Source organism: Stenotrophomonas sp. 01N47 (assembly GCF_056399165.1).
In genome coordinates, this window is record NZ_JBFTQU010000004.1 from 169748 (window position 1) to 285090 (window position 115343).

General features: G+C 66.3%; 88 protein-coding genes and 1 tRNA gene (2 of these 89 running past the window's edge). 55 read left to right on the forward strand and 34 right to left on the reverse strand.

The window, feature by feature from the left end; genetic code table 11:
• From AC1DKR_RS08925 to trxA, 3 genes are all read right to left on the reverse strand, one after another.
• Positions 1–1553 carry the 5' portion of a CHASE2 domain-containing protein gene (locus tag AC1DKR_RS08925; protein WP_394198056.1) on the reverse strand. It extends 82 nt beyond the left edge of the window, so 1553 of the gene's 1635 nt are visible here — the first part of the coding sequence; its start codon is at positions 1551–1553; the stop codon falls past the left edge of the window.
• Complete coding sequence (locus AC1DKR_RS08930) at positions 1550–3250, reverse strand: FecR family protein (protein WP_478032375.1); 1701 nt, start codon at positions 3248–3250, stop codon at positions 1550–1552. Before AC1DKR_RS08930 ends, AC1DKR_RS08925 begins: the two co-directional genes overlap by 4 nt.
• A 107-nt stretch (positions 3251–3357) precedes the next feature.
• Complete coding sequence (gene trxA / locus AC1DKR_RS08935; RefSeq protein WP_447945413.1) at positions 3358–4215, reverse strand: thioredoxin; 858 nt, start codon at positions 4213–4215, stop codon at positions 3358–3360.
• A 153-nt stretch (positions 4216–4368) separates the two neighbouring features.
• On the opposite strand from trxA, the gene AC1DKR_RS08940 reads away from it, so the two are divergent.
• The 9 genes from AC1DKR_RS08940 to AC1DKR_RS08980 all read left to right on the forward strand — a co-directional run bounded on the left by AC1DKR_RS08940 (position 4369) and on the right by AC1DKR_RS08980 (position 12371).
• On the forward strand, positions 4369–4977 hold the full coding sequence (locus tag AC1DKR_RS08940; RefSeq protein WP_478032379.1) for a DUF998 domain-containing protein: 609 nt from the start codon (positions 4369–4371) through the stop codon (positions 4975–4977).
• A gap of 105 nt (positions 4978–5082) precedes the next feature.
• On the forward strand, positions 5083–7722 hold the full coding sequence (gene leuS / locus AC1DKR_RS08945; protein WP_363732314.1) for a leucine--tRNA ligase: 2640 nt from the start codon (positions 5083–5085) through the stop codon (positions 7720–7722).
• Between the two features lie 139 nt (positions 7723–7861).
• Complete coding sequence (locus AC1DKR_RS08950) at positions 7862–8437, forward strand: LPS-assembly lipoprotein LptE (protein WP_312787083.1); 576 nt, start codon at positions 7862–7864, stop codon at positions 8435–8437.
• Between the two features lie 12 nt (positions 8438–8449).
• Complete coding sequence (holA, locus tag AC1DKR_RS08955) at positions 8450–9487, forward strand: DNA polymerase III subunit delta (RefSeq protein WP_428705152.1); 1038 nt, start codon at positions 8450–8452, stop codon at positions 9485–9487.
• A gap of 3 nt (positions 9488–9490) precedes the next feature.
• Positions 9491–10156, forward strand: coding sequence for a nicotinate-nucleotide adenylyltransferase (gene nadD / locus AC1DKR_RS08960; protein ID WP_313250792.1), 666 nt, complete (start codon positions 9491–9493; stop codon positions 10154–10156).
• Positions 10157–10214: 58 nt separating this feature from the next.
• Complete coding sequence (gene rsfS / locus AC1DKR_RS08965; RefSeq protein ID WP_025879295.1) at positions 10215–10628, forward strand: ribosome silencing factor; 414 nt, start codon at positions 10215–10217, stop codon at positions 10626–10628.
• A gap of 63 nt (positions 10629–10691) precedes the next feature.
• Positions 10692–11162, forward strand: a complete 471-nt coding sequence (rlmH, locus tag AC1DKR_RS08970; protein WP_025879294.1) for a 23S rRNA (pseudouridine(1915)-N(3))-methyltransferase RlmH — start codon at positions 10692–10694, stop codon at positions 11160–11162.
• Positions 11163–11184: 22 nt separating this feature from the next.
• Positions 11185–11261: transfer RNA gene (locus AC1DKR_RS08975), tRNA-Asn, on the forward strand.
• A 159-nt stretch (positions 11262–11420) separates the two neighbouring features.
• Positions 11421–12371: an alpha/beta hydrolase gene (locus AC1DKR_RS08980; RefSeq protein ID WP_478032390.1), complete on the forward strand. Its 951-nt coding sequence runs from the start codon at positions 11421–11423 to the stop codon at positions 12369–12371.
• 19 nt (positions 12372–12390) lie between these two features.
• Here the strand turns inward: AC1DKR_RS08980 and arcD are convergent, their stop codons facing one another.
• The 4 genes from arcD to AC1DKR_RS09000 all read right to left on the reverse strand — a co-directional run bounded on the left by arcD (position 12391) and on the right by AC1DKR_RS09000 (position 18538).
• Entirely contained in the window at positions 12391–13812 is a 1422-nt protein-coding gene (gene arcD / locus AC1DKR_RS08985) for an arginine-ornithine antiporter (protein ID WP_478032392.1), read from the reverse strand.
• Positions 13813–13920: 108 nt separating this feature from the next.
• Complete coding sequence (locus AC1DKR_RS08990) at positions 13921–16713, reverse strand: TonB-dependent receptor (RefSeq protein WP_223496034.1); 2793 nt, start codon at positions 16711–16713, stop codon at positions 13921–13923.
• A gap of 215 nt (positions 16714–16928) precedes the next feature.
• Positions 16929–17579: an energy transducer TonB gene (locus AC1DKR_RS08995; RefSeq protein WP_313250785.1), complete on the reverse strand. Its 651-nt coding sequence runs from the start codon at positions 17577–17579 to the stop codon at positions 16929–16931.
• Positions 17580–17800: 221 nt separating this feature from the next.
• Positions 17801–18538, reverse strand: a complete 738-nt coding sequence (locus AC1DKR_RS09000) for an SIMPL domain-containing protein (protein WP_478032395.1) — start codon at positions 18536–18538, stop codon at positions 17801–17803.
• Positions 18539–18668: 130 nt separating this feature from the next.
• On the opposite strand from AC1DKR_RS09000, the gene AC1DKR_RS09005 reads away from it, so the two are divergent.
• From AC1DKR_RS09005 to tldD, 4 genes are all read left to right on the forward strand, one after another.
• Positions 18669–19277: a Maf family nucleotide pyrophosphatase gene (locus tag AC1DKR_RS09005; protein WP_080148327.1), complete on the forward strand. Its 609-nt coding sequence runs from the start codon at positions 18669–18671 to the stop codon at positions 19275–19277.
• Positions 19270–20757, forward strand: coding sequence for a ribonuclease G (gene rng, locus AC1DKR_RS09010; protein WP_025879287.1), 1488 nt, complete (start codon positions 19270–19272; stop codon positions 20755–20757). Before AC1DKR_RS09005 ends, rng begins: the two co-directional genes overlap by 8 nt.
• Positions 20758–20787: 30 nt before the next feature.
• The gene (locus AC1DKR_RS09015) at positions 20788–24657 is read left to right on the forward strand and encodes a YhdP family protein (protein WP_478032401.1); all 3870 of its coding nucleotides are present in this window, start codon (positions 20788–20790) and stop codon (positions 24655–24657) included.
• Between the two features lie 63 nt (positions 24658–24720).
• Complete coding sequence (tldD, locus tag AC1DKR_RS09020; protein ID WP_025879285.1) at positions 24721–26166, forward strand: metalloprotease TldD; 1446 nt, start codon at positions 24721–24723, stop codon at positions 26164–26166.
• 41 nt (positions 26167–26207) lie between these two features.
• On the opposite strand, the gene yjgA is transcribed toward tldD, so the two are convergent.
• Complete coding sequence (gene yjgA / locus AC1DKR_RS09025; RefSeq protein WP_312108135.1) at positions 26208–26798, reverse strand: ribosome biogenesis factor YjgA; 591 nt, start codon at positions 26796–26798, stop codon at positions 26208–26210.
• A gap of 68 nt (positions 26799–26866) precedes the next feature.
• On the opposite strand from yjgA, the gene pmbA reads away from it, so the two are divergent.
• Positions 26867–28234, forward strand: a complete 1368-nt coding sequence (gene pmbA / locus AC1DKR_RS09030) for a metalloprotease PmbA (protein WP_478032408.1) — start codon at positions 26867–26869, stop codon at positions 28232–28234.
• Positions 28235–28322: 88 nt separating this feature from the next.
• On the forward strand, positions 28323–28685 hold the full coding sequence (locus AC1DKR_RS09035; RefSeq protein ID WP_025879282.1) for a DUF4870 domain-containing protein: 363 nt from the start codon (positions 28323–28325) through the stop codon (positions 28683–28685).
• A gap of 69 nt (positions 28686–28754) precedes the next feature.
• On the opposite strand, the gene AC1DKR_RS09040 is transcribed toward AC1DKR_RS09035, so the two are convergent.
• From AC1DKR_RS09040 to AC1DKR_RS09060, 5 genes are all read right to left on the reverse strand, one after another.
• The gene (locus tag AC1DKR_RS09040) at positions 28755–29633 is read right to left on the reverse strand and encodes a polyprenyl synthetase family protein (protein ID WP_478032410.1); all 879 of its coding nucleotides are present in this window, start codon (positions 29631–29633) and stop codon (positions 28755–28757) included.
• Complete coding sequence (locus AC1DKR_RS09045) at positions 29623–29883, reverse strand: exodeoxyribonuclease VII small subunit (RefSeq protein WP_006381978.1); 261 nt, start codon at positions 29881–29883, stop codon at positions 29623–29625. The genes AC1DKR_RS09040 and AC1DKR_RS09045 overlap by 11 nt, the downstream gene beginning before the upstream one ends.
• Positions 29884–29919: 36 nt before the next feature.
• Positions 29920–31206 (reverse strand): tRNA lysidine(34) synthetase TilS, encoded by a 1287-nt coding sequence (gene tilS / locus AC1DKR_RS09050; RefSeq protein WP_478032580.1) that lies wholly within the window; start codon positions 31204–31206, stop codon positions 29920–29922.
• A gap of 605 nt (positions 31207–31811) precedes the next feature.
• Positions 31812–32357, reverse strand: a complete 546-nt coding sequence (locus tag AC1DKR_RS09055; RefSeq protein WP_363732342.1) for a WG repeat-containing protein — start codon at positions 32355–32357, stop codon at positions 31812–31814.
• Positions 32354–34060: an alkaline phosphatase gene (locus tag AC1DKR_RS09060; protein WP_478032414.1), complete on the reverse strand. Its 1707-nt coding sequence runs from the start codon at positions 34058–34060 to the stop codon at positions 32354–32356. Before AC1DKR_RS09060 ends, AC1DKR_RS09055 begins: the two co-directional genes overlap by 4 nt.
• 154 nt (positions 34061–34214) lie before the next feature.
• Between AC1DKR_RS09060 and AC1DKR_RS09065 the strand changes: the two genes are divergently transcribed.
• From AC1DKR_RS09065 to AC1DKR_RS09095, 7 genes are all read left to right on the forward strand, one after another.
• The gene (locus tag AC1DKR_RS09065) at positions 34215–35549 is read left to right on the forward strand and encodes a dicarboxylate/amino acid:cation symporter (protein WP_025876066.1); all 1335 of its coding nucleotides are present in this window, start codon (positions 34215–34217) and stop codon (positions 35547–35549) included.
• Positions 35550–35779: 230 nt separating this feature from the next.
• Positions 35780–36319 carry a hypothetical protein gene (locus AC1DKR_RS09070; RefSeq protein ID WP_312786802.1) on the forward strand — a complete coding sequence of 180 codons (540 nt, stop codon included), beginning with the start codon at positions 35780–35782 and terminating at the stop codon, positions 36317–36319.
• The gene (locus AC1DKR_RS09075; protein WP_223496015.1) at positions 36316–36930 is read left to right on the forward strand and encodes a hypothetical protein; all 615 of its coding nucleotides are present in this window, start codon (positions 36316–36318) and stop codon (positions 36928–36930) included. Before AC1DKR_RS09070 ends, AC1DKR_RS09075 begins: the two co-directional genes overlap by 4 nt.
• 42 nt (positions 36931–36972) lie before the next feature.
• On the forward strand, positions 36973–38355 hold the full coding sequence (locus tag AC1DKR_RS09080; protein WP_312108114.1) for an adhesin: 1383 nt from the start codon (positions 36973–36975) through the stop codon (positions 38353–38355).
• 140 nt (positions 38356–38495) lie between these two features.
• The gene (locus AC1DKR_RS09085; RefSeq protein ID WP_312786803.1) at positions 38496–39200 is read left to right on the forward strand and encodes a C39 family peptidase; all 705 of its coding nucleotides are present in this window, start codon (positions 38496–38498) and stop codon (positions 39198–39200) included.
• A 13-nt stretch (positions 39201–39213) separates the two neighbouring features.
• Positions 39214–39966, forward strand: coding sequence for a hypothetical protein (locus AC1DKR_RS09090; protein WP_312108112.1), 753 nt, complete (start codon positions 39214–39216; stop codon positions 39964–39966).
• A gap of 45 nt (positions 39967–40011) precedes the next feature.
• Positions 40012–41301 (forward strand): transporter, encoded by a 1290-nt coding sequence (locus tag AC1DKR_RS09095; protein WP_033831684.1) that lies wholly within the window; start codon positions 40012–40014, stop codon positions 41299–41301.
• Between the two features lie 85 nt (positions 41302–41386).
• On the opposite strand, the gene AC1DKR_RS09100 is transcribed toward AC1DKR_RS09095, so the two are convergent.
• The 3 genes from AC1DKR_RS09100 to AC1DKR_RS09110 all read right to left on the reverse strand — a co-directional run bounded on the left by AC1DKR_RS09100 (position 41387) and on the right by AC1DKR_RS09110 (position 44419).
• Entirely contained in the window at positions 41387–42739 is a 1353-nt protein-coding gene (locus AC1DKR_RS09100) for a sigma-54 interaction domain-containing protein (RefSeq protein WP_033831683.1), read from the reverse strand.
• Between the two features lie 231 nt (positions 42740–42970).
• A complete protein-coding gene (locus AC1DKR_RS09105; RefSeq protein ID WP_033831682.1) occupies positions 42971–43747 on the reverse strand; it encodes a C40 family peptidase in 777 nt (258 codons plus the stop codon).
• Between the two features lie 132 nt (positions 43748–43879).
• A complete protein-coding gene (locus tag AC1DKR_RS09110) occupies positions 43880–44419 on the reverse strand; it encodes a C40 family peptidase (protein ID WP_025876082.1) in 540 nt (179 codons plus the stop codon).
• Positions 44420–44530: 111 nt separating this feature from the next.
• Here AC1DKR_RS09110 and AC1DKR_RS09115 point away from each other — a divergent pair, with 111 nt between their 5' ends.
• The 6 genes from AC1DKR_RS09115 to AC1DKR_RS09140 all read left to right on the forward strand — a co-directional run bounded on the left by AC1DKR_RS09115 (position 44531) and on the right by AC1DKR_RS09140 (position 50419).
• Positions 44531–45013 (forward strand): FKBP-type peptidyl-prolyl cis-trans isomerase, encoded by a 483-nt coding sequence (locus AC1DKR_RS09115; RefSeq protein WP_025876084.1) that lies wholly within the window; start codon positions 44531–44533, stop codon positions 45011–45013.
• A 99-nt stretch (positions 45014–45112) separates the two neighbouring features.
• Positions 45113–46357 carry a DUF418 domain-containing protein gene (locus AC1DKR_RS09120; RefSeq protein ID WP_442244093.1) on the forward strand — a complete coding sequence of 415 codons (1245 nt, stop codon included), beginning with the start codon at positions 45113–45115 and terminating at the stop codon, positions 46355–46357.
• Positions 46358–46559: 202 nt separating this feature from the next.
• Positions 46560–47918: a glutathione-disulfide reductase gene (gene gorA / locus AC1DKR_RS09125; protein ID WP_394197816.1), complete on the forward strand. Its 1359-nt coding sequence runs from the start codon at positions 46560–46562 to the stop codon at positions 47916–47918.
• A 477-nt stretch (positions 47919–48395) separates the two neighbouring features.
• Positions 48396–49316 carry a DMT family transporter gene (locus AC1DKR_RS09130; protein WP_223496000.1) on the forward strand — a complete coding sequence of 307 codons (921 nt, stop codon included), beginning with the start codon at positions 48396–48398 and terminating at the stop codon, positions 49314–49316.
• Positions 49223–49651, forward strand: a complete 429-nt coding sequence (locus AC1DKR_RS09135; protein ID WP_223482806.1) for an MGMT family protein — start codon at positions 49223–49225, stop codon at positions 49649–49651. The genes AC1DKR_RS09130 and AC1DKR_RS09135 overlap by 94 nt, the downstream gene beginning before the upstream one ends.
• A gap of 93 nt (positions 49652–49744) precedes the next feature.
• Entirely contained in the window at positions 49745–50419 is a 675-nt protein-coding gene (locus tag AC1DKR_RS09140; protein WP_223482807.1) for a rhomboid family intramembrane serine protease, read from the forward strand.
• Positions 50420–50492: 73 nt separating this feature from the next.
• On the opposite strand, the gene AC1DKR_RS09145 is transcribed toward AC1DKR_RS09140, so the two are convergent.
• Together AC1DKR_RS09145 and AC1DKR_RS09150 are read right to left on the reverse strand one after the other, a co-directional pair.
• Positions 50493–52079: a phytoene desaturase family protein gene (locus AC1DKR_RS09145; protein WP_447945402.1), complete on the reverse strand. Its 1587-nt coding sequence runs from the start codon at positions 52077–52079 to the stop codon at positions 50493–50495.
• Positions 52076–52558 carry a VOC family protein gene (locus tag AC1DKR_RS09150; RefSeq protein ID WP_447945401.1) on the reverse strand — a complete coding sequence of 161 codons (483 nt, stop codon included), beginning with the start codon at positions 52556–52558 and terminating at the stop codon, positions 52076–52078. The genes AC1DKR_RS09145 and AC1DKR_RS09150 overlap by 4 nt, the downstream gene beginning before the upstream one ends.
• Before the next feature lie 125 nt (positions 52559–52683).
• Here AC1DKR_RS09150 and AC1DKR_RS09155 point away from each other — a divergent pair, with 125 nt between their 5' ends.
• Positions 52684–54339, forward strand: coding sequence for a saccharopine dehydrogenase family protein (locus AC1DKR_RS09155; protein WP_394197810.1), 1656 nt, complete (start codon positions 52684–52686; stop codon positions 54337–54339).
• Positions 54340–54401: 62 nt separating this feature from the next.
• Here AC1DKR_RS09155 and AC1DKR_RS09160 read toward each other — a convergent pair whose 3' ends face one another.
• From AC1DKR_RS09160 to AC1DKR_RS09195, 8 genes are all read right to left on the reverse strand, one after another.
• Positions 54402–56408, reverse strand: coding sequence for a M13 family metallopeptidase (locus AC1DKR_RS09160; RefSeq protein ID WP_394197808.1), 2007 nt, complete (start codon positions 56406–56408; stop codon positions 54402–54404).
• A gap of 172 nt (positions 56409–56580) precedes the next feature.
• Positions 56581–58686 (reverse strand): M13 family metallopeptidase, encoded by a 2106-nt coding sequence (locus AC1DKR_RS09165; protein ID WP_312106864.1) that lies wholly within the window; start codon positions 58684–58686, stop codon positions 56581–56583.
• Between the two features lie 190 nt (positions 58687–58876).
• Entirely contained in the window at positions 58877–61807 is a 2931-nt protein-coding gene (locus AC1DKR_RS09170; protein WP_394197830.1) for a TonB-dependent receptor domain-containing protein, read from the reverse strand.
• A 535-nt stretch (positions 61808–62342) separates the two neighbouring features.
• Positions 62343–65204, reverse strand: a complete 2862-nt coding sequence (locus AC1DKR_RS09175; RefSeq protein ID WP_363732383.1) for a TonB-dependent receptor plug domain-containing protein — start codon at positions 65202–65204, stop codon at positions 62343–62345.
• Positions 65205–65388: 184 nt separating this feature from the next.
• Positions 65389–67425: an alpha/beta hydrolase family protein gene (locus AC1DKR_RS09180; RefSeq protein WP_478032432.1), complete on the reverse strand. Its 2037-nt coding sequence runs from the start codon at positions 67423–67425 to the stop codon at positions 65389–65391.
• Positions 67426–67586: 161 nt separating this feature from the next.
• A complete protein-coding gene (locus AC1DKR_RS09185; protein WP_478032435.1) occupies positions 67587–70391 on the reverse strand; it encodes a TonB-dependent receptor domain-containing protein in 2805 nt (934 codons plus the stop codon).
• Between the two features lie 387 nt (positions 70392–70778).
• Entirely contained in the window at positions 70779–73586 is a 2808-nt protein-coding gene (locus AC1DKR_RS09190; protein WP_478032439.1) for a TonB-dependent receptor domain-containing protein, read from the reverse strand.
• 361 nt (positions 73587–73947) lie between these two features.
• Complete coding sequence (locus AC1DKR_RS09195) at positions 73948–76743, reverse strand: TonB-dependent receptor plug domain-containing protein (RefSeq protein ID WP_099784946.1); 2796 nt, start codon at positions 76741–76743, stop codon at positions 73948–73950.
• A gap of 215 nt (positions 76744–76958) precedes the next feature.
• Between AC1DKR_RS09195 and apbC the strand changes: the two genes are divergently transcribed.
• Together apbC and dcd are read left to right on the forward strand one after the other, a co-directional pair.
• Positions 76959–77813, forward strand: a complete 855-nt coding sequence (apbC, locus tag AC1DKR_RS09200; protein ID WP_025876115.1) for an iron-sulfur cluster carrier protein ApbC — start codon at positions 76959–76961, stop codon at positions 77811–77813.
• Positions 77814–77892: 79 nt separating this feature from the next.
• Positions 77893–78459 (forward strand): dCTP deaminase, encoded by a 567-nt coding sequence (gene dcd / locus AC1DKR_RS09205; RefSeq protein WP_025876117.1) that lies wholly within the window; start codon positions 77893–77895, stop codon positions 78457–78459.
• 126 nt (positions 78460–78585) lie between these two features.
• Here the strand turns inward: dcd and AC1DKR_RS09210 are convergent, their stop codons facing one another.
• From AC1DKR_RS09210 to AC1DKR_RS09220, 3 genes are read right to left on the reverse strand one after another with little or no spacing between them, the layout of a single operon-like run.
• Positions 78586–78753 (reverse strand): LiaI-LiaF-like domain-containing protein, encoded by a 168-nt coding sequence (locus tag AC1DKR_RS09210; RefSeq protein WP_025876120.1) that lies wholly within the window; start codon positions 78751–78753, stop codon positions 78586–78588.
• Between the two features lie 15 nt (positions 78754–78768).
• A complete protein-coding gene (locus tag AC1DKR_RS09215; protein ID WP_032975033.1) occupies positions 78769–79191 on the reverse strand; it encodes an HIT domain-containing protein in 423 nt (140 codons plus the stop codon).
• Entirely contained in the window at positions 79188–79859 is a 672-nt protein-coding gene (locus AC1DKR_RS09220; RefSeq protein WP_312106850.1) for a dienelactone hydrolase family protein, read from the reverse strand. The genes AC1DKR_RS09215 and AC1DKR_RS09220 overlap by 4 nt, the downstream gene beginning before the upstream one ends.
• Positions 79860–80062: 203 nt before the next feature.
• On the opposite strand from AC1DKR_RS09220, the gene rimO reads away from it, so the two are divergent.
• Positions 80063–81424, forward strand: a complete 1362-nt coding sequence (rimO, locus tag AC1DKR_RS09225) for a 30S ribosomal protein S12 methylthiotransferase RimO (protein WP_478032446.1) — start codon at positions 80063–80065, stop codon at positions 81422–81424.
• On the forward strand, positions 81421–82239 hold the full coding sequence (locus tag AC1DKR_RS09230) for a DUF3025 domain-containing protein (protein ID WP_478032448.1): 819 nt from the start codon (positions 81421–81423) through the stop codon (positions 82237–82239). The genes rimO and AC1DKR_RS09230 overlap by 4 nt, the downstream gene beginning before the upstream one ends.
• A gap of 43 nt (positions 82240–82282) precedes the next feature.
• Here AC1DKR_RS09230 and greB read toward each other — a convergent pair whose 3' ends face one another.
• Together greB and AC1DKR_RS09240 are read right to left on the reverse strand one after the other, a co-directional pair.
• Positions 82283–82798 carry a transcription elongation factor GreB gene (gene greB, locus AC1DKR_RS09235; RefSeq protein WP_032975018.1) on the reverse strand — a complete coding sequence of 172 codons (516 nt, stop codon included), beginning with the start codon at positions 82796–82798 and terminating at the stop codon, positions 82283–82285.
• A 90-nt stretch (positions 82799–82888) separates the two neighbouring features.
• On the reverse strand, positions 82889–84394 hold the full coding sequence (locus tag AC1DKR_RS09240) for a helicase HerA-like domain-containing protein (RefSeq protein WP_478032451.1): 1506 nt from the start codon (positions 84392–84394) through the stop codon (positions 82889–82891).
• Positions 84395–84516: 122 nt separating this feature from the next.
• Here AC1DKR_RS09240 and AC1DKR_RS09245 point away from each other — a divergent pair, with 122 nt between their 5' ends.
• Both AC1DKR_RS09245 and AC1DKR_RS09250 read left to right on the forward strand, forming a co-directional pair.
• On the forward strand, positions 84517–86127 hold the full coding sequence (locus AC1DKR_RS09245; protein WP_478032453.1) for a transglycosylase SLT domain-containing protein: 1611 nt from the start codon (positions 84517–84519) through the stop codon (positions 86125–86127).
• A gap of 23 nt (positions 86128–86150) precedes the next feature.
• Positions 86151–86498, forward strand: coding sequence for a ribonuclease E inhibitor RraB (locus tag AC1DKR_RS09250; RefSeq protein WP_089236327.1), 348 nt, complete (start codon positions 86151–86153; stop codon positions 86496–86498).
• Between the two features lie 92 nt (positions 86499–86590).
• Here the strand turns inward: AC1DKR_RS09250 and asd are convergent, their stop codons facing one another.
• Both asd and AC1DKR_RS09260 read right to left on the reverse strand, forming a co-directional pair.
• On the reverse strand, positions 86591–87433 hold the full coding sequence (asd, locus tag AC1DKR_RS09255; RefSeq protein WP_478032457.1) for an archaetidylserine decarboxylase: 843 nt from the start codon (positions 87431–87433) through the stop codon (positions 86591–86593).
• Positions 87430–88080, reverse strand: coding sequence for an SCO family protein (locus AC1DKR_RS09260; RefSeq protein WP_032975016.1), 651 nt, complete (start codon positions 88078–88080; stop codon positions 87430–87432). The genes asd and AC1DKR_RS09260 overlap by 4 nt, the downstream gene beginning before the upstream one ends.
• Before the next feature lie 123 nt (positions 88081–88203).
• Here AC1DKR_RS09260 and prmB point away from each other — a divergent pair, with 123 nt between their 5' ends.
• The 15 genes from prmB (at position 88204) to AC1DKR_RS09335 (ending at position 109353) form a co-directional block, all read left to right on the forward strand.
• Entirely contained in the window at positions 88204–89133 is a 930-nt protein-coding gene (gene prmB / locus AC1DKR_RS09265; protein ID WP_312110147.1) for a 50S ribosomal protein L3 N(5)-glutamine methyltransferase, read from the forward strand.
• Entirely contained in the window at positions 89130–90233 is a 1104-nt protein-coding gene (aroC, locus tag AC1DKR_RS09270) for a chorismate synthase (RefSeq protein ID WP_223495965.1), read from the forward strand. The genes prmB and aroC overlap by 4 nt, the downstream gene beginning before the upstream one ends.
• Entirely contained in the window at positions 90226–91263 is a 1038-nt protein-coding gene (locus AC1DKR_RS09275; protein ID WP_478032460.1) for a 2-hydroxyacid dehydrogenase, read from the forward strand. Before aroC ends, AC1DKR_RS09275 begins: the two co-directional genes overlap by 8 nt.
• A gap of 90 nt (positions 91264–91353) precedes the next feature.
• Positions 91354–92382, forward strand: coding sequence for an aspartate-semialdehyde dehydrogenase (locus AC1DKR_RS09280; RefSeq protein WP_363732410.1), 1029 nt, complete (start codon positions 91354–91356; stop codon positions 92380–92382).
• Positions 92383–92532: 150 nt separating this feature from the next.
• On the forward strand, positions 92533–94515 hold the full coding sequence (locus AC1DKR_RS09285; protein ID WP_442244081.1) for a FimV/HubP family polar landmark protein: 1983 nt from the start codon (positions 92533–92535) through the stop codon (positions 94513–94515).
• A 23-nt stretch (positions 94516–94538) separates the two neighbouring features.
• Positions 94539–94898, forward strand: a complete 360-nt coding sequence (locus AC1DKR_RS09290) for a VOC family protein (protein WP_312787889.1) — start codon at positions 94539–94541, stop codon at positions 94896–94898.
• A 32-nt stretch (positions 94899–94930) separates the two neighbouring features.
• A complete protein-coding gene (gene truA / locus AC1DKR_RS09295) occupies positions 94931–95701 on the forward strand; it encodes a tRNA pseudouridine(38-40) synthase TruA (protein ID WP_478032466.1) in 771 nt (256 codons plus the stop codon).
• On the forward strand, positions 95698–96354 hold the full coding sequence (locus AC1DKR_RS09300; protein ID WP_025876155.1) for a phosphoribosylanthranilate isomerase: 657 nt from the start codon (positions 95698–95700) through the stop codon (positions 96352–96354). The genes truA and AC1DKR_RS09300 overlap by 4 nt, the downstream gene beginning before the upstream one ends.
• 168 nt (positions 96355–96522) lie before the next feature.
• Positions 96523–97197, forward strand: a complete 675-nt coding sequence (locus AC1DKR_RS09305; RefSeq protein WP_032975011.1) for a DUF1449 family protein — start codon at positions 96523–96525, stop codon at positions 97195–97197.
• Positions 97194–99212: a hypothetical protein gene (locus AC1DKR_RS09310; RefSeq protein WP_312787055.1), complete on the forward strand. Its 2019-nt coding sequence runs from the start codon at positions 97194–97196 to the stop codon at positions 99210–99212. The genes AC1DKR_RS09305 and AC1DKR_RS09310 overlap by 4 nt, the downstream gene beginning before the upstream one ends.
• An 82-nt stretch (positions 99213–99294) precedes the next feature.
• Entirely contained in the window at positions 99295–104670 is a 5376-nt protein-coding gene (locus AC1DKR_RS09315; RefSeq protein WP_478032471.1) for a DNA repair ATPase, read from the forward strand.
• Positions 104671–104675: 5 nt separating this feature from the next.
• The gene (locus AC1DKR_RS09320) at positions 104676–105374 is read left to right on the forward strand and encodes a hypothetical protein (RefSeq protein ID WP_478032475.1); all 699 of its coding nucleotides are present in this window, start codon (positions 104676–104678) and stop codon (positions 105372–105374) included.
• A gap of 43 nt (positions 105375–105417) precedes the next feature.
• Positions 105418–106527: a toxic anion resistance protein gene (locus AC1DKR_RS09325; RefSeq protein ID WP_312111580.1), complete on the forward strand. Its 1110-nt coding sequence runs from the start codon at positions 105418–105420 to the stop codon at positions 106525–106527.
• A 207-nt stretch (positions 106528–106734) separates the two neighbouring features.
• Complete coding sequence (locus tag AC1DKR_RS09330; protein WP_312787492.1) at positions 106735–107433, forward strand: hypothetical protein; 699 nt, start codon at positions 106735–106737, stop codon at positions 107431–107433.
• A 48-nt stretch (positions 107434–107481) separates the two neighbouring features.
• On the forward strand, positions 107482–109353 hold the full coding sequence (locus AC1DKR_RS09335; RefSeq protein WP_336030549.1) for a C40 family peptidase: 1872 nt from the start codon (positions 107482–107484) through the stop codon (positions 109351–109353).
• A gap of 75 nt (positions 109354–109428) precedes the next feature.
• Here the strand turns inward: AC1DKR_RS09335 and AC1DKR_RS09340 are convergent, their stop codons facing one another.
• Positions 109429–110316: a LysR family transcriptional regulator gene (locus AC1DKR_RS09340; RefSeq protein ID WP_363732433.1), complete on the reverse strand. Its 888-nt coding sequence runs from the start codon at positions 110314–110316 to the stop codon at positions 109429–109431.
• 95 nt (positions 110317–110411) lie between these two features.
• Here AC1DKR_RS09340 and trpB point away from each other — a divergent pair, with 95 nt between their 5' ends.
• The 5 genes from trpB to glmM all read left to right on the forward strand — a co-directional run.
• Positions 110412–111629 (forward strand): tryptophan synthase subunit beta, encoded by a 1218-nt coding sequence (gene trpB / locus AC1DKR_RS09345; RefSeq protein ID WP_394196657.1) that lies wholly within the window; start codon positions 110412–110414, stop codon positions 111627–111629.
• Positions 111626–112303: a hypothetical protein gene (locus AC1DKR_RS09350; RefSeq protein ID WP_363732435.1), complete on the forward strand. Its 678-nt coding sequence runs from the start codon at positions 111626–111628 to the stop codon at positions 112301–112303. Before trpB ends, AC1DKR_RS09350 begins: the two co-directional genes overlap by 4 nt.
• A gap of 1 nt (position 112304) precedes the next feature.
• Positions 112305–113114, forward strand: a complete 810-nt coding sequence (trpA, locus tag AC1DKR_RS09355; RefSeq protein WP_478032483.1) for a tryptophan synthase subunit alpha — start codon at positions 112305–112307, stop codon at positions 113112–113114.
• 218 nt (positions 113115–113332) lie between these two features.
• On the forward strand, positions 113333–114208 hold the full coding sequence (accD, locus tag AC1DKR_RS09360; protein WP_132824577.1) for an acetyl-CoA carboxylase, carboxyltransferase subunit beta: 876 nt from the start codon (positions 113333–113335) through the stop codon (positions 114206–114208).
• A protein-coding gene (gene glmM, locus AC1DKR_RS09365) for a phosphoglucosamine mutase (protein WP_312107818.1) crosses the window boundary here: on the forward strand, positions 114208–115343 show its 5' portion. It continues 229 nt past the right edge of the window; 1136 of the gene's 1365 nt are visible here — the first part of the coding sequence; its start codon is at positions 114208–114210; its stop codon lies off the right edge, out of view. Before accD ends, glmM begins: the two co-directional genes overlap by 1 nt.

A 115343-nucleotide genomic window follows, 5' to 3' on the forward strand; every position in this document is an offset into this window, starting at 1 on the left:
TCGACGAAATGATGCGGTTGCAGGTCGCCGTCAGGCACACGGGTGTAGACGCCGATGGTCAGGGTGACGCCTGAATTGCTGCCATCGCCGGGCGGCGGCAGGGCGCGGATGCAGGAGATCAGGTCTTCGATCACCTGCCGTGCGCCTTCAACCGGGGTGTCGGGCAGCACCAGTGCGAATTCGTCGCCGCCGTAGCGGGCAGCCATGTCACGCGGCCGCCGGGCATGCGCCTGGATCAGGCGGGCCACTTCGCACAGCACGCGATCGCCGACCTGGTGGCCATGGCGATCGTTGTGATGCTTGAAGTGGTCGACATCGATCAGGGCCAGGGTCAGTGGCTTGCCACTGCGGCGCGCCGCATCGCATTCCTGTTGCAGCGACTGCTCGAAGCGCAGTCGGTTACCGAGTCCGGTCAGCGCATCGCGGTTGGCCTGGCGGTGCCAGGAGGCGATCCGCCAGGTCGCCCACGCGGTCAGTACCAGCACGATGCCGAGCAGGGCGCTGGCCGGCGCCCACCAGAGGCTGCCGGTGCGCAGCAGCAACCAGCTCAGCAGCGGCGCAGCCGGTAGCGAGCACAGGGCAACCACCCAGGGCAGGCGCAGCCCGAGCAGCAGCACGCACATGGCCACCAGCAGGCCGGCCAGGGCGTCCTGCCAGGCGCGGGGCAACACGTCGATCTGCTTGTCCTGCAGCAGCATCGAGGCGATGTTGGCCTGGTACTCGCTGCCGCTCATCCAGTATTCGCGGGTGGTGGGGGTCAACAGGCGGGTGGTGATGCCGCTGGCCGTCATGCCCACCACGATGCGCCTGCCACGCAGCATCGAGGCATCCACGCGCCCTTCCAGCACATCGGCGTAGGACACCTGCGGCAAGCGTTCCGGTGGCCCGGCATAACGCACGCGCACGTAATCATTGCGGCGCCATTGATAGGGCGAGTCCAGCGCCGGGTCAGGGTCGGGCAGGCCCTGTGCGCGTTGCGGTGGCAGTCCGGTCAACGCCAGACCGAGTGCCGGCCAGTGTGCCTGGCCGATGCCCGCATGCAGGTAGACCCCGCGGGCGACACCATCGCCGTCGACTTCAACGTCACTGTGGCCGATGGCGGCGGCGCTGGCGGCAATCAGCGGGATGGGCAGCATTTCCTCGGCCATGCGGTCGCCGGCAGCCGGTGCGGCCAGCACCGGCAGTACCACACGGCCGTTGCGACGGATCGCCGCTGCCAGCTCGGCATCCTGGCGCGCATCGCGACGGTCGGGCTCGGACAGCATGAGGTCCAGCGCGACGCGCTCGGCACCGGCGTCGGTCAAGCGGTCCAGCAGGCGGGCATGCATCGAGCGCGGCCACGGCCACTGGCCCAGCCGCTGCAGGCTGCCTTCGTCGATGGCCACGATCAGCACGCTGGGGTCGGGGCGGTAATCCCAGCTGCCGACCATCAGGTCGTACGCGCTTTCGTCCTGCCGCCACAGCCACTGGCCATGGCTGACCACCGCCGTCGCTACACCCGCCAGCAGGGCCAGCAGGATCCGTCGCGACCACGGCAGCGGCGAGCGCCTCACAGCAACAGCCACAGCAGCAGGGCACCACCGCTGGCGCCGTAGCACAGGCGACACGGCAGCTTGACCTGCTGGGCGGGCGAGAACGGGCCAGCATGGCCGTCGTCATCGATGTACTGCACGCGGATGTGCAGCGTGCCGCGCCACGGGCGCTTGAAGCTGACCTGCGGTTGGTCGACGGTGGTATCGAGCAGCGGCGCGCTGAAGTCGCCGCCACGATCGACCTGCACGCGGTAGCGCTGCCCGTCGCTTCCCGCCTGCCAGCGCAGGGTCAGCTCGCCATCGGTGGCTTCGGGCGGTTGTAGTGCCGGGTCCACCGGTTCATCGGTCAGTTGCAGCGTCACTGCCTGGCCATAGCGACCCTGGTGGCCCTGGTCATCACGCGAAGCGACCCGCCAGTAGTACTGGCCGGGAGGTAGCGGCTGGCCCAGGCGCAGGTCGGTGCCGCCGGTGCTCTGCTCGCGCAGCGGCTGCAGGAACTGCGGCTCGTCGGCCACCTGCAGCACGCTGCTGCTGGCACCGGGCGCCTGGCTCCACTGGAAGCGGGGACGGTCGCTGTTGACCGTCTGTCCCTGCAGCGGGGAAATGGTCAGCGGCGGTGGCGGCTGGTCGCCGAGGACGAAATCCTCGCTGGCATCCAGGCCTTCCACATCTTGTGCATCCACCGCCCGCAGCAGCAGGCGCAGCGTTCCTGGCGGCAGCTCGCCGATCACCAGCCGGGTGTCGGCGGTGTCGGCGGCAAACAACAGGATTTCCGGGGTGGCGGCCTGCACCACTTCCACCCGGTAGCGGTCGGCGCCGGTCACCGGCTCCCACGCGAGTTGGGCCGGCAGGGCTCCCAGGCGGGTCGAATCGGCACGCAGGCGCGGTGCCGGCAGCAAACCGGAAACCGCTTCGGGCGCCGTTCCGCTGCCGGCGCTGCGGCTGGCCTGGCCGGGGTGCACCAGACGCTGGCCATGCGGGTTGCCGACCTGCACCTTGCCCTCCAGTACCTCGGTGGCACCGGCATGTGCGTCATCGCCGGCACTGACCCGGAACACGGTGCCGCGCACGCTGCTGGTGGCCGTGGGGGCATCGATGATGTAGCGCGAGGCCGGCCCGCGCGCAGGGGTTACCCGGTTGCTGGCGCGCCCCTGCTGCAGGCGCAGGCGGGTATCGACCATGCCGGTGTGGCCATAGCGGCTGAGCTGGTCCAGGCGCAGGCGTGAGTATTCGCGCAACTGCAAGCGCGACGCATCGGCGAACTCAAGGGTGATGCTGGAATCGGCCTTGGTCTGGATCGCATCGCCGATGTGCAGCTGTTCGCCTGCGCGCACGGCGCGGCTGCTGCTGCCATCGGCCGCGCTCAGCTCAACCTGCCCACGCACGGCCAGTACCCGCGCCGGGGCGGGCTCAACGCGCAGCCAGCCGATCGGGAAGCGCAGCAGTTCACCCGGCGGCAGCCGGTACGGGTTGTCGATGCGGTTGTGCTGCTGCAGCTGCTGCCAGCCGACGCTGGGCTTGAGGTAGGCCGCTCCCAGATCCCACAAGGTATCGCCGGGGCGGACCCGATAGTTCCAGTCCTGCGCGCCGGCAAGCGCCGGCCACAGGCAGAGGGCACACAGCAGTGTGCGCAGGAAACGCATGATGAAAGACGACGAGCGGCCAACGGTCACGGATAGCTGTCCCGGCAAAGCGGGGGCGCAGCTGCAAGACCCCATGGCCCCGACCTCATCCCCCCGAACGGATCGTGGCGGCCCTGGGGGCCACCATCGCGGGCATTATTGCCCGCGTTCAGTGCAGGGATTCTGAACGATGCCGGTGCCGTTCAGAACAGCAGGGAGGCCATCCGGCGCCGCGAACGGCCGACCAGGTCTTCATCGGCGATGACGTTGAACGCATCGATCAGGGCCTTGCGCGGCAGTCCTTCCTGGAAACTGCGGTCGATCCGCAGCATCTCGAGGAACTGTTCCAGCGCAGCTTCGTCCTCGCCGGCCAGCAGCAGCTGCACACCCCGCAGGTGGCGTGCCTGCAGATCCTTGCCGTCGGCGGCGATGCGCGCATCCAGCTCCTCGGCGGGCGGGGCATCCTTCAGCGCGGCGGCGAAGGAGAGCCGGGCGCGGCCACGCACGGCGCGGTCATCGGTGGCCAGGTTGGCGGGCAGGGCATCGATCAGGGTAGCGGCCTCGTCCACGCCGCCGACCTGCAGCAGCGCCAGGGCCAGGTCGAGCTTCAGCTCATCCTTGTCCGGCTCGGCGGCGATCTGCGCGCGCAGCACGTCCACCTGTGCCTGCGGGTCCAGCGGCGCTTCGTCTTCGGCAATGGTGTCGCTGACATCAGCCGGCACAACGCCATGCTGGGCCAGGAATTCACGCAGCTGGCCTTCCGGCAGGGCGCCGGGGAAGCCGTCCACCAGCTGCCCACCCTTGACCAGGAATACGGTGGGCACCGAACGGATCTGGAAGGCCGCAGCGATCTGCTGTTCCTTGTCCACATCGACCTTGGCCAGCTCGAAGGCACCGTTGTATTCGCCGGCCAGCTTCTCCAGCATCGGGCCGAGGGTCTTGCACGGTTCGCACCAGGTCGCCCAGAAATCCACCAGGACCGGCGTCTGCAGCGACTTCTGCAGCACTTCCGCCTCGAAGGTGGCAGTGGTGGCATCGAATACGTAGGTCGTCTCGGTCATGGGGCATCGTTCGGCATCTGGAGACCGATTCTATGGTGACGAACCTTGCCGGTCTCAACCCTGCGGTCACGCCCACCATGAAATCGCGGACGGCTTGGCGCAGGTGCCAGCTGCCGTGACAATGGCCTGATGTTCTCCTGAAGAGTGGCTGCGATGTCCGTGGTTCGGCTGGATCGTTGGGTAGGCGTGCTCGCCGCAGCCCTGTTCGTGCTGTCGGTGGCCGGCTTCGGCGCGGCGCTGCCGGACTATTCGCAGGCGATGCATCCGGTGACCTGGCTGGGCGCGCACGGCATCCCCCATGCGCTGGGCTTCAACCTGTTGGGCCTGGTGCTGCCGGGTGCACTTGCGGTGGTCGTGGCCGAGCGCCTGCGCCGGCAGTTGCCGGTGGACGCCGCCTGGACGGCACGCGTGGGCAGCCAGATGCTGCTGCTGGCCGGTCTCGCCTTCATCGCGATGGGCCTGCTGCCGCTGGATTTCGAAGATCAGATGGGCATGCAGGGCCCTGCCAGCAAGCTGCACGCCAGCGTGTGGATGGTCTGGGCACTGGCCTTTGTCGCCGGCAGCGTGATGCTGGGCGCGGCGCGGCTGCGGCATTCCGGCGGGCGCAGGCTGGGCCTGCTGTCGTTGGCCTGCGGAATCGGTGCCGGTCTGCTGGCGTTCGGCCTGCCGGGGGTGCTGCCGGCGGCGCTGGCGCAGCGGCTCGCCTTTGCCTGCTGGGCGCTGTGGCTGGCCCTGGCCCTGCCCCTGTCGCGCAGGCGCTGAGACGCGTTCCACCGCCACGCCGCGCGCTGGTCCGGCAGGCGGGATTGGAGCCATTTGCCGCACTGCGGTACGCTGTACCGCTTTGCCGCCGCAACCGCGTGTTACATGACCAGCGTCGAACCCAACGTTTACGATCCGCAGCAGGTTGAATCCGCCGCCCAGAAGTACTGGGACGCTACCCGTGCCTTCGAGGTCGATGAAGCCTCGGACAAGCCGAAGTACTACTGCCTGTCGATGCTTCCGTATCCGTCCGGTGCGCTGCACATGGGCCACGTGCGCAATTACACGATCGGCGACGTGATCAGCCGCTACAAGCGCATGACCGGCCATAACGTCCTGCAGCCGATGGGCTGGGACGCATTCGGCCTGCCGGCGGAAAACGCCGCGATCAAGAACAAGACCGCGCCGGCCGCCTGGACCTACAAGAACATCGACCACATGCGCAGCCAGCTGAAGTCGCTGGGTTATGCCATCGACTGGTCGCGCGAGTTCGCCACCTGCCGCCCAGACTATTACGTCCACGAGCAGCGCATGTTCACCCGCCTGATGCGCAAGGGCCTGGCTTACCGCCGCAACGCGGTGGTGAACTGGGACCCGGTCGACCAGACCGTGCTGGCCAACGAACAGGTCATCGACGGCCGCGGCTGGCGCTCCGGCGCGCTGGTGGAAAAGCGTGAGATCCCGCAATGGTTCCTGCGCATCACCGACTACGCCCAGGAACTGCTGGACGGCCTGGATGAGCTGGATGGCTGGCCGGATTCGGTCAAGACCATGCAGCGCAACTGGATCGGTCGCTCCGAAGGCCTGGAAATCCAGTTTGACGTGCGTGACGTCGATGGCGCCGCACTGGATCCGCTGCGCGTGTTCACCACCCGCCCGGATACCGTGATGGGCGTGACCTTCGTGTCGATCGCCGGCGAACACCCGCTGGCGCTGCATGCCGCGAAGAACAATCCGGAACTGGCCGCGCTGCTGTCGGAAATGAAGCAGGGCGGCGTGTCCGAGGCCGAGCTGGAGACCCAGGAAAAGCGCGGCATGGATACCGGCCTGCGCGCCGTGCATCCGGTTACCGGTGCCCAGGTGCCGGTGTGGGTCGCCAACTTCGTGCTGATGGGTTATGGCACTGGCGCGGTGATGGCCGTACCGGGCCACGACCAGCGCGACAATGAATTCGCCAACAAGTACAACCTGCCGATCCGCCAGGTCATCGCGCTGAAGTCGCTGCGCAAGGACGAGGGCGCCTACGACGCGACGCGCTGGCAGGACTGGTACGGCGACAAGACCCGCGAGACCGAACTGGTGAACTCCGACGAGTTCGACGGCCTGGATTTCCAGGGCGCCTTCGAAGCGCTGGCCGAACGGTTCGAGCGCAAGGCCCAGGGCCAGCGCCGGGTGAACTACCGTCTGCGCGATTGGGGCGTGAGCCGCCAGCGCTACTGGGGTTGCCCGATTCCGGTGATCTACTGCGACAAGTGTGGCGCGGTGCCGGTGCCGGAAGACCAGTTGCCGGTGGTGCTGCCTGAAGACGTCAACTTCGTCGGCACCGGTTCGCCGATCAAGGCCGATCCGGAATGGCGCAAGACCACCTGCCCGGACTGCGGCGGCGCGGCCGAGCGTGAGACCGACACCTTCGACACCTTCATGGAGTCGAGCTGGTACTACGCGCGCTACACCTCGCCGGGCGCCCGCGATGCGGTCGACAAGCGTGGCAACTACTGGCTGCCGGTGGACCAGTACATCGGTGGCATCGAGCACGCGATCCTGCACCTGATGTATTTCCGCTTCTACCACAAGCTGCTGCGCGACGCGCGGATGGTGGACAGCAACGAGCCGGCGCGCAATCTGCTGTGCCAGGGCATGGTGATTGCCGAGACCTACTACCGACCGAACCCGGACGGCTCGAAGGACTGGATCAACCCGGCCGATGTGGACGTGCAGCGCGACGAGCGCGGCCGCATCACCGGCGCCACCCTGATCGCCGACGGTCAGCCGGTGGTGGTCGGTGGTACCGAAAAGATGTCCAAGTCGAAGAACAACGGCGTGGATCCGCAGGCGATGGTTGGCAAGTACGGCGCCGACACCGTGCGTCTGTTCTCGATGTTCGCTGCACCGCCGGAACAGTCGCTGGAATGGAACGAAGCCGGCGTGGACGGCATGGCCCGTTTCCTGCGCCGCCTGTGGGCACAGGTGCAGAAGCACGCTGCCGAAGGTGCCGCACCGGCGCTCGACGCGGCCGCGCTGGATGCCAGCCAGAAAGCCCTGCGTCGCAAGACCCACGAGACCATCGGCAAGGTCGGTGACGACTACGGCCGCCGCCACAGCTTCAACACCGCCATTGCCGCTGTGATGGAACTGATGAACGCGCTGGCCAAGTTCGAGGACGGCAGTGAACAGGGGCGCGCTGTGCGCCAGGAAGCGCTGCAGGCCATCGTGCTGCTGCTGAACCCGATCACCCCGCATGCCAGCCACGCCCTGTGGCAGGTGCTGGGTCATGGTGAAACGCTGCTGGAAGACCAGCCGTTCCCGCAGGCCGACAGCAACGCGCTGGTACGCGACGCGCTGACCCTGGCCGTGCAGGTCAACGGCAAGCTGCGTGGCACCATCGAGGTGGCGGCCGACGCCGCGCGTGAGCAGATTGAAGCGCTGGCGCTGGCCGAGCCGAACGCGGCCAAGTTCCTGGAAGGCCTGACGGTGCGCAAGATCATCATCGTTCCCGGCAAGATCGTGAATATCGTCGCTGCCTGATGTACCTGGCACCGGCCGCCATCGTGGCGGCCGGTGCGTTGTCGCCACGCCGGGCGCGCCCGGCCGATGGCCCTGCGTTCACGCGGCCTCGGGCACCCTGTCTGTTGCCGTGATCGCCCGGCTCCGCCAGACTGTCTACATGACCCGAATCCTGCTTGCCCTCGTTCTCGTCCTCGGCCTCGCTGGCTGCGGTTTCCACCTGCGCAACAAGCTGATGCTGCCGTCCGACACGGCGCCGGTGAAGGTGGTGTCCACTGCGCCCTACAGTGAGCTGGTCAAGCTGTTGAACCGCAGCCTGCTGGCATCCGGTGCGCGCTTGGCCGATGAGGACAGCAAGGGCCCCAATGCCCAGCTGCAGGTGCTGTCCGAACGCTGGGGCGACCTGCCCATCGCCATCGACTCGCAGGGCCGCGCGCAGGAATACAGCCTGCGCTATGCCGTGATCTTCATCTTCCGCCGCGAAGATGGCAGCGAACTTGTGCCGCAGCAGGTGATCGAACTGTCGCGCGACTACGTGTCGCCGCCGACCGACGCTACCGGTACCACTACCGAGCGCGAGATCCTGGCCGATGAACTGCGCCGGGAAATGTCGGCCTCGATCATCCGCCGCATCGACAGCGTGGTCCGCGCCGAACTGGAAAAGGGCGGCAGCCTGTCGGCGCCGAAGCCGGTCGAGCACGATCCGGTCGAGCCCGCACCCGCCGTCCAGCACTGAGCCGGGCGCCTGATGGAACTGCGACCGGAACAGCTGGCCGGGCAGGGCGCTGACACGGCGCTGGCGCCGGTCTATCTGATCGCCGGTCCGGAAACGCTGCGTGTGCTGGAGGCGGCTGATGCCGTGCGTGCCCGTGCACGTGCGGCTGGCATCGACGAGCGCGAAGTGTTCGATGCCGATGGACGTGATTTCGACTGGAACCAGCTCGACGCCAGTTTCCACGCCCCCAGCCTGTTCAGTGCCCGCCGCCTGGTGGAAGTGCGCCTGCCCAGTGGCAAGCCGGGCAAGGACGGCGGTGAGGTGATCAGCCGGTTCTGCGCCAACCCGGCGCCGGACGTGATCCTGATGATCACCGCCAACGAATGGAGCAAGGCCCACCAGGGCAAATGGGCCGAGGCGGTGAACCGCGTCGGCGTGCTGTCGGTGGCCTGGGCCATCAAGCCGCATGAGCTGTCGGACTGGATCGAACGGCGCCTGCGCAGCAGGGGCCTGCGCGCCGAACCGGCGGCCGTGCAGCGCTTGGCCGAACGCGTGGAAGGCAACCTGCTGGCGGCTGCGCAGGAGATCGACAAGCTCGTATTGCTGGCCGACGGCCAGACCCTGGACGTGGAACGGATGGAGTCGCTGGTGGCCGATGCTGCCCGCTACGACGTGTTCCGGCTGGTGGAAGCCACCTTCTCCGGCCAGCCCCAGGCGGTGCTGAGGATGCTGGCCGGGTTGCGCGGCGAAGGCGAGGCCGTGGCCGCGCTGATGCCGATCGTGATCCGCGAGCTGTTGGCCGGTGCCGGCCTGGCACGGGTACAGGCACGTGGCGGCAATCTGGCGGCGGAGATGAAATCCCGCGGTATCTGGGAATCGCGGCAGGCGCCCTACAAGCGCGCGCTGCAGCGGCACCCGGAAGGCAAGCGCTGGGAGCGTTTCGTTGCCGAAGCAGGGCTGGTTGACCGCATCGCCAAGGGCCGCGCAGACGGCGATGCCTGGCTTGCACTTGAGCGCCTGCTGGTGGCGGTAGCCGAGGCGCGTGCGGTGCGCCTGCTCGCCCGGGCCTGATCCATGAGCCTGCGGATCTACTACGGGGGCACCTTCGACCCGGTGCATCTGGGCCATCTGGCAATCGCGCGCGCCGCACGCGATGAACTGCAGGTGGCGGTGCGCATGCTGCCTGCCGCCGACCCGCCGCACCGCGCGGTGCCGGGCGCGACCGCCGAACAACGCTGCACCATGCTCGGCCTGGCCATCGGTGATGAGCCGGGCCTGCTGCTGGACCGTCATGAGCTGGATCGGGCTGCGCGCTTTCCCGGCAGACCCTCCTACACGGTCGATACCCTGCGCGAACTGCGGGCCGAACTTGGCCCCAGCCGCCCGCTGGCGTGGCTGGTGGGGGCCGACAGCCTGCTGGGCCTGCCCAGCTGGCATGAGTGGCAGGCGTTGTTCGGGCTGGCCCATTTCATCGTCGCCGAGCGTCCGGGGAGTCCGCTGCGGGCCAGCGTCGACGGCGCGCTGGGGCAGGCCACCGAGGGGCGCTGGGCCGACAACGAGCAGGCCTTGTTTGCCAGCCCGGCCGGCCGCATCCTGCGCCTGCACCACCCGCTGCGCGAGGAATCGGCCAGTGCCGTGCGCGCCCAGATCGCCGCGGGCGGCCCCTGGCGGGCCATGCTGGCACCGGCGGTGGCCGACTACGTTTCTGGCCACGGCCTGTACCGCCCCGCCACCTCGTGAATACGGTTGCCGCGCTGTGCCCGTATAATCGCCCCCACGTTTATCGAGTCGACCCGCTTTGAGCAACCAGACCCAGCCCCAGACCATCAAGGTCGATCTGCCCAGCCCGCCGCCCTCCGTGCCGGAACTGCTGGCCAGCGTCCGTCAAGCCACCGAAGACCTGAAGGCCAAGGACCCGGTCGAGATCGACGTACGCGGCAAGTCCAGCGTCGCCGACTACATGGTGGTCGTATCGGGTACTTCGACCCGCCATGTGAAGTCCATCGCCGACGAAGTCGTGCGCTTCGCCAAGAACATCGACGTCATGCCGCTGGGTGTTGAAGGCGAGCGTGAAGCCGAATGGGTGCTGGTCGACCTGGGCGACGTCATCGTGCACGTGATGCTGCCGCGCGTGCGCGAGTTCTATGCGCTCGAGCGCCTGTGGACCGTTGGCGACCAGCCGCCGTCCTACGACGACGACGAAGTGGCCTGAGCCATTCGTTGATGCAGTTTTCGACGGCGCCGATGGCGCCGTCGACGTTTTGGAGGAATGTTGATGAAAGCCCGCCTGATCGCCACCGGCGAACGCGCGCCCAGTTGGGTGGCGCAGGGGTTTGCCGAATACCAGAAGCGGCTCTCGCACTGGCTGCCCTTCGAGCTGGTGGAGATCGAGCCCGGCCTGCGTGGCAAAGGGCGCGACGCACGTCGCGCCACCGAAGACGAAGGCAAGCGGGTGATCGCTGCGTTGCCGAAGAACGCCTACGTCGTTGCACTGGACGTACCGGGCCGCCAGCTCAGTTCCGAACAGCTGGCGCAGCGCCTGGAGCATTGGCGCGGACAGGGCAGGGACCTGGCGTTCCTGATCGGTGGCCCGGAAGGGCATTCGCCGGAAGTGTCTGCGCTGGCCGATGAAAAGTGGTCGATCGGCCCGCTGACGCTGCCGCACATGCTGGTGCGGCTGGTGGTGGCCGAGCAGTTGTATCGGGCTGCTGCGATGTTGGCCAATCACCCCTACCATCGGGCGTGAAGAGTCGTTATACTGGCGGTCTGCCCGAATAGCTCAGCCGGTTAGAGCACTTGACTGTTAATCAGGGGGTCGTTGGTTCGAGTCCAACTTCGGGCGCCACATTCAAGAGGCCTGCATCGCAAGATGCAGGCCTTTTTTGTTGTGTCGCGCCGTGCAGTCGCGTGCGGCGGTAGATCCACGCCATGCGTGGATGCATCGCGCGCGATCTTTCGAGCGGACTCGACTCTACACTGCAGGTCCATCACGTGGATGTTGACGATGCGCGCCCGCTTTGCATTTCTCCTGCTGATGGTCCTGCTGCCATCTACCGCATCTGCAGTCGCGCCTGCCACCTGGCACCCGCCGGCCGGTGCCACCGAATTCCCTCTTTGGCCGAATGGGAAGGTGATGACACCGCCGAAGCTGAAAGGCCGCGAGCAGGTCAGCGAAACCGTGTCCAAGGCCAGTGGCGAGCGCTGGATGATGCTGCAGAACGTGGCCGTGCCCACGCTCACCGTGTTCCCGGCGAAAGGCTCGCCCAACGGCACGGCAGTGATGGTGATACCGGGTGGGGGCTACAACGTGCTGGCGATGGACCTGGAAGGCAGCGAGATCTGCGATTGGCTGACCGCGCAGGGCGTCACCTGCGCACTGCTGAAGTATCGCGTACCGGCCTCGGGACCGAACTGGGATCGCGAATGCAACTGCCGCGACATTCCGGCCGTGCCGATGGCCTTGCAGGATGCGCAGCGGGCAATGGGCCTGCTGCGTGCGCAGGCCGCGCGCTGGAAGATCGATCCACAACGGTTGGGCGTGATCGGCTTCTCGGCCGGCGGCCATGTGGTGGCGGGGTTGAGCACGCATGCGCAGCGCAGCTATGCACCGCTGGATGTGGCCGATGTGCAGTCCAGCCGGCCGGATTTCGCGATGCTGCTGTATCCAGGGCATCTCTGGGTACGCAAGGATGATTCGCTGGAAAAAGACATCGTGGTCGACGCAAAGGCGCCGCCGACGTTCATCGTGCAGGCCGCCGATGACCCGACGGACGATGTCCGTCACGCATTGGTCTATCACCGCGCACTGATCGAGGCCGGCGTGCCGGTTGAAATGCATCTGTTCGCGCACGGCGGCCACGCGTTCGGCCTGCGCCTGAAAGATGCGCCGGTGTCGGCATGGCCCAGTCTGGCCGAACGCTGGATGCACGACATCGGCATGCTGACAAAGCACTAGCGCCGGCAGTGGCTCGGCCTTACAAGGTCAGCGCGCCGCGCGAGAACGCCACCAGCGTAGCGATCGCCACCACCAGGATCGCGCCGAACAGCACCCATTCCCAGCGCGTGAACACCCGCTCGCCGCGCTGGCGCCGGGTCAACGCGTACAGCACTACGCCCGGCACATACAGCAGCACCGACAGCAGCAGGTTGTCCAGGCCACCGGCATACACCAGCCACAACGCATAGGCGCTGGCCAGCAGCGCGACGATGAAGTCGCGCCAGCGGGCGCCGGTCGCGCTGGCGTATGCCTCGCCCTGCCAAGCCAGCTTCACGCCGAATGCGCTGGACAGGAAGTACGGCACCAGGCTCATCGACGCCGCCAGCAGCACCAGGCTGGTATAGCTGCCCGAATTGAACAGCACCAGCAGCAGGAACAACTGGATCAGGCCGTTGCTCAACCACAGCGCATTGGCGGGCACGCCGCGCGCGTTCTCGCGGCCGAGAAAGGCCGGCATCGTGCCATCGCCAGCGGCGGCAAACAGCACCTCGGCGCACAGCAGCACCCACGCCAGCAGCGCGCCCAGCACCGAGATGATCGAGCCGATGATGATCACCGTCGCTCCCCATTCGCCAACGATCGCGCGCAGCACATAGGCCATCGAGGGATTGGGCAGGCCGGCCAGTTCGGCCTGCGACAGCACGCCCATCGACAGCAGGCTGACCAGCACCAGCAGCAGCCACACGCCGATGAAGCCGATCACGGTGGCGCGGCCGACATCGGCGCGCCGTGCTGCGCGACGCGAATAGATGCTGGCGCCTTCGATGCCGATGAACACCCACACGGTGACCAGCATCATCCCGCGCAGCTGCTGGCCCATGTCACCCAGCGCGGGAGCGCCGAAGAAGTCGGCGCGGAACACGTCCATGCGGAATGCGCCGGCCGCCAGGATCAGGAACAGCGCGATCGGCACCAGCTTGGCCACGGTGACCAGGCCATTGACGATCGCCGCGGTGCGCAGGCCGCGCAGTACCAGCAGGTGCACGGTCCACAGCAACAGGGACGATGCGGCAATGGCGGCCGGTGTATTGCCTTCGCCGAACAGCGGCGCGAAGTGGCCGAGACCGCTGAAGATCAGTACGAAGAAACTGGCGTTGCCGAGTACCGAAGCGACCCAGTAGCCCCAGGCGGCGGAGAAACCGATGTAGTTGCCGAAGCCTTCGCGCGCGTATGCATAGATGCCGGTGTCCAGGTCAGGGCGGCGATTGGCCAGGGCCTGGAACACGAAGGCAAGCATCAGCATGCCGGCACCGCTGACCGCCCAGCCGATCAGCGCGGCGGCCGGACCGGCGCTGCGCGCCACGTTCTGCGGCAGCGAGAAGATGCCGGCACCGACCATCGAGCCGACCACCAGTGCGGTCAGTGCGGCCAGGCCAAGGCGTTGGTTGGAAGAGGACATCACGTGCGCCGCAGGTATCGGGGTATCCATGATGGACGCTGTCGCGTACGGAAAAAAGCAAAGGCCCGGGCGCGAGCCCGGGCCTTTGCAGGTAAAGCGGCAGCAGTATTACTTGAAGGTGTACTTGAAACCGACGGTGTAATAACGGCCCAGCGCACCGGAGAAGTGCATCGGGTTGTAGTTCACGCCGCCGTAGGTGGTCGGGTCGAGCGGGGCGATGCGGTCGAACACGTTCGCCACCGAGGCGTTGAGTTCGAACGAATCGTTGATGCTCCAGCGACCGGACAGGTCCATCGTGGTGAACGAAGAAATCTTCTTCACCGGCTCGCCATCGGCGTAGAAGGCCAGGTAGTCGCCGCCTCGCTTGTCCTTGTTCTCCATCTTGCTGATGTAGTTGGCAACGGCGCTGACGCTCCACGGCCCCTGCTTCCAGGTGGTGCCGAAGTTCACCTTGTCCTTCGGCGTGCCGATGCAGTTGGTGACATCGCAGTTGCCGTGGGTACCCACGTAGTCAACCGTGTCGCCACCTTCGGTACGCTCGAACTTCAGGATGTGGCTCCACTGCAGGTCCAGCTCCAGCTGGCCCGGGCCGATATCGAAGGTCTGGCGGATATCGGTATCGATACCGCGCACGCGCGAGGAGCTGGCATTCACGTAGGCGGTGTTGACTGCCAGGATGGTGCCGCTGTTGGCCACGCCATTGAGATCGTTGCTGTCACGCAGGACGTTGCCGGCGAGGATCGCCGCCGAGGTGCTGCCCTGCACGATTTCGTTGGTGCGCTTGATCTGCCAGGCATCGACGGTCATCGAGGTGGACGAGGTCGGCTGCAGCACGATGCCGACCGAGTAGCTCTTGGACTCTTCCGGCTTCAGCAGCTTGTTTGGCTTGGTGATGATCGCCACCGAGTTTGCGCCGCACTCTGCCGCGTTGTTGCCGCTGATCTGGCAACGAATCGGGTCGACTGCGGTGGAGAAGGCGGCCAGGCCACCGTCACCGTTCTCGGCCGGGTTCGGCGCGCGGAAGCCTTCGGCGTAGCTGGCGCGCAGGGCGATCCAGTCGGCCGGGGTCCACTTCACGCCCAGCTTAGGCGTGGCCTTGCCTTCACCGCTCTCGTACTTGTCGTAGCGCATGGCGGCTGACAGCTCCAACTGCTCCAGCACCGGTGCGGACAGTTCGACGTAGCCGGCGTACACGTTCTGGGTGCCGTCGTAGGCCGAATAGCCCAGGCCAATGATGTCGCCGGTGTCGGTGAAGGTCTGCGGGGTCAGGCTGTTGCTGGTCTTGCGCCATTCGGTGCCGAACGCCAGGCCGAGCGGGCCACCCTTCAGGTCCATCAGGCTGCGCGACATGGTGAAGTCGAACATGTCCAGGCTGGACTTGGCGCGTGCACTGATCATCGGCGAGATGAAGTCGTACAGCGCCTGCGAGTTCTGGCCGGCGTTGTCGCCGATGCGCCACACGCCACCGGCGCAGTTCGGGTTGGCCAGCGCACAACGCACGTTGTCGTAGTTGAGGAAGCCGGTGCGCTTGTTGGTCAGGTCGGTGCCCGAATGCAGGTAGGCGGTGTCGTAGCTCCAGTCACCCCAGTTGCCCTTCACGCCAACCAGGAAGCGATTGAACTCGTTGGTGTTGTCGGTAACGCGCGGGCCGACGTCCCAGGCCGAGTAGCGCAGGCGCACCGGCGCACCGGTTGGGTTGTCCGGGTGGGTGGCACCGAGCGTGGTTGCGCCCGAGCCGCTGTTGGCGTTGACCGGGCCGCCGGGGTAACCCCAGCCGCCGGATACGCCGGACGGGGTATTGCTGAAGATCGTCTGCTTCTTCGAGTAGCCGATCTCGGTGTAGACCTCGCCGCCTTCACCGAAGGCGAAGCTGGCGCGACCGAACACGTTGACGTACTTCTCTTCCGGGATCAGGTCGCGGTACTGCTGCGCCGGATCGAACAGGCAGCCGTCGGCGGCGATGCTGGCCGGGGTCTGGCCACCGATGGTGGTCAGGCCCGCGCAGCCGGGCAGGGGAACCAGGTGGCCGGTGGCATCCAGGTAGGAGCCGTTCGGACCGGAACCGCCCGAGGTGCCGCCACGGGTGTACGCGCCGCCCAGGAACTGCGCGGTCTTGTCATAGCCCCACTGGCGGGTGTCGCCGGTGCCGATCCACTTGCGGTTCTTGCGGTCGCTGATCTTGATGGCGTCGGTCTTGCCGACGTCCAGGCTGAAGAATGCATTCCAGCCGTCGCTGGCCAGGTCGCCGGTACCAGCGGTCAGGGTCGCCTTCTTGGCGTCGCCGTCGCTGTCGCCGGACAGGCCGTAGGAACCACGCAGGATCACGCCCTGGAAGTCGCTGCGCAGGATGATGTTGACCACGCCGGCGATGGCGTCGGAGCCGTAGATTGCCGAGGCGCCGTCCTTCAGCACTTCAACGCGTTCGACTGCGTCGAGCGGGATGGTGCTGAGGTCGGTGAACACCTTCTGGCCGTCATCGGCCAAGCCATAGGTGGCCATGCGGCGGCCGTTCAACAGCACCAGCGTGGAGCCGGCACCCAGGCCGCGCAGCGAAATGCCGGCGCCGCCGCCGGCGAAGCCGTTGCCGAAGGTCTTGGGAATGGAGCCGGCACCATCAGCGGTGATGGTCTGCAGGTACTCGGCCAGCGAGGTCTTGCCGGTGCGATCGATTTCCTGGCGGGTCACCACCTGCACCGGCGACGGTGTCTCGGTGTTGGTGCGCGGGATGTTCGAACCGGTGACGGTGATCCGGTCAAGGTTGGTGGCCTGTTCCTGCGCGAATGCAGAAGAGGAAGCCACGGCTCCGGCGAGCAGCAGGGCACCGCCGGTGAGGATATGGGTGATGGACGTTGCCAGGTGGTTGCGGCGGCGGCTGGCGGGCCGTTGGATCGGGTGTTTCACAGCTTCTCTCCTGACTGGAAAACTCGAGCATTGAGGGCTGTCTCCGGTGTGTCCCGGGACGCGTCAATCTAGGTTTCCGGCAGGTGACGAAGGTGTGAAGTTTTACTAAATTCGTAACGGTTTTCCAACGAAGTTCAAATAACCGGGCAGATTGGCCCTGTTCCGGCCCATTCACCGTTACTGCCGGCCCGGCAGGTGCCGGGCCGGCCCAGGGCTCAGTTGGGCAGGGAGAACTGCACCGGGACCATGCCGATGGCCGGAACGGCCATGCCATCACGCTCGGCCGGCACGAAACGCCAGTGGCGCAGCACCTGCTGGCGGGCGGCCTGGTCCAGGCTGCGCGAGCCGCTGCTGCGTTCGATGCTGACGTTCACCGGCTGTCCGCTGGGGTCCACCTCCACCCGCAGCAGCACCGTGCCCTGTTCGTGATTGCGCAGGGCCTGGATCGGGTAGCTGGGCGGCGGGTTGCTGCGGTACTGCAGCTGGGCGCCGGCCAGCGGCGTGGACGGGGCAATGGTCGGCGCAGCCTGCACCGCGGTCGGCTCGGCCGCCGGCAGGATGATGCCCTGGGCCTCCTCGACGGTCGCGGTGGGCGTCGGCAGCGGTGCGGGCACCGGCGTGGCCTGCCGCTTGTGCACCACCTCCACCTTTTCGGGATCGGTTGGCAGCGGTGCCGGCGGCTTCGGGTCTTCCTTCGGAATGAACCGGATCGTGGTCTGGTCGCGGGGAAGTGCGGTGACGGCCTGGTAGGTCGCCGGGATCAGCAACAACAGGAACGCGAGCAGATGCAGGGCGATGGCCGCACTCCAGGCGGCAACGCGGGCGGGATCGAAGTGCAGGGGTACTACGGGATACGTACGAACCATGGTCCACCTCCATGCCAGTGTCGAAGTCCTCAACGCACCAGGGCCGCCATCGGGGTTGCCGCACGCGGCTGGCAGTCAATCATTAGCGCGCCGCCTCCACCACTGCCTAGAGGCAGGGGCGACAGCGTTGAGCGGGCCTTCATGTAGCAAGGCGGGCACGGCGGCGGCGGAAATGAAAACGGCGCCCCGCAGGGCGCCGTTGCAGGAAGCGGGCAGGGACCTCAGCGGCCCAGTTCGAACACCACGTCCAGGTTCACCGAGACGGTCGATTCACCCGGGGCGACCGGGGTGGCCTTGTCCATTGCCATGCCGGCGGCCTGCGCACGCATCATCGGCATCGGGCGGAAACCGCCACCGGCGTTCTCGGAAATGCTGACAATGCGGCGCACCTGCAGGCCAAGCGACTTCGCATAGGTCTGGGCACGGGCCTGGGCCTTCTTCAGTGCCGCCAGGCGCGCTTCGTCATAGACCGGCTCGGGCTGGTCGATCTCGAACTGCGGGCCGTTGATCTGGTTGGCGCCCTGCGCGGCCAGCGCGTCCAGCACCTTGCCCAGCTTGGCGATGTCGCGGACCTTCAGGCTGACGGTGTTGCTGGCCTGGTAGCCGGTGATCTTCGGTGCTTCGTTGTCGGCATAACGGTACTGCGGGTTGAGGCTGACGCCGCTGGTCTGCACGTCGCGCTCGGCGATGCCGGCGGCCTTGATCGCGGCCAGGACCTTGTCCATCTGCTGGGCGTTCTGGCGCATGGCGCTGTTGCCGTCGGCGGTCTGGGTGACCACACCGGCCGACAGCGTGGCCACGTCCGGCACGCGGGTGGCTTCGGCGTTGGCCGAGATGTTCAGCAGGGTGCCTTCGGCCGCGGCGGCGATCGACGGCGACGACGGATCGGCATGGGCGGTCATCGAAGCTCCAAGGGCGAGGGACAGGGCAAGCAGCAGCGGGGTGGCGGTGCGACGCATGGGATCTCCTTGTTGTGGCGGTGAGGGTGGTGTCGTAGCGATGAACGCGTTGTGAGTCCGTTCGGGGTTGCAGGCGCCGGGGAAGGATTGTCCGACGATTCAGGTACCGGCGTCAGGTTATGCTGTGTCGATGCTCTATCTTGCTTCCCGCTCCCCCCGACGCAACCAGCTGCTGGCCCGACTCGGACACCCTTTCCAGGCCTTGGACCTGGAGGTCGTCGAGCAGCGCGCGGCCTCTGAAAGTGCCCAGGACTATGTCTGCCGGGTCGCCGCCGACAAGGCGCGCGCCGGCCTCGCACGGGTGCTGGCCGAGGACCCGCAGGCGCGGGTGCTGGGCTCGGATACCGAAGTGGTGCTCGATGGCGAAGTATTCGGCAAGCCGGCCGACGCGGCCGACGCGCGGGCGATGCTGGCACGGCTGGCCGGGCGCACCCATCAGGTGATGACCGCCGTGGTGGTGGTGGACGCGCAGGGACTGGACAGCGAACTGGTCGTTTCCGAGGTCACCTTCGCCGCCATCGAGTCCGCCGACATCGCTGCCTACGTCGCCACCGGCGAGCCGCTGGACAAGGCGGGTGCCTATGCCATCCAGGGCGGTGCCGAGCGCTGGATCGAACACCTTTCCGGCAGCTACTCCGGTGTCATGGGGCTGCCGTTGCTGCATACCGATCGTCTGCTGGCCCGCTGCGGCGTGCTGGCCCCAACTGCTGATGCCGCCAGGGAGGCTGCCGATGTCTGAGGAAATCCTGGTCAATGTGACCCCGCGCGAAACCCGGGTCGCGGTGATCGAGAACGGCATGCTGCAGGAACTGCACATCGAGCGCGGTTGGCGCCGGGGTGTGGTCGGCAACATCTACAAGGGCAAGGTGCAGCGGGTCATGCCAGGCATGCAGGCGGCATTCGTCGAAGTGGGCCTGGAGCGCGCCGCGTTCCTGCACGCCAACGACGTGGTGCGACCGGCGCCGGTGGCAAGCGCAGATACCGAGAACACGACCCTGCCGCCGCCGTCCAGCGTGCCGATCGTGGAGCTGCTGCGCGACGGCCAGGACATCGTGGTGCAGGTGGTGAAGGATCCGATCGGGACCAAGGGCGCACGCCTGACCACCCAGATCAGCATTCCCTCGCGCTACATGGTGCTGCTGCCGCAGTCGAAGGTGGTGGGCGTGTCGGCGCGCATCGAGGACGAAGGCGAGCGCGCGCGGCTGAAAGCGCTGGTGACCGAACTGTCGGCCCAGCACGGCGGCTACGGCTACATCGTGCGCACCAATGCCGAAGGCCAGCCGGCCGAGGCCATCGCCGAAGACATCGCCTACCTGTCACGGGTATGGAACGTGGTCGAGCGCCGCGGCCGCGAGGCGGCGTCGTGCAGCAACATCTATGAAGACCTGAGCCTGCCGCTGCGTTCGGTGCGTGACCTGATCCGCAAGGACGTGGACAAGGTGAAGGTGGACTCGAAGGAGACCTTCGCCCAGCTGCAGGCGTTCGTGGCCAAGTACATGCCGGTGCTGGCAGAGAAGATCGAGCTGTACAGCGGCGATCGTCCGATCTTCGACATGTTCGGGGTCGAGGACGAGATCGGCCGTGCGCTGGACAAGCAGGTACCGCTGAAATCCGGTGGCTACCTGGTGATCGACCAGACCGAGGCGATGACCACCATCGACGTCAATACCGGCTCGTTCCTCGGCCAGCGCAACCTGGAAGAGACGGTGTTCCGCACCAACCTGGAGGCCGCGCAGGCGGTGGCCAGGCAGCTGCGCCTGCGCAACCTGGGCGGCATCATCATCATCGACTTCATCGACATGGATGACGCCGAGCATCGCCGCCAGGTACTGCGTACCCTGGAAAAGGCGCTGGCCCGCGACCATGCCAAGACCACGGTGTACGACTTCTCGCCGCTGGGCCTGGTGGAGATGACGCGCAAGCGCACGGTGGAAAGCCTGGAGCGCCAGCTGTCGGAAACCTGCCCGCAGTGCAGTGGCCGCGGCACCATCAAGACCACCGAAACGGTGACCTACGAGATCTTCCGCGAGATCACCCGCGCGGTGCGCCAGTTCGATGCCGCGCGCCTGCTGGTTATCGCGTCCAGCAAGGTTGTGGCGCGGATCACCGATGAGGAATCCACGGCCGTGGCCGAGCTGGAGGAGTTCCTCGGCAAGAGCATCCGCTTCCAGGCGGACGAGCAGTACCTGCAGGAGCAGTTCGATGTTGTTCTGCTCTGATCCAGGCCGACTGTCTGCTTTCGGTGGCCGATGAGCGCGCCGCCGCGCCTGCGACTGCGAAGGATCCGCCGTCATTTCATCGCCGCATGCGCGGTCGGCCTGGTCGGGCTTGCCCTGCTGGTCGGCACCCTCAGCCAGCTGCTGCCGCTGGCTGAGCGTCATCCGGACAGGATCGCAGCCTGGCTGAGTGCGCGCGCCGGACAACCGGTGCGTTTCGAACGCCTGGACACTACCTGGACCCGACGCGGTCCATTGCTGCAGTTGAAGGGCCTGCGCATCGGCGCGGGCCGGGGCTTGGCCATCGGCGAAGCCGAGGTGCTGGTGTCGATATACAGCGGCCTGTTGCCGGGCCGTTCGCTGACCGAACTGCGGCTGCGTGGCTTGGCGCTAGACCTGCAGCAGGCCGCCGATGGCCGCTGGTCGGTGCGCGGCCTGCCGCAGTCCCGCGCTGGCGGCGATCCGCTGGATGCGTTGCGCCGGCTGGGCGAACTGCAGGTGATTGGTGGCCGCCTCGGCGTGCATGCGCCAGCACTGGGTGTCGACGCCACCCTGCCACGTATCGACCTGCGCCTGCGCGTGGATGGCGACCGCCTGCGGGTGGGCGTGCGTGCCTGGGCACAGACCGACGCCTTGCCGCTGACGGCGGTGCTGGACCTGGATCGCCAGCGCGGCAACGGCCAGGCCTGGGTAGGTGCCGATCCGATCGATTTCCGTGCCTGGGCGCCGTTGCTGGCGGCCGGCGGCATGCGCCTGCGCGAGGGCAAGGGCGAGCTCAACCTGTGGCTGACCCTGCGTGATTTCGCCCCGGTGGCGCTGATCACCGATTCGGATCTGCGTGATCTGCGTGTCGAAGGCGCGCCGATGCCTGGCGTGGCGCGCCCGGAAATTCAATTGCAACGGCTGCAGGCGCGCCTGCGTTGGCAGCGGACGGCAGAAGGCTGGGCGCTGCAGGTGCCGCGCCTGCGCCTGCAGGCCGATGGCAGCCAGCAGCAGCTCGACGGGCTGCAACTGCGGGTGGGCAAGCAGATGCAGGTGCAGGCCGCAGCAGCGCAGGCGGGTACCGCGTTGCGCGCGCTGGCGCTCAGCGACCGACTGGATGCGGGCCTGCGGCATTGGCTGTACCTGGCCAAGCCGCAGCTGGACGTGGCACAGGTGCAGTTGCGCGGCCAGCAGGGTGGCCCGTTGTGGGTACAGGGCGAACTGCAGTCGCTGGGCTTTGCCAGCGTCGGCAACTCGCCGGGCCTGCGTGGCCTGGGCGGCCGCTTCGAGGGCGATGCCAACGGCTTCAGCCTGCAGCTGCAACCCCAGCGCCAGCTGCAGTTCGATTGGCCGACCGGTTTCGGCGTGCGTCACGACCTGCACCTGGCCGGGCAGATCGTCGGTTGGCGCGACGAGGCCGGTGGCTGGCGCATCGGCACCCCGGCGATGCGTGTGGAAGGTACCGACTACGCCGCCGACGTGCGCGGTGGTCTCTGGTTCCAGGGCGATGGCACCCGGCCGTGGATGCAACTGGCGGCCAAGCTGGACGACGTACCGATGACCGCGGCCAAGCGTTTCTGGATCCATTCCAGGATGAGCAAGGGCGCCACCGACTGGCTGGACATGGCCTTGGCCGGTGGCCAGGTGCGCAACGGCATCGGACTGGTCAGTGGTGACCTGGACGACTGGCCGTTCGACAACAACGATGGCCGCTTCGAAGCCACTGGGCACATCACCAACGGTGACATCCGCTTCCAGCACGATTGGCCGTTGATGGGCCAGGTGGACGCCGATGTCGCCTTCATTGGGCCCGGTTTCCACATGCAGGGCCGCGGCGATCTGGCTGGCGTGGCGGTGCAGACGTTCGAAGCCGGGATCCAGGATTTCGGCCAGCAGCCACTGTACGTCCGCGCCGACAGTCAGGGCGATGCCGGCAAGCTGCTGGCGATGTTGCGGCAGAGCCCGCTGCACAAGGAATACGGCGACACCCTGGACAACCTCGCGGCAAGCGGGCCGGCCAACGTGCATTTCGACCTGCTGCAGCCCCTGCATCATGACCAGGGCGGTGGCCACCTGCAGGGCACGGTGGACCTGGCCGGGCTGAAGCTGGTCGACAAGCGCTTCCAGCTGGAATTCGACAACATGCGCGGGCAGGCCCGCTACAGCAACGCCGGCTTCGCGGCCGAGGAACTGGCAGTGCGCCACCTCGGACAGGACGGAAGGCTGAGCCTGCGCGCCGGTGGTTTCGTGCGTGACCCCAAGCTGGCCTTCGAATCGGAACTGGCCGCCACGCTTGATGCGGGCGTGCTGATCGACCGCGCACCGGAAATGGCGTGGCTGAAGCCCTACATCAACGGCACCTCGCCGTGGACCATCGCGGTGAACCTGCCGAAGGTCGCGCCGGGTACACCAGCGCCGCCCAGCGAGCTGCGCCTGCGCTCGGATCTGCTGGGCACCCGCCTGGACCTGCCGGCACCGCTGCAGAAGCCGGCCAACGAGCCGCTGCCGACCACCGTGGCCGCACAGCTGCCGATGGGCGCCGGCCGCATCGACGTGGCGTTCGGCCAGCGTCTGGCGCTGGCTGCGCGCAGTCACAACAACCAGACCGGCGTGCAGGTCACCCTGGGCAGCGACCACGTTGACCGCGAACCACCGCCCAGCGGGCTGACCATCAATGGCCGCAGCCCGACCCTGGATGCGCTGGAATGGATCGGCCTGGCCCGTGGCGCCGGTGGCGATGGCGATCCGATGCCGCTGCGCGCAGTGGACGTGCAGGTCGGCCAGCTGATGCTGATCGGCGGCGTGTTCGAGCAGACCCGCCTGCAGCTGCACCCCGGCCCGCAGGCACTGGACGTGCGCCTGGATGGCCCCTCGCTGGCCGGCAAGTTGAATGTACCCAACGCCGATGGCGGCACCATCAGCGGCCAGCTCGAGCGCGTGTACTGGCAATCGCTGCCGACCCCTCCCGGAACCACGGCGGCACCGGCGCGGGTGCAGGCCGGTGCCGACGACATGGACCCGGCCAAGCTGCCGCCGTTCGCACTGGACATCGCCGACCTGAAGTTCGGCAAGGTCGTGCTGGGCCAGGCGGTGCTGCGTACGCGGCCGATCGCCAATGGCCTGAGCGTGGAACAACTGCAGTTCCGCGCCCCCAGCCAGGAGATCGACATCCGTGGCCGTTGGCTTGGCAAGGGTGGCGGTTCGCGAACCGCGCTTGATGCGCAGGTGCGCAGTGAAGACCTGGGCGGCTTGCTGCAGAACCTCGACTACGGCGGTCAGCTGCGCGGCGGCTCCGGCCACGCCCAGCTGCAGGCCTCGTGGCCCGGCGGTCCGTCGGACTTCCAGCTTGGCAACCTGCAGGGCCAGCTCGATGTGAATGCCCGCAATGGCCAGCTGCTGGAGCTGGAGCCGGGTGCCGGCCGCGTGCTGGGCCTGCTCAGCGTCGCCCAGCTGCCGCGGCGGCTGATGTTCGACTTCCGCGACTTCTTCTCCAAGGGCTTCGCGTTCAACCAGGTCGAGGGCAGCGTGCAGTTCGGCGAGGGCATGGCCCGTACCGACAAGGTGTTGATCGAAGGGCCGGCAGCGAACATCACCATCCGTGGCGAGGCCGACCTGCGAAAACAGCAGTTCGACCAGACCATCGACGTCAACCCGCGCGCCGGCAACCTGCTGACCGTGGTCGGCGCGGTGGCCGGTGGCCCGGTGGGCGCAGCGCTGGGTGCAGCCACCAATGCGGTATTGTCCAAGCCATTGGGCGAGATCGGTGCCCGCACCTACAAGGTGACCGGCCCCTGGAAGGAGCCCAAGGTGGAAGTGATCGAGCGCAGCCGCGAACGTGCGCCAGTACCCGCACCGCCGCCGCGCCTGCCGCCGTTGCCGGCCGTGCCGCCGACCGTCACCGAACCACCGCCGCCGCGCTGAGCGCGGCCCCCGTTTCCCCAGGGCGGCCTTGCCTGACCGCCTTCACACCCCCAGATCGAGACCATGACTGACAACGCCCTGACGCTTGCCCAAGATCGCCTGTTGCGCCCCGGTGGCCTGGATACCGCTGGCCTGGAGCGCACCTTCGGCCAACTGCTCGGCCCCGGTGTCGACTTCGGCGACCTGTACTTCCAGCACGCCCGGCGCGAAAGCTGGAGCGTGGAAGACGGCATCGTCAAGGACGGTGCCCATTCCATCGAGCAGGGCGTGGGCGTGCGCGCGATTGCCGGCGAGAAGACCGGCTTTGCCTATTCCGATGACATCCATGCCGGTGCATTGCTGACCGCAGCGCAGTCGGCACGCGCGATCTCGCGCGAAGGCGGCGCACAGACCGGACGCTCGTTGCTGCGCGGCGATGCGCGCGTGCTGTATCCGGCGCTGGACCCGATCGACGGCATCGGCAACGAAGCCAAGGTCGAGGTGCTCAAGCGCCTGGACGGCTACCTGCGCGCGGCCGACCCGCGCGTGAAGCAGGTGATGGTCAGCCTGTCCGGTGGCGTCGATACCGTGCTGGTTGCCCGCACCGATGGTGTGCTGGGCGCCGACGTGCGCCCGCTGGTGCGGTTGAACGTGCAGGTGATCGTCGAGCAGAACGGCCGCCGTGAGTCGGGTTATGCCGGCGGCGGTGGTCGCTATGGCTATGAAGCGCTGTTCGCCGATGGCCGCCCGGAAGCCTTTGCGCGCGAGGCGCTGCGGCAGGCCCTGGTGAACCTGGAAGCGGTACCGGCGCCGGCCGGGGTAATGCCGGTGGTGCTGGGCCCGGGCTGGCCGGGCGTGCTGCTGCATGAAGCGGTCGGCCATGGCCTGGAAGGTGACTTCAACCGCAAGGGCACCAGCGTCTACGCCGGCAGGATCGGCGAGCGCGTGGCTGCCCCGGGCGTGACCATCGTCGACGACGGCACCCTGGATGGGCGCCGTGGTTCACTCAACATCGATGACGAAGGCCACCCGACCCAGTGCACCACGCTGATCGAGGACGGCATCCTGGTCGGCTACATGCAGGACAGCCTCAACGCGCGGCTGATGGGCGTGGCGCCGACCGGCAACGGCCGTCGCGAATCGTTCGCGCACATGACCATGCCGCGCATGACCAACACCTACATGCGCGCCGGCCAGCACGATCCTCAGGAGATGATCCGTTCGGTGAAGAAGGGCCTGTACGCGGTCAATTTTGGTGGCGGCCAGGTCGACATCACCAGTGGCAAGTACGTGTTCTCGGCCACTGAGGCCTACCTGATCGAGGATGGCCGGATCACCGCTCCGGTGAAGGGCGCGACCCTGATCGGCAACGGCCCGGAGACCATGCAGAAGGTGCGCATGGTCGGCAACGACCTGGCCCTGGACGAGGGCGTGGGCATCTGCGGCAAGGACGGGCAGAGTGTGCCGGTCGGTGTTGGCCAGCCTTCGCTGCTGATCGAGGGCATCACCGTCGGCGGTACCCAGGCCTGAGCACGGCGATGGCCACAGCCACCGCCATGCCCGACGGGGACTCAGTCCTCGTCGGTGTCGTCGACCGGCTCGTCTGCCTCGACATCCTCAGCGGATGCCTTCAGGCCCAGCGCTGCCGGCAGCATCAGCGCGCGCAGCACCTGGAAAATTTCGCGGTAGGCGCGCGGCGGCTTGTTCTTGGCCTTTTCGGCCTGGGCGTTGCGCACCAGCGTGCGCAACTGTTGGCGGTCGGCCTGCGGATGGTCATCCAGCAGTGCGGCCAGCGCTTTGTCGCCCTCGTTCATCAGGCGTTCGCGCCAGTCTTCGGCACGGTGCATCATCGCCACTTCGCGGCGGCCGGTGTCGCTGTTGGCGTCCAGCGCATCGCGGATCGCATCCAGCGCGGCATCGTCCTCGCGGCGCATGTGCTTGGCCAGGAACGCCAGCTGTCGCTTGTGCGCGATATGGGCGGTGATCCGCTTGCACTCGGCGATGTGCGGCAGCAGGTCCTCCGGGATCGGCAGGCGCGCCAGCTGGGCCGGGGTCAGCGATACCAGCTTCTCGCCCAGGGCCAGGACGTCGAGCGCATCGCGCCGGTTCTGGCTGCGGCTCTTGTCGTGGAATTCACCGGTTTCTTCGTCGCGTCCGCGCATCGTCCATACCTGATTTCAAAAAAAGTCGCCCGGCGTGATGCCGGGCCCAACCCGCACAGGATAAAGCATTGAACGTGATCGCCCCTGAAGTCGCCGTCGGCGACGACAGCCCGGCCCGGCTGGAACGGCTGGCCGACATCTCCCAGCAGCTGCTGCAGCGTGCCCGCGCGCTGGGTGCCAGCCAGGCCGAGGTCAGCTGCAGCGAAGACCGTGGGCTGGAGGTCAATGTCCGTCTCGGCGAGGTCGAGACCGTGCAGTCCACCCGCGACCGCGGCATTGCCGTGACCGTCTACTTCGGCCAGCGCAAGGGCAGTGCCAGCACCGCCGACCTGCATGAGGCCAGCCTGCTGGCCACCGTCGAGCAGGCCTGCGCGATCGCCCGCCATACCGAGGACGACCCGGCCGCCGGCCTGGCCGAGGCCGACCTGATGGCCCGCGACTTCCCCGAACTGGATGGCTGGCACCCCTGGGAGCTGCAGGCCGACGAGGCGGTGGACCTGGTGCTGGCCTGCGAGGCGGCGGGCCGCCAAGCCGATGCGCAGATCCGCAATTCCGATGGCGCCTCGGTATCGAGCATGCAGAGCGTGTCGGTCTACGCCAATTCGCATGGGTTCATCGGCCGCGAGCGCGGTACCCATCATTCGATCGGCTGTGCGCTGATCGCTGGCACCGGCGACGGCATGCAGCGCGACGGCTGGTACACCGGCGCACTGGCCCGGGAGGATCTGGAAGATCCGGCAAGCGTCGGTCGCCGCGCCGCAGAGCGCACGATCGCTCGGCTGCAGCCGCGTTCGCTGCCGACCGGCAGCATGCCGGTGCTGTACGCGCCGGAAGTGGCGCGCAGCCTGGTGGGCCATCTGCTGTCGGCGGTCTCCGGCGGCGCACTGTACCGCCAGGCGAGCTTCCTGCTGGACAGCGTCGACCAGCAGCTGTTCCCCGACTGGATGCAGATCGAGGAGCTGCCGCACCTGCGCCGTGGCCTGCGCTCGGCCGCCTTCGACGGCGACGGCGTGGCCACCCGTGCCTCGGCCCTGGTGCGTGACGGCGTGCTGCAGCGTTACGTGCTGGGCAGCTATTCGGCGCGCAAGCTGGGCCTGCAGACCACCGCCAATGCCGGCGGCGTGCACAACCTGCAGCTGGCGGCCAATGCCGGTTCGCTGCAGGACATCGCCGCGCAGATGGGCAACGGCCTGCTGGTGACCGAGCTGATGGGGCAGGGGGTGAACGGGGTGACCGGCGACTACTCGCGCGGCGCCGGCGGCTTCCGCGTGGAGAACGGCCAGATCCAGTATCCGGTGGATGGCATCACCATCGCCGGCAACCTGCGGGACATGTTCATGGCCATCGAGGCGGTCGGCAGCGATGTCGATCCGCGCTCGCATATCCGCACCGGCTCGATCCTGGTGGGACGGATGACGATCGCCGGCAATGATTGATGCCATTGATGGCGTAAGCTAGGCCCGCCTGACGCGACCGGCTTGCCGCCGGTCGGTCAAGACCACCCAATAAAAAAGGAGTTTTGTCGTGAGCGAATTCGAGAACGTCCCGGCGGCGAGCAGCGTACCCGCTGACCAGCGCACCATGGCCCTGGTGGCGCACCTGCTGGGCATCTTCACCGGTTTCATCGGCGCACTGGTCATCTGGCTGATCAACAAGGATGACGCCAGCAAGGCCTTCGTCACCGACCAGGCCAAGGAAGCGCTGAACTTCCAGATCACCGTCGCCATCGCGATGTTCGTCTGCATCATCCTGACCTTCGTGGTCATCGGTGTGTTCCTGGCGCCGATCGTCGGCCTGCTCAGCCTGGTCTTCAGCATCATCGCTGCGGTGAAGGCCAACAACGGCGAAGCCTACCGTTACCCGTTCGCGCTGCGCCTGATCAAGTAAGAACGGCCGCACGCGGATACGAAAACGCCCGGCAGTGCCGGGCGTTTTTGTTGGTGGCCGCACACTGCTTCAGTGATCGCGTTCCACGGCCAGCGTGGCCAGTGAGCGCAGCGCATCGGCTTCTTCGTGATAGCCCGCCAGCGCCTGCTGCATGCGCGCGGACAGTTCGCGCAGCTGCGCCTTGGCACCGTCCATGCCGAGCAGGGCAGGGAAGGTGCTCTTGTCCTGGGCCTGGTCCTTGCCGGCCGTTTTGCCCAGCTGCTCGGAACTGGCCTCGACATCGAGGATGTCATCGCGGACTTGGAAGGCCAGGCCGAGCGCATCGGCGAAGCCGTCGAGCTGGGCCAGCACGGGCTCGGGCGCTTCACCGCACAACGCGCCCATGCGCACCGCAGCGCGGATCAGCGCACCGGTCTTCAGCGCATGCATGCGGGTGAGCGCTGCCAGCGGCTGCTGCTGGCCCGTGGCATCGATGTCCAGCGCCTGGCCGCCGCACATGCCGGCCGCGCCGGAGGCATGGGCCAGGGTCTGCAGGCATGCCACGCGCAATGCCGCCGGCAGCGGTGCATCGGCCAGCAGGCCGAACGCACGGGTCTGCAGGGCGTCACCGGCGAGGATCGCGGTGGCTTCGTCGAAGGCGATGTGGGTGGTGGGCTTGCCACGGCGCAGGGCATCGTCGTCCATGGCCGGCAGGTCGTCGTGCACCAGCGAGTAGGCGTGGATCAGCTCCACCGCCATCGCCGCGGCATCAAGCTTGTCCAGCGGGGCACCGAACACCTGGCCGGCGGCATAGACCAGCAAGGGGCGCATGCGCTTGCCGCCACCGAGTACGGAATAGCGCATCGCCTGGTGCAGGCGTTGCGGTGCTTCGGCCGGAGAGGGCAGGGCGGCGTCGAGCTGGCTTTCGATACGGTCGCGCCAGCGCGCGAACAACGCCTCAGCCGTCATGGCTGGGCGGATCGAAGGGTTCGGCGGTTTCGGGCTGGGCCGGATCGCTGAGCAGGCGCACGCGCAGTTCGGCCTGCTCCAGCGCCTGCTGGCACTGGCGGTACAGACCGACGCCACGTTCGTAAGCACTGAGCGAGGCTTCCAAGCTCAGCTCGCCGGTTTCCATCTGCTCCACCAGTTGTTCCAGCGATTCGAGCGACTGCTCGAACTGGGCGACCGGGGAGGCGTTTTCGGGGGACTTCTTGGCCATGCGACAAGTGTGGACGGCGCGCGTGCGAGGGTCAATTCACCAGCCGCCCGGATGCCACTTCAACTGCGCATTGCGTGCCTGCAGCCAGGCCTGCAGCGGTGCGGCAATGACTACATCGGCGGCCGCCAGCAGCTGCCCCTGGTCGAACAGCAGGGGCAGCTGTGCGCGTCGCCAGGGCGCCAGATGTTCGCGCTGCAGGCAGTCCTTCAACGCGGATGAATGCGCACGGCCGGGCAGCACGATGCGCTCGCCACCCTGGCGGGTGCGCAGTTGCAACGGGTGTTCGAAGCCGTCCGTGCCGAGCAGGCGCAGCTTGCCGCCGTCGGGCAGCTGCAGCGGCGCGCGGCCGTCCCACGCCGCCTGCCAGTCCTTCGGCAGTGACGGCAACGCTGCCGGCATCAGGTAGGCGTGCTGGCGCCACTGGCGGATGGCGTGCTGCTGCCAACGCGCCTGCGACTGCCGATCGGCGCCTGCGGCCATCAATTCGTTCTGCACTTGTCGCAGCACATGCGCCGGCAACGGGGCTGCACCATGGCGGCGCACCCACGCACGCAGCACGCGCGCAGCACGCTCCGGTGCGACCTGGCGCAGCAGCTCCAGCGACAGCACCCGGGGTGCCACTTCCAGGTGAGCGAGCAGTTCGGCGTCTTCTTCTTCGAGCAATGCACGGGTCTGCGCGCAATGCGCGGCGCTGCCGGCCAATGCGGCGGTGGCATGCGGCCAGCGCTGGCGCAGCAGTGGCAGTACCCGCAGGCGCAGGAAATTGCGGTCGGCGTGGTCTTCGCCGTTGCTGGGGTCTTCGATCCACTGCAGATCGTGTGTCGAGGCATAGGCCAGCAGCGCGCTGCGCGGCACATCGAGCAGTGGCCGCCACAGCCGATGGCCATCGAGGCGGCTGTCAGCGGTCATCGCCGCCAGCCCATCGATGCCCGAACCGCGCAACGCACGCAGCAGGAAGGTCTCGGCCTGGTCGTCCTGGTGCTGGGCCAGCGCCAGGGTTTCCCCGGCCTGCAGCTCGGCGCTGAATGCAGCGCGACGTGCCAGCCGGGCGGCCCCTTCGATGCCATGGCCGTCATCACGGCTGACCTGCACGTGGTGCACGGCCAGTTCGATGCCCAGCACCGCGCATTGCTGCTGGCAGTGCCGCACCCAGTCATCGGCAACCGGTTGCAGGCCATGGTGTACGTGCGTCGCACGCAGCGGCGTGCCGGCGGCCTGTGCCGATCGCCACAGCCAGTGCAGCAGCACGGTCGAATCCAGCCCGCCGCTGTAACCGACCAGCAGCGGTGCATCCAGCGTAGCGAGGGTCGGGAAGGCAGTCACGGCGGCAAGTATAGGGTGGGTCGGCAGGGCGGCGCCCTGCACCTGCCGAAGCGGTAGTGCCGGCCGCTGGCCGGCAACCTGAGCAGCAACAGCAACAGCAACAGCGGGCATTCCGTGGGATGGCGGGGTGGGTCCGGTTGCGGGGGACGCTGCAAGTACGTCCCTGTAAGCTCGGTCGCGCCATCCGTGGCGCTTACGCCCCCGCAACCGGACCCACCCCGCCTTCGACAGATCTCCGCGATCTGTTGGAATGGCATACCTGCCCTTGGTGGGTGTCGACCTTGGTCGATACGGGAATGGCATGGGGTCGGATCCGTTTTCCGTAGGAAAACGGATCCGACCACAGATTGATTTCGATATCTGAAAGAGATTCATCCACGCATGGCGTGGATCTACTGGCCACCGGCCAACTGTCGAAGGCGGGGCACTGTGGGTTTGCGGGGTGTGAGCCGCATGGATGCGGCGACCAAGCCTCCATGGACGGATTCACGGCGTCCCCGCAAATCCACAGTGCCCCGCCATCCCACGGAATGCCCGCTGTTGCAGTTGCTTCAGCTGTTGCATTTGATCTGGCGGGTGCAGGGCGCAGCCCTGCCGAAAACCCCTTACTTCACTCGACGACCGGAACGATCGATGCGGAACCACTCGCCGCCTTCCATCGGCGTATGCCCGTCGCCATCGGGCGTGCCGCGGCGGCAGCCGTTGCAGACTTCGGCCACGCCGTCCTGGAATGGCCAGGCAAAATCGAACGTGGCCGCAATCACCTGTTCGAAGGCGGCGTTGAAGTAGCCCACGCGATCGCCGACGCGGCCGCGGAACAGGCCTTCCTGCAGGGAGTCGGCGCCGTTGTCCCAGGCGATCACCGCCTGGCTGCGACCGCGACGGTCGACGTAGTGGAAGCCATCGGCGGTCTGTACCAGCGCCAGGCCATCGCCGTCGTAGGGAAGATCCTGCAGGGTCTCCGCGCTGATCTGCGGCTTGTCATTGACGACCTCGCAGCCGGGCAGCATCCACAATCCGTGTTCTTCGGTCATGACCTTGCAGGCCGGCCCCTGCGCTGACGCACAGGTACTGGCCAGCACGCCCAGCAGGGCCAGCCAGCGCGCACGGCGGAGACTGCCCAGAGCAGGGCGTGCCGGCCGCGCCATCACTGGGCCTCGGCCTTGCGTTCGAAGGTGGCCGGTGCCGGCAGTTCCACCGGCACGCCCTTGTCATCGCAGGTGCCGGCCTGGCACAGGCGATCGCGCAGGGCCGGGGTGGCCTGCACGATCATGTGGTAGATCGCGTTCTGCTCCAGGGTGCCGCGGATCGCCTTGCTGCCCGGGCCGCGTGCCCAGATGCCGACGTCCTCGCCACCATGCGATTCGGACTTCATCGGTACCAGCGCTTCCTGCATGTAGTCGGGATGCTCGGTATCGACGTCGTGCAGGTTCGGGCGGCCGTTGGCCGGCTCGAAGCTGCTGGGGTTGTGCGGGTAGCGCTTCGGACCGGCCGGTTGCTGGTTGCTGGTGCCGGTGTGGCCGGGGCCGTTGGCGTAGCTCAGGGTGGTGTACGGCTGGCCGTTGCCATCCAGCGCGTAGTCGAGCTTGCCGGCGCCATCTTCGCCACCCTTGTCCTTCACCTTGCCCAGGATCGGATTGCCGCGGGCGGGGTAGCCGACGAAATTCAGGGTGTGCGAATGATCGGCAGTGACGATGATCAGGGTGTCATCGGCCGAGGTCAGCTCGTTGGCCACGCGCACCGCGTCGGACAGGGCCACGGTTTCGGTCAGCGCACGGTACGCGTTGCCGCTGTGGTTGGCGTGGTCGATGCGCGCGCCTTCGATCATCAGCACGTAGCCTTCCTGATGGCGCGACAGGTTCTTGATCGCCGCAGCGGTCAGCTCGGCCAAGCTCGGCTCACCGGCCGGGTCCTGCGGACGTTCGTACTCGTAGCGCATGTGGTCGGGCTCGAACAGGCCGAGGATCGCCGGTGCGTTGGCGGCGGCCTGCAGCTGCTTGCTGTTCCACACGTAGGCGCCCTGTGGGTGCGCCTGCTGCCATTCCTGCACCAGGCTGCGGCCGTCCAGGCGCTGGCCGACCTTGTCGTCGTACTCGGGGTCGCGCTCTTCCACGGTGGTGAACTCACCGCGACCACCGCCCAGGGCGACCAGCGGGCCGCGGCCGTAACGCGAGGTCGACAGCAGCTGCTGGGCGATGTCCTTGCAGCCGGCGGCCTTGGCCGCCTCGCTCAGGTCGGTGTCGTTCTCCCAGTTGCGCTCGGGTGAATGCGCATAGGTCGCGGCCGGCGTGGCGTGGGTCAGGCGTGCGGTGGAGACCACGCCAGTGGCCAGACCGGCGCTGTCGGCCAGCTGCAGCCAGGTCAGCAGGCCCTTGGACAGGCTGTCGACGCAGTCGGTGCGGCTGCCGGCACTGACGCCGATCGCACCCATGTGGGTCTTCACGCCGGTGGTGATGGCGGTCATGGTGCCGGCCGAATCCGGGGTCTGCGAGTCGGTGTTGTAGGTCTTGCTGAACGCGGTGGCGGGGAAGCGCTCCCACGACAGCAGGTTCTCTTCGCCCGAGCCGCCCTTCTGCTGGCCTTCGTAGATGCGCGAGGCGGCGACGGTGGTCAGGCTCATGCCGTCACCCAGGAACAGGATGACGTTTTTGGCCTTGCCAGCCATCGCGCCGTTCGCCGCCGCCTGCGCAGCGCCGCTGCGGTACCACCACTGCGGGGTTTCACCGGCCGGGTGGACGACGGGGGCAACGGTGACCTTCAGGCCGGCCGGGGCGGACGCGGGAGCGGTGCTGGCGCAGGCGCCAAGCAGCAGGGTCGTGGCACAGGCGGCCAACAGGGAGACGGAACGGCGCATGGACGCTGGGATCTCACAAAGTGTAACGGGACGTTCATTATGCCCGGCCCTGCAAGGCACGCCGATGACACACTGATTTGCCACGTGGGCGGTCGTTCTGCGGGCCGCCTTGGGCTATCGTGCCAGCATCCCTTCCTACCCCCTTGGATTGCCTATGAAGCTGGTCTCTGCCTGGCTGCGGATTCCATTCTGGCAGCGCGTGGTCGGTGGCTTCGTGCTCGGTGCGCTGGCCGGCTGGGCGCTTGGCCCAGCTGCTGAAACCTGGTTCGGCCCGCTCGGCGAGCTGTACGTCACCCTGATCAAGATGATCGCGGTGCCGCTGGTGTTCTTCGCGGTCATCAACGCGATCTCTTCGCTGCACGGCCAGAAATCGGTCGCCGCGCTCAGCGGGCGCACCTTCCTCTGGTTCGTGATCACTGCCGCGCTGGCGGTATGCGTGGGCCTGGGCGTGGGTACGGTGCTGCAGCCCGGCGCCGGTGGCCTGCAGCTGTCGATGGCCAGCAACTATGTGCCGCGCGAAGTGCCCAGCGTGGTGCAGGTGCTGCTGGATGTGGTGCCGTCCAACGTGTTCTACGCGCTGTCGGGTATCGGCACCAAGGTCAACGCCGCCGGTGAGACCGTGCTGGCGGCGGGCCGTGGTTCGATCCTGCCGGTGATCTTCTTCGCTGGCCTGGTCGGCTTTGCCATCGTCAAGCTTGGCGAGAAGGTGACCGAGGCGCGCAAGCTGGTCGGGCAGATGAGCGACATCATGATCCAGGTGACCCGCTTCGTGCTGGAAGTCACCCCGATCGGCACCTTCGGCCTGATTGCCGGCCTGGTCGGCAGCTACGGCTTCGAGAAGCTGCTGCCGCTGGGCCACTTCGTGCTGGCGCTGTACGTGGCCTGCGCGCTGCACATCGTGGTGGTGTACAGCGCGCTGCTGCTGGCGCATGGCCTGAACCCGCTGAAGTTCTTCCGCGGTGCGGCGCCGGGCATGCAGGTGGCCTTCGTCAGTTCCTCCAGCTTCGCGGCGATGCCGGTTGCGCTGCGTTCGATCACCCACAACCTGGGCGTGAACAAGGACTACGGTTCGTTCGCGGTGCCGCTGGGCGCGAGCATCAAGATGGACGGCTGCGGTGCGATCTATCCAGCGTTGTGCGCGGTGTTCATCGCCCAGTACAGCGGTGTGCCGCTGACGCCGGAGCAGTACGTGGTGGTGCTGATCGCTTCGGTGCTGGGCAGCTTCGGTACCGCCGGCGTGCCGGGTACGGCGGTGATCATGGCAACGGTGGTGCTGAGTGCGGCCAACCTGCCGCTGGAAACCATCGGTTACCTGTATGCGATCGACCGCATCCTGGACATGATGCGCACCATGACCAACGTGACCGGGCAGATGCTGGTGCCGGTGCTGGTGGCCAAGGAAACCGGCCTGCTCGACCAGACGGTGTACGACAACCCGTCCACCAACGTCGGCATCGATGATCCCGACCCGAGTCCGCCGCGCGCCTGAAGCGGCACTGCAACGGGCTGTATCAGTTCCTGTAACACTACTGATACAGCCCCGATGGCGCCTTGCGCAGTGGTGTTTCCTGCGCGTTAAGGCGAACGGAATCCGAACGAAGTTGTAACACTGTGGCGTCATGCCGCCGCGGTGTTACCCGTCAAACCCCCGCTGCGACGGACTTCCGGTGTTGGCACGAAAGCTGCTCTATCCCTGCGCATATGCAACGGGAGAGCGGCATGGACGGCAGCACCACCCTTTTCACTGTTTCTGGCCGGCGGCTTGCGCTGCTGCTGGTGCTGGCCGTTCCGCTGGCGGCTGCGGCCTCGGGTGCCCGCCAAGGGGTGAAGGCGCAGCCGGGTGAGATCGTCCTGCTGCGCGACGTGTCTACGCGCCCGGCCTACCGCATGGCGCCGCCCGGCATGGCGTTGATCGCCGATCCGAAACCGCAGCACGAGATCGCCGCCGCACTCGGCAGCAGCGGCGCTGCCAGCGGCATGGATGAACTCAGCGATGACGACTACGCCGGCCTCGGCGCTGGCCAGACCGGCAGCGTGCAAGCGCACGGCGTCACCACTGTCGAGCGGGTGACCCAACAGGCCCTGGGCGGAACCCTTGGACGCTCGGGCGAGGGGATGATGAGCGGCAGCAGCCTCAGCGGTGCGATGAGCGGCCCGCTGGGGGCGGTCGGCAATACCACGCGCGGCATCGGCGATACCGTGCGTGGCGCACTGTCGCAGTTCCCGCTGGGCGCTCCGGCGCAGGCGGGTGGCAAGTGAAGCGCGCAGTGCTGCTGGCGGCCTGGCTGGCATTGCCCGCCTCAGCGCTGGCCGACGACTACAGCGGGATGCTGGCCTACCTCGACGTGACCCGCATCGACGGTCGCGCGCTGGCCGGTGCCAGTGGTGCCATCGCCATCAACCAGGCGGCGGGCGATCTCAACATCCAGGCCAATCTGCATGGCATGGCCAGCGGCGACCGCGCCGACGTGGCCATCGCTGCGCGGCAACAGCACAGCAACGACGTCGTGCTTTCGGCACCACTGGAAGCCAGCGCGCACATCGCCGGACAGGCCTTGGCAGGCGCCAGCGGCATTGCATCGATCAACCAGGCCAGCGGCATCGCCAACACGACGCTCAACGTCGTCAGCGCGACGCTGGCCCGGCAAGGAATACGCGAGTCCGATGACACGGCGTTGGCCGCCTCGGACATCGCGTCAGCAGGGGGGCAGGGCGATACCGGCGACGGTGTTGCGGCGGGTATCCGCAGTGTCGGCGTTTCGTCGACGGCACTGCGGGGCTTCGACGGTGTCCTGCAACTCAATCAGATCGCGGGAGCGCGAAACGACACGGCCAATGTTCTGGGCCTGGTCGTGCAGGGCAACCCGTGAGTACCACCCACCCGAACCAATCACCTGATGAGAGAGGGCACCATGAAAGCGACTGTCAAAAAGACCGTACTCGCCATGGCAATTGCCACTGCCTCGACCGCTGCTGCGGCCAATGGCTGGGACAACCAGAATGCCAATGCGAACATCAACCACAACCACGTCGTGACTGAAACCCGCAACGACACGCACAACCATACCGACAACGAAGTCCGCAACTGGACCCGCACCAACACCACAGTACGCAACAACACCGACACCTCGAACGTGACCCGCAATCGTACGGTGAACGTCAACGAGCAGGTGCAGAAGAACAGCAACATCCAGGCCGACGAGCGCAAGGAAAAGAACAACCACGGCGTCGACGTGAACCTGGAGAAGGATCTGCGGCTGAGTTCGGACATCAACTTCTCCGGCGATCCGACCATCACCGGTGACATCGACCTGGATTCGGCAGCCATCGCCGTGATCGACAACCGCCAGTCGATCAGCAACAACCTCACCGGCAACAGCCTGGTCACCAACAGTGCATCGATCGCCGATGATGTCGGTGCGGGTGCCTCCGGCAACCTCGGCTTCAACGTGGTGGCCGGCGACAACAACGCGCAGGACAATGCTGCGTCGCTGTCCGCTGCAGATGCTTCCTTCAGCTTCGGCATGGCCGACGCCGAGGTGTTCGTCAACCAGGCCGGCTTCGGCAATACCACCATGAACTCCGGCGTCACCAACGCCGCCGGCCTCGGTGGCAATGCCTTCGGCGGTGCCTCGGGCAACATCGGCGTGAACATCGCCTCGGGCAACAACAACGAGCAGAAGAACGCGCTCGCAGCCTCCGTGGCAACCAGTGCGATGGCGCAGTCGAGCATCAGCTCCAACCAGGTGTCGACCGGCAACACCGTGTCCAACGCCGGCTTCGTGCAGTCCTATACCGATACGGTGCAGGTCGGCCTGAGCGGTCGCGTCGCAGGCGGTACCCTGGCCGTGGGTGCCGGTACCTATCGCGGTACCGGCAATGCCTACCAGATGGCCAACTACTACCTCGATTCGTGGAGTGGCGATCTGCCGCATCCGGGTGGCAATGCGACCGGGCACATCGATCTGGACAACGAGATCCAGAATGCAACGATGAACCCGAACCGGCCGGGAGTGGGTGGCCTGGGCTTCGATACGCGTGAAAGCGGCACCAGCCAGTTCGTCGAGCTGGGCGTGGCCGACCTCTATGCCAGCCTCAGTGGCACGGTCAGCACCACCCGCTGGGTGAACGTCAATGCGACCAACACCTCGGCACTGTCCGGCAGCGCGTTCTCCGGCGCGTCCGGCAACATCGGCGTGAACGTGGCATCGGGTACCGGCAACCTGCAGGCCAACAGCCTGGCATTGGCCGTGGCGCAGCCGAGCACCGGCGGTGGGACCGGCGGCGGCGAGTGATCCACGGTGTGACCGCTTTCGCAGCGAACCTGCGTTGAGCGCAACAAGCCCGGCCATCCGCCAATGGCCGGGTTCCCCCGGGGGCCCCTGTCCCTCCTCCCCCTTGGGGCAGGGGTCCTTTCCTTCTCGTGGAGAACGGCATGGCCGGTCATCGCTGGTGGTTGCGTCTGCTGCCCTGCCTGCTGCTGCTGACCAGCGCATGTGGCTGGGCAGGCGAGGTGGTGTTCAGCGGGGTGCTGCCCAATGGCGCGCTGCTACAGCAGAAGGTGGAAAGCATGCAGGAGCGGCGTTATCGCAACCTGGTGCGACAGCACACCGATTACAGCTGCGGGGCGGCCGCTCTGGCCACCATCCTGCGTTATGCCTACCACCTGGACACCACCGAGGCGACGGTGATCGAGGGAATGATGGGGGTATCGGATCCACAGCTGGTCAAGGAACGTGGCTTTTCACTGCTGGACATCAAGCGCTATGTCGAATCGCTGGGCATGCGTGGACGCGGTTATCGCATCGATGAATCGCGCCTGCGCACGTTGCGGGTTCCTGGACTGGTGCTGATGGATGTACGCGGCTTCCGGCATTTCGTCGTGCTCAAGCAGGTGCGCGACGGCGTGGTGGAAGTGGCCGATCCGATCCTGGGCAACCGCAGCCTGTCACTGGACGAGTTCAGTGCCGCCTGGCCGTCACGCGCCGTTTTCGTCGTGATCGGCAGCGACTTCGATCGCAATACGGTGCTGCTGCAACCCAGCGAACGGCCCAGTGCCCGCGCGTTGTATGCGCGGCAGGGACCGATCACCGATGCCGAACTGGTCGACTTCGGCTTCAGCCACGCCGACCTGTTCTGAAGGAGGCACGATCATGCAATGTCAACGTGTAGTACTCGCCCTGCTGCTGATGTTGCCGGTGTCGCCGTTGCTGGCGGCAGACGGTGCACCGGGGCGAGGCCTGAAGGAAATACCCGATCCCGAACTGAACCTGATGCGCGGCCGCTACACCGTCGGCGGCAACAACGTGGCCTGGTTCGGGGTGACGATGATTTCGCAGTGGCAGGGCCCCAACGGTGCGGTGGTGCAGGGCGCGCTGACCCTGGGCATGGATTTCCGCAATGGCGGCACACCCAAGCTGAGCTTCCAGCCAAGCGTGCAGGTTACCGCTGCTGACGCACCGTTGCCGGCAACGGCAGGGCGCAGCATCGACAGTACCGGCCTGGCCAATGCCAGCGGACTGGTGCAGAGCGTGCAGGTGGCCGGCGATGGCAACACCGCACGCAACGTGACCACCCTGACCGTGCGTGACGGCGCGGTGCCGACCGCACTGAGTGATGACGGCAGCCGCATGGCACAGGCACAGCAGGGCGGGGCGACTGCCACCGCCATGCTCGATGGCAACCAGGCGCGCCTGCTGCTGCAGGTTGATGGGCAGAGCCTGGTACAGCAGTGGATCCGCAATGGCAGCGTGGGGCAGGGCATTGCCCTGGCCGGCGATGGACAGACCGCCAGCAACCGGCTGCAGCTGGAGCTGGTACGCAATACCGCGGCCAACAACCTGCCCTTGAGCCAGAACGTGGCCCAGGCGATCGGGATGAACCGCGGCATGGGCCCAGGCCAGTAACACGGCCTGGTCGGGGGGAACCGACGTACAAAGCAGGTCACCGACATGCACACTCTCTACCGGCTTACTCCGCTGGCGCTGGCGGCGCTGGCGGCCACCGCCTTCGCCCAGCAGCCTGCGCCCAGTGATGGCGCCGACATGCAGGCATTGATCGCGCAACTGGAACAGCTCAAGGCCAATTACGCACAGGAGGTACGACGCCTGCGCGAACTGGACATGCAGGTGCAGGCGATGCAGGCGCGGCTGAGCGGTCGCGCAGGCCCCGGTGCGACGCCCGCTGCGCCGTTGGCGCCGGCTGCGGCATCCGCGGTACCGCCCAGTAGCGAAGGCTATGCCAGCAGCGCGGCCGAGGCACAGCAGGCCAAGCAGGAGGCCCGGCGCAGCGTGGATGACGTCAAACAGCAGCAGGCAGCATTGTTCTCGCGCCGGTTCACCATCGAGAACGGCCTCACCTATGCGCGCTACGACCGCAAGCAGCTCACGCTCAACGGGTTCCTCGCCCTGGATGCGATCTTCCTTGGCAACATCGCGATCGAGAACGTCGAATCCGATTCGTTGACCTACAACCTGGCCGCGCGCTGGGGCGTCAGCCCCAATCTCACCTTGAACATGGACGTGCCATACCTGGCACGGCGCACGGTCTACCAGAAAGGCGGTGCCGGCGGTGCCGCGGCGGCGATCGCGCAGGAAGAAACCAACGGCAGCGGCATCGGCGATGTCAGCCTGAGTGCCAACTACCGGCTGTTCTCCGAACGCGGCTGGCGCCCGGAGACGGTGCTGACCGGTGGCGTTACCGCACCAACGGGCCGCGCGCCCTATGGGCTGGACTGGAAAGTAATCGAGCGCGATGACGATGACTACATCCGCTTCGCGGTGCCGCAGGAACAGCCGACCGGCAACGGCGTGTGGCAGGCCAACCTGGGCGTATCGATGGTGAAGACCGCCGATCCGGCGATCCTGTTCGCCAACGCCGGCTACATCCATTCGTTCCCGCGTGGTTTCAGCGATATCGACAGCAACCCGGATACGGTCAACCCCGGCGATGTGAAACTGGGCGGTTCGGTGTACTTCGGTGCCGGCGTGGCATTCGCATTCAACGAGCGCACCAGCCTGAGCATTTCCTTCAGCGACAAGATCAGCACGCGCGCCTCGACCCGGTTCAAGGGCGGTGAATGGGTGAAGGTGATCGGCAGCGATGCCAATGCGGCCTCGCTCAATCTCGGCGTGACCTACGCGTTGAACCAGCACACCACGCTGGTGACGCTGCTGGGCATCGGCCTGACCCCGGATGCGCCGGACTTCACGCTGGCGTTCAAGGTGCCGTACATGTTGTAAGCGCGGCAGCCCGGCATGGCGCGGCGCTGCACGGTCGCGCTTTGCCGGTGTCGATGCATGCCCGGCCGCGCAGGGGCCTGCGTTGTCAGCGCTGCGCCGGCAGTTCCAGATGATGCTTGCGGCACAACCGGTATATCGTGACCCGCGAGATCTGCATGTGCCGCGCGCACGCCGACACGTTGTAGCCATGCTGGCGCAGGGCCTGCAGCAGTACATCGCGCTCCACCTGGCCACGCGCATCCTGCAGCAGCGCGCGCCGCGCAGGGGCGTCCGGCTCTGCCAGGTCCAGGTCAGCGGCGTTGATCAGCTCGCCTTCGGCCACGATCGCTGCCCGCTGCACGCGGTTCAATAACTCACGTACGTTGCCGGGCCAGTCGAACCCGCGCATGGCCTGGCGTGCGCCGGGATCAAACCCGCGTGCGCGGCCGGGGTGGCGTTGGCGGAAACCACGCAGGAAGTGCTCGGCCAACAGCAGGACATCGCTGCCGCGCTCGCGTAGCGCGGGCATCGGCAAGCGCAGGACATTGAGGCGGTAGTAAAGGTCCCGGCGGAAGTGGCCCTGGGCCACCGCCTGTTCCAGTTCGACGTGGGTGGCTGCCAGTACGCGCACGTCCACCCGCAGCGGCTGGTTGCTGCCGACCCGTTCCAGCGTCCCCTCCTGCAGCACCCGCAGCAGGCTGGTCTGTGCGTCGGCGGGCAGGTCGCCGACTTCATCGAGGAACACGGTGCCGCCGTGGGCACTTTCAAACAGTCCGATGCGGCGTTGGGCGGCACCGGTGAAGGCCCCACGCTCGTGGCCGAACAGTTCGGACTGCACCAGATTGGCAGGGATCGCGCCGCAGTTGATCGCCAGGAACGGTTTGCCGGCGCGCCCGGACAAGGCATGCAGCGCCTGCGCGGCAAGTTCCTTGCCGGTGCCGGTCTCGCCGGTGACCAGTACCGGCAGGTCGACCGGAGCGAATTTATGCAGGGAGGCGCGCACCGACAGCAGGGCGGTGCTGTCGCCGATCAGCGCCGGCAGGTTGCCGGACTCGCGGACCATGTGCGGCAACGCGTCGTCACCCTCGGATTGCCGCTGCATTGCCGACAGCAGATCGTGCAGTTCCAGCGGCAGCGCGAACTGGTCGCGGCACGCGCGCAGCAGCGGCCCCCACGCGGGCGGAGCGCTGCCCAGTCCAGGGGGCAGCACGGCGAGCCAGGGCAGGTGGTGATGCCGCTCGATCCACGGCAGCAGCAGCTGCACGGCGTCGGCATCAAGGTGACGCAGATCGACGATGGCCACCAGGTGGTCGCGGCCGCGCAGGCCGATGGCCATGGCAGGGGCAGGGCTTACGCAGCGCAGTTGCCAACCGGCCGCCGCCAGCGCACCCCGCTCGGCTGCCTGCGGTTGGCCGAACCAGATTGCGCAACGCGATGGAATCTCCAGGCTTGCCGCCATTCCTTTCCCCCAGGCAACACGGGCGGCCCAGCCGGGCACCCGGCGCGCCGCCCCGCGCCGGGATGCTGTGGCCGAACACGGTCGGCCTGTCGCGGTCACTGCAACCTTGACATCAAGGACCAACGCAGCAAGCGGCGGCCAGCGGCCAGCGGCCCCGGTTACGGCCAGCCGCCCAATGAAAAAGCCGCTGCAGGGCAGCGGCTTTTCAGGCAATGCGCAGATGACCCCGGATCAGAGGTCGACCCGGCGGGCCTGCATGAACTTGTTGCCCCAGTAGCCGGTGAGCAGGGTGTCGACGCGGACGTCCTTGCCGGTGCTTGGGGCGTGCAGGAAGCGGCCATCGCCCACGTAGATGCCGACGTGGTCGACCCGGCCCTTGCGGCCGAAGAACACCAGATCGCCTGCAGCCAGCGCGGCGCGGTCGTTGATCAGTTCGGCATTGGCGTCATGCGCCATTTCGCGCGAGACGCGCGGCAGCTCGATGCCCAGGGCCGAGCGGAACACGTAACCGACCAGGCCACTGCAGTCGAAGCCGCTGTCCGGATTGCTGCCACCCCAACGGTACGGGGTGCCGAGCAGGGTCATGGCCCGGCGCAGCAGCGACTGCACCTTGCCGTTGTCGGCAGCGTTGCCGACCACGACGCTGCCATTGGCGGCGCTGCTGGTGTCGTAATTGGCGAGGAGGCGGCTGAGGTCACCGGCCACCATGGCCGAGCGGTCCATCAGGGGAATGGTGTCATTGGCGGCCAGGTGCGGCAGCAGGGCGGCCAGGGTGGCGCTGGCGGCGGCATCGGCGCGGCTGCGCTGCGGAGCGGTGGCGTCGGCCTTGGCGGCTGCGCGAGGGGCGGTCTCGGCGGTAGCAGCCGGGGTCGCATCGGTACGGGTGGGAGCGGACTGCGACCAGGCGGGAAGGCTGGTCAGACACAATGCCAGGCCCAGCAGAAGCGGGCGGACACTACGCGAAGAAGCGGCGGTCTGGCCTTGGCACGTCGGGTCGTTTGTCGTCACGCGTCGGTCACAAGGAAAAAAACGATGGGGCATCATGCCCTGTAAAAGCAGTAATAAGTTAAAAATTCCGTTAATAAATCGTTAGTTGCGCGGTGATATCTGTCACAGTTTTGAACATATCGCCTGTTCATTTTAGCGAAGGACCCGTTTCGCCCCTGTGTAGTGGTCCTTCCAATAGGGGCCGCTGAGGGAATCAAGGCGGACCGTTCCGCCGGTGCTCGGGGCGTGCACGAATCGACCTTCGCCCACGTAGATACCGACGTGGCTGACACTGCCGCGGCTGCCAAAAAAGACCAGGTCGCCGGTCGCCAGGCGCTTCGGGTCGATCTTCGGGCCCTGAACCGCCGCCAGGTCGCGTGAGGTCCGCGGCAGCTTCAGATCCAGCATTTCACGGTAGACGTAGGCGACCAGACCACTGCAGTCGAAGCCGGATTCAGGCGTGTTGCCGCCGTAGCGATAGGGCGTGCCAACCAGGCTGATGGCACGCATCAGCACTGAATTGGCGGCCTCGGGGTTGTCCGGCGTGGTGCTGGGCCAGCTGGCCGCAGGCGGCGGCGGTGCGGAACGGACGGCCTTGCCGCCGCCGCAGGCGGTCAGCAGCAGGGGCAGGGCCAGCAGCAGGGCGGGCGCGAGGAGCCGGCGCGTGCCGGACGAAACTGGCGTGATGTGCATGTTCTCCGGATAATGCGCGACCTTGGATTGGCCGTCATGATGGCGGCGTCCCCGCCGGGCGACAACCCGCCCCAACCCGCCTGCCTCCGGCAGATCCAGACAGAGTTGCGCATGAAGATCGAAAAAGACCGCGTTGTCCGCTTCCACTACACCGTCTCCGAGGCCGGCCAGGAGCCGATCGAATCGTCCAAGGACCGCGGCGAGCCGCTGGCGATCCTGATCGGCCACGGCAACATCATCCCGGGCTTGGAAAACGCCATGATGGACAAGGAAGCCGGCGCGACCTTCGACGTCGACGTCAAGGCGGCCGATGCTTACGGCGAGCGCCGTGATGGCCTGTCCCAGCGCGTGCCGAAGAAGCACTTCGGTACCGCCAAGCTGGTCCCGGGCCAGCAGGTCGTGCTGCAGACCAACTTCGGCCCGCGTGCCGTGACCGTGCAGAAGGTCGGCATGAGCGTGGTCGACGTCGACCTGAACCATCCGATGGCCGGCAAGGACCTGCATTTCGACGTCGAGATCGTCGACGTGCGCGAAGCCGGCAAGGAAGAGCTCGAACACGGCCACGTCCACGGCGACGGCGGTCACCAGCACTGATCGCGTCGCGATCGTGATGGCAGCAACGGCCCGCCTCGGCGGGCCGTTGCGTATGTGGAACAGGGCGGAGCCATCCACGGTCCGCAGGCCGGCGGCATAATGACGGACCTGCACGCCGGATGCCCTGTGAACACCGCTTCCCCTTCCCTGCAACCGGTGGCTTCCGGCGAACGCATCGCCCTGCTGGACATACTGCGTGGCTTCGCCCTGCTGGGCATCCTGCTGATGAACATCGAGGCCCTCAGCGGGCCGCTGGACCTGGCCTTTACGGGCATCGACGCGCATTGGCAGGGCATCGACTACTGGGCTGATGCGTTCGTCTATGTGTTCGTGCAGGGAAAGTTCTTCACCCTGTTCTCGCTGCTGTTCGGGGCGGGCTTTGCGGTGATGGCCCAGCGCGCCGAGGCGGCGGGCCGCCAGTTCACTCCGTTCTACCTGCGTCGCAGCGCCGGGCTGCTGCTGATCGGCCTGTGCCACGCGCTGCTGGTCTGGTCAGGCGACATCCTGGTGTTGTATGCACTGGCCTCGCTGCCGTTGCTGGCCTGCCGTGAGGCACCGCGCAGCTGGCTGCCCTGGATGGGGTTGCTGGTGTATGCGCTGGGAGTTGCGCTGATGCTGCTGGTCGGCGCTATGGTGTCGATGGCCACCCCGCAGGACCTGCAGAAGATGCTGGTCGACGCGCAGCAGGGCATCGACCAGCAACGCCTGGTGTACGGCCAGGGTGACTGGATGCAGGCCAACGTGCAGCGCCTGCATGAGTTCGGCGCGTCGCTGGGTGGCATGTTCATTTCCGGCCCCGAGGTGCTGGGCATGTTCCTGTTGGGGGCCTGGTTCGCCGGCAGCGGCGCATTGACCGCGCCGGAGCGTTTCCCGCGGTTGTATGCCGGCCTGCGCTGGATCGCATTGCCTCTGGGCCTGCTGGTCACCCTGGCGGGTGTGTTGTGGAAGCCCTATCTGGCCCCGGGTGTCTATGACCTGCCGACCACCTCGGCAATGGCGCTGGTGGCCGTGGGCGGCGTGCCGATGTGCCTGGGCTACCTGGCCTGGATCGTGCACTGGCGTGCGCGCATGGGCTGGCTGGCGCCAGTCGGCCGGATGGCGCTGACCCATTACCTTGGTCAATCGGTGGTCTGTACGTTGCTGTTCTATCACTACGGGCTGGGGTGGTTCGATGCAGTACCGCGTGCCTGGCAGCTGCTGTTCGCCTTGCTGCTGTTCGCTGCACAGGTAAGCCTCAGCCATCTGTGGCTGCGTCGTTTCCGCTTCGGTCCGATGGAATGGCTGTGGCGTGCGATGACGTACCAGCAATGGCCAGCGATGCGCCGTGGGGCTGGGCAGCGGTGATCGATGCAGGGCGCGCGCCTGGCGATCTGCATGGCTGCGTGCATCGTCAAGCACGCCATTGCACACCCTCACGTCTGCCCTGCAGCGGGTCATGGCATGCTCGCAGCAGCATGAGCGCCTGCGTCAGCCAGCTGCCCGTCGATCTTTTCTGCGGGCGCGCGCCCGCCATCGATCCTGTTCCCTGTCGACCCGAGCGATTCCGATGAACACTCCCTCTTATGACTACGATCTGATCGTCCTTGGCGGCGGTTCCGCTGGCCTGGCCGGCGCCATCCGCGCCGCGCAGCATGGCAAGCGTGTTGCCCTGCTGGAGCCAGGTGAACTGGGCGGTACCTGCGTGAATGTAGGGTGCGTGCCGAAGAAGGCGATGTGGCTGGCGGCCGACCTGGCCGAGCGCATCGGCCTGGCCAGCGCGATGGGCTTCGACGTGGAGGCGCGTCCGGCGCTGTCGTGGAAAGAGCTGGTGATCCATCGCCAGGCCTACATCAGCAACATCCACACCAGTTATCACAAGCGCCTGGATGAAACCGGCGTGGTGCGCATTCCTGCCCGTGGCCATCTGCTGGATGCGCACACGGTGGCGTGCAGTGATGGCGTGCAGTACAGCGCTGCGCAGATCCTCATCGCCACCGGGGCGCATCCGCAGCGGCCCGACATTCCCGGCGCCGAACTGGGCCTGGTGTCCGACGATTTCTTCGACCTGCGTGCAGCACCGGCCGACGTCGCCATCATCGGCGGCGGCTACATCGCGGTGGAACTTGCCGGGCTGTTGCAGGCGCTGGGCAGCAGGGTGAGCCTGCTGGTGCGTGGCAGTCGCCTGCTGGAGCGCTTCGACTACGAGCTGACCGCGCAGCTGGCCGAGAACCTGCGCCAGCAGGGTGTCCGCATCCACTTCGATTATCGTCTGCGCGAGTTGACGCGCGACGGCGAACGCGTGCGTGCCTTCGGTCACGACGGCCCGATCGACAGCGTGTTCGACGCCGTCTTCTTCGCTACCGGCCGGCGCGGCAACAGCAAGGATCTCGGCCTGGAGGCGCTCGGTATAGGCATCGGCGAACACCAGCAGGTAGAGGTGGACGAGTGGCAGACCACGGCCGTGCCGAGCGTGCATGCGGTCGGTGACATCGCCGGCAAGGTCGGGCTGACGCCGGTTGCCGTGGCTGCATCGCGCCGTCTGATGGATCGCCTGTTTGGTGGCCGCCCGGACGCGAAGATGGATTACGACAACGTGGCCAGCGTGGTGTTCTCGCACCCGCCGCTCGGCGCAGTGGGCATGAGCGAGGAAGATGCACGTGCGCGCTTCGACCAGGTGACGGTGTACCACAGCCGTTTCCGGCCGATGCTGCAGGCGCTGGCCAACGGCACCCAGCGCAGCCTGTTCAAGATGGTCTGTGCCGGCCCGGAGGAGCGTGTGGTCGGCATACACCTGCTCGGCGAAGCGGCCGACGAGATCCTGCAGGGTTTCGCGGTGGCGGTGAAGATGGGTGCGACCAAGGCGCAATTCGACGACACGGTGGCGATTCACCCGACGTCTGCTGAAGAAGTGGTGTTGATGCGCTGAGCCGACACTCACGGTAGTGCCGGCCGCTGGCCGGCAACCTCAAGATCAACAGCCGAAGCAACAGCAAAAGCGTGCTTCCTGTGGCATGGCGGGGTGGATCCGGTTGCGGGGGACGCTGCAAGTACGTCCCTGTAAGCTCGGTCGCAGCTTGCTCGTGTGCGCTGTCCTGCGCACACGGCAAGACCGGGGTTGGGCGTCCTGCCCAACCCGCCCGAGGTATACCTCGGGCCCATGCGGCTCACGCCCCCGCAACCGGACCCACCCCGCCTTCGACAGATTCCTGCGATCTGTCGGACCGGCGTTCTGTGTTGCTGTTGGTGGGTGTCGACCTTGGTCGACACGTAGATCCACGCCATGCGTGGATCAGGAATTGCAGTGAGCATGAACGGACATCGGATCGTTCGCCCGGAAGTGCCATGAGACAATTGGAAGCAATCCGGCTGCTTCCAGCCGCCCATGCGGCCCGTTTTCTTCCTGATGTCCACTTCTTCCCCCCGCATCGCCACCACGTCCCCGCGCATCGCTCTGGGCGGCATCGGCCTGGCTGCAATCGGCGCCATTGCCGCTTCGGGCAAGGCCATCATCGTCAAGCTGGGGCTGCGCCATGGCGTGGATGCCACAACGCTGCTGGCGCTGCGCATGCTGATGGCGCTGCCCCTGTTCGCGCTGATGGCGGTGTGGGCCTCGCGCCGTGCAGAGCGACTTTCCTGGGCTGACCGCGCACGCGTGCTGTGGCTCGGCTTCACCGGTTACTACCTGTCCAGCCTGCTGGATTTCCAGGGCCTGCAGTACATCAGCGTGACCCTGGAACGGTTGATCCTGTACTTGAACCCGACTCTGGTGCTGTTGATCAACGTGCTTCTGGCGCGGCAGCGGCCGGGTCGCTGGCAGGTCGGCGCGCTGGTGCTCAGCTATCTCGGTGTGCTGATCGCGTTCGGCCATGACCTGCAGCGCGAAGGTGGGCAGATCATTCTCGGTAGCCTGCTGGTGCTGGGCAGTGCGCTCAGCTATGCGCTCTATCTGTTCGGCAGTGGTCAGGTGGTCGCCCGTATCGGCGCGGTTCGTCTGACCGCCTACGCCAGCTGCGTGGCCAGCGTGCTGGTGCTGCTGCATTTCACCATCACCCATCCACTGCCGTTGCTGTGGAAGGCACCCGCTGCGGTGCAGTGGCTGTCACTGATCAATGCGACGGTCTGCACCGTGCTGCCGGTGCTGGCGATCATGCTGGCGGTGCAGCGCGTCGGCTCGTCGCTGGCTGCGCAGGTAGGTATGCTGGGTCCAGTTTCCACCATCGTGATGAGCCTATGGCTGCTCGACGAACCGATGGGGCCGGCGCAGATCGTCGGCACCGTGCTGGTCCTGCTCGGCGTACTGCTGGTGACGCGGCTGCGCCGCTGACGCCGGAGCAGGCGCGTGCGCGCATCCTGGCGGTGATCCATGCGATTCCGCCGGGACAAGTGATGGGCTACGGCCAGGTCGCGATGCGCGCGGGCCTGCCCGGACGCGCACGGCTGACCGCACGCATCCTCGGCCAGAATGAGGATCCGTCGCTGCCCTGGCACCGTGTACTGCGTTCGGATGGGCGCATCGCCATGGCCGAAGGTTCGGCCGGCTGGCGCGAACAATCGCAGCGGCTGCGGGCCGAGGGTGTCGTCGTGGAAAACGGCCGGGTGCGGATGCCCGCGGCGGACCCGGTGGCGGCGCTGGATGCGGCCGTATGGGGGCCGGGCTGATCGCTGCCTGCGACTGAACGGGCGGCCGTCCGCTCTGGTCAAAAAAGGCCGGTGCTGCGGCTATGATGGAGGCCGTTCCATGCTGGTGTCCCCATGTTCCCGCGACTGCCAACCGTCACCAAGGCCCTGTTGATCGCCAACGCGATCCTGTTCCTGCTGCAGCAGCCGTTCCTGCTCGGCATGCAGACCTTCGAGCCGTTCATGCTGCAGCCGCTGCAGCAGGGCTTCGATGCGTTCTCGCCGGGCGGCAATTTCCAGCCCTGGCAGTTGCTGACCTACGGCTTCCTGCACGGCAGCTTCTTCCATCTGTTCTTCAACATGCTGGCCGTCTTCATGTTCGGCGCGCCGCTGGAACAGACCTGGGGTGAGAAGCGCTTCCTGACCTATTACCTGGTGTGCGTGGTCGGTGCCGGCGTGTGCCAGTTGCTGGTCGGTACGATGCTCGACAATCCGGCCACGGTGCTGGGCGCGTCCGGTGGTGTGTTCGGCCTGCTGCTGGCTTACGGCATGCTGTTCCCCAACCAGCGGGTGATGCTGCTGTTCCCGCCGATTCCGATGAAGGCGCGTACGTTCGTGATCCTGTTCGGTGTCGGCGAGCTGGTGCTGGGCATGACCGGCTGGCAGCCGGGCGTGGCCCATTTCGCGCACCTGGGCGGCATGCTGTTCGGCTGGCTGCTGATCCGCTACTGGCGCGGCCAACCGCCGTTCAACAAGCGTCGTCCGCCCGGCCCGCCAAAGCGCCCGAACCATCTGCGCAGCGTGAAGTGAGGCGCAGGTGGGTGCCGACCGTTGGTCGGCACACCTTGACGCCGGTAGATGCCAACCTTGGTTGGCACGCATTTCATGCATCGGCCAGCACCACCTGCGCCGCGTTGTGCCCGGGCGCGCCGGTCACCCCACCGCCCGGATGCGTGCCCGCGCCGCACAGATACAGGCCGGGCAGGGCGCCACGATAGCCGGCCTGGCCAACCATGGGCCGCGCCGAGAACAGCTGGTTGGCGCTGAGCGCACCGTGGAAGATGTCGCCACCGATCAGCCCGAACGTCCGTTCCAGATCCAAGGGTGACAGTGCCTGTCGACCAAGCACGCTGTCGGCGAAGCCGGGAGCGTAGTGATCGACGGTGGCGATCATCAGGTCGGCAACGGTATCGCGGTGATCATCCCAGTGACGGCCATCGGGCAGCACCGGTGCCACGTGCTGGCAGAACAGGCTGGCCACATGCTGCCCGGGTGGCGCCAGCGAATCATCCAGCGTGCTCGGAATCAGCATCTCCACGATCGGCTCGCGCGACCACCCCTCGCGGCGTGCATCCAGCCAGGCACGGTCCATGTAATCCAGGCTGGGCGCCATGATGATGCCTGCACTGAGGTGATCGCCGGGGCCGGGCAGGGCGCGGAAATCCGGCAGCCGCGACAGCGCCACGTTCATCCGGAACGTGCCCGAGCCGCAGCGCCAGTTCGCCATGCGTTCACGGGTGGTGACGGGAACCTGGGCGGGCTGCAGCAGTTGTTCGTACAGCAGCTTCGGGTTGACGTTGGCCACCACGGCACGTGCGCGCAGGCTCTCGCCGCCGGACAGCGCGACGCCGACCACGCGCCCGTCCTCAACCAGCAGGCGCTGCACGTCGGCATCGACGCGCAGCTCGGCGCCGGCCGCACGCGCGGACGCGGCGATGGCCTGGCTGATCGCGCCCATGCCACCGATGGCGTGGCCCCAGGCGCCCTTGACCCCGTTGCACTGGCCGAACACGTGATGCAGCAGTACGTAGGCGCTGCCTGGCGTGTACGGGCTGGCGTAGTTGCCAACAATGCCATCGAAACCAAACAGGGCCTTGATCGGCTCGCTTTCGAACCAGCGATCCAGGTACTCGGCGGCCGACAGCGTGAATAGGTCCAGCAGTTCCTGGCGCAGTGCAGGGTCGAGTGCGGCCAGCTCCCGTCCCAACCGGCCCATCTGCCACAACGCCGGCAACGCACGCCAGCCGGCCATCACCCCGAGGTCGGGCGGCGGACGCAGCGCCCAGTCGCGCAGCACATCGGCAAATACCTCCAGGCGCGCTTCATAGGCGGGCAGCGCCTGCGCATCGCGTTCGGAGAACTTCGCCACCTCAGCCTGGGTGCGGCCAGGTGCGGACAGCAGGTAGCGGCCATCAGGCAATGGCAGGAAGTTGTTGGCCGGCCGCGCGACGATGCGCAGTCCGTGCGCATGCAGCTGCAGCTCCTCGATCACCTTCGGCTGCAGCAGCGACACCGTGTACGAGGCCACCGAGTTGCGGAAGCCCGGCTGGAACTCCTCGGTGACAGCTGCACCGCCAAGGATGCCGCGACGCTCCAGCACCAGCACCCGTTGCCCCGCGCGCGCCAGATACGCCGCGCACACCAGCCCGTTGTGGCCGCCACCAACGATGATCGTGTCCAACGTCGTCATGCGTTGCGGATCGCCGCTTCGATGGTGGCGATGTCGATCTTCTTCATCGGCATCATCGCGTTGAAGGCGCGCTTGGCCAGGGTCTTGTCCTTGCTGGTCACCGCTTCGATCAGCATGCGCGGGCTGATCTGCCAGGACACGCCCCAACGGTCCTTGCACCAGCCGCATTGGCTTTCCTGGCCACCGTTGCCGACGATGGCATTCCACAGGCGATCGGTCTCGGCCTGGTCCTCGGTGGAAATCTGGAACGAGAACGCTTCGCTGTGCTTGAAGGTCGGGCCACCATTGAGGCCGACGCAGGGAATGCCGCAGACCGTGAATTCGACGGTGAGGATGTCCCCCTGCTTGCCGTCGGGGAAGTCGCCGGGCGCGTGATGCACAGCGGTTACTTCGCTGTCGGGAAAGGTCTTTGCGTAGAACGTGGCGGCCTCGAGCGCACCGTTGTCATACCAGACGCAGATCGTGTTCTTGTGAGCCATGGCGGGGCTCCGCAGTGGACGAAGGCGCAGCGATAGCATGGGCGGTGTTAATGCCGGATCGTGCTGCACTGCGGGAGCTGCCGGCGCCGCGCTACCATGGCCAGACGACACGACAGGGATGATGCGTGAAGATCCTGATTCTGGGTGGATATGGGGTGTTCGGGGGGCGCCTGGTCCGCTTGCTGGCCGACCTGCCGATGCTGGAACTGCTGATCGGTGGCCGCAACCTGGCAGCGGCACAGGCCTTCTGTGCAAGCTACGTGGGGCAATCGACACTGCGCCCACTGCAGGTCGACCGGCAACGGCTGGCCACGGCCCTGCAGGCCGAGCGACCGGAGCTGGTGGTGGATGCCTCCGGTCCTTTCCAGGACTATGGCGAACACCGCTATGGCGCGATCGAAGCTTGCATCGCCGCCGGCATTGATTATCTGGACTTCGCCGACGCGGCAGACTTCGTGTTCGGCGTTTCGCAGTACGACGCGCAGGCCAGGGCGGCTGGCATCTACGTGCTGTCGGGCGTCAGCAGCTTCCCCGTACTGACCGCCGCGGTGCTGCGCGAGATGGCCACGCACATGGACATCGTCAGCGTGGAGGGCGGCATCGCGCCATCGCCGTATGCCGGCATCGGCCTGAACGTGATGCGTGCGGTGGTCGGCTATGCCGGTGCGCCGGTGAAGCTGCGCCGCAACGGTCGCGATGGGCACGGCATCGGCCTTGCCGAGAGTCGCCGCTTCACCGTCGCGGTGCCGGGGCGGCTGCCGCTGCGCAACCTGCATTTCTCGCTGGTGGATGTGCCCGATCTGCAGGTGCTGCCACCCGCACATCCGACGATGACCGACATCTGGATGGGGGCTGGCCCGGTGCCGGAGATCCTGCATCGCGTGCTCAATGTGCTGGCCAAGGCGCGCCTGCACCTGAAACTGCCATCGCTGGAGCCATGCTCGCGGTTGTTCTACACCGTGTTGAACCTGATGAAGTTCGGCGAGCATCGCGGCGGCATGATCGTGCGTGCCGTGGGCACCCGCGATGGTGCGCGTGTGGAACAGAGCTGGCACCTGCTGGCCGAAGCCGATGACGGCCCGTACATCCCGTCGATGGCGATCGAAGCGGTGATCCGCAAGCAGCTGGCCGGTGATCGGCCGTCACCGGGTGCACGCCCGGCCACGCATGCGCTGGAACTGTCCGACTACGACCGGCTGTTCGACGGGCGCACGATCCATACCGGTTTCCGCCGCGACATGCCCGGTGCCAGCCTGTACCAGCGCCTGCTGGGCAGCGCGTACGCGCAGCTGCCGGCCAGCGTGCAGGCGTTGCACGCACCGTCTGCAGCCAAGCGCTGGAGCGGCACGGCATCGGTCGAACGCGGTGCTGGGTTGTTGTCGCGGTTGCTGGGGAAAGTGTTCGGTTTTCCGGCAGCGGGCGAGGCGGTGCCGGTCAGCGTGGAGTTCACCGCAGAGGCGGGTGGTGAGCGCTGGACACGGACCTTTGCCGGCCGTCGTTTCTCTTCGTTGCAGACGCAGGGGCAGGGGCGCAACGAAGCGCTGCTGGTCGAACGCTTCGGTGCGGTATCGGTAGCGTTGGCGCTTCTGGTCGACGACGGGCGGCTGCAACTGGTGCCGCGACGCTGGTCGATCCTGGGCCTGCCGTTGCCGCAGTGGCTGTTGCCCGGGGAGAACAGTTTCGAGAGTGACGAGGATGGGCGCTTCGTCTTCGACGTGGAGATCGGCGCGCCGGTGGTGGGGCGGATCGTGCATTACCGGGGAACGTTGAAGCCCGCGTGATGTCCACCGACGAAAAAGGGCGCCACGAAGGCGCCCTTTCCGTTATTGCTGTTGCATGAACCTCAGCGCAAGACCTTGATCTGCTCGCCGTCGGTGCGCTGCATCGGCTGGCCCGGCTTGCAGCTGAAGCTGGCGCCGAATGCCGGCAGGTTCGACAGCGGGCCATTGGTGCGCCAGCGACCCGGTGCACGGATGTCGGCGGTCAGGCGGCGTGCGGCCTCGTTCGGCGACAGCTGCTGCGGCCACAGCGCAGCCCAGGCGCGGAAGAAGCCCTGCTGCTGTGCCGGCTTGGCCTTCGGCTCCTGCGCGGTGTACGCGGCCCAGGCCAGTTCCAGACCGGCGATGTCGGCCAGGTTCTCTTCCTGGGTCAGCGTGCCGTTGACCTTGGCCCCCTTCACGCCGGGGAACTCGTAGGCGCCGTACTGGGTGGCGACACGGGTGCCGAGCAGGGTCCAAGCGGTCTTGTCGGCCGGGGTCCACCAGCTGCGCAGTTCGCCCTTGGCATCGACCAGCGCACCCTTGGCATCGATCGCACGGGTCAGCTCGTGGCCGACCAGGCCGCCGAAGCTGCCGAACTTGTCGGCGGCATCGGCCTTGGCGTTGAACACCGGGCCCTGCAGGATCGCCGCAGTGACGATCAGCCGGTTCTGCGCCAGGTCATAGGCCAGCGACGGCTGCTGCGGCAGCACGTCCCAGCGGCGGTCGGCGTTGCCCTTGCCGATGCGCTTCATTTCCTCGCGGTGGCGCCAGGTGGACGCGATCAGCATGTTGCCGCCGAACGAACCACGGCCCATCGGCTGCACGCTGTAGTCCAGGTCACGCAGCGGGGTGCCGATCTCGATCTTCAGCGCGGCCAGCTTGGCCTGCGCTTCGGTCTTGGCCTCGGCGCTCATCCAGCTGTTGTTCTTGACCGCTTCGATCTGCACTTCACGCACCTTGTCGACGATCCAGGCCGCCTGGCGGCGGTCTTCGGCGGACAGGTAACGGGCTGCGTATTCGCGGCCGACCATCGGGCCAGCGGCCACGTTGATCGCGTCCAGCACGCTTTCCCAGCGCTGCGGCGGCAGGGTTTCACCACGCAGCACGCGGCCACGGAATTCGAACTCCGCATCGCGGTACGCCTTGGACAGGTACGGCGCCATCGAGTCGCCCACGCGCCAGCGCAGGTAGGCCTTCCACTGGTCCGGCTTGAGCTTGGTGACCATGCCGTCGAGCTGCTTGAACAGCGCCGGATCGGCCAGCGACACCAGGTCATCGTTGACGCCCTGCGCCTTCAGGAACGCGTCCAGCTGCAGGTTGCGGTAGCGGCTGTTGAGGTCCTTGGTGGAGATCGGCGCGTAGTTGTTGAACGGGTTGTTGATGCCCGCCAGCGACTGCGCGTTGCGCGCCAGTTCGGTTTCCAGCGCGATCACCGCCTGCGACTCGGCGTCCAGCTTGGCCGCCGGGGTGCCGGTCAGTGCGAGGATCTGCTTGACGTAGTTGCGATAGCGGCCCATCAACGCGACGGTGTCGGCGTCGGTGCGGGTATAGAAGGCCGGATCAGGCAGGCCCATGCCGCCCTGCATGAAGTAACCGATGTGGCGGTCCAGCGCCTTCAGGTCCACGTCCGGACCGAAGTTGAAGGCCACCGGGATGCCGACCTGGTGCAGCGCGGCGATCGAGGCCGGGACATCCTTGGCCTTCTTGATCGCGTTGATGCGGGTCAGCAGCGGTGCGATCGGGTTGGAGCCGTCGGCTTCCACGGCCGCTTCGTCCAGGCCGCTGGCCCAGAAGTCGCCCAGCAGCTTCTGCACGTTGCCCTGCGGCGCCTTCATCGAGGCGTCCAGCAGTTCACGCTGTTGCTGCCGGCTGCGGTCGACCAGCTGGCCCAGTGCGGTGGCGGCGCCGGTCTGCGGCACCGGGTTGGCCTTCAGCCAGCCTGCGTTGGTGGCGTCGTAGAAATCGCTGCACTGCGCACTGACGGCCGGGGCGCGTGCGGCCTTCTTCTTGGCGGCGAACGCATCGTGGGTCGGAACCAGGGTCGCCAGGCTGATGCCCAGGGCGATGGCAAGCGGACGGAAGTTGGGCATGTAGAACGAATCCGTGATGGATTGAGGGCGGGCGAACTATAGCAAGCCGGGCAGGGTGGGAGATGCATGCGCTGTGACGTCTGCAACGACGCAGATGATCTCCACCGCGCGGAAAAACAAAGGCCCGGGAAATCCCGGGCCTCTGCAGGCAAGCCGTGGCCTCAGCCGTGGCTTACCAGATCACCACCTGCGAGTCGCCGGTGCGCGACATCGGCGTACCCGGCTTGCACTGGAAGGCCGCGGTGAAGGTCGGCAGGTTCGACGGCGCACCGACGGCGCGGAACTGCGCCGGCGCGTGCGGGTCGGTTGCCAGGCGGACCTTGGCGTTCTCCGGGGTGTACTTGGTGCGCCACACGGTGGCCCAGTTGAAGAAGAAGCGCTGATCGCGGGTGAAGCCATCGATCTTCGCGTCTTCCTTGCCGGCCGACGCCTTCTGCAATGCGTCGTAGGCGGTGGCCAGGCCACCCAGGTCGGCGATGTTCTCGCCCAGGGTCAGATGGCCGTTCACGGCCTGGCCGTCGACCTTGTACTGGTCGAACTGCTTGACCAGCTTGCCGGTCAGGCCAGCGAAATTCTTCGAGTCGGCTTCGGTCCACCAGTTCTCGAAGTTGCCGGTCGGCCCGAAGCGGCTGCCCTGGTCGTCGTAACCGTGGGTCATTTCGTGGCCGATGACCGCACCGATACCGCCGTAGTTCAGCGCGTCGTCGGCCTTGGCATCGAAGAACGGCGGCTGCAGGATGGCGGCCGGGAACACGATCTCGTTCTGCAGCGGGTTGTAGTAGGCGTTGACCGTCTGCGGGGTCATGCCCCACTCGGTCTTGTCCACCGGCTTGCCGATCTTGGCCAGGTTGTACTGGTAGTTGAACGCGGTGGCCGCGCGCACGTTGCCCAGATAGCTGTCACGGTTGGTCTGCAGGCCCGACCAGTCACGCCACTTGTCCGGGTAACCGATCTTCGGAGTGAAGGTTTCCCACTTGGCGATGGCCTTGGCCTTGGTCTCTTCGCTCATCCAGGACAGGCCCTGGATGCGTTCCTTCAGCGAAGCGGCGAGGTTCTTCACCAGCTCTTCCATCTTCGCCTTGGCTTCCGGCGAGAAGGCGACCTTCACGTACAGCTGGCCGAAGGCTTCGCCGGCGTCGCTCTCGATGGTGCCCAGCACGCGCTTCCAGCGCGGCTTCTGTTCCTTCTGGCCATTGAGGGTCTTGCCGTAGAACTCGTAGCTTTCCTGCACGAACGCATCAGCCAGGTACGGCGAGGCGCTGTCCACGGTGTGGAAGCGCAGGTAGGCGCGCCACACCGACGGATCGGTATCGCCCAGCGCCTTGCTCACTTCCTGGTGGAAGGCCGGGATGGCCAGCGAGAACTTCTCCGGCGCGGCCACGTTCTGCGACTTGAAGAACTCGGTCCAGCTGAAGTTCGGGGTCAGCGCATCGGCCTCGGCCAGGCTGACCGGGTGGTAGTACAGCGAGACATCGCGCGACAGCTCGACGCTGGACTTGGACGCCTTGGCCAGGCGGGTCTCGAACTTGACGACTTCTTCAGCCTGCTTTGCTGCATCGGCAGCGGCCACGCCGGACAGCTCCAGCACCTTGGCCACGTGAGCCTGGTAGGCCTTCAGCTTGTCGGCCTTGGAGGCATCGGTATAGAAGGTCTTGTCCGGCAGACCCAGGCCGCCCTGGCTGGCATAGGCCATGTTCACGGCCGAGTTCTTGAAGTCGGCTTCGGCGCCGAAGCCGAACAGCACGTTCTCGCCCTTGGCGGCGCTGGTGCGCAGGTAGTTGGCGATGGCCGCCTTGTCCTGCAGGCCGTCGATCGCAGCCAGATCGGCCTTCAGCGGCTCGATGCCCTGGGCGTTGACCTTGGCTTCGTCCATGCCGGTGGCCCACAGGTCGCCGACGATCTTCTCGATGCCGGCCGGATTCTTGACCTGCGCGACCTGCTCGGCCAGCTGGTGCTGCACGGCCACCGAACGCTCGTCGAGGATGGTGAAGGCGCCCCAGCTGGTGCGGTCGCCCGGAATCTCGTTGGCGGCCAGCCACTTGCCGTTGACGTAGTCGCCGAAGGCGGTGCAGGCGTCAAGGTTGCTGTCCAGATCGCTGGCCTGGAAGGCGTTGTAGGCCGGCAGCTTGCTCTCGTCGAGCTTGTAGGTGGTGGCGGCGTCGGCCGCGGCCGGCGTGGAGGCGGTGGCATCCTTTGCCGGGGTTTCGTTCTTGCCGCAGCCGACCAGCGCGGCCGAAACGGCCAGGGTCAGCAGCACGATCTTGGGAGTACGGGTCACTTGAATGGCCTCCAGGCCGAGTGAGTCAGGGAAGGGCCGGGGGAACGGCCGTGGGCCGAACGATACGCCGCCGGCCCGCACTGCAAGGGTGTCGAAGGTCATGGCCGGGCGCAAGGGGGCCTTGCCGGTACCGGAAAAAGACAGACCCGGCAAAAGCCGGGTCTGTCGGGTTACTGCATGTGTTGCTGGATCAGAACTTGTAGGTAGCGCCCATGTACATGTAGCGACCGATGTTGTCGTACATCGCCGAACCGACGTCGGAGCCGAAGTAGTTCACCGGCGGATCCTTGTCGAAAGCGTTGTCCACGCCCAGGTAGACGTCGATCTTGTCGCCCGGGAAGCGGTAGCCGAACTGGAAGTTGTGGTAGACGTACGAGCCGTTGCGGATCGGGCTGGTCTGGCCCGGGTTGGCCTGGTAGCTCTTGGGCTGCACGCGCAGGTTGCTGCTCACGTAGTTCAGGTCCCACGACGCACGCCACTGACCCAGCGAGTACTTGGTCTGCAGCGAACCGCGCCAGCGCGGGTCGGTCACCCAGGTAACGTTCTCGTCGTACTCGGTCGGGAAGTCCTGGAAGGCCCATTCACGCGACTGCAGCAGGCGGGTACCGACCAGGCGGATCACCGTGTCACCCTCGGCCAGCTTGAAACGGTAGTCCATTTCCAGGTCGACGCCGACGCGACGCGAACGAGCCAGGTTTTCGTTCAGCGCAACCCAACGGCTGATCGAATGTTCCGGGAAGGTCCGGCCGCCGGCATCGGTCTTGCCACCGACCGGTGCGCGCTCGATGAAGCCGCAGAAGCTGTTGTTGATGCCGCCCGGAGAATCCACGCAACGGGTGGCATTGGTCTGTGCAGTCACAGCACCGATGGCGTCCTTCAGACTGATCCACCAGTAGTCCACGGACATGCCGAAGCCCTGCAGGAAATCAGGCTGCCAGACCAGCCCATAGGTGAAGCTGCGCGCACGCTCCGGCTTCAGATTCGGGTTGCCGCCGCTGACACCCGGGCGCGTTGCGGTGTAGGTGTCGACCCAGCCCACCGGCACGCCCAGCGCCGAGCAGTTGGCCTGGCGCAGAGCCGGATCAGCTGCGGTGTTGGGACGGTTGGAATTGGTGGCCAGGTAGTTGCAGGGATCGTTGACGGTGGCGAAGTTCTCGCTCTGCGGGTTGTACAGTTCACCAATGCTTGGTGCGCGCACCGCCTGCGACAGGGTGCCGCGGGCGCGCAGGGACGGGATGATGGTCCAGTCCAGGCCGACCTTCCAGGTGGTGGTCTTGCCGATGCTGCTGTAGTCGGACCAGCGACCGGCAGCGTCCATGGTCAGGTTGTAGATGCCCGGGATGTCGGCCAGCAACGGCACAGTGGCTTCGACGAATGCTTCGCGTACGTCGTACTTGCCCATCCGGTTGGGGATCGCGTTGAGGAAGGTCAGGCCCTGCGCTGCCAGCGGATCGGTGATTTCGCGGCTCTTCTCGCGGCGGTATTCCACGCCACCGGCCACGCCGACGTCGCCGGCCGGCAGGCTGAACAGCGAGGCGTTGGCCAGCGAGGCGCTGAACACCGACTGCTGCAGGCGCGAATAGTTGAACGACTTGACGTTCATCCAGTCACGCGCGGCCTGGGTCACTGCACCGTTGCCGAATACGGAGAACGGTACGCAGCCCTCGCGTGCGAACTGCGAATACACGCGGTTGCCGTTGTTGGGGTTGGTCGCGTTCGGGTTCAGCGTGGTGCGGCAGACGATCTGGCCGGTGGACGGATCGACCACGGTGTCCAAGCCTGCCTGCCAACGCTCGTTGATGCGGTTGTTGAGGTTCCAGCGCTTGACCTCGCTCTGGCCCCAGTTGCCGTACACGTCGTAGGTCCAGTTCTCGGTCAGGTTGCCCTCGACGCCAAGCACGAAGCGCTGGGTGTTGCGCTCCACGTGCTCGCCACGCTGGCCGGCATCGACGTTGAAGCGGCTCAGGGTCAACTGGCTGGCGCCGTTGGCGGCCATCAGGGCGCGCAGCTGCGGCGAAACGTAGGCATTGTCGCGCTGGATGCGCAGGGTCTGGTCGAACGACGGCTGGGCTAGGAAGTCCGACACGGTCTCGGTGTACTTGCCTTCGAAATACAGGCGATGGTTGTCGGTCAGATCGAAGTTGACGACTGTATTGACGCTCTTGCGGTCGAAGCCGGGCTGCAGATCGGCCACCGAATTGAGGTCGGCGAAGTCGCAGTTGACGCAGCTGGTGGTGCTCGGCATCACGCCGTCATAGCGCTGCGGGCGGTAGGTGCCGTCCGGGTTGAACTGGTAACGGTTGCCCCAGGTCGCCTTGTTGGTGGGCGAGAACGCACCCAGTGTGAAGGTGCCGCCGAAGGAGATCGAATGGTTGCCACCCGGGCCGCTGAGGACGGTCTGCGGATTGCTTTCGTTGGAGGGCTTGGTCGGGTCGTAGTTCGGGTTCGGCACCGACACCAGGAATTCGTTGCCGATCGCGCGGTCGCTGCGGACAAAGCGGTCCTGCTTGCTGTATTCCAGGGCGATCGCCGCGCTGCCGCGGCCATTGGCGAAATCGGTACCTGCCGAGGCGCTGATGAAGGAACGGTTGAAGCCGCCTTCACTGGCCATGCCGGTCTGAGCGCGCACTTCGGCGCCGTCGAACGACTTCTTCATGATGAAGTTGACGACGCCGGCCACTGCATCGGCGCCGTACACGGCCGATGCACCACCGGTGATCACTTCAACGCGTTCGATCCACTCGACCGGGATCGTGTTGACGTCCACCGCCGAGGAGCCGGAGGTGGCGCCGACATGGCGGCGGCCATTGACCAGAACCAGCGTACGCGAGGTGCCCATGCCGCGCAGGTCCATGAGGCCGACGCCGGCGGTGCCGATGAAGCGGGTGGAATTACCCAGCGTATAGGTCGGGCTCAGCGCCGGCAGGCGCGCCATCAGGTCGCCGATGTTGTTGGCGCCGGTGGCGCGGATTTCTTCGGCAGTGATGGCGGTGACCGGCGAGGGGGTCACGAAGCCGGTACGCGCGATGCGCGAGCCGGTCACGCTGACGCGGTCCAGGTCGATCGGGTTGCTGCCGGAGCTGGCCTCCTGGGCCAGAGCTGGGGCCGCGGCAGCCATCATCAGGCCGGCGAGCAGAGCGTTGGTCAGCGGGTGGCGACCGGGCGTGCGGTAGTGCGTCATCGAGTGAATCCCCCTAATGGACAGAGAACGCTCGCCTCCATGCGGTTGTTATGTTGATGTTCATGTGTCGTCCTGACGTTCATCGAACCTAACATGCACTTAACGGAAAAAGCATCGGTCCGTCACATTTCCTTCTGGAATAAGCGGCTTTCGATCATCAAATTGCAACAATTACAGTGCCTTAGTCTCAGTTGTGATGAATAGGTTTTGTTCTTGCTTCGGTTTATGAATGCGGTGTTAAGCGGTGCTTTGCGCAAGCTGGCGGTTGATGGGGTAAGGGCGCGTGCCTCAGGGGAGGTGCCGCGAGGACGCCCGAGCTCCGTTCATGTCGTTCTCGCTGTCTCTTGATCTTTCTGGCAGCCACTGCAAAGCCAGGCCGCCGTCGGGCCTGTGATCAGTGATGGGGGAGTACAGGCCCGCAAAAGGAAAAGGCGGCTTGCGCCGCCCTTTCCGGGATACCGCTGTTACTGCCGGATCAGAACTTGTACTTCAGACGTACGAACGGGGTACGGCCGTACAGATCGTACTGGGTGGCAAAGGCTGCGGTGTTGCCGTAGCGGTTGCCTGCGCCGGTGGAGATCAGTGCCGGCTTGGTGTTGAACACGTTGGAGATACCCACCAGCACTTCCCAATCGGCCTGCTTGTAGCTCAAGGAAGCGGTGTGATAAACGCGTGCGTCGGCCACCAGGTCACGGTACGAATCCGGACGGCCCTGATAGGTGAAGCGGGAATTGAGGGTGGTGTTCTCGGTCTTGCCGATGTATTGGGTCAACCAGTTGTACTCCCAGTCGCCGCGGGTCAGGGTCAGGCCCAAGTTGGCCACCAAGTCCGGACGGCCGATCAGGCCGAGCTGATCCGATGAAGCCAAGCCGCTGGCCTCCGCGCTGTCAAACAGCTGTGCAACGTCTTCCACGGTGTAAGTGACCTGGGAATCCAGGGCGAACTTGCCGAAGCCGAACTCGTGCTCCCAGTTCAGGGTCATGTCCCAGCCGCGGGTACGCTGCTGGTTGATGTTCAGGTACTGGGCGTAGATGTTGCGGATCGAGTTGGCATCGGGACCGGTGGTCGGGTTGCGCTCCAGCAGGTCGCAGTAGCGGTTCGGATAGGTGCTGGAACCGTAGCAGCCAGTGGTGATGTCCAGCGCGTTCAGCGAGGTGATCTGGCCGCGGATATCGTAGTCAAAATAGTCGATCGCCACGCTCAGGTCAGCAAACGAGGGGGTGAACACGATACCGGCGCTCTTGGCGCGGGAGGTTTCTGGAATCAGGTTCCCGGCGCCGCCGCTGGTGTACACGGTTGCACTGGAGCCTGCGCCCACGTAATCGCCCGGGATGCCGGCGGCGCCGCAGTTTGCGCGGATGTTGGTGTTGTCGCTCTCATCCCAGCGGATGCAGGGATCGATTGCGGTCTGGTTCTGGAAGCCGGTCTGGTTGCCCAGGTACAGCTCGTACAGGCCAGGGGCGCGATAGGACGTACCGACCGTGCCGCGGATGCGCAGCGACGGGATGATCTGCCAGTTCAAGCCGGCCTTCCACACCTTGTCGCTGCCGCTGACAGAGTTGTACTTGAAGACACGGGCCGAGGCATTGGCGGTGAGCGATTCGATACCGGTCACGCCCTTGACCAGCGGGATGTCGAATTCGACAAAGGCTTCCTTCACCTTGTCATTGCCCTTGGTCACGTCAGCGGTCGACGCACCCCACAGGTCCTTGTAGTTCTCGTCCGGAGTATCTTCAATGGAGTAGTAGCGGTATTCCAGGCCAAACGCAGCACCGACGGGGCCGGCCGGCAGGTCGAACAATTCGCCAGAGAAGATGGCGTTGATCGTGGCCGTGTCGTAGGTGGTCTTGCCGGTGGCGGTGATGCCCAGGATGTCCACCAGCTCATCGACCTTGGCACCGCTGAGGTAGCCCGGGTCGAAATAGTTCGCCGCCGGAGTTTCGCCGGCATTCGGATTGGTCAGATCGCCGGTGATCGAGTTGCGGATGCCCAGCGAGCTGTACTTGCCGCTGGAGCGGCTGGCGTTGGCATTGACTTCCCAACCCCAGCTGCCAGTGAACAGGCCGTCGAACTTGTTGGCCAGGTAGTAGTAGTTCACCTCGGTTTCCGAGGAGGACTTGAACGGCAGCACCGGCTGCGCATAACCGGTACTGGTGCCCGGCGCTTCCACGGTCGGGAAGAACTGGCGCCACTGGAAGTTGTTGGTCTTGCGGTTGTTGTAGAGGAACTGGGTCTTCCAGTTGAACGACTCGAAGCCGAAGTCCGAAGCGAAGTACGCCGACTTGCGCTCCTGGCGGTTGATGATGTGGCTACGGCCCCAGGCATCGAAGTTCAACGGTTCTTCGTAGTACGCCACCGGGCTGCCATTGGCGTAGGTGCGGTTGGCACGAGGGCGGTAACCGGGGAACGGGCCGACGGTGCTGCCGTCCGGCGATGGGACATAACGGATCGGCGAGTCGTACTCGTCGATGACGTTGATCAGGAGGTTGTTGCAGTTGGCCAGGTTGGTGCCGGCGGTGATTGAACGATCTTCCCGGTCGATACGATTGCCGTTGGCGTCCTTGATCAGGTCGTTGCCGCATTTCAGGAAATCGCGGTCAGCGCGGGTCAGTTCGTTGTGGCGATACCACTCGACGGCGGCGACGATGCTGCCCTTCTCAAAGTTCCAGCCATTGGCAAGCGAACCCTGGAAGACCTCACCACCACCTTCGGTGGGGATGCGGCCGGTAACGGTCAGTTCCGGGCGCTCGAAATTCTTCTTGGTGATCAGATTGACCACGCCGGCTACGGCATCGGAACCGTAAATGGACGACGAACCATCCTTCACGATTTCAGCGCGCTGCAGGATGGCGGTGGGAATGACGTTCAGGTCGAAAGCACCGACCGCGCCGCGGGTACCGGCCGGGCCCGGACGCTGGCCGTCCAGCAGCACCAGAGTGCGGTTGGCACCGAGGCCGCGCAACGAGAAGGTCTGCACACCCGTGCCGCCGTCTACGACGAAACCGCCGAACTGATGGGTGATCTGCGTCTCGGCCGCACCGATCGCGGACTTCTGCAGGAACTCGCCAACCGAGACCTGGCCCTGCGCTGCGTTGTGCTCGGTGTCGATGGTGAACACAGGGGAGGAGGTATCGTAGTCCGCACGACGGATCAATGATCCGGTGACGGTGACCTTGTCAAGATCGGTCGCGCGTTGATTACGGGTGGAAGTGCTTGACGCCGCGGCTTCCTGCTGGGTGGTCTCCTGGGCCAGGACCGGTGCGGCCTGCAGGCAGGCCAGCACAGCGAGAGTGAGCGGGACGCGGCTTGGCTTGATGTGGCGGTTGGCGTTGCGCATTTCGGTGTGATCCCCACTTGTTATGCTTCGGTTAATGGAGTGTATGTGTGGTGTAAAGTAAATGCAACATGAATGGATTGTCGATGTAACTCGTTGTTGCTAAGGGGGAATTCAGGAAGTGGCGCATGAAAAAACCCCGTCGGTTAACCGACGGGGTTCGTGCACAGCCCAGATTGCGGTGGGCTTACAGGCCGCTTGGTCCGCAGTCCTTGCCCAGGAAATCTGCCATCAGCGGCAGGGTCGCGCGATAGTGGCTCGGATACCACGGCATGCTGTGCGGCATATCGGGAATCAGCTCGAAGCGGGCCGGCACCTTGTCCTTCACGCCGTTGTAGAAGTTCCTGGCGTGGGAGGCAGGGGTGCGCACGTCGCGATCGCCAACGAAGGTCAGCAGCGGGATAGCGGCCTTGGCGGTGTTCTGCATCGGGTCCATGCCCTTCACGGTCTGGCCCTGCAGGATGCGCTGCAGACGGTTCTCGCTCCAGGAGACGCCCAGGCGAGCCAGATCGGTCACGGGTGCGCCTGCAATGGCGCATTGATAGGGTGAGGGACTGCGCACCACTGCGGCGGCGGAGGCGAAGCCACCGTAGGAGTAGCCGAAGATCGCGATGCGGTCCTTGGCTGCGATACCCTGCTGCACCAGCCACGCCGCAGCATCATCGTTGTCGTCCTGCATCGTCAGCCCCCATTGCTTGTCGCCGGCGATCCAGTGCTCACGGCCGAACCCGGTCGAGCCCCGGTACTGCGGGCGGATTACCGCGTAACCACGCGAGGTGAAGAATGGCACCCAGCCGGATGCATCCCAGCCGGTATAGTCACGGGCCCAAGGGCCGCCATGGGGATGGACCAGCGCCGGCAGCGCGGCGTCACCGTTTTTCCAGCCCGCGGGCAGGTCGACGATGGCGGGGATCTTGCGACCATCCCGGGCGGTATAGGTTATCCAGCGCTGTTCGCCGATCTGCTTGCCATCTACCCAGGGGCGTTCGCTGCCCAGCGTGGTGACCTGCTTGCGATCGACCAGGATCTGGTAGCTGGTGGGCGAGCTGGCGCTGTTGGTGGTGAACAGTACGCGCGAAAGATCGTCGTTGTAACCGCTGATGGCGATGTTTTTGCCCGGATAGGCCTGCTTGAGGCCGTCGTACAGGGCTTTCATCTGCGGATCGACGTAGACCGCTTCACGTCGAGGGCCGTCGACGTAGAAGCCCAGCACCTGGTTGAAGTTGCTCGGCTTGGTGCCCAGGATCAGTCCGCCGATGGGATATTCGGGATGAGCCGCCAGCGGTTCGTTGTCGAACGCTTTGGTGGCCGGGTCGTACAGGCGTGCCTGCACCTGGTCGGAAAATTTGTCGGTGAGGATGTACAGCTTGCCGCTCTGGTCATCGATACCGACCACTTCCATGGTGTAGCGGTCGGACAGCCGGGTGGTGAGCGTTTCGTGCTTCTCGAACTGACCGCTTGCTTTGCTCTTGACCAGGATCTGCTGCTCATAGTCGTTGGAGCCCGCAGGCTCGATCTGCGTACGGGTCAGCAGTTCGCCGTTGCGTGGATGGAAAAGGCCCGGCGTGGAGCGGGCGTCGCCATGGAACAGCAGCTCGGTCTGCCCGGTCCTGAGGTTGAACAGGTAGTAGCTGGCGGAGAAATTGGTCTGGTTGATCTGTGAAATGATGACCTTGTCCGGATCCAGCGGAAGCGAGTGCACCAGGGACGCTGTGCCGGCAAGCTCCAGGCAGCGTTGGGTCTGCTCACTGATGCCCAGCTTTCGGGTGTTGTCGGCGAATGCTTCGTCGAACTTGGCTTGGCTGCTGTCGGTGAGAAAGGCCTTGGATAGGAAGGTTTTGGTCGAGCCGACTGAGTTGCCTTCGCCGCAGCCGGACAGTTGTGCGGTCAGCTCCTGGCGACCGATGACGAGACTGCGGCCTGCCTTGAGCGCGCTGGCGGCAATGAACTTCATCCGATCACCGGACGGGGTGATCGCCACCGGTGCCGAGCCGGGGGTGTCCAGGTTCCAGTTGGCCAGCGCGGTGTCACCATTGTTGCTGCCGGGTGCAGCGATGATGGCAACCAGCTGCTTGCCGTCAGGGCTCATGCTGACGGACTGGATTGACGGAATCTTGGCGAAATCCTCAACCGGCAGGGGCGCGGTGGAGGCATGGGTGATGTGCAGGCCCACCAGTAGTGCGATGGCGGTACCCAAGCGGGCAGGTGTGAAGCGCGATTCCATGGTCAGCGGTTCCTTGTGGCAGGGCACGTCAATATGACCTGAAGATGAACGAAGGCTCGGTTTCCGTCAACTCGACGTGAACGGGGCTGGTCCTCACCATTGGCCGCAAACAAGGAGACCCCGCCGAAGCGGGGTCTCCAGAAACACCCGGTCTGTGGCCCTTACTGGTTGCCGAACTCGTACTTGGCCTGCACGTAGACCGCGCGGCCGTAGGCGCTGTACAGGTAGTTGTTGTACGGCTGGCCGCTGGTGCCGGCGAAGCTGTACCGCTGGTTGTCGGGCAGCTTGTTGAACACGTTGTTGACCATCAGCGACAGGGTCAGGTTGTCCATCGCCCGATAGTTCACGCTCAGGTTGTAGGTGGTGTACGACCCCCACTTGCCGGCCTTGTAGCCGGAACTATGGACGTAGTCGTAGCCATTGCCCAGGTAGGCCATGTAGTTCGGCGTCTTGCCGATGTAGTTGGCGTACAGGGTGGTGGTCCACTTGTCCTTGGCCCAGCCGATCGAGCCGTCGGCGCGCACCTTGGCGTAAGAGTCGTACACCCACATCGCATACGGGTCGCGCAGCAGGTCCAGGTACTCATCGCCCGGCTGCGGTTGCAGTTCGCGCTTGAGCATGTCGGTGTAGTTGCCGGAGAACTGCAGCGAACCGAAGCGGCCGATGTCCTGTACGTACTTGAAGCTGGCCGTCAGCGCCTGCAGGTTCTGGCTGGCCACGTTCATCTTCGGCGTATAGATCTCATCGAGCACGCCGGAGGCGTCGCGGGTGATCCAGTCGCTCACGTTCTGGCAGCTGGCCGAGGTGTTGTTGGTCTGGCCGTTGCGGCAGTAATACTCGGCCAGCAGCAACTGGTCGGAGCTGAGGGTATTGACCTCGTTCTTGATCTTCCAGTTGTAGTAGTCCACCGACACCGACAGATTGTTGATGGGCGCCCAGACGATGCCGGCGTTCCAGACATCGGCGGTGATCGGCTCCAGGTCCGGGTTGCCGGACTGGGTGCCGAACACCGACACGCTGTCATACGGGCAGCCGGTGGTATTGGCCGGATCGTAGCCAAGCTGGCCGCAACGGTAGTAGTCGGTGGAGCCGTTGGCGTAGTAGCCGCTGACACCCTGGAAGGCATCGGACAGGGTGGGCGCGCGGAACGCGGTGCCGTACTTGCCACGGAACAGCAGGCTGTCGATCGGACGGAATTCCAGGCCGACGCTGTAGGTCGCCTTGTCGATGGTGTTGCCACCGATCTTGAAGGCGTCGTAGCGGCCGGAGCCGGTCACCGTCAGTGATTCGAGCAACGGCATGCGCAGTTCGCTGGTCACCGCGTAGCTGCTGCGATGGCCGGCGCCGGAAACCGCGGTGGTGCCCCACACGCTGCCGTCCACCAGGCGGGTATCGGGCGTGTAATCCCAGCCTTCGCTGCCGCCTTCAACCACCACTGCGAAGCCGGCGTCGCCGCCGGGCAGCTTGAACAGCGAACCATTGGTGACCTGCGCACGCAGCAGGTTCTGCCAGGTGCGGCTCTGGCTGTAGGTGTAGCCGGTGAAGCTCTGGAAATCACCGCTCGGCAGTGGCGAGTAGAACGCTTCCCAGTCCGGGCTGTAGATGTTGTACCCGGTGCTGGTGGTGCCCAGCACCGGCCCCAGCACACGCTGCTCGAAGTAGTCGTTGATCGGATCGTTCCAGCGCACGAAGTTGCGCTCGGTCAACTTGTATTCGCCACGGGTGAAGCTGGCACTGTAGTCCCAGCTGCCGGCCGTGCCGCGGCCGCCGAGCGTGACCTGGTAAGCCTTGTTGCGATCGGTGTTCATGATGTCGCGATAGCCGCCGCCGCCGATGTCCTCCGGCGCGAACACGCGCTGCAGGTTCATGTACTGGCCGCTGGCCTGATCATAGAAGCGGCCCCATCCGGAGGAGGTGCCCCACCAGGTGTAGCCGGAGCCGGTGGCGTACTTCACTTCTTCCAGGCTGTAGAGCGCGTCGCCGAACAACTGGAAGTTGTCGTTCACATCGAAGGTCATCGAGCTGTAGATCTGCCCGCTTTCCTTGCCGTTCTTGATGGTCTTGTAGCCGGTGCCATACACCGAACCGCAGGCCTGGCCGGTCGGCCGGGTGCCGAGCACGGTGGTGCCGTCGAACTGGCCCGCCACGTTGGCGCACAGGTTCGGGTCCATCATGGCGTAGCGGTTGCTGTTGGCCGGCAGCAGCACCAGGAAGTCGTTGGAGACGTACTGGGGGCTGTAGCCGTCGGGATTGTTGACCTTGGTCAGGTCACGCTGATAGCCCCAGATCGGGCTGGTCTTTTCGTACTGCACGTTGACCAGCGCATGGAATCGATCGTCGACGCCGTTGAAGCCGCGCGCCGCACTGACGCGTACGCTGTTGCCGCCGCCTTCGGAGTAGGCACCGCCACGGACGTTGAGCACACCGCCATCCATGCGCTCCTTGAGGATGATGTTGACCACGCCGGCGATCGCATCCGAACCGTACAGCGACGACTGGCCGCCGGGCAGGATCTCGATGCGCTCGACGATGTCGATCGGAATGCCGCTGATGTTGTTGAAACTGTCGCTGCCGTTGTACAGCGCCGGATACGAGAGCATCGGGCGGCCGTTGATCAGGTACTTGGTGTAGCCGGGGCTGAGCCCGAACATGCCGGCTGCCTCGGCACCCTGGGTGAACGAAGCGGACGTCTGTCCGCCCTGCAAACCGCCGGTCGACAGCGAAGACTGCTGCAGGACGTCGGCGACACTGGTGAAACCGCGCGTCTGGATGTCCTCGGCGGTAACGGTCAGGACCGGCGTGTGGTTCTCGATCTGCGTCTGCGGAATCAGTGAACCGGTGACGGTGACGCGGTCAAGCTGGATCGGCGCGTTGTCCTGCGCGTGGGCTGCGCCGGAGGCGAGCAGGGTACCGATCAGGGCGAGGGTCAGAGGATGACGCGAAGGCGTGGAACGATGGCGAGACATGATGGATCCCCGTGTGAGCGATGTCGTCTGGCGGATGTCCTCCTTGACACCTTCATGATTTGTTCAGTTGCAATCCATTCAGCCGACCGTAACACGACGTTCACGTTGTCAAAATGGGGCCGTCACATGGGTGTGCCAGGTATTTCCGGGAAACCCCTTTGTAATCAACGAAGAAGCCGGTTTGTCTGGGAATGTTTCAAAATGTTGCGATGCGGAACAGTATTGGTCATTAGTAAGATTCAGCTTTTGAATCAAAGGCTTAGGGGGGGGGCTTTGGGGTTTTCGATTATTTAATTTATGGGACTTTCATCGCTTGTCCGTCTCAATTGGCAGGCATGAAAAAAGGCCCCGCCGAAGCGGGGCCTTTGGGTGCTGCGGGACCAGAGTTTACTTCTTGCCGAACTCGTACTTGGCCTGCACGTAGACCGCACGGCCGTACGGGTTGTAGATGTTGCTGTTGTACGGCGCACCGATGTTGCCGGCGTAGCTGTGGGCCTGGCCGTCGGGCATCTTGTTGAACACGTTGTTGACCATCATCGACAGCGTCAGGTTGTCCATCGCCTGGTAGTTCACGCTCAGGTTGTAGGTGGTGTACGAGCCCCACTTGCCGGCCTCGTAGCCAGACGGATGCACGTAGTCGTAGCCCTTGCCCAGGTACGCCATGCGGTTGGGCGTCCTGCCGATGTAGTTGAAGTACACGGTGGTGGTCCACTTGTCCTTCGCCCAGCCCACCGCACCGTCGGCGCGCACCTTGGCGTACTGGTCGTAGTTCCACATCGCGTACGGGTCGCGCAGCAGGTCCAGGTACTCGTCGCCCGGCTGCGGCTGCAGTTCGCGCTTGATCATGTTGGTGTAGTTGCTGGAGAACTGCAGCGCACCGAAGCGGCCGATGTCCTGCACGTACTTGAAGCTGGCCGTCACCGCCTGCAGGTTCTGGCTGGCGATGTTCATCTTCGGCGTATAGATCTGCTCGAGCTTGCCCGTGCCGTCACGCGTGATCCAGTCGCTCACGTTCTGGCAGCTGGCCGAGGTGTTGTTGGTCTGGCCGTTGCGGCAGTAGTACTCGGCCAGCAGCAACTGGTCGGAACTGAGGGTGTTGACCTCGTTCTTGATCTTCCAGTTGTAGTAGTCCACCGATACCGACAGGTTGTTGATGGGCGCCCACACGATGCCGGCGTTCCAGACGTCGGCGGTGATCGCTTCCAGCTCGGGGTTGCCGGACTGCTCACCGAACACCGATTCGTTGGCATACGGGCAGCCAACCGTGTCGCTCGGGTTGAAGCCGAGCTGGCCACAGCGGTAGTAGTCGACCGAGCCGTTGGCGTAGTACCCGCTGCGGCCCTGGAAGGCGTCGGACAGGCTGGGCGCGCGGAAGGCGGTGCCGTACTTGCCGCGGAACAGCAGGCTTTCAATGGGACGGAACTCCACGCCGATGCTGTAGGTCGATTTGTCGACGGTCTTGTCGGCGATCTTGAACGCGTCGTAGCGGCCCGAGGCGGTCACGGTCAACGACTCCAGCAACGGCATGCGCAGTTCGCTGGTCAGTGCGTAGTTGCTGCGATGTCCGGCACCGGCCACCGAGGTGGTGCCCCACACGCTGCCGTCCAGCAGGCGCTGGTCGGGGGTATACGACCAGCCTTCGCTGCCGGCTTCGGCCACCACTGCCAGGCCGGCATCGCCACCGGGCAGCTTGAACAGCGAACCATTGGTGATCTGCGCGCGGCCCAGGTTCTGCCAGGTGCGGCTCTTGTTGTAGGTGAAACCGGTGAAGGTCTGAAAATCGCCGGCCGGCAGCGGCGAATAGAACGCGCCCCAGTTCGGGTTGTAGATGTTGTAGCCGTCGTCGGTGACGCCCAGCACCGGACCCAGCACGCGGTCTTCGAAGTAGCTGTCGATCTCATTGGCCCAGCGCGCGAAGCTGCGCTCGGTCAGCTTGTACTCGCCACGGCTGAAGCTGGCGCTGTAATCCCAGTTGCCAACGTTGCCGCGCCCGCCCAGAGTGATCTGGTAGGCCTTGTTGCGATCGGTGCTCATGGTGTCGCGGTAGCCGGCGGCGCTGATGTCCTCCGGCGCGAACGCGCGCTGCAGGTTCATGTATTCGCCACTTGCCTGGTCGACGAACGCACCGAAGCCGACATCGCTGCCCCAGAAGGCGTAGCCCGAACCGGCGTTGTACTGCACTTCTTCCAGGCTGTAGAGCGCGTCTGCGAACAGCTGGAAGTTGTCGTTGACGTCGAAGGACATCGACGAATAGATCTGGCTGCTTTCCTTGCCGTTCTTCAGCGTCTTGTAGCCGGCACTGAAGGGCGAGCCACAGGACTCACCGGTAGCGCGTGTGCCCAGTACGGTGGTGCCGCCGAACTGGCCGGCGACGTTGGCGCAGCGGCTCGGGTCCATCATCACGTAAGCGTTCTGCTGGCCCGGCAGGTAGACCAGGAAGTCGTTGGTCGGAACCTGCGGCGTATAACCCCGGGTGTTGTTCTGCTTGGTCAGGTCGCGCTGGTAACCCCAGATCGGGCTGCTCTTCTCGTACTGCACGTTGACCAACGCGTGGAAGCGATCATCGAATGCATTGAAGCCATGCGCGCCGCTGACGCGGAAATCGTTGCCGCCACCCTCGGTGTAACCGCCGCCGCGCACGTTCAGCACGCCGCCGTCCATGCGGTCCTTGAGGATGATGTTGACCACACCGGCGATCGCGTCCGAGCCGTACAGCGAGGACTGCCCACCGGGCAGGATCTCGATGCGCTCGACGATGTCGATCGGGATGCCGCTGAGGTTGTTGAAGGTGTCGCTGCCGTTGTAGAGAGCGGGGTAGGACAGCATCGGCCGTCCATTGATCAGGTACTTGGTGTAGCTCGGGCTGAGGCCGAACATGCCCGAGGCTTCAGCGCCCTGGGTGAACGAAGCGGAGGTCTGGCCGCCCTGCAGGCCACCGGTGGTCAACGAGTTCTGCTGCAGCACCTCGGCAACGCTGGTGAAGCCGCGGGTCTGGATGTCCTCGGCGGTGACGGTCAGTACCGGCGTGTGGTTCTCGATCTGCGTCTGCGGGATCAGTGAGCCGGTGACGGTCACGCGTCCGAGATCGGTGGGGGTGTTGTCCTGGGCGAGCGCGATCGCGCTGCTGCTGGCCAGGATCAGGCCGCTGAGGACGGCGCGGGTGAGCGGGTGACGCGGGAAGCCATTGCGAGACATGCGGTACTCCGTGTGGTCGTGAGAAACGCGTTTTCCCTTTCCTGGGAACTCATGGATGGTTCAGCAGCCGGTGGACGCAGAAAGGCGGCGTTTTTCGAACGTAACACACGCTTAACTTGTTTTTCGCGGGCTTGTCGCGCTCTCGCAATGGCTCGTTCGGAGTTAATAAAAATTTCTTTAAAAACAATTGATTGCAATATTGGTACGAATTTGCCGAGTTTGGCTTAATGAATATCCAGTAAATGTCCGGATATTTAACAATTGATATGTTCCCGCGGCGATCGCCGCACATGCCTCGCCAAAAAAAAAGGCCCCGCCGAAGCGGGGCCTGGTCCGGAATCAAACCCGGAAATCGACGGGATTACTTGCCGAAGTCGTACTTGGCCTGCACGTACACGGTGCGGCCGTAGACGTTGTACAGGTAGTTGTTGAACGGCGTGCCGGAGGTGCCCTGGTAGCTGTGAGCCTGCTGCTCGGGCATCTTGTTGAACACGTTGTTGACCATCAGCGACAGGGTCAGGTCATCCTGCACGCGGTAGTTCACGCTCAGGTTGTAAGTGGTGTACGAGGCCCACTTGCCTGCCTTGTAACCCGACGCACCATGGGTGTACTCGTAGCCGTTCAGGCCCGCCAGGTAGTTCGGGGTGTGGCCGATGTAGTTCGCGTACAGCGTGGTGGTCCACTTGTCCAGCGACCAGGCCACCGACGCGTCGGAACGGACCTTGGCGTAGCTGTCGTAGTTCCACATCGACTTCGGGTTGCCCAGCAGGTCCTGGAAGTCCTCGCCCGGCTGCGCCTGCACTTCACGCTTCAGCATGTTGGTGTAGTTGCCCGAGAACTGCAGCGAACCGAAGCGGCCGATGTCCTGCAGGTACTTGAAGCCGACGGTCACGGCCTGCAGGTTCTGGCGGGCCACGTTCATCTTCGGGGTGTACAGCGAGCTCAGGTTGCCGGCCGAATCGCGCACGACCCAGTCAGCCACGTTCTGGCAGGTGGCCGAGGAGCCGTTCGGCAGGCCGTTGCGGCAGTAGTACTCGGCCAGCAGCAGCTGGTCGGTGCTGGCCGTATCGACTTCGTTCTCGATCTTCCAGTTGTAGTAGTCGGCCGAGATCGACAGGTTCGCCATCGGCGCCCAGACGATGCCCGCGTTCCAGACGTCGGCGGTGATCGGCTCCAGGTCCGGGTTGCCGGCACGCTCGGAGTAGACCGAAACGCTGTCCGCGTAGCGGCAGGCGTCGGTGTTGCCCGGCACGTAGCCCAGCTCACCGCAACGGTAGTAGTCGGTGGAGTTGGCAGCGTAATAGCCGCTGCGGCCCTGGAACGCGTCGGGCAGGGTCGGCGCGCGGAAGGCGGTGCCGTACTTGCCGCGGAACAGCAGGCTTTCGATCGGACGGAACTCGACACCCACGCTGTAGGTGGCCTTGTCGACGGTGTTGTCGGCGATCTTGAAGGCGTCATAGCGACCGGAAGCGGTCACCGTCAGCGACTCCAGCAGCGGCATGCGCAGCTCGCTGGTCACCGCGTAGTTGCTGCGATGACCGTTGCCGGCAACAGCCGACGAGCCCCACACGTCGCCGTCCAGCAGGCGCTGGTCGGGGCTGTAGTCCCAACCTTCGCTGCCGCCTTCGACGACCACGGCCAGGCCGGCATCACCGCCCGGCAGCGAGAACAGCGAGCCGTTGGTGACCTGCGCGCGTGCCAGGTTCTGCCAGGTGCGGCTGTGGTTGGTGGTGTAACCGGTGAAGCCAGCGAAATCTTCCGGCGAGATCGGCGAGTAGAACGCGCCCCAGTTGGTGTTGTAGATGCCGAAGCCATCCTGGGTGCCCAGCTGCGGGCCCAGCACCTTGTCGGCGAAGTAGCTGTTGATGGCATTGCCGAAGCGCTGGAACTTGCTCTCATCCAGGCGGTATTCGCCACGGGTGAAGCTCAGGCTGTAGTCCCAGTTGCCGACCGCACCCTTGCCGCCCAGGGTGACCTGGTAGGCACGGCTCTTGTCGTTGTTCAGGATGCCCTTGTAGCCTTCGCCGCCGATGTCTTCCGGAGCGAACGCGCGCTGCAGGTTGACCAGCTTGCCGGAGGCCTGGTCATAGAAGCCACCCATGGTGCTCTTGGTGCCCCACCAGAGGTAGTTCGAGCCCGAGGTGTATTCGGTCTTTTCCTTGCTGTACAGCACGTCGGCGAACAGCTGGAAGTTGTCGTTCACGTCGAAGGTCATCGACGAGTAGAACTGGCCGCTGTCCTTGCCGTTCTTCAGGGTCTTGTAGCCGGCGCCGAAGACCGAGCCGCAGGACTGGCCCGTCGGGCGGTTCGCCAGCACGGTGGTGCCGTCGAACTGGCCGGCAACGTTGGCGCAGTTGCTCGGGTCCATCATGTACAGCGCATTGGTCTTGGCGTCGATGACGGCGAAGTCGTTCGACGGCAGCTGCGCGGTGTAGCCGTTCGCGTTGTTCTGCTTGGTCAGGTCACGCTGGTAGCCCCAGATCGGGTTGCTGCTTTCGATCTGTACGTTGACCAGTGCATTGAAGCGGTCGTCCAGCGCCGAGAAGCCGTGTGCACCGCTGACGCGGAAGCTGTTGCCACCGCCTTCGGTGGAGGTGCCGCCACGCACGGAGAGGCTGCCGCCTTCCATGTGGTCCTTCAGGATGATGTTGACCACGCCGGCGATCGCATCCGAACCGTACAGGGAGGACTGGCCACCCGGCAGGACTTCGATGCGCTCGACGATGTCGATCGGAATGCCGCTGATGTTGTTGAACGCGTCGCCGCCGTTGTACAGCGCCGGGTAGGACATCATCGGGCGGCCGTTGATCAGGTACTTGGTGTAACCCGGATTCAGGCCGAACATGCCAGCGGCTTCAGCGCCCTGGGTGAACGAAGCGGAGGTCTGGCCGCCCTGGATGCCGCCGGTGGTCAGCGAGGACTGCTGCAGCACCTCGGCGACGCTGTTGAAGCCGCGCGACTGGATGGCTTCAGCGCTGATGGTCATGACCGGGGTCTGGGTCTCGACCTGGGTCTGCGGGATCAGCGAGCCGGTGACGGTGATCTTGTCCAGATTGGTGGCCTTGTCCTGGGCCATTGCCGGCGAGGCGGCAACCAGGGCGGAGATCAAGGCGACAGCGAGGGTGTTGCGACGTGCAGAATTGCGAAGGTCTTTCATGTAGTTCCGTTCAGAGAGCAAATACGAGTACGGCACTGCGCATGCGCCATCGTGCGTGCCGTAGATCCAGCAACGCAGCCCAAAACCAGTGCTTAGCGAACGTAACATGAACTTAACAATCTGTGCACGAATCTGTAGCAATCCTGAATTTCAGTCAGCGTACGTCCAGCTAGTATGATGTTGGGTTCTTCTTGTCGATTCACCCGGAGCCCGCAGTGAACAGTTCTTCCCGTCGTCCGCATGCCAGCCAGGTGCAGAAGGGACTGGCGCCGCATGCGCGCATCCGCAACGTGATCGCGGTGGGCTCGGGAAAGGGTGGCGTGGGCAAGTCGACCACGGCGGTCAACCTGGCCGTCGCACTGCAGCAGCTGGGGGCGCGCGTAGGCGTGCTTGATGCCGATATCTACGGCCCCAGCGTGCCGGCGATGCTCGGCCTGTCCGGTCGCCCGGAAAGCCCGGACAACAAGAGCATCGAGCCGATGCGGGCCTTCGGCGTGGACACCATGTCGATCGGTTATCTGGTCGAGGACGAAACGCCGCTGATCATGCGCGCACCGCGCGCGACGGCGGCGTTGACCCAGCTGTTCGAAGACACGCTGTGGGACGATCTGGACTACCTGCTGATCGACCTGCCGCCGGGCACCGGCGACATCCAGCTGACGCTGGTGCAGAAGATCCCGCTGGCCGGTGCAGTGATCGTCACCACGCCGCAGGACATCGCCACGCTGGATGCGAAGAAGGCGCTGAAGATGTTCGAGAAGGTCGAGGTGCCGGTGCTGGGCGTGGTCGAGAACATGGCCGTGCATACCTGCAGCAACTGCGGTCATGTGGAGCACCTGTTCGGCGAGGGTGGTGGCGAGCGCATGGCGGCGCAGTACGGCGTGCCGCTGCTGGGGTCGCTGCCGCTGCAGATCGGCATCCGCGAGCAGGGCGATGCCGGTACCCCGATCACCGCCGCGCAGCCGGAATCGGCGGCGGCCCAGGCCTACCATCGCGCCGCCCAGCGTCTGGTCGAGGAGGTGGGCAAGCGCCCGCGCGCCTCGATCCCGATCCTGTCCTCGCTGCTGTAAGGGCCTGCTGGCGGGGCTGCGGCGGCGACGCCCGGCCCCCTGTTAGAATCCTCGCGCCCCCTCGCACCCAGGACAGAGCATGAGCATCAAGAGTGATCGTTGGATCCGCCGGATGTCCGAACAGCACGGCATGATCGAGCCGTATGAGGCCGGGCAGGTCAAGCAGGCCAACGGCGAGCGCATCGTCAGCTACGGCACTTCCAGCTACGGCTACGACGTGCGCTGCTCGCGCGAGTTCAAGGTGTTCACCAACATCAACTCGACGATCGTGGACCCCAAGCATTTCGATCCGGGCAGCTTCGTCGATATCGTCGGTGACGAGTGCATCATTCCGCCGAACAGCTTCGCCCTGGCACGCACGGTCGAGTATTTCCGCATTCCGCGCGACACCCTGGTGGTGTGCCTGGGCAAGAGCACCTATGCGCGCTGCGGCATCATCGTCAACGTGACCCCGCTGGAGCCGGAGTGGGAAGGCCACGTGACCCTGGAATTCAGCAACACCACGCCGCTGCCGGCGCGCATCTACGCCAACGAAGGCGTGGCGCAGATGCTGTTCTTCCAGTCCGATGAAGTGTGCGAGACCTCGTACAAGGATCGCGGCGGCAAGTACCAGGGCCAGACCGGCGTGACCCTGCCGCGCACCTGACAGCTTGCGTCAGCGCGTATCGGTAGCGCCGGGCCATGCCCGGCGTTTCCGTTTGTGGGGACGCGCTGCGCTTGCCGGGCATGCCCCGGCGCTGCAGGACAAAGGCGGCGCATGCGCCGCCTTTGCTTATTTGCCGCGACCGAACAGGATCGCGATGCCTACGGCGACCAGGCCGAGCGGCCACCAGGTCAGCAGCAGGCGAGACAGGTTCAGGTTGGTCCAGCCCAGGTTGCTGGCCAGCATGAACAGGCCGATCAGGATCAGCAGGATGGCGGCGACGATATTGAATCGCATCGGGTCGGCACTGGCTCAGGAATGGGCCGGATATCCTAGCCGTTCCTTCCAGTAGGCGACATGCTGGTCCAGTGCAGCCGGTTCATAGCGGTGCGCCGGACCGCTGCCCCAGACCGGTCCCGGCCACGCCGGATCGCCGTCGTGGCGGCCGATCACGTGGAAATGCAGCTGGCGCACGATGTTGCCCAGCGCGCCGATGTTGATCTTCTCCACCCCGTCTGAACCGTGCAGGGCCTTGCAGGCGCGGTTGAGCTCGGTGCGCAGCTTGTCCTGCTGCTCGCCGTCCAGCTCGATCCACTCGGTCACCCCGGCCAGACGCGGCACCAGGACCAGCCAGGGGAATCGTTCGTCGTTCATCAGTCGCACTTGCGACAACGGGCCTTCGGCCACCAGCACGCTATCGGTGGCCAGGCGTGAATCGAGTTCGAAATCGCTCATCCAAGATGCTCCGAGAAGAAGTCCAGGGTGCGTTGCAGCGCCAGGGCGGCGCTGTCTGGATCATACGCATGTCCGACCTCGCGGTTGAAGGCATGGTCGGCCGGATAGACGTAGGTCGCCATCTGCGGCAGCTTCTCACGGTGCGCCTGGATCGCCTCCGGCGGGATGCTCTTGTCCTGCGCGCCGAAGTGGAACATCACCGGGGCCTTCGGCGTCTCGTCCAGGAACTGCACGTTGCGCGCGCCGTAGTAGCTCACCGAGGGCAGGCCCAGGCGCAGCGCGGACAGCAGGGCGACGCTGCCACCCCAGCAGTAGCCGACCGTGCCGACCTTGCCATGCGGTGCCAGCCGGGTTGCCGCGGCGCGGACCACTTCCAGTGCCTTTTCCATGCCCAGCGCGGTAACCCGCTCCAGCCCATCCTTCACTCCCTCGGGGGTGTAGGGCAGGGCATCCGGGTCGGCCGTGGGGCCGTCGACCAGGTCGAAGAACGACGGCGCCAACACGGCGTAGCCCTCGGCCGCGAATCGCTCAGCGACGCTGCGGATGTGCGGGTTGGCGCCGAAGATCTCCTGTACCACCACCAGGCTGCCGCGCGGGGCTCCTTCGGGCAGGGCCTGCCAGGCGCGGACCGGGCCGTAATGCGTATCCAGGGTGATCCATTCGGACATCGGGGGTACCTCGTTGCAGGGGCCAGGCCTGCATTGTCGATGCTGGGCGGGTTAGCGCGATGTCAGCGGTTGTGCGGAATCGGGCGGCTCATGATTCAGAGGCGGCCGTTCAACCCCGGTATACTGGCGCCCCTTCAGGCCCCGGCCCCCAGGTCCCCCTGCCATGCCGGCAGGGGCCCAGGCCCCCAGAGTCCCGCGATTCCATGTCCCAGCTGAACCCCAAAGTCGGCTTCGTCAGCCTTGGCTGCCCGAAGGCCCTCGTCGATTCCGAACGCATCCTCACCCAGCTGCGGTCGGAAGGTTACGACATCGTCCCGTCCTACGATTCGGCCGACGTGGTGGTGGTCAACACCTGTGGCTTCATCGATTCGGCGGTGACCGAATCGCTGGATGCCATCGGCGAAGCGATGAACCAGAACGGCAAGGTCATCGTCACCGGCTGCCTGGGCAAGCGCCCTGAGCAGATCCGCGAGGCGTACCCGAACGTGCTGGCGGTGTCCGGGCCGCAGGATTACCAGAGCGTGATGGAAGCGGTGCATGCAGCGCTGCCGCCCAAGCACGACCCGTTCGTGGATCTGGTGCCGGACTACGGCATCAAGCTGACCCCGCGTCACTACGCCTATCTGAAGATTTCCGAAGGCTGCAACCACCATTGCAGTTTCTGCATCATTCCTTCGATGCGCGGCAAGCTGGTCTCGCGCCCGGTCGATGAGGTGCTGCGCGAAGCCGAGCGCCTGGTGCGCGGCGGTGTGCGCGAACTGCTGGTGGTTTCGCAGGACACCTCTGCCTACGGCGTGGATGTGAAGTACGCCGAGAAGATGTGGCGCGACAAGGCCTACCAGACCCGCCTGAAGGCACTGTGCGAAGGCCTGTCTGAACTGGATGCGTGGGTGCGCATGCACTACGTCTATCCGTATCCGCACGTCGATGACGTGGTGCCGTTGATGGCCGAGAACCGGATTCTGCCGTATCTGGACATCCCGTTCCAGCACGCCAGCCCGCGCATCCTGCGCCTGATGAAGCGCCCCGGCGCGGTCGAGAAGACCCTGGAGCGCGTGCAGAACTGGCGCCGCATCGCGCCGGACATCACCGTGCGTTCGACCTTCATCGTCGGTTTCCCGGGCGAGACCGAGGCCGAGTTCGAAGAGCTGCTGTCCTTCCTGGACGAAGCGCAGCTGGACCGCGTCGGTGCATTCGCCTACTCGCCCGTCGAGGGCGCCACGGCCAACAACCTGCCGGATCCGGTGCCGGAGGAAGTGAAGCAGGAACGACTGGCGCGCTTCATGGAGAAACAGGCGCAGATTTCGGCTTCGCGTCTGGAAGCCAAGATCGGCACGGTGCAGCAATGCCTGGTCGATGCCATCGAAGGCGATATCGCGGTGGCGCGTTCCAAGGCCGATGCTCCGGAGATCGACGGCCTGGTGCATATCCAGAACGCAGACCAGGTGGCGTTGCGCGTGGGTGAGTTCGTCGACGTGGAAATCACCGAGAGCGACGAGCACGATCTCTACGGCGACGCACTGCCGCCGACCACGCGCCCGGCATTGGACCTCAAGGTGCTGTGACCGGGGCGGAGGCTGCTGATGGCGGCCCCCGCCGCTTCGTGCCACCGCTGCGTGCGGCGGTGGACAGGGCTGCGTTCGATCATCCTCTGTTTGCTGCTATCGCCGAGTTCGGTGATCTGCTGACGGCAGCGGACTGGCCACGCGTGGTCGATCTGGACGCGCGCCTGGCCTTGGCGGGCAAGCGCTTTGTTGAACAGGATGCGGCGTTGCTGGCAGACGGCCTGCATTACGAAACGCGCATTGCCGAAGGGTGCATCGCAACCCGCGCGGGCAACTGGCACGACCTGTTCAATGCCCTGGTCTGGGCACGCTACCTGCCGATCAAGTGCGCACTCAACGCGCAGCAATGCCGGCACATCGAGGGCATGGCCGCAGGACAGCGCAACCGCGCGCAGGCCGCGCTGACCCAGTTCGATGAAACCGGCGTGGTGGTACGCGTGCGCGACCCGGCATTGCTTGCAGCCTGGGATGCTCACCAGTGGCGCGTGCTGTTCGAACCGATCCATTGGCAGTCAGGTCGGATCGCCATCGCCGCAGTATTCGGTCATGCCTTGATGGAACAGGCGCTGCTGCCGGGCCGGCTGCTGGTCGGCAAATGCGTGGTGCTGCAGGGCGATGACGATGTAGGCTGCATCGACACGGTCGCGCGCGCCATCGAGGAGGGCAGGGTGCTGCTCGATCCCTTGGAACTGCGTCCGCTTCCATTGGCGGGTATTCCCGGCTGGCACACCGACCAGGCGCCAGCCTTTTACGCGAACGACGATTATTTCCGTCCGCTGCGCGAAGGGCGCCGCTATCCGCCGCCGCTTCTCTAGAACCGAGCCCATGCCCGGCTGAGCGCCGCTGCCCGCCACAGGCTCAGCCGTTGGCCGCGGTCTCGTACTCCACACCGATCACCGCAAAGGTGTGGTTGCCACTGGGCAGTTCCACTGAAAACTCATCATCCAGGCGCTTCTTCAACAAGGCCCGCGCCAAGGGCGAATCGATGCTGATCCAGCCCAGTCCCGCATCGGTCTCATCCGGCCCGACGATGCGGTAGCGGCTGGTCTGCCCGCTGTCCACGTTCTCCAGTTCCACCCACGCACCGAAGAACACTGCCTGCGGATCAGTCGGCGTGGTGTCGACCACGCGCAGCGATTCCAGGCGCTTGGTCAGGTAGCGCACGCGACGATCGATCTCGCCCAGCTGCTTCTTGCGGTAGGTGTATTCGGCATTCTCCGAGCGATCGCCTTCGGCCGCGGCCGCGGCCAGCGCCTTGACCACTTCCGGTCGACGCACCCGCCACAGCTCATCCAGCTCGGTTTTCAGGCGCGCATGGCCGGCGGCGGTGATCAGTGCGGTGCTCTTTTCTGCGGGGGGACGCCAACGCGACATGTAATGCGGCTTCTCGTGCGGAATGAAACAACTACGGCGCGCCGTCGCCGGCGCGCCGCGAAGGTGAAGGTGAAGGTACTATCGGAGCTCTCAGCGCTTGCCGCCGAAGATGCCACCGAGGATGCCGCGCACGATCTGGTTGCCCAGCTTGGTGCCGACCGTACGCGTGGTCTGCTTGGCCATCGTCTCGATCATGCCCTGGCGGCGTTTGGTGCCGAAAATCGCGTCCTTGATCGACTGCCCGAAGCCACCTTCCTGCGCCTCGTCCTGCCCACGGCTGCGCGCGGCGGGCGCATCGGTTTTCTCGACGGCCTTCTGCGCGCGCTGGGCCAGCAGTTCGGCGGCCGATTCGCGGTTGACGGCAGTGTCGTAGCGGGTGCCGACCGGGCTGCCAGCACGCACCTGCGAACGTTCGGTGTCGGTGACCGGTCCCATGCGGCAGCGCGGCGGCGCGATCATCGTCTGCTGCACCGGCATCGGCACGCCCTTGTCCTGCAGCGTGGACACCAGCGCCTCGCCGGTACCGAGCTGGCTGAGCACCTTCACCACATCCAGCTTCGGGTTCGGTACGAAGGTCTCGGCGGCGGTCTTCACCGCCTTCTGGTCGCGCGGGGTGAATGCGCGCAGCGCGTGCTGTACACGGTTGCCGAGCTGGCCGAGGATGTTGGCCGGCACGTCGTCCGGGAACTGCGAGCAGAAGTACACGCCCACGCCCTTGGAACGGATCAGCCGCACCACTTGTTCGATGCGCTGTACCAGAGCGGGCGGTGCATCGTCGAACAGCAGGTGCGCTTCGTCGAAAATGAAGACCAGCTTCGGCTTGTCGAGGTCGCCCACTTCGGGCAGCTGCTCGAACAGCTCCGATAGCAGCCACAGCAGGAAGGTGGAGTACAGCTTGGGCTTGAGCACCAGCTGGTCGGCGGCAAGGATGCCGATGACACCGCGGCCGTCATGGTTGACCCGCATGATGTCGGCCAGTTCCAGCGCCGGTTCGCCGAAGAAATGCTCGCCGCCGTCCTGGGCCAGCCGCAGCAGGGCGCGCTGGATGGCGGCCACCGACTGCGCACTGACCAAGCCGTACTCGGTGGAGATGTCCTTGCGCTCCTCGGCCACCAGGCCGAGCAGGGCGCGCAGGTCGTCCATGTCCAGCAGCAGCAGGCCGCGGTCGTCGGCCAGCTTGAACACGATGTCGAGCACGCCGGCCTGGGTGTCGTTCAATTCCAGGATGCGGGCCAACAGGGTCGGGCCCATCTCGCTCACGGTGGTGCGCACCGGGTGGCCGAGCTTGCCGTACAGGTCCCAGAACACGGTGGGGCTGGCGGCCGGGGCATAGTCGCTCACACCGATCTCGGCCGCGCGCTTGAGCAGGTTCTCGGCGCCGGTACCCGGCACGGCCAGACCGGACACATCGCCTTTCACATCGGCCAGGAACACCGGTACCCCGATCCGCGAGAAGCCCTCGGCCAGGGTCATCAGGGTCACGGTCTTGCCGGTGCCGGTGGCGCCGGCGACCAGCCCATGGCGGTTGCCGAGTTTCGGCAGCAGGGTGACAGCCACATCGTCGGTGATGCCTTTGCCGAGCAGAATCGGATCCATGGTCCAGCCCTTGTGATGAATGTGCCAATGTTAACCGCCGACAGTGACGGGCCGAAGGTCGGCTTGCCCCGACCTTGGCAGCGCCGCTACTCTGCCTGCCTGTTTCATACACAGTGCCACCAATGCCCGTTCCTGTCCTGATTTCCCGCACCTGGCCGCTGCTGGCCCTGGCTGGCCTGGTTTCCCTGGCACCGGAGGCCCACGCACAGCGGGTTTCGGCCCGGGACAAGGTGAAGGTGGATGCACTGCAGCAGCGCATGACTGCAGCCGAGAAGCGCTACAGCGATGCCGTGCTGCTGGTGGCCAACGCCGATCCGAAGGGTCGCAACGAGGCCGATGCCGCGCTGGAGGACATGGAAGATGTCATCAGCGAATGCGTGAAGCAGAAGGGTTGCCAGATGAGCAACATGCTGGCGACCTACAAGCGGCTGCTCAAGCACGACGCCGATGCCGCCGCCGATGATGACGTGGTCGATGAAGCCGGCGACCGCCTGGAGGCCGACCCGGACCATGTCGGCCCGCTGGCTGCCGACGTGCCCGAGGCGGCCCGCGCAGCGGCGCTGCTGAACGACAAGCGCCATGCCTTCGACAACATGGTCGAGTACAACCCCGCCGTGCAGGCCGGCATCCGCCGCTGGCTGACCGACATGCGCCCGGCGCTGATGACCACCTACGAGAACTACCAGAACCTGCGTGCGGTGATGTGGCCGGAATGGGAGAAGCGCGGCCTGCCCGAGGCGCTGCTGTTCGGCATCATGGCCAAGGAGTCCAACGGCCGCGTGCATGCGTCCTCACGCGTGGGCGCCGCGGGCCTGATGCAGTTCATGCCGGCCACCGGCCGCCGCTTTGGCTTGGGCCCGGACGGTACCGGTTTCGATACCCGCTTCGACGCGCGCAGCGCCGCCGAAGCCAGCGCGACGTACCTCAACGAACGCATGCGCCAGCTCAACAACAACGTCGAACTGTCGCTGGCCGGTTACAACGGCGGTGAGGGCCGCGCAGCGCGCGTCTACAAGCAGTACCCGGGCCAGAGCTTCTGGGTGGACAGCGTCTACAACCAGTTCCCGGGCGAAACCAAGGACTACGTGCCGATGGTGATCGCCGCGTCCTGGATCTTCCTGCACCCCCAGCAGTACGGCGTGGAGTTCCCGAAGATCAACGCGCAGCCGGCAACCATCCGCCTGGCCCGCTCGACCACGATCTACGAACTGACCATCTGCCTGGGCAGCCATGGCACCCGCGATGGTTATATGCGCGCGTTGCGCAACCTCAACCCGCGCTATGAGGCCGATGGCTGGATCCCGGCAGGAACCCTCATCAATGCCACCAACCGCATTGCCGGCCTGTACGCGCGCAACTGCGTCAGCGGCCCGCGTGCGGATCTGGCCCGCACCCTGATCACCGCCGACCTCAATGCCGCGATCATGCGCCCCAGCGCTGCCAGCTACACCGGCAGCGTGGCCGTGGGCGGGGTGGTACCGGTGGTCGATCCCAACGCCGCCAGCAGCGTGCCGACCGCGCCTGCCGCGCCCGTGGCTGCGCCGCGCCCGGCGCCGGCCCCGCGTGCCAAGCCGGCCCGCAGCTACAAGGTCGGCAAGGGTGAGACCCTGGGCCGGATCGCCGCCAAGTTCCAGTGCGATGTGCCGGTGCTGGCCCGCGCCAATGGCCTCAAGGCCCCCGGCTACAGCCTGCGCCACGGCCAGGTGCTGAAGCTGCAGGGCTGCGACAAATAATCTTTCTGCAATCTGGATATCGCATGGACATCGAAGACACCCGCAACCTGTTCACCAACCTCCGCGAGAACACCGACTGGGACCTGGATGCCCCGCTGCTGTGGGGGTACTTCTTCGTGCACTCCACCGCCGAGCCGCTGCAGGCACTGGGCACCCACCTGCAGGCGCAGGGCTATGTGCTGGTGGAACTGTTCGAGCAGGAGCCGGAGGACGGTGACGCTGCATTCCACGTGCTGCATGTGGAGCGCGTGGAAGTCCACGACGAAACCTCGCTGGACAAGCGCAACCAGGAACTGAGTGCGCTGGCTACGCAGATGGGCGTGGAAGACTACGACGGCATGGACGTCGGCCCGGCGCCGACCCTGCAGTAACGCCCACATCCGGTAGTGCCGGCCGCTGGCCGGCAACGCTCGATGCGTTGGATCAACGGAGATGCCGGCCAGCGGCCGGCACTACCGCAGGATCAGCGAAGCTTGGCCAGTGCCTGGCCCAGCTGCACCGGATGTTCGGCATCCAGATGCGGGGCGAATTCGGCCACGCCCGGCGGCAGCAGAACGATCACGGTCGAGCCGTAATTGAAGCGCGCCATCTCTTCGAAGCGCTGCAGCGTGATGCCGCGGCCCCGGTAGTCCTTGCGGGTGATGCGGTCGCCGTAATGCGGAATCTCTTCGCCGCTCCATACCGTTTCCACGCCCGACACCAGCAGCGCACCGACCATCACGCTGACCATCGGGCCGAAGCTGGTGTCGAAATGGCAGACCAGGCGTTCGTTGCGCGCGAACAGGCCGGGCACGTTGTTCACCGCAGCCGGGCCGACGCTGAACAGGCGGCCGGGCACATGCACGGTTTCGCGCAGGGTGCCGGTCCACGGCATGTGCACGCGGTGGTAGTCGCGCGGCGACAGGTACACCGTGGCATACAGGCCCTCGTTGAACGGCTTGGCGTCCTCGGCGCTGCCCAGCAGCTCGGCGGCGGTGAAAGACTGCCCCTTGGCCTGGAAGATGCGCCCGGCGTCGATCTTTCCGAGCTGGCTGATGCGGCCGTCCGCCGGCATCACCAGGCTGCGCGGATCGGCATCGGCCGCGCGCGCGCCGGGTTTCAGCGCGCGGGTGAAGAACTGGTTGAAGGTCGGGTAGCTGCGCGGGTCCGGATTGGCCGCTTCATCCAGGTTGACGTTGAACTTGCGGGTGACCGTGTCGATCAGCCAGCGCGATACGCGCGGGTTGTCCGAGTACGCCAGCGAACGCGCCATCGAGGACAGCAGGCGGTGGGGCAGGACGTACGTGAGGGCGGTGGTCAGACTCATGGGGCGGATTTCTCGGTCAGCTTCTGCAGGTCGCGGGCGATCGCCGGCGCATTGAACGGGGGCCGCACCAGGCCGGCAAGCCGGCCCTGCGGATCGAGCACGGCCAGGCTGGCGGAGTGCTCGAGGGTGTAATCCTCGGGATTCTCGTCGAAGTGCTTGCCCGGCACCTTCTGGAACACGAAGCCCAGCGAGGTGGCAAAGCGCTCCAGCGAGGGAATGTCGGCGGTCGCCGCCAGGGTGTCCTTGTGGAAGCCGTGGGCGTACTCGCCCAGGCGCGTGGCGGTGTCGCGCTCCGGGTCGACCGAGACGAACAGCACGCGCGGGCGCAGGCCATCGGGCAGCGCTTCCCACTGATTCTGCGCACCGGCCAGCTCGGCCAGGGTGGTCGGGCAGACGTCCGGGCAGAAGGTGAAGCCAAGGAATACCAGGGTCCAGTGGCCCTTCAGTTCGCCGGGAATCAGGCGCGTGCCGTCGGACTGGGCCAGGTTGTAGTCGGGCAGGGTGCGCGGCTGCGGGTACAGGGTGATCGCTTCGGTGGCCGGCTGCCCGGCCGGCGGCTTCGGCGCGAACACCTGCTGGGCGGCGAGCAGGCCAAGGCCCGCTGCCAGAGCGATCAGCAGGATGATGCCGACGTTGCGATTGAACATGGGATTCCGCCGCAGGAAGTGGCCACCATCATACCGGCTGCGACTGGATCGTTTCTGCCGCAACGGATGCCGGCGCAGGCGGCAACCCCTATAATCGGGGGCCACTTTGCCCGCAGTACCGCCATGACCGCTGAAACGGCCGCCGAACTCCATACGATCATCGATCTGATCCGCTACGGCACCAGCCGTTTCAACGCTGCGGGCCTGACCTTCGGGCACAGCTACGACAATGCCCTGGACGAGGCCACCCAGCTGGTGCTGCACGGCCTGCACCTGCCGCACGACCTCGGCCCGGCCTACGGCCAGGCACGCCTGTTGCTGGAAGAGAAGCTGGCGGTGCTGGAGCTGTTCCAGCGCCGCATCGACGAGCGCATCCCGGCTGCCTACCTGACCGGTGAAGCCTGGTTCGCCGGCCTCAGCTTCAAGAGCGACACACGCGCCCTGGTGCCGCGTTCGCCGATCGCCGAACTGATCGAGTGCGGCTTCGAGCCGTGGCTGGCCGGCCGCGATGTCAACCGCGCGCTGGACCTGTGCACCGGTTCGGGCTGCATCGCCATCGCCATGGGGCACTACTACCCTAACTGGGAAGTAGACGGCGTGGACCTCAGCGATGATGCGCTGTCGCTGGCCGAAGAGAACAAGGAACGCCTGCAGGCACACAACGTGACGCTGCTGAAGTCGGACCTGTTCAACGGCCTGACCGGGCGCCACTACGACCTGATCGTCACCAACCCGCCGTATGTCACCAACGACGAGACCGATGCCCTGCCGCAGGAATACTCCTACGAGCCGGAGATGGGCCTGCGTGCCGGCGACGACGGCCTGGACCTGGTGCTGAAGATCCTGCGCGACGCGCCGCTGCACTTGAGCGAGGACGGCCTGCTGATCTGTGAAGTGGGCGAATCCGAACAGCACCTGATCAAGCTGCTGCCGGAAGTGGATTTCGCCTGGGTCGAATTCAAGGTCGGCCAGATGGGCATCTTTGCGGTCGAGTGCCGCGAGCTGATCGCCCACAGCGCGCGCATCACCGAACTGGCGGCGCAGCGCCCGTGAGCTCCAATTCGTTCGGCAAGCTGTTCACCGTCACCACGTTCGGCGAATCGCACGGGCCGGCCATCGGCTGCGTGATCGATGGCTGCCCGCCGGGGCTGGCGCTGGACGCGGCCGAATTCAGCCACGACCTGCAGCGTCGCGCCACCGGCAAGAGCCGGCACACGTCGGCGCGGCGCGAGGCCGACGAGGTCGAAATCCTGTCCGGGGTGTACGAGGGCCTGACCACCGGCACCCCGATCGCGCTGCTGATCCGTAACACCGACCAGCGCAGCAAGGACTACAGCAACATCGGCCAGCAGTTCCGTCCGGGGCATGCCGATTACAGCTACTGGCACAAGTACGGCATCCGCGACCCGCGCGGTGGTGGCCGTTCCTCGGCACGCGAGACCACCATGCGCGTGGCCGCTGGCGTGGTTGCCAAGAAATGGCTGGCCGAACGCTTCGGCGTTACCGTGCGCGGCTACCTGTCGCAGCTGGGCGAGATCACTCCGGCCGGTTTCGACTGGTCGGTGGTCGAGGACAACCCGTTCTTCTGGCCGCATGCCGCACAGGTGCCCGAGCTGGAGGCGTACATGGATGCGCTGCGCAAGTCCGGCGATTCGGTCGGTGCCTGCGTGGACGTGGTCGCCGACAATGTGCCGCCGGGCTGGGGCGAGCCGATCTACGGCAAGCTTGATGGCGAGCTCGCGGCCGCACTGATGAGCATCAACGCGGTGAAGGGCGTGGAGATCGGCGACGGTTTCGCCAGCGCCATGCAGAAGGGCACCGAACACCGTGACCTGCTGACCCCGCAGGGTTTTGCCAGCAACCATGCCGGCGGCATTCTCGGTGGCATTTCCACCGGCCAGCCGGTGGTCGCCTCGATGGTGCTCAAGCCGACTTCCAGCCTGCGCCTGCCCGGTGAATCGCTGGATACGGCCGGCAATGTGGTGGAGGTAGTCACCACCGGCCGCCATGATCCCTGCGTCGGCATCCGCGCCACGCCCATCGCCGAGGCGATGATGGCACTGGTGCTGATGGACCAGGCGCTGCGCCACCGCGCGCAGTGCGGCGATGTCGGCACCATCACCCCGCGCATTCCCGGCCAGCTTGATGGCTGATACGCGGCCGACGGTATGGGTGAGCCAGCCGCTGATCGACGCGGCCATCGCGCCGCTGCGCGATCGCATGCAGCTGCGCACCACCGATACCGTCACCGCCTGGTCGCCGCAGCAGATCGCCGCGCAGCTGGCGGATGTTGACGGGGCGATCATCACCCTCAACGAGCGCATCGGTGCGACCCAGGTCGCCGATGCCGCGCAGTTGAAGGTGATCGCCAATGTCGGCGTCGGCTACAACAATCTGGATGTCGACGCGCTCAGCGCCGCCGGCATTCTCGCCAGCAACACCCCGGACGTTCTCACCGAGACCACCGCCGATCTCGGCTTTGCGCTGTTGATGGCCACCGCGCGCCGGATCACCGAATCCGAGCGCTGGCTGCGCGAGGGCCAGTGGGGGCAGTGGTCGTTCCAGACCATGCTGGGTGCCGACATCCATGGCAGCACGCTGGGCATCCTCGGCATGGGCCGCATCGGCCAGGGCATCGCCCGTCGCGGCGCGCACGGCTTCGGCATGAAGGTGCTCTACCACAACCGTTCGCGGCTGCCGGCTGATACCGAAGCCGCGCTCGGCGCGACCTATGTGGATCTGGACACGCTGCTGGCGCAGTCCGACCATCTGTTGACCGTGTTGCCATACACCCCCGCCTCGCACCACATCATCGACGCCGCCGCGCTGGCCAAGATGAAGCCGTCTGCCACCCTGGTGAACATCGCCCGCGGCGGCATCGTCGACGAGCTGGCGCTGGCCGATGCACTGGCCAACGGTCGCCTGGCGGCGGCCGGCCTGGATGTCTACGAAGGCGAGCCGAACGTGCGGCCGGAACTGCTGGCCCTGCGCAACATCGTGCTGACCCCGCATATCGGCAGCGCATCGCTGGCGACGCGCACGGCCATGGTGCAGATGGCCGCGGACAATCTGCTGGCCGGGCTTGGCCTGGACGGCAGCCCGTCGCGCATGCCGAGCGCGATCAACGCCGACGCGGCCCTTGCCGCGCGCGCGACCTCGGACAAAAAAAGCGGGAAACGATAGGGAACCTCCGCGCATCCATCCGAGGAGGCTCCCCGAACCCAGCTGTCGTGCGTGAGTTTTCCCCCTTCCCGTTTTCGTGAGAGTTCCCCCATGAGCAATGCACAACGCAGCTTCCACGTCGCCATCGTCGGCGCCACCGGCGCGGTCGGCGAGACCATGCTGGCCATCCTGGCCGAGCGCGATTTCCCGGTCGGCACCCTGAGCCTGCTCGCTTCCGAGCGCTCGGCCGGCGGCGAAGTCGAATTCAACGGCAACAAGGTCAGGATCCAGGACCTGGCCACCTTCGACCCGAGTGGCGTGGACATCGCCCTGTTCTCGGCCGGTGGCAGCGTGTCCAAGGAATACGCCCCGAAGTTCGCTGCCGCTGGCGCGGTGGTGATCGACAACTCCTCGGCCTTCCGTTACGACGATGACGTGCCGCTGGTGGTGTCGGAGGTCAATCCGGACCAGGTCGCCAACCGTCCGCGCGGCATCATCGCCAACCCGAACTGCTCGACCATGCAGATGCTGGTCGCGCTGGCACCGCTGCACCGCAAGTACGGCATCGAGCGCATCAACGTGTCCACCTACCAGTCGGTATCCGGCGGTGGCCGTTCGGCACTGGAGGAACTGGGCAAGCAGACCGGCCAGCTGCTGAGCTTCCAGGAAATCGATCCGCAGCGTTTCCCGGTGCAGATCGCCTTCAACCTGATCCCGCACATCGACGACTTCCTGGACAACGGCTTCACCAAGGAAGAGATGAAGCTGGTCTGGGAGACCCGCAAGATCCTGGGCGACGACAGCATCCTCGTGAACCCGACCGCGGTGCGCGTGCCGGTGTTCTATGGCCACTCCGAATCGGTGGCGATCGAAACCCGTGACAAGGTGACCGTGGCCGAAGCGCGCGCGCTGCTGGAACAGTCGCCGGGCATCGAGGTGGTGGATCGTCACGAGGCCGGTGGCTACCCGACGCCGGTCACCCATGCCTCGGGCACCGACGCGGTGTACGTCGGCCGCATCCGCGAGGACCTGTCGCATCCGCGCGGCCTGAACCTGTGGATCGTGTCGGACAACGTGCGCAAGGGCGCAGCCCTCAACGCGGTGCAGCTGGCCGAGCTGGTCGCCGCCGAGAAGCGCTGATCCCCGCTGTTGCCTGACCGGTAGTGCCGGCCGCTGGCCGGCAGTGCCTTATCGATGCATGCCCGTGCCTGCCGGCCAGTGGCGGGCACTACCGCAGTCCGCCTCCCCGGTGGGTGCGGACCTTGGTCCGCACGCTTTATAGTGTCGCCCATGAATAAACGAGCCAAGGGCGCACGGCGTCCGCTCACCTGTCTCTCCGCCGCGCTGCTGGCCCTGGTCAGCAGTTCGGCCATGGCCCTGGGCCTGGGCGACATCCGGGTCCTGTCCAAGCCGGGACAGCCGTTGCTGGCCGAGATCCCGGTGATCTCGGCCGATCCGTCCGAACTTGAGAACCTGCGCGTCGCGCTCGCTTCGCCGGTCACCTTCGAGCGCGTTGGCCTGCAGCGCCCGGCAGGTCTGGTCAGCGAACTGCAGTTCGAGCTGACCCGCAATGCGCAGGGCAGGGCGGTGGTGCGGGTAACCTCGCAGACGCCTGTGGAAACACCCTCGTTGAGCTTCCTGGTCGAGGCCGATTGGGGCCAGGGTCGGCTGGTGCGTGAGTACTCGGCGCTGGTCGATGCACCGGCCAGTGCACTGGCCGTGGCCGAACCGGAAATCGTCGCGCCGGCCGGCGTGCTGTCGGACACCATCGTCCGTGATGCGCCTGCCGCCGCTGCAACCGCACCCGAGCCGGCACCGGTCACGGCGGCCGCCGCACCTGCTGCACCGCGTCCACGGGCCGCGTCACCTGCGCCAGCACCAGCAGTGCCAGCGCCTACGCTGGCCACAGACGGCAGCGTGACCGTGCAGCGCGGGCAGACGCTTTCGCAGATCGCCGGCTCGCTGGCCCGTGGCAATCAGATCAGTCGCGACCGGGCGATGATCGCGCTGTTGCGTGCCAACCCCGAAGCCTTCATCCGAGGCAACGTCAACCTGCTCAAGCAGGGCGCGGTGCTGCGCATGCCGGGCGATACCGCACTGGCTGCGGTGGATGCGGCCGAGGCCGCCGCGCTGGTTCGTGAACATGCCGCGCAGTGGCGGCAGGCACGCACCGTGCCACAGCCGGCCGGCGCCCCGATGCCGATGGCCAAGGCCGATGGCGCTGCTTCTTCCCCGGCTGCGGCCACAGGGGCACGACTTGAAATCGCTCCGGCGCTGGCATCCGACGCCGCGCACGCGGGCACAACCACCGGCACCAGTGCCGGCAGCGAGGGTGACATGCTGGGCAACGAACAACTGCGCCAGGCCAAGGAGGACATCGCCACCCGCGATGCCGAAATCGGCGATCTGAAGCAGCGCGTGGCGGAGCTGGAGAAGCTCAAGGAGCAGCAGCAGTCACTGATCGCGATGAAGGACAATGACCTGGCCGCCGCGCAGCAGCGTTTGGCCCAGGCGCCCGGTGCGCCCGGCGCTGGCACGCCGTGGTACTGGCTGGGCCTGCCGCTGCTCGTGCTGGTTGCCTTGGGCGCCTGGCTGCTGCGTCGTCGCAAGCCCTCGCCGCTGCCGCCGCTGCGCGAGGAACACGATGCCGCCGGCCTGGCAGCAGCGCTGCCGGCAGGTGCCGCGCTGGATACCCTGACCGAACAGGACGCCGGGGTGAACTTCGCCGCCGATGGCGGACGCCAGGAACCGGCGATGCCGGCCTGGGCTGCCACTGCCGACCATGACGTGCCGGCTGCGGACATCCATGAGGATGCCTCGCCGGCCGAGTGGCGGGCGGGTGAGCTTGATGAAGACGAACGAGTTGAACTGCCTGCAGCGGTGAACGATCTGCCGCGCTGGGACGATCCTGCCGGCGCTGCTGCGGTGGCGCCCATCGAGCCAGCCGAGGTGGCCGTGCCCGAATACGCGCTGCAGGCCGAACAGGAGCCGCAGTTCCGCGGTGTGTTCGATCTGCCTGCCGAACCGCATGAGACGGCTGCACCGGTCGACCTGCATGACGACCGTACTGCCGCCGAGGACGCCGCCGGGTCTCGGGCAGACGGTGGTCATGACTGGACCCCGCGTGTCGGCCAGGAGCGGCTGGAACTGGCCATCGCCTATCTGGATCTGGGCGACGCACAGACCGCGCGTACCTTGCTGCACGAGGTGGCCGAAGGGGGTGATCTGCATTGCCAGGCGCAGGCCCGCGAGCTGCTGGCCCGTCTGCCCTGACATTGCGTTGACAAGGACCTGCCATGACCCGCGAACGTCGTCTCGACTACGTTGAATTCGCCTCGAGCGACCCGGCTGCGAGCCGCGCCTTCTTCGAAGAAGTGTTCGGCTGGTCGTTCGTCGATTACGGCAGCGACTACACCGCCTTCGATGATGGCCGACTGCAGGGAGGCTTCTTCCGCGGCCAGCCACAGCGCGCCAGCGAAGGCGCGCCACTGGTGGTGCTGTATGCCGACCAGCTGGCACCGATGGAAGCGGCGGTGCGCAGGGCCGGTGGCCAGATCGTGCGAACCGTGTTTTCTTTCCCCGGCGGCAGCCGTTTCCAGTTCGTCGAGCCCGGTGGCAACGAACTGGCGGTCTGGTCCGAGCGCGACCCGGCCTGAGTGCCGCCCCACCCGCAACATCGAGGTAGCACATGCGTTACGCGCTCGGCGTCGAGTACGACGGCAGCGATTTCAGGGGATGGCAGAACCTGGGCGAGGGCGGACCCAGTGTCCAGGCCAGCCTGGAGCAGGCCCTGTCATCGGTGGCCGACACCCCGCTGCAGGTGGTCTGCGCCGGCCGCACCGATGCCGGCGTGCACGGCCAGTGCCAGGTCGTGCACTTCGACACCGACGTGGTGCGTGATCCGCGCGCGTGGATGCTCGGCACCACTACCCGCCTGCCGCGTTCGATCGCCGTGCGCTGGTGCGTGCCGGTGGCCGATGATTTCCATGCCCGTTTCTCCGCCCGCGCACGACGTTATCGCTACCGCCTGCTCAATCGCGAAGTGCGCCCGGCGCTGGGCCGGCAGATCCTGAGCTGGGAGCGGCGCCCGCTCGATGCCGAGCGCATGCACCTGGCCGGGCAGGCCCTGCTGGGCGAGAACGATTTCAGCGCCTTCCGCTCGGTCCAGTGCCAGGCCCTGCATGCCCGGCGAGAGCTGCAGTCGCTGCAGGTCAGCCGCCACGACGACGTCGTCGAGGTGGCGGTGCGCGGCAATGCATTCCTTCATCACATGGTCCGCAATATCGTCGGTTCGTTGATACTGGTCGGCAGTGGCGAGCAGCCGGTGGAGTGGATCGCCGAACTGCTGGCCGGGCGCGACCGCACCGTGGCCGGTCCCACCGCTCCTCCGCAGGGACTGGTGTTCCTGGGGCCGCTGTACCCCGACAACTGGCATCTGCCCGCCGAGGTAACGCTATGAGCCGCTCCTACTACCGTACCCGCATCAAGTTCTGTGGCATGACCCGTGCCGGCGACGTGCGCCTGGCCGGCGAGCTGGGCGTGGATGCGGTGGGCTTCATCTTCGCCCGCGAGAGCAGCCGCCGGGTCGCGCCGGCCGAAGCGCGCGCGATGCGCCAGGCGATCGCACCGATGGTCGACGTGGTGGCGCTGTTCCGCAACAACAGCAGGGAAGAAGTGCGCGAGGTGCTGCGTACCGTGCGGCCGACCCTGCTGCAGTTCCATGGCGAGGAAGACGAGAGCTTCTGCCGCAGCTTCAACATGCCTTACCTGAAGGCGATCGCCATGGGCGGGCGCGAGGAGATCAATGCGCGCACCCTGCAGCTGCGCTACCCCAGCGCCGCCGGCTTCCTGTTCGACAGCCATGCACCGGGCGGCGGCGGCGGTACCGGCGTGGCCTTCGACTGGTCCCGTATCCCCACCGGCCTGCACCGGCCGTTCCTGTTGGCCGGAGGCCTGACGCCGGAGAACGTGCATGACGCCGTGCTGGCGACCCTGCCGTGGGGCGTGGATGTCTCCAGTGGCATCGAACTGGAGCCGGGCATCAAGGATGGTTACAAGATGCGCACGTTCGTGGAAGAAGTCCGGCGCTCCGATTGCGCCGTGCTGGATTGAGACACGGTCACTTCCGAGGTGTCCGGTCTTCACATTTGAGCCTGCACACCCTCTTCACATAGGATGATCCCAAGCGTGCTGGCCATGAGGGCCTGCACGAGGATCGACGGAGCCGCTGGTGGCGTGCTCCGAACGGGCGCTTGGCGCCCCCGCCCAGGAAGGCAAGCAATGCAGGAATTCCTAACCGTCGTGCTCGGTTATCCGACCCTCCCGTACAGCGTAGCGCTGGCGGTGGCGGTTCTGTATTGGGGGATTGCCGCCTTTGGCCTGGTCGATGACGGTTTCGGCGAGGCCGGTGCCGATGGCGCCCTTGAGGGCGATGCCCATCTCAGTGGCCTGTCAGCGCTGCTGGCGCGCTGGGGCCTGGGCGGCGTGCCGCTCATGGTGGTGGTGACGCTGCTGAGCCTGTTCGCCTGGACCCTCACCTACTTCATCCATCTGTACCTGCTGCTGCCGTTGCCCGACCTGCTGCGCTGGTCATTGGGCACCGTCGTGGCGGTGCTCGCACCCCTGCCGGCCGTGCCGGTCACCGCGCTGCTGCTGCGTCCCATCCGCCGCTTCCTGCTGCGCCTGCGCCCGGTGCCGCAGGCCTCGCTGCTGGGCCGGGTCGGCGTGGTCGCTTCGCCGAAGGTCGACGCACGCAGTGGCCATGCCACCGTCGATGACGGCGGTGCCGGCCTGGTCCTGCAGATCCGCAGCGACATCGAACTGCAGCGCGGCGAGCGCATCGTGCTGGTCGAGCACGTGGCTGCACAACACCATTACCGGGTGGTCCGCGCCGACGCGGTCGCCCTCGACTTTCAGGACAACCTGCTTCCGGGCAACAAGGAGAAACATCAATGACGTTGGCATCCGCACTACCTTTCCTGGCCATCGTGGGCACCATCGTGGCCATCCTGCTCGGCGTGGCGGGCCTGTTCAAGGCGTTCTACCGCAAGGTCGACCAGGGCGTGGCGTTGATCGTCAACGACATGAGTGCGACCCCGAAAGTGCATTTCACCGGCGCGCTGATCATTCCCGTGCTGTACCGCGCCGAGCTGATGCGGATCAGCCTGATCACCCTGCAGATCGACCGCCGCGGCAAGGAAGGCCTGATCTGCCGCGACAACATGCGCGCCGACATCGCCGTGGCGTTCTACCTGCGCGTCAACGAGACCCAGGCCGACGTACTGCGCGTGGCCAAGGCGATCGGCGCCGACCGCGCGTCGGACAAGCATGCCGTCGATGAGCTGTTCAACGCCAAGTTCTCCGAAGCACTGAAGACGGTCGGCAAGAAGTTCGATTTCACCGAGCTGTTCGAGAAGCGCCAGGAATTCCGCGACGAGATCATCGCGGTGATCGGCAACGACCTCAATGGGTATGTGCTGGAAGACGTGGCCATCGACTACCTGGAGCAGACCCCGAAGTCGCTGCTGGACCAGTTCAACATCCTCGATGCGCAGGGCATCCGCAAGATCACCGAGCTGACCGCTGCGCAGAACGTGGTGACCAACGAGCTGGAGCAGAACGAGAAGCTGGCCATCACCAAGAAGAACGTCGAAGCCCGCGAAGCGTTGCTGGCGCTTGAACGGCAGCAGGCCGAGGCCGAGGCGCGGCAGAAGCGCGAGATCGAGACCATCCGTGCGCGCGAGGAAGCCGAGACCGCCAAGGTGCAGGAAGAGCAGCGCCAGTTGTCCGAGAACGCCCGCATCGAAGCGCAGCAGGTGATCGACATCCGCGAGCAGAACCGCATGCGCGAAGTTGAAGTGGCCGAGCAGAACCGCCAGCGCGCCGTGGCCATCGAGGCCGAGCGCGTCGAGCGCGCACGGCAGCTGGAGCAGGTCACCACCGACCGCGAAGTGCAGCTGCAGGGCGTGGAGCGCGACAAGGTGGTCGAGCAGGGCAAGATGGACGTGGCCAACATCACCCGGGAACGCATCTCCATCGACAAGACCGTGGCGCAGGAAGAAGAGCGCATCAAGGAAGTGCGCGAAGTCTCCGAGGCCGACCGCCAGAAGCAGGTGTTGATCCTGGAAGCCGAGGCGAAGGCGCAGGAATCGCTGGTGCGCGAAGTGAAGGAAGCCCAGGCCCGCGAGACCGCCTCCAAGCATCGCGCGGTGGAGCTGACCACGCTGGCGCAGGCCGAGCACGAAGCCGCCGGCAAGCAGGCCGAGGCCAAGCGCCTGCTGGCCGACGCCTTCCGCGCCGAGCAGGCCGCACCCGGCCTGGCCGAAGCGCAGGTGCGCGAAGCCTCGGCGCTGGCCATCGAGAAGGTCGGCATCGCCGAGGCGCGCGTGATCGAAGCCAAGGCCGAAGCGAACCTGAAGCAGGGCAGCAACGAGGCGCGCGTGCTGGCCGAGACGCTGCAGGCACAGGCACAGGGCGAGGAGAAGATGGGCCTGGCCCGCGCCACCGCCACCGAATCGCTGGGCAACGCCGAAGCCGGCGTGGTGCAGAAGAAGCTGCTGGCCGAGGCCGAGGGCCTGGTCCGCAAGTTCGAGGCCATCGCCTCGCTGAGCGACCAGGCGCGCGGCCATGAAGAATTCCGCATGATGCTGGACAACAGCCTGAAGCAGGCGCTGGCCTCGATCGAAGCCGGCAAGGAAGTCTCGCGCGAGAACGCCGGCGTCATCGCCAGCGCGCTGCGCAACGCCGACATCGACCTGGTTGGCGGCGACGGCGGCATGTTCGAGAACCTGATCAAGGCGGTTTCGCTGGGCAAGTCGATCGAAGGCTTCGCCGGCAAAAGCCCGATCGTGCAGGACCTGATGCAGCGCTACCTGGGCGTCAACGTGGCCGACAATGCACCGCGGCAGATCGCCGAGGACGCAGAGACCGTGCCCGTCGCGGCGACTGTCGTGGTCGACAGCGCGCGCTGATCCACCCGGCGATGGCCATCGCCATCGCCCACCCGTGCCGGCCGCATCGACGGTCGGCCGTCCGTGAGCCGGAAACCTGCTGATGTCCGAAACCAAAGCGTCCACCGAGTCCGCCGCACCAGAGGCTGCCGGCGATACCGTCGACCAGGCCGTAGCCCAGGGCGGCGCCTATGAAGTCCTGCGGCGCCGTCTCGGCGAACAGGGCCAGCGCCTGCAGGCCGTTGCCGAGCAGCTGAACCGCCAGCGCCTGGCCGAGTTCGGCGACAGCCGCCTGGAGGTGGTCGGCCGCTTCCGCATCCGCAGCGAGAACAACTGTGTCGGCCGCGACATCGTCCAGGTCGGCCCGGATCGCCTGCTGTTCGGCTACAACGTGTTCATCGGGCTCAAGACCCAGACCCGCATCGAAGATGTGTTCGGCCTGTACCGGCTGGTACAGGGCGCTGATGGCTACGACGTCGCTGCCCTTGAACTGAAGGGCAGTTTCCTCGACCAGCCCGGCTTCGTGCATGACTTCAACGAGCTGTACGCCTACTACAAGCATGCGCGCCTGCTGCAGCTGATCGTGGTGGGCGACAAGCTGCTGGCCTCGTTCCAGATCGGCGAGCGCAGCAGCGACGTGCGCGTGTTCCGCTGGGCGCTGTCACGCGAAGGTGAACTGACCTATCTCGATGCACGTGGCGAGCGTGACATCGCCTTGCCGCCGCCCTTCGATTTCGAATGGACGCGCGCCACGCGCGACCTTGCCGTCAACGGCCGCCATTCGCATCTGAACATCCTCGATACCCTGTTCGTGGAAACCACCGGTGGCGATCTCACCATCAAGGTGGAGAACAACACCGAAACCGGGCAGGGCATCTACAGCGAACCGGTGGAAGACAGCACGCAGTCGCTGGACGACGCCCAGTTCGAGTTCGCCCGGGTCGGCTCGCTGGTGCTGCTGAAAGTGCTGCCCTACCGCGAAACCGAATGGCGCGGACTGATCTACAACACGCTTACCGGCGACATCGTACGCAACGATGCCATCGTCCAGGCCTGCGTGCAGCTGCCCGAAGACCACGGCATCATCTTCCCCGGCGGCTATTACCTGCAGGGTGGCGAGCACAAGGCGTTCGACGCCTCGATGGATGGCATGCAGTTCAAGCGCAGCATCCGTTCGCCCAACGGCGAGGACGTGCTGTACATCTTCTACGAGCGCGAAGGCGGGCGTTCGGCGCTGTTCGTCTACAACACCATCCAGCGCGTGCTGCAGAACCCGGTCTTCGGCCACGGCTATGCCTTCATGCAGGACGGGCGCATGGTGCTGTTCCATGCCGAGGGCACCGAGCCGACCCGCATCCATCCGATGCAGGTCTGGCAGACGCCCTTCAGCAGCGATGAGTTCGCCGCCAGCCGTCCGCCCGGCAATACCTTCATGGGGCGCATCGGCAACGCCGAGCTGGTTCGCGGCATCTCCAACCTGTTCAACCTGGCGCGCGAGATCGACGGCCAGGATGTATCGGTGCAGCGCTACCAGCGCCTGGTAGCCGACACCCGGCGGCTTTTCGATGCGCATCATTGGCTGGGTGACGAAGCCTGCGATGGCGCCGAAGCCCTGCTGCGGCAGATCAGCGCCACCGGCGAATCGGTGCTGGACGAATACGAGAAGGTGCAGTCGATCCGCCAGCAGTCGGCGCAGGCGATGGCTGAAGCAGAGGCCACGCACAAGGCACTGCTGGGCCGGCTGCAGCCGGAAAACTGGAACGAGGTGCAGGCCTTCGTCGAAGCGCTCAACGCGATCACCGCACTGCGCGGTCGACTGCTGACCATCCGCGAACTGCGCTACATCGATACTGCGCGCATCGAGGCGATGGCCGCCGAGCTGGTGCAGGCGCACGACCGTGTCGGCGCCGCCACCGGTACCTTCCTTGCCGGCGATGCAGCACTGGCCCCCTTGACCGCCCGCATGCAGGCGCTGGACGAAGCCGCACAGCAGGCCGCCAGTGCACGCCAGCTGGATGAGCAGCTGGACGGCCTGCGCGGCATGGCCGGCGATCTGGACATGCTGTCCGAGCTGATGGCCGGACTGAAGGTCGACGATGCGACCGCGCGCACCCGCGTCGTCGAATCCATCTCGCTGCTGTACGGGCGCCTGAACCAGGCACGCGCACGCGCCGAACAGCGCCGCAAGTCGCTGGGTTCGGCCGAAGCTGTGGCCCAGTTCGCCGCCCAGTTCGCCCTGTTCTCGCAGTCGATCACCAGCGCGCTGGCGATGGCCAGCGACCCTGAGCGCGCCGACGAACAGTTGTCGCGCCTGCTGGTGCAGCTGGAAGAACTGGAAAGCCAGTTCGGCGAGCACGAGCAGTTCCTCGGCGACATCCTGAGCAAGCGCGAAGAGCTGGTCGAAGCCTTCGATACGCACAAGCAGGCCCTGCTGGATGACCGCCAGCGCAAGGCACGCTCGGTGCTCGATGCCGCCAACCGCATCCTTGATGGCCTCGGAAAGCGTACCGAGCGGTTCGGCACGGCAGATGAGCTCAACGCATTCTTCGCCGGCGATCCGCTGATCCTCAAATTGCGTGAACTGGCCGAGCGCCTGCGTGCGCTGCGCGACAACGTCAAGGCTGACGATGTCGAGGCGCGCCTGAAGGGCGTGCGCGACCAGGCCGTGCGCCAGCTGCGCGACCGCAGCGACCTGTACGAGGCCGGTGGCAACGTGGTCCGCCTTGGTCCGCGCCATCGATTCAGCGTGAACACCCAGGCGCTGGACCTGACCCTGCTGCCACGGGGTGAAACCCTTGCCATCCATCTCACCGGCACCGATTTTCTGGAGACCCTGCACGATCCCGAGCTGGATGCGCTCAAGCCGTTCTGGCCGGTGACCCTGGATTCGGAATCGGCAGCGATCTACCGCGGCGAATACCTGGCCGGGTGCCTGTTGCTGGCTGCGGAGGAGGGCCGCGATGGCGTGGACCTGGCCCAGCTGCAGCACGATGCAGCCGAACCGGAAGCGCTGGGCCAGCGGGTCCGCGCCTTTGCCGCGCCCCGTTACCGCGAGGGCTACGAGCGCGGTATCCATGACCATGACGCCGCCCTGATCCTTCGCGCGCTGCTGCCGCTGCAGCAGGCCGCCGGCCCGCTGCGGCATTCGCCCCATGTGCGTGCGTTGGCACTGCTGTTCTGGGCCGCGCGGCAACGCGATGAAGCCGTGGCGCAGTGGCCCGGCCGACAGGCCGGTGCCGAGGCCATCGCGCGTCTGTTCGGTTCCGATGAGGGGCGCCAGGCCCTGCGTGCGGAAATGGCCAAGGCGCTGCATGACCATGCACTCGCGCATGCACTGCCGTTCGACGCCGCCGCCGCCGATGCAGCAGCGGCATACCTGGGCGAAGAACTGGTGGCCGGCGAGCCGGTGTTCAGCACCAGCCGGCACGCGCAGGCATTGCTGGACGCGCTGTCGCAGCAACTGGAGCAGGCGGGCCAGCGTGATGCGCTTGAACGTGCGCTGCAGCGATCGCAGGATCCGCTGGCCATGCGTTGGGCATTGGCCGGGCAATGGCTGCGGGCGCTCGCCGGGCTGCCGGCACAGTCGGCGCATGCCGGCTATGTCGAAGAAGCAGCGGCATTGCTGCTGGTGCAGCGACAGCTGCGCACCCGTGCCAGCGATGCACCGCTGCAGGCGGACGTCAGCGGCCTGCTGGGTGAACACGCCCGCATCCACAACGGCAGCCTGACCGTGTCGCTGGACGATTTCCTGGCACGCCTGCAGCACCACCTGCAGTCGTTCGTACCGGCCTTCCATGCCTATCAGGCGGTGCGCCAGGGCATCATCGGTCGCGAACGCGAAACCCTGCGGCTGTCGGAGTTCAAGGCCCGGCCGTTGTCGTCCTTCGTGCGCAACAAGCTGATCAACGACGTATATCTCGGCGTGATCGGCGACAACCTGGCCAAGCAGATGGGCACCGTTGGCGAGAACAAGCGCAGCGACCTGATGGGCCTGCTGATGATGATCTCGCCGCCCGGCTACGGCAAAACCACGTTGATGGAGTACGTGGCACATCGCCTCGGCCTGGTCTTCATGAAGATCAACGGCCCGGCGCTGGGCCACGAAGTGCGGTCGCTGGATCCGCAGCAGGCACCGGACGCCACCTCGCGGCAGGAGCTGGAAAAGCTCAACCTGGCGTTGGAGATGGGCAACAACACCATGCTGTATGTCGATGACATCCAGCACACGCACCCCGAGTTCCTGCAGAAGTTCATCTCGCTGTGTGATGGCACGCGCCGCATCGAAGGCGTATGGCGCGGCCGTACGCGCACCTACGACATGCGTGGCAAGAAGTTCTGCGTGGTCATGGCCGGCAACCCGTACACCGAATCCGGCGAAGTGTTCAAGATTCCGGACATGCTGGCCAACCGTGCCGACATCTACAACCTGGGCGATGTGCTCGGCGGCATGGAAGCAGCCTTCACGCTCAGCTACATCGAGAACAGCCTGACCTCCAACCCGGTATTGGCGCCGCTGGCCACGCGCGAGATGGCCGACCTGTACCTGCTGGTCGACCGCGCGATGGGCAAGGATGTGTCCACCAACGGCCTGAGCCACGCCTACAGCGGCGCCGAGATCAACGAGATCACCGCCACCCTGCAGCGCATGCTGCAGGTCCGCGATGTGGTCTACAGGGTCAACCAGCAGTACATCGCCAGCGCTGCCCAGGATGACCGCTATCGCACCGAGCCGCCCTTCCGCCTGCAGGGCAGCTACCGCAACATGAACAAGCTGGCGGAGAAGATTTCGCCGGTGATGAATGACGACGAGCTGCAGCAGCTGATCTCCGACCACTACCTGGGCGAAGCGCAGCTGCTGACCACCGGTGCCGAAGAGAATCTGCTGAAGCTGGCCGAGCTGCGTGGCGTGCTCGATGAAGAACGCGCGCAACGCTGGGCGCAGATCAAGCGTGATTTCCTGCGCAACAAGGCAATGGGCGCCGGTGACAGTGATGTCGGTGGCCGCGTGGTCGCGCAGCTGGCCGACATCGCCAGTGCGTTGCAGCTGCCGCCGCCACCGCCGGCAGAGGTGGCCGTCGCACCGGAGCCTGCGCCATGGCCCGCCCTGCTGGCAGCGCTGCAACGCCTGGCCGATGCACGTCCGGCCAGCGCGTCGGCTGCCGCCGTACCGCAGGCCGCAGCCACGCCATTGGCCGAAGACCTGCAGGCTGGTCTGGCACCGCTGCTGCAGCTGCTGGTCGCCTCGCAGGAACAGCAGGTGCAGTTGTCGCAGACGTTGGCGGCGTTTGCCGGGTGGGCCCGGCAGCAGGTAACTGCCGATGTGGCAACGACCGACACGCGTCGTCGCCCGCGCGTGCGTCGTGCAGCGACTCCGGAAGAACGTGCGCTGGACGAAGCGCTGATGCGCCACTTCTACGGTGAATCATTGCCGCCGGAAACGGTGGCTGATGACGGCCCACGGCCGCCGCCACTGCCGTGACCTGCGTGCGCACCCTGCCCGAACCCACGCTTCCGGCGCGCGCCGATGTGGCCACGCTGGCAGCGTACGGCAGCCACTTGCTGCAGGTATTGGCCGAGCCTGCACCGTTGCAGGCCGGCGCGGAAGGCGAGGGACTGGTGGCTGCGCTGGCGCGGATCGCATTGGCGTTGCAGGCCAGCGATCCGGCGCGCCTGGGCCGGCAGGAGAGCTGGTGGGGGCGCCTGCTCGGCCGTGACGTTGAACGCCAGGCACAGGCGCAGGGGCTGCAGGCGCAGCTGGGCGTGCTGGCGCTTCAGGCGCGCGAGCAGGCCCAGGGTCTCGCGCAGCGTGTGCAGCAGCGTGCCCGGGCCATCATCGACAACGATGCGGCTGCCGCCGCGTTGGAGGCCTGGGCCACGTTCGGCGCCGCGCAGCTGGCAATGCTGGAAGGAGCCGCGCAGGCCGCTCTGGCGCCGCGCGTGGACCACCTGCAGCGGCTGGCCACGCTACGACGTATCGAAAGCGGGCAGTGGCAGCTGCTGCAGCAGCAGGATGAGGCCCTGCTGCAGCGCTTCATCCGCATCCATGATGTCCTGCTGCCGGCCTGGCGCCAGGCCGCATTGGCGCGCCTGGCACAGGCGCAGGCTGCACAGGCCGAGCAGGCAGCCACGCTGCAGGCCCAGATCGACGACGAAGTAGCCGCTGCTCAGGCTAGACTGCCCTGAGCCGGCCGCCGCTGCCGCTTATCCACCGCAAGGACACTGCCCGATGACCCAGGACAGCCAGAACTCCGGCACGCTCGTGCCCGCCACCACGCCCGCCCCTGAACTTGATGACAGCACGTTGAAGGCCCTCGGCCTGGTCCGCGACGACCTGCCGCGCATCGCCGAAATCGGCCGCGAGCTGGAAGACCTGCGTCCGGGCAACCTGCAGATATTCGGTCGTGAAGCCGCCGCTCGGACAACGGCCTTCTCCAGCCAGCTGCTGGACCAGGTGCGCAACCGTGACCTCGACGCCAATGGCGAGAAACTCGGCGAAGTGGTGCGCATCGCGCGCGAGCTCAAGCTGGATGGTTTCTCCCAGCGCTCGAAGGTGCCGTTGATCGGTGGCCTCATCGATCGCCTGCGTTCTTCCAAGGGCGAACTGGTGCAGAAGTTCAGCGATACCAATTCGCAGATCGAACAGCTGCTCGGCGACGTGGGCGCGCAGCAGGCGCTGATGGGCAAGCGGGTGACCGATTTCGACCGCATGCATGACGTCGTCCGCGAGGAACGTCACGCCCTGGGCCTGTATGCCGCCGCCGGCAAGCAGCGCCTGGCCCAACTGCAGTCCGAGCAGTTGCTGGCGCAGGGCAGCGAAGACCCGCAGCAGCGCATCCGCCAGAGCGAGATCGACAATGCGATCCGCCTGATCGAGAAGCGCGTCTCCGACCTGCAGCTGATGCAGCATGCGGCTGATCAGTCGTTGCCGATGATCCGCCTGATCCAGGCCAATGCGCTGCAGCTGATCGAGAAGTTCAACACCGTCCGCGACATCACCATCCCCTCGTGGAAGCGTCAGTTCGCGATCCAGTTGTCGCTGGGCGAGCAGAAGAACGCCGCCGAACTGGCCAATGCCATCGATGATGCGACCAATGAGTTGATGCGACGCAATGCCGATCTGATGCGCCAGGCGTCGGTGGACACCGCACGCAGCAACCAGCGCGGCGTGATCGATGTGGCTACGTTGCGCCACGTGCACGATCAGCTGATCGCTACCGTCGAGGAAGTGCGCAGCATCCATCGCGAGGGCATGCAGCAGCGTCAGCAGGCCGAAGTCGAGTTGTCGCGCCTGCGCGAGGACCTGCAGCAGCGGCTGGCGGCGCCGACGGCGCCGTAGCCGGCGTCTGCGCTGGACGTCCCAAGGGTGACGGGTAATGTGACGAAATGCACATTTTTGCGTTGTATCGGGATGCCGACGATGAAGTCGACATCCACCGAACATCTGTTCGCACACAATGCGCCTGACCGCCTTGGCTGAGTGCCGGGTGGGCTGTGTTCAACCCTCTCGCCCCCTGTGGTGCGTCATGCCTTCAATGAGGTCGCAATGGATATGCCCCGTCTTTCTTCCCGCCGGTTCCGCGTGGCCCGCGTTGCGCTCGTTCCGGGCCTGTTGCTCGCCCTGGGAGCGTGTGCGGCGGGAGATTCATCAAATCCCGCTGCAGCGTCGCGCGCCGCCGTTCCTGCGCCTGCAGCGGCCCCGGTCTCTGCAGCTGGGGTGGCACCAGCGTCCACGCCGGCAGCGGCCAACAACGGGCTGGCCGCGCTGATCCGCGCCAGCGGGGTGACGTGCAGCAATGCCAGTGCCGGTACCGGCTGCACGGCAGGCGATGTCGACAGCGGTGACTTCTACGATGTCGAACTGTCGCCGGACTGCGGCGACCAGGGATTCTTCGCCGGCGTGGCCGAGGCCAAGGGTGTGGAGACGCTGGATGCGGTACCGAGCAGCGGCAGCAGGACCACCGCCACCGCGAAGCTGTCGAAGGGGCAGCTGGTGTGCGTGCAAGGCATCGGCCGCACCGGACAGAATCCGCTGTTCTATTACGTTGTCGCCATTCCGGCCAACACGGTCGGCAAGTGCAAGGACAATGCGTTGTGTGACACCTATGGTGACAGGCCGATCAACAATCGGGTCGCCACGGGAGGCGAGGCCTGCCATGCGGCAGCCCCAGGACACTACGCCGGGAACTGCGCACAGGGCTGGGTCAGTGCGGATGTGCTGGACGTGTTTTCCAACGGAATGTAATCGCCGCCGGGGGAGCGGTCCAATCAACCACTGGCAAAGGAACAGCGCATGTCGGATCCAAACATCACCCGGGTAGTCAGCAGCGTCGGTACGACGCGCACGCTGGAAATGGACGATGGCAGTGTCATCGAACGGTCAGGCGGCAGCGTCTCGTGGCGCAACAACAACCCCGGCAATCTCAAGTTCGAGTTCGCCGGCAGCGCGGACAAGACGGTAACCAACCCCCGTACCCGCGAGCAGGCGCTCGAGGCGGCGCAGGGACGTTACCAAGGCGTGGTCGGTCTGGACCAATGGGGCAACGCGGTTTTCGAAAGCTATGAAGCCGGGCGGGTGGCGAAGATCCAGCTGCTCGAGCGCCGTTTTGGTGACAAGACCGTCGAGGAAATGCTGCCGAGTTACTCCAAGAAGGACTACAGCGGCACAACCCACCACAAAGAGCAGGCCGCCACCATCTATGCCGAGGGTGACCGCAACGGCGTTGATCTGCGCTCGAAGACGGTCGGGGAAATGAGCGTGCGCGAGCGCGAGGTGCTGGCCGACGGTATACGTCGTTTCGAGGGCTGGCAGCCGGGCGATGTCGCTACCGTCCAGCAGCCGACGCGCACATCGGCTGCCGCGCCGGTGCAGACCCAGACCCCGACTCCAGCAACAACGCCTGCTACGACCGCACCCGCTGCAACCCAGACCGTGGCTGCGGCCGGTAGTGCCGCCGTCTACAACGAGGCCCACCAGCATTTCATGGGCTCCGGCCGCCAGTACGAGTATGGCCGGCCGGACCATCCACGGCCGGGTCGTGACAGCAGCCGGCTGGAGCGCGACCTGGACGGGGACGGGCGGCTCGGTGTGGATTGCTCTGCATTCGTCTGGCGCGGCCTGAAGAACGCGGGCTACGACGTGCGTGGCGAAAACGCCGCGGGCTTCACCACCTCGACCCTGTTCAACGGCGCAAATACAACCGCGTACGCGCGCGAGCATTTCGATGTGACCTCGGCGGCGGATGCGCGCAAGCCCAATGGCTCGCTGAAGCAGGGTGACATCCTGATGTTCTCCTCTTCGCAGGGTCAGCATGTCGGCATTTTCAAAGGCTACGACGCGCAGGGAAACATCCAGTTCATCGGTTCCCAGGGCAGTACCGGGCCGGCTGAAGTCACCATTCGCCCGGGTGGTTACTGGGACGGTGGTGGTACGCGCATCGTCGGTGCACTGACGCCCAAGCCGGAGTTCCAGGTCCGTGCGCCGCTGCACGGCAATGGCGAGCCGGCGCTTTCTCGCCCCGCCGCACCGGCGGGGGCATCGGCAGCGCAACCGGCGCCATCGCACGCAGCATCGGCCGAGGTGATCCGGCACGGCCAGCGCGGCAGTGATGTGCAATCCCTGCAGCAAACCCTCAATCAGCTTGGCGTGCGCGACGCGCACGGCAACCGGCTGGCCGAGGACGGTCGCTTCGGTGACCACACCCGCGAGGCGGTGCTCGCCTTCCAGAAGCAGCAGGGTCTGGTGCCCGATGGCATCGCCGGCCGCAACACCCACGCTGCGCTGGCCACAGGCCGTTTGCAGGGCCAGGAGCCGGCGGCTGCCGCGCCGAAGGGACCATCGCTGAACGATGCTTCGCATCCGGACAATGCCCTGCACAACGCAGTGCGCAGCAAGCTGCCAAGCGTGTTCTCCGAAGAAGCCGCGGCCAACATCACCCTGCATGCAAAACAGAACGGCATCGACGCCGCCGACAAGCTGCAGAGCATCACGGTGCAGGATGGCAAGGCGTTCGTGATGGGAACCACGCCGGGATTCCGCGCCGCCGTTGACCTTGCCCAGGCGCCACCATCGCTGGAGCACACCAGCGCGAAGCTGCTGTCCGATCCTTCGCAGCACCAGCAGGTGCAGGAAGAGCAGCAGCGGGTCGCGATGGGCGGCCGCTGAGGCCTGCGCAGTGCTGGCACCGGGTGGATCATTCCGCCCGCGTTGCCGGCCATTGCGCACCCGCCGCGGGGCGCCTCATCGCAGCTGGGCAGTCACCCAGTCCGCCAGCGCGTCCACGCGCGCATCGACAGGGCCGTCCGGTCGCGCCAGCACCCAGAAACCCCCGGTCGCGGCGAACCCCCACGGCGCGACCAGCCGCCCCGCTGCCAGATCCTCGGCCACCAGTGGCTCCGGCGCGATCGCAGGGCCCAGCCCCGCGACCGCCGCTTCCAGCAGGTAGTACAGGTGTTCGAAGCCGGTGCCGAGCTGCAGCTGGGCCGGGTCCAGCCCGTGCGACTGCGCCCATGCAGGCCACGCCTGCGGGCGCGAACTGGTGTGCAGCAGCGTTTCCCGCAGCAAGGCCGACGGCGGTACCTGGCGCAGCCGCTGTGCCGCCGGATGCGAGGGGGCCACCACCACACCCACCCGTTCCGGTGCCAACTCGCGCACCTGCCAGCCGCGCGGCCACGGCCCCTGCGCCAGCAGCAGCACCGCATCCAGCGTGGCCTGTGCCTCGGTGAAACTGCCATCCAGGGCGGACCACTGCAGGCGCACGCCGGGGAGAGCAGCCTGTAGTGCCGGCAGCCGCGGAATCATCCAGCGCGCCAGCACGCTGCCGCTGCAGCCCAGTACCAGGGCTGGCTCCGCGCTTGGCCGCCGCAGTTCGCGCACGCAGTCTTCAATGCCGCCGAACGCCTCGCTGCAGGCCTGTTGCAGGCGGGTGCCGGCGGCCGTCAGGCGCAGTCCTCGGCCGGCGCGCTGGAACAGGGCAATGCCCAGATGGTCTTCCAGCAGCTTCAGTTGCCGGCTGATCGCGCCATGGGTCACATGCAGCGCCTGTGCAGCGCGGCCGACGCCGCCGAGGCGTGCGGTGGCCTCGAAGGCCCGCAGGGCATTCAGGGGCGGCAGCAATGACGTGCTCATGTGAGATTTCCTGACGGGAGTGGCCAGATAATATCCATTTTCCGGACACAATCCGTGCGCTAGAGTATCCACCTGTCTGAACGACCGGTCGTCCCATGCCTGACTCTCCCATCGCCGATTTCCATGCCTTCCCTGATGCCCAGGGCCACTTCGGCCGTTACGGTGGCAGCTTCGTCGCCGAAACCCTGGTCGGCCCGCTGCAGGAACTGGCCCAGGCCTATGACCAGGCCCGCCAGGATCCGGCGTTCCAGCTGGCCTATGACCGCGACCTGGCCCATTACGTGGGCCGGCCGAGCCCGATCTACCACGCTGAACGATTGAGTGACCACGTCGGTGGCGCGCAGATCCTGCTCAAGCGCGAGGACCTGAACCACACCGGCGCGCACAAGATCAACAACACCATTGGCCAGGCGTTGCTGGCGGCGCGGATGGGCAAGAAGCGCATCATCGCCGAGACCGGCGCAGGCCAGCATGGCGTCGCCAGTGCCACCGTCGCGGCGCGGCTGGGCCTGGAGTGCGTGGTGTACATGGGGGCCACCGACATCGAGCGGCAGAAGATCAACGTCTACCGCATGAAACTGCTCGGTGCGACGGTGGTGCCGGTGACCTCCGGTTCGGCCACCCTGAAGGATGCCCTCAACGAAGCGATGCGCGACTGGGTCACCAACGTGCAGGACACCTTCTACATCATCGGCACGGTGGCCGGCCCGGATCCGTACCCGCGCATGGTGCGCGACTTCAACGCCATCGTCGGCCGCGAGGCACGCGAGCAGATGCTGGCCGAGTACGGTCGCCTGCCCAATGCGATCACCGCCTGCGTCGGCGGCGGCAGCAATGCGATCGGCCTGTTCCATGCCTTCCTCAACGACCGCCAGGTCGAGATCGTCGGCGCTGAAGCGGCCGGTGATGGCATCCACACCGGCCGCCACGCAGCTTCCATCGCCGCCGGCCGCCCGGGCGTGCTGCACGGCAACCGCACCTATGTGCTGTGCGACGACGATGGCCAGATCATCGAGACCCATTCGGTGTCGGCCGGCCTGGATTACCCGGGCGTCGGCCCCGAGCATGCGTTCCTGGCCGACAGCGGCCGCGCGCGCTACGTCGGCATCACCGACGAAGAGGCGTTGCAGGCTTTCCACCTGCTGGCGCATACCGAAGGCATCCTGCCGGCGCTGGAGTCCAGCCACGCGCTGGCACAGGCGATGAAGCTTGCGCGCGGGCGTCCGCGCGACCAGATCGTGCTGTGCAACCTGTCAGGACGTGGCGACAAGGACGTGCATACCATCGCGGCGCGCGAAGGGCTGGTGCTGTGAGCGCACTGATGCGCAGTACGGGCGTGCTGCTGGTGCTGGGCCTGGCCGCGTGCCAACCGCCGGAACCGCCGGTGCTTGCGCCGGCGGCCAAGGCCGCTGCGCAACCGGCGCAGTCGATGGCGGCCAACGATGACGTCGACCCGATCGCGCGGACGCCCATCGATGATCCACCGGCCTCGGCCGCGGTCTCCAGTGACGACGCGCCCGCCGTGGCGTCGGTGGCGCTGGATCATGCCGGCGAGGTGCTGATCGGCCAGCACATGAGCGATCTGAAGGCCTTCGGGCCGTGGACGGCAATGGGCGCGGTCGAGGCCATCGGCGGCAGCTGCGAGTACTACGACGGCAAGGGACTGCCGCCCGGCGTGTCGATGATGACCGACGAAGACCGCGTGGTCCGTTTCGATCTCGGCCCGGGCGAGGACGCCAAGGCGCCGGTCGACCAGCCGGGTCCGTTCGGCCTGCGCATCGGCATGACGCGGGCGCAGGCGGTGGCGCAGTTCCCCGGCGCGCCGGTCTCCAGCCCGCATGCCTACGACGGCGATCAGGGCGAGTACCTGACCTGGCAGGACCCGGGCTCGGCCCTCGGCATCCGCCTGGAAGTGTTTGAAGGGAAGGTCATCCTGATGTACTGGGGGACCAGCGAAGCGATTGAACTGATTGAAGGATGTGCCTGAGATGCCTGTTTCCCGACTCGATGACTGTTTCCAGCGCCTGCGCCAGCAGCAGCGCAAGGCCCTGATCCCCTTCATCACCGCCGGTGATCCTTCGCTGGAAGCCACGGTGCCGGTCATGCACGCGCTGGTCCAGGCCGGTGCCGATGTGATCGAACTGGGCGTGCCGTTCTCCGATCCGATGGCCGACGGCCCGACCATCCAGCGCAGCTCCGAGCGCGCGCTGGCGCGCGGTGCCGGCAACCGTTACGTGCTGCAGGCGGTGGCGCAGTTCCGGCAACAGGACACGCAGACGCCAGTAGTGCTGATGGGCTATCTCAACCCGGTGGAGATCCACGGTTACGTGGCGTTCGCCGAAGCGGCGGTGGCTGCTGGCGTGGACGGCGTGCTGCTGGTCGACCTGCCGCCGGAAGAGGCCGGCGAAGCCCAGCAGGCCTTCGACGCTGCAGGCCTTGCGCTGGTTCTGCTGGCATCGCCCACCACCAGCGAGGCGCGCGCCGACAAGCTGCTGGCGCTGGCCCGTGGCTATCTGTACTACGTCAGCTTTGCCGGGGTCACCGGCGCCTCGGAACGACTGGACAGCGACGCGGCCAGCGCACGCCTGCAGGCGCTGCGGGCCAGGGCCAGCGTGCCGGTGGTGGCCGGCTTCGGCATCAAGGACGCAGCCAGTGCGGCGGCCATGGCCCGGCAGGCCGACGGCGTGGTGGTCGGCAGCGCACTGGTGGCGGTGCTGGCCGAAGCGACCTCCGCCGAGGATGCGGCGCAGCGCGCTGCGGCGTTCCTGGCTCCGCTGCGGCAGGCGCTGGAGGCGTAACGGTAGTGCCAGCCGCTGGCCGGTATCCGCCCGACCCATTCGGGTGCAAGCGGTTGCCGGCCAGCGGCCGGCACTACCACCGACGCTAAACGTACGTCCCAGCATGGTTTTTTCCAGCGGGCCCAAGGCCCGGCAGGGGGTGCACGGGCGGGGAAAGCGGAGCTAGACTGTCCGCCTTTGCGGCCCCCGGGCCGCCCTGAACGGAAGTGTCATCCCGCATGAGTTGGCTCAGCAAGTTGATGCCGTCTGGCATCCGCACCGACAACACCCCCAGCAAGAAGCGCAGCGTCCCCGAGGGCCTGTGGGAAAAGTGCAGCAACTGCGGCAGTGCGTTGTACCGTCCGGAGCTGGAAGAGAATCTGGAGGTCTGCCCGAAGTGCGGCCACCATATGGCCATCCGCGCGCGCGCCCGTCTGGCTGCGTTGTTCGACGCCGACAGCACCACCGAGATCGCTGCCCGCCTGGGGCCGACCGACCTGCTGAAGTTCAAGGACCAGAAGAAGTACAGCGAGCGCATCAAGATCGCGCAGAAGAACACCGGTGAGTACGACGCGCTGATCGCCATGCGCGGCCTGCTCAAGGGCCGTCCCCTGGTGGCCTCGTCCTTCGACTTCGCCTTCATGGGTGGCTCGATGGGCTCGGTGGTCGGCGAGCGCTTCGCCCTTGCCGCCGAGACCGCCGCCGAGATCGGCGCACCCTACGTGTGCTTCTCCGCCAGTGGCGGGGCGCGCATGCAGGAGGGCCTGTTCTCGCTGATGCAGATGGCCAAGACCTCGGCAGCCCTGGGCAAACTGCGTGAAGCCGGACAGCCGTATATTTCGGTGCTGACCCACCCGACCACCGGCGGTGTGTCGGCGTCGTTCGCGATGCTGGGTGACATCAACATCGCCGAACCGCATGCACTGATCGGCTTCGCCGGCCCGCGCGTGATCGAGCAGACCGTGCGCGAGAAACTGCCGGAAGGGTTCCAGCGTTCGGAGTTCCTGCTCGAGCACGGCGCCATCGACCAGATCTGTGACCGTCGTGAACTGCGCGACCGTCTGGCCGACCTGCTGGCGATGCTGCGTCGCGAGCCGGCACCGGAGGAGGTTTGATGGGGGGCCGCAAGTACTTCGGTACCGACGGCATCCGCGGTCGGGTCGGTCAAGGGCCGATCTCGGCTGATTTCGTGCTGCGCCTGGGCAACGCCCTGGGCCGTGTGCTGGTTGCCCAGCGTGGCCAGGAGGGGCGCCGCCCGATCGTGGTGATCGGCAAGGACACGCGGATCTCCGGCTACATGTTCGAAGCCGCACTGGAAGCCGGGCTGGTCGCTGCGGGCGCTGACGTGCAGCTGCTCGGCCCGATGCCGACCCCGGCCGTTGCCTTCCTGACCCGTACCCTGGGCGTGGATGCGGGCATCGTCATCAGTGCGTCGCACAACCCGCACTACGACAACGGCATCAAGTTCTTCTCCGCCCAGGGCGAGAAGCTCGACGATGCCACCGAGCTGGCGCTGGAAGCCGCATTGGACGTGCCGTTCACCACGGCCGTTTCGGAGAAGCTCGGCAAGGCCTCGCGTGCACGTGAGGCCGTCGGCCGCTACATCGAGTTCTGCAAGTCCAGCGTGCCGCGCGCGTTCGATCTGCGCGGTGTGCGCCTGGTGCTCGACTGCGCGCATGGCGCCACCTACCAGATCGCGCCGCTGCTGTTCCGCGAACTGGGCGCGGAGGTCATCGGTATCGGTGCCGAACCCAATGGCGTCAACATCAACGACGGCGTCGGTTCGACCCACATCGACAACCTCGCTGCAAAGGTGCGTGAGACCCGCGCCGACCTGGGCATCGCCTTCGATGGTGATGGTGACCGGGTGTTGATGGCCGATGACCGCGGCAATCCGGTCGACGGCGATGACCTGGTGTACATCCTGGCGCGCGCATGGCAGGCCGACGGTCGCCTGCGTGGCCCGGTGGTCGGCACCCTGATGAGCAATTTCGGCCTGGAAAAGGCCCTGGCCGACCTGCAGATTCCTTTCCAGCGCAGCAACGTCGGCGACCGCTACGTGCATCAGGCACTGGTGGAGGGAGGCGGCGTACTCGGCGGCGAAGCGTCTGGCCATCTGCTGTGCCTGGACCGGGCCACCACCGGCGACGGTATCGTCAGTGCCCTGCAGGTACTGGTGGCGTTGAAGCAGCAGGGAAAGAGCCTGCGCGAAGCGCTGCAGCCGTTGTCCAAGGTGCCGCAGAAGACGGT

Excerpts from the sequence above, each read along its gene's own strand:
- AC1DKR_RS08930 (WP_478032375.1), bottom strand. The coding sequence starts at position 3,250 with ATGGGGTCTTGCAGCTGCGCCCCCGCTTTGCCGGGACAGCTATCCGTG.
- trxA (WP_447945413.1), bottom strand. The coding sequence starts at position 4,215 with ATGACCGAGACGACCTACGTATTCGATGCCACCACTGCCACCTTCGAG.
- AC1DKR_RS08940 (WP_478032379.1), top strand. The coding sequence starts at position 4,369 with ATGTCCGTGGTTCGGCTGGATCGTTGGGTAGGCGTGCTCGCCGCAGCC.
- leuS (WP_363732314.1), top strand. The coding sequence starts at position 5,083 with ATGACCAGCGTCGAACCCAACGTTTACGATCCGCAGCAGGTTGAATCC.
- AC1DKR_RS08950 (WP_312787083.1), top strand. The coding sequence starts at position 7,862 with ATGACCCGAATCCTGCTTGCCCTCGTTCTCGTCCTCGGCCTCGCTGGC.
- holA (WP_428705152.1), top strand. The coding sequence starts at position 8,450 with ATGGAACTGCGACCGGAACAGCTGGCCGGGCAGGGCGCTGACACGGCG.
- nadD (WP_313250792.1), top strand. The coding sequence starts at position 9,491 with ATGAGCCTGCGGATCTACTACGGGGGCACCTTCGACCCGGTGCATCTG.
- rlmH (WP_025879294.1), top strand. The coding sequence starts at position 10,692 with ATGAAAGCCCGCCTGATCGCCACCGGCGAACGCGCGCCCAGTTGGGTG.
- AC1DKR_RS08980 (WP_478032390.1), top strand. The coding sequence starts at position 11,421 with ATGCGCGCCCGCTTTGCATTTCTCCTGCTGATGGTCCTGCTGCCATCT.
- arcD (WP_478032392.1), bottom strand. The coding sequence starts at position 13,812 with ATGTCCTCTTCCAACCAACGCCTTGGCCTGGCCGCACTGACCGCACTG.
- AC1DKR_RS08995 (WP_313250785.1), bottom strand. The coding sequence starts at position 17,579 with ATGGTTCGTACGTATCCCGTAGTACCCCTGCACTTCGATCCCGCCCGC.
- AC1DKR_RS09000 (WP_478032395.1), bottom strand. The coding sequence starts at position 18,538 with ATGCGTCGCACCGCCACCCCGCTGCTGCTTGCCCTGTCCCTCGCCCTT.
- AC1DKR_RS09005 (WP_080148327.1), top strand. The coding sequence starts at position 18,669 with ATGCTCTATCTTGCTTCCCGCTCCCCCCGACGCAACCAGCTGCTGGCC.
- rng (WP_025879287.1), top strand. The coding sequence starts at position 19,270 with ATGTCTGAGGAAATCCTGGTCAATGTGACCCCGCGCGAAACCCGGGTC.
- AC1DKR_RS09015 (WP_478032401.1), top strand. The coding sequence starts at position 20,788 with ATGAGCGCGCCGCCGCGCCTGCGACTGCGAAGGATCCGCCGTCATTTC.
- tldD (WP_025879285.1), top strand. The coding sequence starts at position 24,721 with ATGACTGACAACGCCCTGACGCTTGCCCAAGATCGCCTGTTGCGCCCC.
- yjgA (WP_312108135.1), bottom strand. The coding sequence starts at position 26,798 with ATGCGCGGACGCGACGAAGAAACCGGTGAATTCCACGACAAGAGCCGC.
- AC1DKR_RS09040 (WP_478032410.1), bottom strand. The coding sequence starts at position 29,633 with ATGACGGCTGAGGCGTTGTTCGCGCGCTGGCGCGACCGTATCGAAAGC.
- AC1DKR_RS09045 (WP_006381978.1), bottom strand. The coding sequence starts at position 29,883 with ATGGCCAAGAAGTCCCCCGAAAACGCCTCCCCGGTCGCCCAGTTCGAG.
- AC1DKR_RS09060 (WP_478032414.1), bottom strand. The coding sequence starts at position 34,060 with ATGCGCCGTTCCGTCTCCCTGTTGGCCGCCTGTGCCACGACCCTGCTG.
- AC1DKR_RS09065 (WP_025876066.1), top strand. The coding sequence starts at position 34,215 with ATGAAGCTGGTCTCTGCCTGGCTGCGGATTCCATTCTGGCAGCGCGTG.
- AC1DKR_RS09070 (WP_312786802.1), top strand. The coding sequence starts at position 35,780 with ATGGACGGCAGCACCACCCTTTTCACTGTTTCTGGCCGGCGGCTTGCG.
- AC1DKR_RS09080 (WP_312108114.1), top strand. The coding sequence starts at position 36,973 with ATGAAAGCGACTGTCAAAAAGACCGTACTCGCCATGGCAATTGCCACT.
- AC1DKR_RS09085 (WP_312786803.1), top strand. The coding sequence starts at position 38,496 with ATGGCCGGTCATCGCTGGTGGTTGCGTCTGCTGCCCTGCCTGCTGCTG.
- AC1DKR_RS09090 (WP_312108112.1), top strand. The coding sequence starts at position 39,214 with ATGCAATGTCAACGTGTAGTACTCGCCCTGCTGCTGATGTTGCCGGTG.
- AC1DKR_RS09095 (WP_033831684.1), top strand. The coding sequence starts at position 40,012 with ATGCACACTCTCTACCGGCTTACTCCGCTGGCGCTGGCGGCGCTGGCG.
- AC1DKR_RS09100 (WP_033831683.1), bottom strand. The coding sequence starts at position 42,739 with ATGGCGGCAAGCCTGGAGATTCCATCGCGTTGCGCAATCTGGTTCGGC.
- AC1DKR_RS09110 (WP_025876082.1), bottom strand. The coding sequence starts at position 44,419 with ATGCACATCACGCCAGTTTCGTCCGGCACGCGCCGGCTCCTCGCGCCC.
- AC1DKR_RS09115 (WP_025876084.1), top strand. The coding sequence starts at position 44,531 with ATGAAGATCGAAAAAGACCGCGTTGTCCGCTTCCACTACACCGTCTCC.
- AC1DKR_RS09120 (WP_442244093.1), top strand. The coding sequence starts at position 45,113 with ATGACGGACCTGCACGCCGGATGCCCTGTGAACACCGCTTCCCCTTCC.
- gorA (WP_394197816.1), top strand. The coding sequence starts at position 46,560 with ATGAACACTCCCTCTTATGACTACGATCTGATCGTCCTTGGCGGCGGT.
- AC1DKR_RS09130 (WP_223496000.1), top strand. The coding sequence starts at position 48,396 with ATGTCCACTTCTTCCCCCCGCATCGCCACCACGTCCCCGCGCATCGCT.
- AC1DKR_RS09135 (WP_223482806.1), top strand. The coding sequence starts at position 49,223 with ATGGCTGCTCGACGAACCGATGGGGCCGGCGCAGATCGTCGGCACCGT.
- AC1DKR_RS09140 (WP_223482807.1), top strand. The coding sequence starts at position 49,745 with ATGTTCCCGCGACTGCCAACCGTCACCAAGGCCCTGTTGATCGCCAAC.
- AC1DKR_RS09145 (WP_447945402.1), bottom strand. The coding sequence starts at position 52,079 with ATGACGACGTTGGACACGATCATCGTTGGTGGCGGCCACAACGGGCTG.
- AC1DKR_RS09150 (WP_447945401.1), bottom strand. The coding sequence starts at position 52,558 with ATGGCTCACAAGAACACGATCTGCGTCTGGTATGACAACGGTGCGCTC.
- AC1DKR_RS09160 (WP_394197808.1), bottom strand. The coding sequence starts at position 56,408 with ATGCCCAACTTCCGTCCGCTTGCCATCGCCCTGGGCATCAGCCTGGCG.
- AC1DKR_RS09170 (WP_394197830.1), bottom strand. The coding sequence starts at position 61,807 with ATGATGGCTGCCGCGGCCCCAGCTCTGGCCCAGGAGGCCAGCTCCGGC.
- AC1DKR_RS09175 (WP_363732383.1), bottom strand. The coding sequence starts at position 65,204 with ATGCGCAACGCCAACCGCCACATCAAGCCAAGCCGCGTCCCGCTCACT.
- AC1DKR_RS09180 (WP_478032432.1), bottom strand. The coding sequence starts at position 67,425 with ATGGAATCGCGCTTCACACCTGCCCGCTTGGGTACCGCCATCGCACTA.
- AC1DKR_RS09185 (WP_478032435.1), bottom strand. The coding sequence starts at position 70,391 with ATGTCTCGCCATCGTTCCACGCCTTCGCGTCATCCTCTGACCCTCGCC.
- AC1DKR_RS09190 (WP_478032439.1), bottom strand. The coding sequence starts at position 73,586 with ATGTCTCGCAATGGCTTCCCGCGTCACCCGCTCACCCGCGCCGTCCTC.
- AC1DKR_RS09195 (WP_099784946.1), bottom strand. The coding sequence starts at position 76,743 with ATGAAAGACCTTCGCAATTCTGCACGTCGCAACACCCTCGCTGTCGCC.
- dcd (WP_025876117.1), top strand. The coding sequence starts at position 77,893 with ATGAGCATCAAGAGTGATCGTTGGATCCGCCGGATGTCCGAACAGCAC.
- AC1DKR_RS09210 (WP_025876120.1), bottom strand. The coding sequence starts at position 78,753 with ATGCGATTCAATATCGTCGCCGCCATCCTGCTGATCCTGATCGGCCTG.
- AC1DKR_RS09215 (WP_032975033.1), bottom strand. The coding sequence starts at position 79,191 with ATGAGCGATTTCGAACTCGATTCACGCCTGGCCACCGATAGCGTGCTG.
- AC1DKR_RS09220 (WP_312106850.1), bottom strand. The coding sequence starts at position 79,859 with ATGTCCGAATGGATCACCCTGGATACGCATTACGGCCCGGTCCGCGCC.
- rimO (WP_478032446.1), top strand. The coding sequence starts at position 80,063 with ATGTCCCAGCTGAACCCCAAAGTCGGCTTCGTCAGCCTTGGCTGCCCG.
- greB (WP_032975018.1), bottom strand. The coding sequence starts at position 82,798 with ATGTCGCGTTGGCGTCCCCCCGCAGAAAAGAGCACCGCACTGATCACC.
- AC1DKR_RS09240 (WP_478032451.1), bottom strand. The coding sequence starts at position 84,394 with ATGGATCCGATTCTGCTCGGCAAAGGCATCACCGACGATGTGGCTGTC.
- AC1DKR_RS09245 (WP_478032453.1), top strand. The coding sequence starts at position 84,517 with ATGCCCGTTCCTGTCCTGATTTCCCGCACCTGGCCGCTGCTGGCCCTG.
- AC1DKR_RS09250 (WP_089236327.1), top strand. The coding sequence starts at position 86,151 with ATGGACATCGAAGACACCCGCAACCTGTTCACCAACCTCCGCGAGAAC.
- asd (WP_478032457.1), bottom strand. The coding sequence starts at position 87,433 with ATGAGTCTGACCACCGCCCTCACGTACGTCCTGCCCCACCGCCTGCTG.
- AC1DKR_RS09260 (WP_032975016.1), bottom strand. The coding sequence starts at position 88,080 with ATGTTCAATCGCAACGTCGGCATCATCCTGCTGATCGCTCTGGCAGCG.
- prmB (WP_312110147.1), top strand. The coding sequence starts at position 88,204 with ATGACCGCTGAAACGGCCGCCGAACTCCATACGATCATCGATCTGATC.
- AC1DKR_RS09275 (WP_478032460.1), top strand. The coding sequence starts at position 90,226 with ATGGCTGATACGCGGCCGACGGTATGGGTGAGCCAGCCGCTGATCGAC.
- AC1DKR_RS09280 (WP_363732410.1), top strand. The coding sequence starts at position 91,354 with ATGAGCAATGCACAACGCAGCTTCCACGTCGCCATCGTCGGCGCCACC.
- AC1DKR_RS09285 (WP_442244081.1), top strand. The coding sequence starts at position 92,533 with ATGAATAAACGAGCCAAGGGCGCACGGCGTCCGCTCACCTGTCTCTCC.
- AC1DKR_RS09290 (WP_312787889.1), top strand. The coding sequence starts at position 94,539 with ATGACCCGCGAACGTCGTCTCGACTACGTTGAATTCGCCTCGAGCGAC.
- truA (WP_478032466.1), top strand. The coding sequence starts at position 94,931 with ATGCGTTACGCGCTCGGCGTCGAGTACGACGGCAGCGATTTCAGGGGA.
- AC1DKR_RS09300 (WP_025876155.1), top strand. The coding sequence starts at position 95,698 with ATGAGCCGCTCCTACTACCGTACCCGCATCAAGTTCTGTGGCATGACC.
- AC1DKR_RS09305 (WP_032975011.1), top strand. The coding sequence starts at position 96,523 with ATGCAGGAATTCCTAACCGTCGTGCTCGGTTATCCGACCCTCCCGTAC.
- AC1DKR_RS09310 (WP_312787055.1), top strand. The coding sequence starts at position 97,194 with ATGACGTTGGCATCCGCACTACCTTTCCTGGCCATCGTGGGCACCATC.
- AC1DKR_RS09315 (WP_478032471.1), top strand. The coding sequence starts at position 99,295 with ATGTCCGAAACCAAAGCGTCCACCGAGTCCGCCGCACCAGAGGCTGCC.
- AC1DKR_RS09325 (WP_312111580.1), top strand. The coding sequence starts at position 105,418 with ATGACCCAGGACAGCCAGAACTCCGGCACGCTCGTGCCCGCCACCACG.
- AC1DKR_RS09330 (WP_312787492.1), top strand. The coding sequence starts at position 106,735 with ATGGATATGCCCCGTCTTTCTTCCCGCCGGTTCCGCGTGGCCCGCGTT.
- AC1DKR_RS09335 (WP_336030549.1), top strand. The coding sequence starts at position 107,482 with ATGTCGGATCCAAACATCACCCGGGTAGTCAGCAGCGTCGGTACGACG.
- AC1DKR_RS09340 (WP_363732433.1), bottom strand. The coding sequence starts at position 110,316 with ATGAGCACGTCATTGCTGCCGCCCCTGAATGCCCTGCGGGCCTTCGAG.
- trpB (WP_394196657.1), top strand. The coding sequence starts at position 110,412 with ATGCCTGACTCTCCCATCGCCGATTTCCATGCCTTCCCTGATGCCCAG.
- trpA (WP_478032483.1), top strand. The coding sequence starts at position 112,305 with ATGCCTGTTTCCCGACTCGATGACTGTTTCCAGCGCCTGCGCCAGCAG.
- accD (WP_132824577.1), top strand. The coding sequence starts at position 113,333 with ATGAGTTGGCTCAGCAAGTTGATGCCGTCTGGCATCCGCACCGACAAC.